Raw genomic sequence first — 115343 nt, 5'->3', positions numbered from 1 at the left:
TTATTTTTAGCTCTTCTTCATAGAAATTAGCTTCATTATCTTTCTCCCAAACTTTTACTTTATAATGATGCTCACTGGCAGACATATTTTGTTGAGTCTGGATATACATCGCAGGGCTTAACAATATAGATTTTTTAGTTTTTACAATACCATTTTTCTGAACAATCTGCATAGGCTCAGAACTTTTCGCCACTTCAACATCTCGCCCGTCTACAGTATCATAAATTTTAAACTCTACATATTTTCCCATCATATTCAAAGTGTAAATTTGTAGGTTTACACTATTTAAATATTTCAAATTGTCGGTATTCTGTATTTTATATTCTACATCGAGAAAAAATATATCAACTATCTTTACCTCTCCGTTAGCTTGTGGAGTAATGTGCAGTTCTGCTGTTTCGCCTTTATAGGTCGCCTTTAATTGCAGGTTTTTACCCTGTAGATTTTGTAGAAACTTATACGTCGTTACTCTTCCTTTTTTCTGTCCTGAGAATGGCACTTTTTCATACTCACTGTACTCATTAGACCAATATACCTGCCATAGAATTTGATCATCGTTTACCGAACTAATATCCGCCGTTTCTGTAAAAGTTACACTATACCTTGTAATTCCTCCAATTATTGGGAAACGCTCTCCGTCTATTCCTTTTAATATATTTCCCATAGTTTACAGATAGTATCGGTTTTCATCATATTCAGATTGAAATTCTTCAAAATCAAGACCAGGCAACACTTGGTTTAATAATTCCGCATCTGCTTTTTGTATATTATTACTTCCCATCTTTACGCTTTGCCCATGATGTTGTATTGTAATTTTTCCACCAACAGAACACATAAGATATGATATTTCGATAATGGCTTCCTTATCCATGATTTTTAGCTTTTCATACGGCTTCTTCCATTTTCCTACGGGAACAAAAGCACACGGATTATTATTCTTTACTTTACAGCTCCCAAAACAAGAATTTCCTTCTTTAAACTGAACATCTTCCAAAGTAGCAGTGTGTTTTTCATCATTATTACGACTGTTAAAAATAGTTTTCGAGTGGGAAGTTACTTTTAAAGTAGCAGGATTTAAGCCTTTGTCACATAAACATTTAGCCCCGTCTACAACAAAGAATTTATCTTCATGCTCAGTTTGCTTCGCTTCCTCTTCTTTTTGTTTTTGGGATTCTTTTTTTTCTTTTTCCTGCTGATATTCTTCTTCTTTTCGTTGTTCAATTACTTCCTTGGATGGCTTTTCTTTTTCTACGGTAAGTTTTTTACCTTCCCATATATTATAACCAATTCCGTCATTAATATCTTCGCACCAAAGATTGTGGAAGCTTCTAAGCTGATACACGGAAATTCCGTAATCGTCGGCAATACTTTCTAATGTTTCGCCTTTCTTTACAATGTAAATAATTCCTTTTTTCATCTTCTAATATTGTGTTTGGGTAAATTGTTATCTTCAATTTCTTCTACAAAAAAGCCTCTGGATTTTTGTAATTTTTCTCTTTCTTCTCTTTCATCAAATACAACATTTATATCTGTTTTTCTTTCAATAAGTTCTTTTGTTTCCTGAATGTGAATTTTTATTTCTTCCTGATAAGTTGATAAGTAAAAGTTTATTTTAACCTCATGAATGCTTCGGTCTTTATTAAGAAGAAAGTATCCTGAGATGGTATCGTTTTCTATTAATTCAGATTTTCCTTCCACAGAAATTCTTATTTTTCCATTTTCAGTATAATCCTTTTGAAGTTCTAAATCCAACGAATATTTTATTTTTTGTCCCGAAATAAAAGAAAATTCATAATTGTTAATTGTTGAAACCCTACCTATTTCATAATCACCATAAACAGGAAAAAAAAACCAAGAAAAAAAACAATCGTTTTGTAGGCTTTTAATTAATTTTTCAGAGCTTTTATAAAGTCTTCCTATTTCGTTCAGTAATTGTGTAGATTTTCCTTTTTCATAATACGTCTGAAATCTGGGTATAAAGCTTTTCCAGCGCTCCAAAATTTCTGAATGATTATAAATGCCTTTCGAATAACCATAAGAATTTATGACTAATTTTAAAGGAAAAAGTGCTTGCGAAGCGGAATAAACCAAGTCACCAACAAGTGTTTCGTCCGGCTTTTCATAATTAATAAGTAAATTATTCCGATTAATTTTTACAACAGGTCTTTTAGGTTCTTCAGAAGTTCGCCCATTATGGATAAAAGTAAAATCAAAAGACAAAGCTTTTTCAGCAATATTACTTTTTTTAAAGTAGTTATAGTTATATTCCCTTTCCTGTAATTGCATAGAAGGGAAGTATAGATGTGTAGGAACATTCATTTTCATCCAATAAGTGTGTTTTTGTGCTAATACAAATTTAAAATTATTTCCTGAAATTCTTCATCATAGAAAATATATTTTATTATGTTAAGCTATTTTTTTACTATCAGTTTAATTATGATAAATTCCAAAACCTGATGCAAATCATACAAATTTGTTTAATTATTTTGTTTAACAATTTTGTCAAAACGATTGATTGATTTATATTTGCACAAATTTGTTTAACAAAAATGTCAAATCAAGCAAAAAAAGACCAAACACAAGAATTAATCAAGGACACCGCGAAGAATTTATTCTTTGTGAAGGGAAAGTTTGACGCTACTACTCAGGAAATTGCTGATGCAGCGGGAGTCAACAGAACGCTTATTAATTATTATTTCCGTTCGAGAGATAATCTGATTCAGATCATTTTTGATGAAGCGCAAAAAGTAGAAAAGGAAAAATCAGAAATTATTATGAATTCCGATTTGCCTTTCAAAGAAAAAATCGGTCAGTTTATAGACGGAAGTTTATCGACAAGCTTACAATATCCGTATCTGGAAACTTATATTGTATCACAAATTAACAAAGGAACCTGCCATCATAAAGATATTGAAGAAGGAGAACTGAACAAATTATATGAAGATATAAGAAAAGAAATGGAACTCGGTAATATCGATAAAATGGAACCGATTCAGTTTGTCTTAAACATGATTTCCTTATTGGTTTTCCCAAGTGCGGTAAGACCCTTGTTGATGGAGAATCTGATGATTGGGGAGAAAGAATTTGATAAGATCATTTCTGAAAGAAAAGAGATCATTTTGAATATATTATTCAAAAATTAAAAAAATGTTAAAGTATTTTAAGAAATGATACGTCATTTAGAAATAATTACATCAAAGAGAGAAATTACATTAAAAAAATAAACGAAGTATAAAATTATGAAAAGAAAACGTATAACTGCAAACAAGCTAAAAATTGGGATAGCGGCTGCATTTATGATTTTCGGTTTTTCATCCGTGTCTGCGCAACAGCAGGTTTCTCTTCAGGAAGCCATCAAACAGGCACTTCAAAACAAAGCAGAGGCGAAAAAAGCTGCTTTACAGATCAAAAAAGCCGAATACAAAATTGATGAAGCCAGAGCCGGAGCTTTACCACAGATAAGTGCAACGGCGGGTTTAACCTACAATCCTGTTATTCAGGAGTCTTTGCTGGAATTCGGTGGAGAAAGAATCAGAGCTCAATTGGGGCAGCCGTGGAGTTCAACTGCCTCTGTACAGCTTCAGCAGGCTATTTTTGATCAGAGAGTGTTTACAGGCCTTAAAGCTGCAAAATCAACAAGAGAATTTTATGTTCTGAATGCTCAGTTGACAAATGAACAAATCATTGAAAACGTAGCAACAGCTTACTATCAGGTTTTTGTTCAGGAAGAAAATCTGAAAACAGTAGAAGCGAGCTATGCCAATACGGAAAAAGTAAGAAATGTTATTAAAAGCTTGGTTGACAACGGTTTGGCAAAATCAATAGATTTGGATCGTACCAATGTTCAGCTGACGAATATTGGTTCAAACAAGCAGACATTAATTAATTCTGTTGAGCTTTCAAAAAATGCTTTGAAATTTTATATGGGCGTACCGATCTCTACAGATATTGAGCTTGAAGAAAAAACAATCGAACCAAAACCTGAACTGATTGCAAGCACTGTTAATCTTGATGAACGTACAGAAGTGAAAGTTTTAAATAAAAACAGAGAACTTTTGGTATTCAATAAAAAAGCAACAGAAGCTTATCTATATCCGACAGTAAATTTAGTTGCCAACTACGGTTGGGGAGGGCAAGGTAGAAAATTTCCACTTACCAACGGGATCAACAACGGAGTTCTTTGGAGCGATTATTCAGCAATTGGTTTAAATGTCAATATCCCGATTTTCACGGGGGGTGCTACAAAAGCTAAGATCAATCAGGCGGAAATCGATATTCAGGATCTTGATCAGGATATCCAGAACACTCAATTGAGCTTAAGTTTAGATTATAGAAATGCCATTACCAATATGGAAAATGCATTAATTAATATCGAAAGTATGAAAGACAATGTAGGTTTGGCGGAAAGAGTTCAGAAAAATACTCAATCCAATTACCAGTACGGCTTGGCAACGCTTACAGAAGTGTTGGACGCTGAAAATGCTCTGACGCAGGCTAAACAGAACTATGCAAACGCATTATTGGATTACAAACAGGCTGAAATTAAGTTAATTAAAGCAAAAGGAGAATTAAACACACTACAAAACCCGTAATAAACTATGAAAAAGACTTTAATATATATCATCGTAGCAGCTGTCCTTATCGGTTTGGGAGCCTATAAGATTGCCGATAATAAGAAGAAACAGGAGACAGAAGTAAAAGAAGTTGCCAAGCAGGTTGATAAAATCAACGTAAATATTGTAACGGTAGCAAGAGAAAATATCGACACAGACTATTCAGCGAACGGAACTTTTCTTCCAAAACAGGAAATGAATCAGGCTTCTGAAATTGCAGGACGTATTGTAAACGTTTTGGTGAAAGAAGGTTCAAAAGTTGGTGCAGGCCAGGTTTTAGCAACAATTAAGAGAGATGCGATCGAAGTTGATATTTCTCAGGCTCAAAACAACTTGCAGAATGCTATTATTGATAACCAGCGTTATGAAAATGCCTACAAAACAGGAGGTGTTACAAAACAACAGCTGGATAATTCAAGATTACAATTGAAAAATGCACAGGTTGCTGTAAAAGCTCAGGGAGTAAGAGTAAATGATACAAGCATTCGTGCAGGAATCAGCGGAACGATCAACAAGAAAATGGTTGAGCCGGGAACTGTCGTTTCTATAGGAACTTCTATGTTCGAAATTGTAAATATTAACAGCTTAAAACTTTCAGTTTTAGTGGATGAAAGCCAGATCGGAAGAATCGCTTTAGGTCAGGAAGTTCCGATTAATGTTAATGTTTTGCCGGAAGATTCTTTCACGGGTAGAATTACGTTTATTGCTCCTAAAAGTGATGCTTCTTTGAATTTCCCTGTTGAAATTGAAGTTCAGAACAGAGGAAACTTAAAAGCGGGTATGTACGCAACAGCTTTATTTAAAACAAATCATGGGGCTGAAACTCAAAATATGTTGACAGTTCCTGCTGAAGCTTTCGTGAATGGAGTAAGTTCAGGGCAGCTATTCATCGTTCAGAACGGAGCTGCTAAACTGATCAAAGTTACCATTGGAAAAGTATATGGAGATAAAGTACAGATTTTAAGTGGTCTTAATGGCGGCGAACAGGTAATTACCAGCGGACAGATCAACCTTGAAAATGGGTCTAAAATCAATATCGTAAAATAAGAGATGAAGTTAGCAGAAATATCCATTAAAAGACCATCCTTAGTAATCGTATTATTTACGATACTTACGCTGGGTGGAATCTTGAGTTACACCTTGATGGGGTACGAATTGATTCCGAAATTTGAAACCAACATGGTTACTATTTCTACGGTTTATCCGGGAGCTTCGCCGAGTGAGGTGGAAACTTCGGTAACCCGAAAGATAGAAGATGCCGTTGGTGCTTTGGAAAACGTGAAAAAAGTAGAATCATCATCTTACGAAAGTCTTTCGGTGATCATGGTTCAGTTAAATACAGGAGCTGATGTTAACTATGCCCTGAATGATGCACAACGTAAAGTAAATGCCATCCTTTCGGAACTTCCGGACGACGCAGATGCTCCTTCACTGAACAAATTCTCATTAGACGATCTGCCGATCATGACGATGAGTGTTTCCAGTGATAAACTGAACAGCAAAGAGCTTTACGACTTATTAGATAAAAAAATAGAACCTATTTTCTCCCGTGTGAACGGTGTAGCTCAGGTTGACCTTGTAGGTGGACAGGAGAGAGAAATTCAGGTGAGTATTGATGAGAAAAAATTGCAGGGTTACGGTCTTTCAATCGGAGACGTACAACAGGCAATTCTTTCGTCCAACTTAGATTTCCCGACAGGAAGTTTAAAATCAAGAACGACTAAATCTACCATCAGATTATCAGGGAAATACAAGTCTATCGGAGAAATGAGCAATCTTGTTATTTCCAACAAAAACGGAGCTCAGGTAAGACTTTCTGATGTAGCAACAGTTTTTGATGCTCAGGAGGATGTAGAAAAAATTGCAAGATTTAATCAGAATCCGACTATTTTGATGCAGGTAAAGAAACAATCAGATGCGAATGCGGTGGCGGTTTCAGAAAGCATTCAGAAAACTGTGGATGAGGTGATGAAGAATTATGCAACTCAGGGGGTAAAAGTGAAAATTGTAGATAACAGTACAGATTTTACCTTGGAAGCTGCAGATCACGTTATTTTTGACTTGTTCTTAGCGGTAATTTTGGTAGCCGTTGTAATGTTATTATTCCTTCATAATATCCGTAACGCATTCATTGTAATGGTTTCTATTCCGGTTTCGTTGATTGCTACCGTAATTGGAATGTACTTAATGGGATACACGCTGAACTTGATGAGTTTACTGGGACTTTCATTGGTTGTAGGTATTCTTGTGGATGACGCAATCGTTGTATTGGAGAACGTTTACCGTCACATGGAGATGGGAAAAAGCAGGATTCGTGCAGCGTATGACGGTGCTTCGGAAATTGGATTTACCGTTTCGGCGATTACGTTGGTAATTGTAGTGGTATTCTTACCGATTGCAATGAGTTCAGGTTTGGTTTCTGATATCTTGGCGCAGTTCTGTGTGACCGTAGTTATTGCTACAATGTTATCATTGTTGGCATCATTTACAATCATTCCTTGGTTGTCTTCAAGATTCGGGAAGCTTGTACATTTAACAGGTAAAAATCCTTTCGAAAAATTCATTCTTTGGTTTGAAAGACAATTGGATAAATTCACACACTGGATCACAGGAATTCTTGAATGGTGTTTAAAATCAACTTTAAGAAGAGTAATGACTGTTATTGTAACATTCCTTATTTTGATTTCTTCATTCATGTTGGTGGCATTCGGATTTATCGGAGGTGAATTCTTCCCGAAAATGGACCGTGGACAGTTCTTGGTTCAGATCGAATTATCAAAAGATGCTACTGTTGAAAAAACCAATCAGGTAACTTTAGAAGTTGAAAAATATTTAAGAAACGATAAAGATGTAGTGGATTTGATCACAACAGTTGGTCAGCAGTCTTCAGGTTTTGGAGCTTCACAGGCAACGGTTTATCAGTCGGAAGTTCAGGTGAATCTTATCGATAAATCTGAAAGAGCAGAAAGTACAGATATCATCGCTGCAAAAATGAAGCGTGATTTAGAAGAAAAATTCACCGGAGTTGAGTTCAAAACAGCACCAATCGGATTGATGGGAGCAGATAATGCGCCAATCGAGATGGTGGTAACAGCACCTGATAATGCAACAGCTACCAAAGAAGCAACAAGAATTTTAGAATTACTGAAAAAAGTTCCGGGTTCTGTAGATGCTGAATTATCTACGGATACTGGAAGTCCGGAGGTAAGAGTAAATATCGACAGAGATAAAATGGCTTCTTTAGGTTTGAATCTTTCTAATGTAGGACAGGCGATGCAGACTGCATTCAACGGAAATACAGACGGAAAATACAGAGCCGGAGAATATGAATATGACATCAACATCCGTTTCGCAGACAACAACAGAAAATCTATTGATGATGTAAGAAACCTGATGTTTACGAATAATAACGGAGAACAGATCAGACTGAGCCAGTTTGCGAATGTAGATATGAGCTCAGGACCGAGTTTGCTGCAACGTAGAGATAAATCACCTTCTGTAAAAGTGCTTTCAAAAGTGGTGGGTCGTCCTGTAGGAGACGTTGCCAACGAATGGTCTGCACAATTTATGGATAACGAAAAAACAAAACCAGCCGGAGTTAATTATATCTGGAGCGGTGATATGGAAAACCAGACAGAAGGTTTCGGTACATTAGGAATTGCTTTGATGGCGGCTATTGTATTGGTTTACCTGGTAATGGTTTCGCTATATGACAGTTTTGTGTATCCGTTTGTGGTATTGTTCTCAATTCCTTTGGCATTGATCGGGGTAATGGTAATTCTTGCATTAACAGGAAATTCATTAAATATCTTTACGATGTTGGGTATGATTATGTTGATTGGTTTGGTAGCGAAGAACGCGATTATGATTGTCGACTTTGCGAACATGAGAAAAGCGGCAGGTGCAAATACACATGACGCTTTGGTTCAGGCAAACCACGCACGTCTTCGTCCGATCCTGATGACTACGATCGCGATGATCTTCGGTATGATCCCGATTGCCATTGCAAAAGGAGCAGGAGCGGAGATGAACAACGGATTGGCTTGGGTAGTTATTGGTGGTTTGACATCGTCATTATTCCTTACGTTGATCATTGTACCGGTAGTTTACTCTTTATTTGATTCAATTTTAAGAAGAATGGGTAAACATGAAAAAGTAGATTACGAAGCTGAAATGAAAGCTGATTATGTACATAAAGAACTAAGTGATGATGGTTTCACACCGAAACACGTAGATTAATATAAACCTTAATTGACCGAAAAAGCGTATCAGAAATGATGCGCTTTTTTAGTTTCTATATATAAATTTAAATTAAAAATAATGGTTTTATTTTTTGAAATACAAAGAATGTATTAAATAAGGTACTTTTGACGTCTTTGTAGCCAAAATATACGTTTAGTAACGCCAAAAATGGGGTTCTCAACGTCAAATTTGTGGTCTTTGACGCCAAAAATGAGGCTAGTGGACGTCATTTTTGACGAATTGAACCTCATCTTTCAGGCTGTAAATCCCATTTTTGACGTGAAGAACCACAAAAAAGGACTTCGGGACGTCAAAAAAAAGAATTTTTACCGGAAAACTTTAATCGATTTGAAAAATTAAATTTTGGATCAGATCATTAAATGTATTTTTTCTGATGAAAAGTTTGTCTTTATTTTTGAAGGTCATAAAAAAAGCTTCCAGATGATTCTGAAAGCTTTTTTTATTTTTTTGTAGAAATTAATCTGCCATTACCTCTCCGGACTTTCTGTAGATAAAATTTCCGTAGATGTGCCTTCTTGCAAAACGGCTTGGCGAATCAGCGTTCACCATTTTGATATAAATATTTCTTGGGACACCAATATATTCAAACATCTTTCCATTTAAATGCTGAACTTTTAAAATCTGTTTTTCAAGATAAAAGTCAGTAATGATCGATGTTGTAATCGTTTCCGTATATTCTTCTTTATATTTTTCCTGCGTTTCAGGATTAATGCTTACCAAAAAATGATAGGCTTCAATCACAGATTTGCTTTTTTCTTCCGCTTCCAGTTGTCCGGCTTCATCATTCACAAATTTATCAGGATGCGTATCTTTCATCGCATTTCTGTAAATTGTTTTTAATTCTTTTAATGTAGCGGTATTATCTACTCCAAGAAGTTTTCTGTGTTCACCTATTCTTTTCATAACGTATGATCCTTATTTCGCGGTGCAAAAGTAAGGTTTTTAATTGAGAAAATTGTAAGTTATTCAGTATTAATTTATTTGGTGCTAAAATTACGGTTGTTTTTTTGTTTCAAATAAAAAATAAATGATTGGTAATTAAAGGTAAACTATCGAGTATAATTAATATAGCGATCATTAATTATTTGAAAAGCTATATCAAAATGTTTTTTTAATTAAAAATCAGAAAATCTATAATTAAACATGTAGGTAAATTATCGTTTGCCAAACCCCAATAAGCAGGGTAAACCCCATCGCCATAACCTGACTGAAACATAATAACATTTAGATTTTCATTTGGTATTTTAAAGTTTACCCAATCACCAGTATCTTTTTGATCATTTGGATTTTTAGCATTTTTTTTGAATTCTTTGGCTAATAAATCATCGTAGATATTAAGGCTATCATTTTGCTTGTAAAAATTTTCTAAAAACTTATTATAAGCGATTCCTGATTGATAATCAAAAAAACTTCCTACTCCTGCATCTACACCAAAACCTAAATACTCATCTTTCTTTAACTTTGAAATATCATCTCCATCTATTGTTGCTAAAACCCATTTAATAGCTTTTTTATTATTAAATTCTAATTTTGCAAATGCAACTCTGTTGCCCGATTTTTCAGTTTTTGCGATATAAATTTTAACATTATATATTCCTGGAAATACTTTTCTACTGAAAGGCTTTGATTCTGGATTAGCAAGTGGATCACAAGCTACAATTTCACCGCTTGGAAGATATAATTTACCTAAATTTACAACTTCAATAGGAGTATTTTCAATTGTTTTTTTGTTTAAATATTTATTATAATCTACTTCCGACATTTTTTCTATGGCGGTGGTTTTATTATTTGTACATCCTGTGAAAAAAATAAGAATTATTATTGCAGATAATTTTTTCATTATTGTGTTATTAGAAATTTTATTAAATCTAATATAGGCAATATTTTATTGCGCAATAAAGTTTTGAAGCAAAATTCTTTTCAGATAAATATAAAAATTATCATTTATTACATTAAATTCATTTTTATTAAAAATATAAATTGTAAACAAAACAGGAGCCCTAAAGCTCCTGCAAAAATATCAACAAATTAAAATATCTCTAAAGCAAACTCCCTACTCGCTTCCTTCGATGCTTCCACCATAGCAATCAACGCCCTTTCCGTTTCATCCCAATGACGGGTTTTCAAGCCACAATCAGGATTTACCCAAAGTTGCTGTGCAGGAATGACGGCTTGAGCTTTTTTCAGCAATTCCACCATTTCCTCTTTGGACGGAACTCTCGGTGAGTGAATATCGTAAACTCCCGGACCGATCTCATTCGGATATTTGAAATTTGCAAAAGCATTTAACAATTCCATCTGGCTTCTGGAGCATTCTATCGTGATCACATCAGCATCCATATCGGCAATATTTTGGATGATATCATTAAATTCAGAATAACACATATGCGTATGAATCTGTGTCGCATCTTCCACACCGCTTGCCGAAATTCTGAAGGCTTCAACTGCCCATTTCAAATAATTCTGCCAGTCAGATTTTCTCAATGGAAGACCTTCACGAATCGCCGGTTCATCAATCTGGATGATTCTGATTCCCGCTTTTTCCAAATCATTCACCTCATCACGAATCGCCAACGCAATTTGTTTACAAGTCAATGAACGAGGCTGATCGTCACGCACAAAAGACCATTGAAGAATTGTCACAGGTCCAGTCAACATTCCTTTGACCCATTTTTGAGTTAAAGACTGAGCATATTCCGACCAATACACCGTCATTGGATTCGGTCTGTGAACATCACCAAAAATTACTGGCGGTTTCACGCAACGGCTTCCGTAACTTTGTACCCAACCGTTTTGAGTAAACGCAAATCCAGCCAATTGTTCCCCAAAATATTCCACCATATCGTTTCGCTCAAACTCCCCGTGAACCAATACATCTATCCCGATTTCTTCCTGCCAACGGATGGTTCTTTCTGTTTCCTGTTTTAATAAAATATCGTATTGTTCGGCATTCAATTCCCCTTTTTTGAATTTTGAACGCCAAGTTCTCACTTCTTTCGTCTGTGGAAACGAACCTATTGTCGTTGTCGGGAACAAAGGAAGATCCAAAACTTTTTGCTGTGTTTCTTTTCTGATATTGAAGGGCGAATTTCTCTGTGCATCCTCTTCAGTTGTCACATCAACACGGTTTTTCACGTCTTGATTGTGAATTAATGTAGAGATTTTACGGTTTTCAATCGCCTTTTTATTTTCAGCTAAAACTTGCAAAGCATTGTAATCCGGATTTCCTGAAGCTAATTTTTTTAAATTCACAATTTCATAGACTTTCTGTTTTGCAAAAGCCATCCATTGTTTGATTTCAGGAGATAAAATTTCTTCATTTTTTTCTGAATCAAGATCAAAAGGAGAGTGGAGCAGTGAACAGGAAGGTGCAATGAAAACTCTATCAGAACCAATTTTCTGAACTGCTTTTTCAATTAAATGTAAAGACTTTTCAAAATCATTTTTCCATATATTTCTTCCGTCGACGATTCCTAAAGAAAGGCTCAAGGTTTCAGGAATATTATTTAAAACTTCATCCAACTGTTCGGGGGAACGAACTAAATCAATATGTAAAACATCGATCGGAAGGGAAGTTGCCAATGAAAGATTGTCTTTTAATCCTTCAAAATAAGTTGTAATAATGAATTTTAAATTTGGAAACTGTTTCCTGATTTCAGCATAAATAAACTGATAGGTTTCTTTTGCTTTTACATTTAAATCCAATGCTAAAAATGGCTCATCAAACTGAATATATTCCGCACCATGATTTTCCAGTTCCTTTAAAATTTGAATATAAACAGGAAGTAAATTTTGCGCTAAATCCAATTTATCAAAACCTTCTTCTTTTTCTTTTCCCAACAACAAATACGTCAGCAAGCCAATAATCACAGGTTTTGCGTTGATTCCTGCCTGTTTTGCGCTGATAAATTCCTGGATGATTTTATTGGAAAATAATTTGAATTCCTGATTTTTCTGAAATTCAGGGACAATGTAATGATAATTGGTGTCAAACCATTTTGTCATTTCCATCGCGGTGATATCCAAATCGTCTTGTTGAAAACCTCTTGCCATTGCAAAGTAAAGATCAGTTTCAGATTTTTTGAAACCAATTTCCTGATAACGTTCCGGAATGGCTCCAACCGTCAATGTCATATCCAAAACCTGATCATAATACGAAAAATCGTTGCAGGGAATAAGATCAATTCCTGCTTCCTGCTGAAGTTTCCAGTTGTTTTGAGTGATGATTTTTCCGACTTCCAACAATTCGGCTAAAACAATCTTACCTGACCAATATTGCTCGCAGGCTTTTTTGAGTTCTCTGTTGCTACCAATTCGCGGATAGCCAAGAATGTGCGTTTGCATTTTCTTTTAAACTTTTAAATTAAACAATAATTTTAAAGCTCTTTTAGAATGCTTCGCAATGCTGTCTTGGAAAGAGATTTTGAGAAATATAGAGATACAATGAAGACGTATTTTTTCCTTTTAATAAAAGAAACTTATTTTTTTGACGCAAAGTTTTAATTAAAAAATCTTCAATATTCAAGAAGGCAAAGAAGAATCAATTTCATTGATTTTAAGAAGCGAACGCATAAAAAGCACTAGCTTCATTAGCGACAAAGTCGCAATTCTTTGCTCCCTAAAAATAAGAAGCTATAACTAAAAAATCTTTGCGTTTAAAAAATTAAGATTAAATTTTAAACCCAATACATTCAAAAAGTATCATCTGTATGACCAAAAAGCTTCAAACCGCGAAAGCATTGTCAATTCGGAACAGGCAGGTCTCCTGACTTGTAACAGCTTTTGTCATCCTTCCCGTTTGCACAGTGGATATACTCGGACAAAAACTTTTGGTGTGTTACTTACAGTTGCGCGACAGCTCGTGATTCTCACACGATTCCCTATTAATCTACGTTATGTAAAACCTTTTCCGTTTGATGAAGTATGTTAAAGAACTGTTTTCAGGGGCAAATGTAGGGAATATTTGTTTGAAAAAATATTAGTTAAAATAAAATCTTTGATTAAAATTTTATTCTTTTTCTATTTACGCTATAATTATCAAAATTTGGATGAAACCAGAATTCTTTTAATCCAATTTGATTATATACTTCAATTTCATCAGAATAAATTGGATAAAGTCCAGCAATATTGATTTTATAATCTGTTCCAACGTCGATATCTAAATAATCATCTTTATCCAAAATACTTGGAGCAAATATCAAAAAAGCATTCATTTCAGAATCTTCACTTATTTGTTCTCCGAAATTGATTGTTTCACCATAACAAAACGATGCTTTTCCTCTGAGTTGATTAGCAATAAACCCTGCAACAATACCCCAATCCAGATTTTCAGATTCAACAGAAATACACAATTCAGGTCTTCCAAGTTTCCATTCTGGATGCTCAATTAAAGACAAACCGTATGTAATCGCTGTTATAAAACCTTTTTCCGGAATATCTCTATAGACGATTGAAGTAACTCCTTTAACTCCATCAATTAGACTTTCGTTATTATAGAATAAAGGTTCTTGCTGAAAGATATTATCTAAATGTTCAATATATTTTTCAATTGGTGTCATATTTTTTCCAAATAAATTGATTTTCATGAAAATTCAAAATTCACTTCAAAAATAATTACTTACTTCAATCAAATTCAAATCCGGATCTCTGAAATACACAGATTTTATCTTCCCCAAAGCTCCGGTTCTTTCAACAATTCCTTCAATGATTTCAATATTTTTCAGTTTCAATTCTTCCAAAATGTCATGAATATCTGTCTCAGCAATAAAACATAAATCTGCAGAACCAGAAGTTGGATATTCTGCTTTTGGTTCAAATTCTCTTCCTTTTTGGTGAAGATTGATTTTCTGACCGCCAAAAGTCAATGCTTTTCTATCGTCTCCAAAAGCTACAACTTTAAAACCTAGAATATTGGTGTAAAAATCTATGGTTTTATCAATGTCTGCAACAGTTAAAACGATATGATCGATATTTTTGATTTCCATAACTTTCTTACTCTGTTCTCTGATAAATATATGTCAGCTTCGCATTTTTAATAAAATCCTGAACCGAAGTTCCTTTCGTTGCGTTTTTATCTGTAAGTTCAAAATAGTAAATCATCAGATTCGGAAATTTTGGATCTTTACAAACAATTTTGAACCTTTTTACTTTCTCATCAGAGCTTAAAAATGTTAACTCAGAAGCATTACTTAGCTTGATATTATTCACTTCGAAAGCATCTTTCCAGTTTTTCTGAAGTTTGGCAAACCTTTTCTGTGTTCTGTCACTGTCTTCGTTTTCGAATTTATCGATTTGATAATCAGTTAAAAGCTGAGGATAAATTAATCCTTCTTTTAGCATTAATTCTGTGATTTTATCGGCTTTGTCGTAAAAAATAATTTTATTGTCAAACAATATCTGATTATCATTGACAGTCATTTTTCCTGCAAATTTTTTATAATTTTTCTTTTTATAATCATTTTTAAAATGTTCAATGACCGCTTTATCCTTCGGACCCGCCTTTTCAGTTTTCTGCCCAAAAACAGAAGCGGATAGAAATAAAGAAAGGCTTATTGTATATAGTAGTTTCATAATGTTCAGGTTTAAATTTTATAGGATGTTTTTGATTTTTATATATTGCAACAGCATAATCGTTTTTGCATCTTTAATTTCTCCGGAATCGATCATTTTTAATGTTTCTTCAAAAGAAAGTTCTAAAACTTCAATGTTTTCACCTTCTTCATCCAGCCCGCCACCATCTGTAATTTTCATTTCTTTTGAATATTCTGCAATAAAAAAATGAAGAATTTCAGTTACAGAACCAGGTGACATATAAGCTTCAAAAATTTTTTCAACTTTCGAAATTTTATAGCCTGTTTCTTCCTCAGTTTCTCTTTTAATGCATTCTTCAGGATTATCGTTGTCAAGTAATCCTGCACAGGCTTCGATCAGCATTCCGCTCGGATTTCCATTAATGAAAGTAGGCAATCTGAATTGCCGGGTTAAAATTACCGTTTCAGAATTTTTATTATAAAGTAAAATTACAGCACCGTTTCCGCGGTCATAAGCTTCACGGCTTTGCTGTTCAACAGTTCCGTCATTTTTTTGAATATTGAAAGTTACTTTTTTCAAAGTATACCAGTTGTCGGATAATATTTCTGTTTTTTCAATATTTACGTTGATATCATTCATAGATCGTACAATCTTGATTAAATTTTCTTAACTAATTTTTTAATAAATCTTCCAAAGCTCCCTCTAAATCAGGGAATTCAAAAACAACTCCAGCTTTCTGAATTTTTTCTGAAGAAGCCCGTGAACCTTCCAGCAAAGCACTTGCCAATTCTCCAAATAATAATTTTAATACAAAACTGGGAACATTCGGCATGAATAAAGGTTTTTTCAAAACTTCTGCAATTTTTTTTGTTAAGTTTTCATTGGTTGTATGTTCTGGGGAAGTGGCATTAAAAGCCCCATCTAAATCTGAATTTTTTAAAGCAAATTTGTAAATCGAGCAAATATCTTTAATATGAATCCACGGCATGTATTGTTTTCCGGTTCCTAACGGTGAACCGATCCCCATTTTTATGGTCGGAATCATCTTTTTCAATGCTCCGTCTTTTTCAGAAAGGACAACTGCCGTTCGGATTTTTACAACTCTTTCAGCTACATTTTGTTCCTTGAAATCGTCTGCAGCTCTTTCCCACAACACGACAACTTCACTTAGAAAGTCATTTCCGGGATTGTCTTTTTCCGTGAAAATTTTCTCTGTTGTTTTTGTTCCGTAATAATTGATTCCTGATGCAGAAATGAAAGATTTCAACTTCATATTCTTTGCTCGCAGAGTTTTTAAAATTAAATTGGCAGAATCTACACGGCTTGAAATTAATTCTTTTTTCCGTTCATCTGTCCAGCGTTTTTCAGAAATATTTGCTCCGGCTAAGTGAATAATATGGGAAACATTTTCGAAAGCTTTTTCATCGATTGACTGGTTTTTGATATCCCATTCAAATTCATTAGCATTTTTCTTTTTTCGGGTTAAAAACCTTACAGAAAATTCTTTTTCAAGCTTTTTTGATAATTCTTTGGCGACTAAACCGTTGGCTCCGGTGATCAGGATAATTTCTTTCATGTAAATAATTTAAATTTTGATATTATGCCTGATTTTTTACAATCAAAACAAAATCTTCTTCTAAAAGTTTATAACCGTAATCGTAGACAAATCTATATTCCGAACCGTTTTTATAAACTTTAAGATTAGTAAAATATTCAAAATCAAAACCTAAGCCATCAAGCTTGGATTTTGCAATTTTTGTTTTGCCATCTGTATTTATTTCTACCAGAATTCTGTAATTTTTGCGAAGTTTATTATTAATATTTCGCATCAGATTGCTGGAATCCTTATTCTGCTTATTATTATAGGCGTTTCGGCAGGCATCGTTGCAGAATTTTTTGTCTGATCTCCCGATAATTTTTTCGCCACATTCAAGACAATTCATAATTTTTATTTTTTCATTTTGTGTGGATGTTCGTGTTTTTTCCTGAGTAAATATTTGAATCTGTTATGATTCGGATAACTTCTGTTTGTGGTAATATTGTTAAAAATCAAAGCAATAATCAATAAAATAATACATCCTGAAAGAACAGGAGAAAGAGCATACCAAAATCCTAATTCAGGAATTTTCCCTGTCGAACTGACTGCAATCAGTGCTGTTGCACCTCCGGGTGGATGTAAAGTCTTCGTATATTGCATTAAGACAATCGAAAAAGCTACGGCTAAAGGCGCAGAAAGCCAGATAATATCCGGAACAATTTTATAAACTGTAACCCCTACCAACGCAGAAAGAACATGACCTCCAATCAGATTTCTTGGTTGGGCGAGCGGACTTTGAATGGCTCCGTAAATTAAAACACTTGAAGCTCCGAAAGAACCGATCAGAAAGATATTTTCTGTAGCAGACAAAGCATGCGATTGTATGAAAGCGATAATTCCGATTCCGAAAAATGCTCCCAGAAAGGACCAGAAATGCTCTTTGTAATCAACCAGCGTTTCTTTATAGATTACATATTTTGAAACCCTGAATGTTCTTTTTATTGTCTTCTTCATATATGTTCAAATATACATAATTATCCGTTTGCAAACGACTGTTGATACATTCAATTTAATCCTTTATCAAAAAAGAATAGAAAATTTTTAAAATTATTTAAACAATCAATATTTTATAATTATTTGATTGTTAATGATTAAAACGTTTTCAAATGACTACAAACGAATTTAAATAGTTTGCAACCGACTCTGATTTTTCATTTCCGCAATCTTTGCAACAGAGATTTGAGAAAGACAGTGAGCGTCTCTTATCTGATTATTAATCCTAAAATTTAAAAGTTATGTCACTAAGAAATCAAGTAACACTTATCGGTCACACAGGTAAAGAAGTTGAAATGATAAGTTTTGAAAACGGAAATGTAAAAGCAAGTGTATCTCTGGCTACTTCTGATCACTACACGAATGCAAAAGGTGAGAAAGTAGAGGAAACGCAATGGCACAATTTAGTTGCATTCGGAAAGACTGCCGAAATTTTCCAGAAATATGTTCCGAAAGGAAAAGAGATTGCTGTGGAAGGAAAACTCACATACAGATCTTACGACGATAAAGATGGAGTAAAAAGGTATATCACGGAAATTCGGGTAGATGAAATTCTGCTTTTAGGAAGTAAATAAAACAAAAAACTGGAATCATGAAAGTAAAAGTTTTTAAAATAAGATTGCCGGAAGAATTTCTTCATGAAGATCAGAAAACATTAGATGCTTTTTTAGAATCTCATGAAATTATAAAGGTAGAAACAGCTTTTGTAAATGATGAAGATTATTGGTCTGTAGTTTTGTATTTTGATGAATTGAAAATTATTCGGCAAATCGTAAAAGAATCAAAACCAACAAAATATTCTGTAGAAAATGATGAGTTGAATTCTGACGAAGAAAAAATTCTTGAAGCCTTAAAATATTGGAGATCAGAGAAAGCTAGAGAACAGAATTTGCCCTCTTATTTTATTGCAACCAATAAAGAACTGATGTCTGTCGCCAAATACAAACCTGCCAAGAAAGAAGAATTGCTCGACATTAAAGGTTTTGGAAAACACAAAATAGAAAATTACGGTGAAGAAATTCTGGAAATTTTAGAAAGCATCTGATTTTTCAATAATAAGAAACACAAATGATGGAAATATTATGATTATAATGAAAGCCGGGGAATAATATCTTTTTCTCCTGCTTTTTTTGTTTAGCTTAAAAGTCCTTTCAATTCCTTATTTTTGCAATACTTATGAATATTAATCATTATTTATCTATTATAAAATGAAACCAGGTTTAGCAAAAGGGACGAGAGATTTTACGGCATTGGAAGTTGCAAGAAGAAGATTTATTATCAATATTTTACAAAAAAACTTCGAATTATTCGGATTCCAGCCATTGGAAACGCCGAGCTTTGAAAATCTTTCGACATTGACAGGGAAATACGGAGAAGAAGGGGATCGCTTGATTTTTAAGATTTTGAATTCAAGTATTAATGAAGCGAAAGAGGATAAAAAAAATACGATGCTTCTTGATTTTCAAAAAGCATTAGACAAACCTTTTAGCTCAGAAAATATAACTGATAAAGCCCTTCGTTACGACCTTACCGTGCCTTTTGCAAGATTTGTGGCGATGAATCATAATCAATTGACTTTCCCTTTTAAACGTTACCAAATTCAACCGGTTTGGAGAGCAGATCGTCCTCAAAAGGGAAGATTCAGAGAATTTTACCAATGTGATGCAGATGTTGTGGGAAGCGAAAGTCTTTTGCAGGAAGTAGATTTGGTTCAGTTATATTTAAAATCATTTGCAGAGCTTGGTGTTTCTGTGACAATTCATATTAATAACAGAAAAATTCTTTCCGGTTTAGCAGAATTTGCAGGAATTACAGATAAATTAATCGATTTTACAGTTGCTCTTGATAAATTAGACAAAATAGGGAAAGAAGGTGTTGTAAAAGAATTATTGGAAAGAGGTATTTCTCAGGAATCAATCGATAAACTTGATTTCTTATTCACACAATCCAATGATGCGTTGGAAAATCTTCTTCAGTTAAAAGAAAAATTTGCAGGAAATGAAATAGGCTTAAAAGGTGTTGAAGAATTGGAAACTGTGATTACGCAATCTCTAAGTCTTGGTGTTGATATTCAGAACCTTATTTTTGATATTACGTTGGCAAGAGGTTTGGATTATTATACCGGAGCGATTTTTGAGGTGAAAGCTGATGAAGTTCAGATGGGTTCTATCGGCGGCGGCGGAAGATATGATAATCTTACGGAAGTTTTCGGAGTGAAAAATATTCCGGGAATCGGGATCTCTTTCGGTCTCGACAGAATTTATCTGGTGATGGAAGAACTCGGGCTTTTCCCTGAAGAAGCAACAACAAAAATCGAATATTTATTCGCCAACTTTGGAGGAAACGAAACTTTGGAAGCTTTAAAATTAATCAGACAATTAAGAGGAAAAGGAATTTCTGCAGAGATATATCCTGAAGCTGCAAAAATCGGAAAACAATTCACTTACGCAGAAAAGAAAGGCATAAAAAATCTTGTTTTCTTAGGTGAAGAAGAGATTAAAAACGGAAACGTTACCTATAAAGATCTTGAAGCCGGAGAACAGAAAACGGTTTCTTTAGAGGAATTTTTAGGATAATCAACGTTGAAAAAAGAAATTTCCAAAGATATAATAGAAAAATGGTTAAAAGGCTGGTCTTTATCAAGAGATCTGCCTTTGCCTTTTCAATACAGATCAGGTTTTAAAGTAAAAGTTGGAGATGAAAAACAGAAAATCCGCTATGTTTTTTCTGAACTGAACGAAGACTTTCTACAATTGGCAGAATCAATTGATGAACCCTGGGTTTTTCTGAAAATTTGTGTGCCTTTCGACGATTTTAAAGATAAGATCCCTGAAAGATGGCAAATCCAGCCACAAGGCTATATGATGTCTTGTTTTCATCGGATGAAAATTCCCGATATTGAGCTTCATGACGATTATAAATTAGAATTTGAAAGTTATAACTCAACATTTGTCGTTAGAATTATGACTAAAAATAATGAACTTGCTTCAACAGGCAGGGTTGTCATTGTGGAAAAACTTGCCATTTATGACAGGATTTCGACCGAAAATAATCACAAAAGAAAAGGACTTGCCACTTTTTTAATGAAACAACTTGAACAGATTGCTTTATCAAAAGGAGTTTCCCAGAATTTTTTAGTTGCGACAGAAGAAGGTAAATCGTTGTACGAATCATTGGATTGGGAGCTTTACAGCCTTTATACTTCAATCGTAATTCCTTCTGAAACTTAAAATTTTTAGGTTGAATTAAATTATATTTGAAGAAAATAGTAATTTAGGTTCATAAATTATTTTAAAAACGATAAACTTAAAACCAGATGAATAACATTTGTGGGTTGTGCGGAACACCATTAACGGCTATGGATACTGTTTTGGGAGAAAATAAATTGGCAGACGGTCATATTTTGTGCAATAAATGCCTGAATCAGGCTACAAATATTAATAAAGATATTGTTAATAATCTTAATCAGTTTTTTCTTCCCGAAATCAGAGGAATTATTCTTCAGGGGAAAATCGGTGAATCAGAAAACCCTGTGACTTCGCAGGTTTCTGATGTTCAAAATAATGTAAATCAGAGTTTTGGATTCGGAGGTGCCGTGACAAGACTTGACGAAATCAAAGATCAGATCGTGGCTCTCAATGCGAGACTGAGTATTTTTGTGAATGATGAAGTGAAGGAATTAGCGAATGTTTTAGATAGGGATGAGAAATTGATTGCCGTTGCTGAAGGTTTAACAGTTCCCGGAAAAGTGGAAGGTCTTATTTTTTCGACACAGAAAAGAGTTGTTTTTATTGATAAAAAATTCTTTGGAAACGTACAAAAAGATGAATATTTTCATCAAAATATCAGATCAATAGATCATATTGAAAATCTTTTGTATTCATCACTTAAAATATTGACGAAAAATGGTGGGGCAGCAGAATTTAAGCTGCATACAAAAAGCGACGGCAGAACATTTTTGAATGCCGTAAATTCTTACCTCAACGGTTCTGTAAAACAATCTCCACAACAACAACAGCAACAACAAATTCAGGCTTCGTCTTTCAATCTTTATAATCTGCCGACTTCAGAATCGCCATTTCAGCAAAGTGCTCCAAAACCGGCTCCATCAAGTTCATCTCATGTAAATAAAGAGTCGACGGAAGTTATTTTCGAACAACTGGAAAAGCTTGGAAAGTTAAGAGAAATGGGAGTTTTAACCGAAGAAGAATTTGCAGAACAGAAGAAAAAATTATTGGAAAGACTTTAAATTTTCAATTAAAAACATAAAAAACATGAACGATCATTGCGGATTATGCGGAAATAAATTGACTTCGCTAGATACAATATTGGGCGAAAATAAGCTTTCAGACGACAATATTCTTTGTAATCAATGTCTGGAAAAAGCCAGTAATATCAATCAGGAATTGCTTTATGATCTGCATAATTTCAATATTAATGATATTAAAACCTTAATACAAGATGGTAAAATAGATAAGGAAGGAACAGAAGAAATTCCAAATGAAAATTTATCTGTAATCACAAACTCTGAGCAAGGTTTATTATCTAAAGATCTTTACAAAAAAAGGCTGAAAGAAATAAAACAACAGCTGGATCAGCTAAAAGCAAATCTTTCCATGTTTGCGAAAGGAGAGATCAAAGAACTGCCGCATATTCTTGCACCAGATGAAGTAATTTTAGCAATTACAGATGCTCAGTTTTCAAAAACCGTAGATGCGGGAATCTTACTGGTCACTCCAAAAAGGATCATTTCTGTTTCTAAAGCAATGTTTTCTCCGGCAAAAGTCAATGAATATCTTAATGAAAATATTCTTGAAGTAAGTTTTGTGAAAAGCTTTTTGTCGCCAATTATTAAAATCCATACAAACGATAAGATTGTTGAATTTGAATCTTTTCTGAATAAAGATTATGCTGAAGACTTCTATAATTTTATCAAAAAAATCTACAATAAGGAAAAGTATCAAAAACAATCGGATGAAGTGAAGGCCATTTCATCAGAAGCCGTTTTTAAACAACTGGAAAAATTGGCTCAGTTGAGAGAAGGCGGAATTTTAACCGAAGAAGAATTTGCAGTACAGAAGAAGAAGCTTTTAGAAAAATTATAAACCGGAACCAATGATATAAATATTAAGATTATAAAGCTAAAAACCAATGGAAAATTATTTAGAAATCAACAAAAACTCCTGGAATGCCAAAGTAGAACCGCATTTAAAGTCAGATTTTTATTTTGTGGATGAATTTTTGATGGGCAGAAATTCATTAAATTCAATTGAGCTCGAACTTTTAGGAGATATAAAAGACAAAAAGATTCTTCATTTGCAGTGTCATTTTGGTCAGGATTCAATCTCGTTATCGAGAATGGGAGCAAAAGTTACCGGAATTGATTTATCTGATAAAGCGATTGAAACAGCAAAAGATTTAGCTCAGAAAGTGGGTACAGACACAGAATTCATTTGCACGGATTTATATAATCTACCGAGTGTTTTGAATCAAAAATTTGATATTGTTTTTACAAGCTACGGAACAATTGGCTGGCTTCCGGATTTGAGTAAATGGGCAGAAATTATCAATCATTTTCTAAAACCGGACGGGAAATTTGTAATGGCAGAATTTCACCCTGTTGTATGGATGTTTGATGACGATTTTGAAGGGGTGAAATACAATTATTTCAATGAAAAACCAATTATCGAAACCTATGAAGGAACTTACGCCGATCAATCTGCAGACATTGTACAGGATTATGTAATGTGGAATCATTCTTTGGCTGAGGTACTTCAAAATTTAATTGAAAATGATCTTCAGATAGAAAATTTTAAAGAATTCGATTGGTCACCTTATCCATGTTTCAGGCATGTTGATGAATTTGAAAAAGGAAAATGGAGAATTTCTCAATTCGGAAACAAAATACCGTTGGTTTTTGCCATCGAAGCACAAAAAAAGTCATCGTAGTTCTGAATTACGATGACTTTCTGTATATATGAATGTTAAATAAACTAATTTTAGTTTACAGTTTCCTGTGCTTTATTCTTCACTTCATCTACTTTATCCTGAACCTGAGAAGCAACGTTATTAGCTTTATCCTTCAGATCATTTCCCCATTTGTTTAGGTTATCTTTTGCATTATTAATTTTATCTTTTACAGCCTGTTGTTCTTCAGCACTTGAATTTTTATATTTCCAATATGCCAATGCTCCTAAACCTACTAATGCTAAAAGGCCTTTTGTCTTATTTCCCATGATTTCTATTTTTTAATGTTAATATTAAAGTTTGATATTAGTAATCATGTAAAATGTGTGCCAAAAAATTAAATGGAATGATAAAATAATGTTAAAATTAATTGAAAACTTCAAAATTCTCACCATCAAAACTTGCATAAACCATCGTAGGATAAGAATCCTGATGATAAATATTTCCGTTTTTGTCAATGGCAATCGCACCTGCAAACCCGTCAATTGTTTTTAATTCTTCAAAAGTTTTTGTGAAAGCATTTTCCAACGACATTCCGTCGGTAACTCTTGTTACGATTTTTGTTGCAGTCGCATTGCTTACAATATCTTCACCAACTCCTGTACAGCTTACAGCGCAGAAAGAATTGGCATAATTTCCGGCAACAGTGGCAGAATCTGAAATCCTTCCCGGAATTTCAAAACCTTTTCCTCCTGTTGAAGTGGCAACGGCTAATCTTCCGTCTTTATCGATGGCAACACAACCAACAGTTCCTTTTCCGCCGTTTTGCAGTTTAGCTTCGTATTCTTTTCTTCTTTGAGGAATTTCAGTTGAAAAATTTTCGAAACCGTTTTCATTAGCATAGATTTTTGCACCATTTCCTCCTAAAACTCTGTCGTCCTCATTGATTAAATCTTTAGCAACAAAAATCGGGTTTTTTACATTCTGAATATTGATTACACCGCTTAGTTTCTGAGTTTCACCGTTCATAATGGCGGCACTCATCCGGATTACGCCATCACTTTGAATTTGTGAGCCGATTCCGGCATTGTACAATTCATCATCTTCCAGCAAAGAAACAGCATAAGCAACTGTATCAAACGCAGAATGTGATTGAAGATATTCAAAAGCCTTTTGAGCTATATTTTTTAAAGATTCCTGTTTGGCAACTTTTATTTCGTGGCTCTGATCGCTTTCCGAGAAAAATCCGCCGTGGATGATTAGTTTCATAATTTTGAAAGTTATAAAATTATAAGTGATTGATAATTATGAATTTTAGTAAAATGAAAATTTGAGTTGAAATCTACAATTCTACTTGTGTCTTACAACTCATCATTTATTATTCATAACTCATCTCGCTTGAATTATCTGTCTTGCGGAATCGGATTAAACTGAGAATTTTCGATCGTTAATGTTTTCGTCGTCAAATCATAATGATCATTCATCGACATTACGTGAACCGTTAAATTATCAATAGAAATAGGCTCTCCTAGATTAATGTTCGTAAGATTGGTGTCTTTAATAAATCTTCCGTCCACCAAAATTACAAGTCCGGAACCAACCGCGGTCATTACATCATTATGAATAAAAAGACCAGTATCTTCTCCCAAACCGATTCCCAAAGTTCTCGGATTGTTTACCACAGCCTGGAAAAGTCTTCCGATTCTTCCTCTTTGTACAAAATGGGTATCAATAATGACATTGTCAATAAGTCCTAAACCTTGCGTAGTTTTTATTTCACCTTTCAGCAAAGCTTCAGAACTGCTTCCCTGATAAATCATATTTTCAGAAGCAGCAGCAGCTCCGGCAGAAGTTCCGGAATAGATAAAATCCTGCTCCTGATATTTTAGTAAAATTGTGTCGTGAAATCTTGTTCCGCCAAGAATTGAAGTTAATCTTAACTGATCTCCTCCTGTGAACATGACAACATCTGCAGCGTTTGCTCTGGCTACAATAGCATCAGAATTAGCTTCCTCACGATTATGAACATCAAGTATATTTACATTTTTAGCACCTAAGAATTCAAATGCTTTTTTATATTCTGATCCTACAATTTGAGGTATTTGTGAAGCTGTCGTTACAATTTCAATAACGGAATCTTCTTTAAGTTTTGATTCATTGATGATCTTTCGAAGAATGCCTCTTTCAAAGAAATTAAGGTTTTTCTCTATGTTCTGATCAAAATCGGTTTCAGCAAAACTGCCCTTGTTTACAGCGCCTCCGATAACAATTAATTTTCCAACGGGTTTCATCATAGAGTGCAAATTTAAAAAATAATTAACATTTGACGAAATTCCTACCACATTTTAATTGATTGTGAGGATTTTAGAATTGTTAATAAATTTTCTCTATTTTTTAATAAATGTTTAACTGTGGTATAGTTTTTTTTAGGCTTTTACATTATCTTTGATTTTAAATGGAGTTATTGTTAACTATTAAAAATGCAAATAGATTATGAAAATTGAGAAGATACAGGCGCTGCGTGGTCCAAATATTTGGAGTATCAGAAGAAAGAAGCTGATACAGATGAGGTTGGATCTCGAAGAAATGGAAAATTTCCCTACCAACAAAATTGAAGGCTTCCGCGAAAGGATAGAAAAACTGATTCCATCTTTGTATACTCACAGATGTTCCGAAGGGGTTGAAGGCGGTTTTTTCCACCGCATAGAAACAGGAACGTGGATGGGGCACGTTATTGAACATATCGCTTTAGAAATCCAGACTTTGGCGGGAATGGATGTTGGTTTCGGAAGAACACGCGAAACAAAAACTCCGGGAATTTATAATGTAGTATTTAATTATATCGAAGAAAATGCGGGAATTTATGCAGCGGAAGAAGCGGTAAAAATTGCAGAAACTTTAATTAAAGGAGAAGAATATGACTTAAATGCCTGTATTCATAGATTAAAAGAAATCAGAGAAAGGGTTCGTCTTGGTCCTTCAACGGGAAGTATTGTTGAAGAAGCGGTTTCCAGAAGAATTCCTTGGATTCGTTTGGGTACAAACTCTTTGGTACAGCTTGGTTACGGTGTTAATCAACAAAGATTTCAGGCGACTATTACAGGGAAAACCAGCTCAATTGCCGTAGATATTGCATGTAATAAAGAGTTAACAAAAAGAATGCTTCATGATGCCGCGATTCCTGTTCCGATAGGAGATTTGATCGTAGATGAAGAAGGTTTAGGCAGTGTAATCAGAAAAATAAATTACCCTGTTGTAATTAAGCCCCTAGATGGAAATCACGGAAAAGGTTCTTCAATTAACGTTAATGATTGGGAAGCTGCAAAAATAGGATTAGAGCACGCACAGAAATACTCCAAAAAGGTAATTGTTGAAAAATATATTACGGGATATGATTTCCGTGTTTTGGTTATTAATAATAAAATGGTTGCAGCAGCAAGAAGAGTTCCTGCTCATGTTGTAGGTGACGGTGAACATAATCTTCAGCAATTAATTGAAAAAGAAAATAAAGATCCGAGAAGAGGATACGGTCACGAAAATGTCTTAACCGAGATTGAAGTAGATAAAGATACCACAGAACTTCTTGAGAAACTTCAATATACACTTGAAACTGTTCCGCACAAAGGAGAAGTTGTTTATTTGAAATCAACGGCAAATCTTTCAACAGGAGGAACTTCAATTGACGTAACAGACATGGTTCACCCGGAAAATATTACCATGGCGGAAAGGATTTCAAAAATCATTGGTCTTGATGTCTGCGGAATCGATATTATGGCAGAAAACCTTACCCAGCCTTTAAAAGAAAGTGGTGGTGCTATCATTGAAGTGAATGCTGCTCCGGGATTCAGAATGCACCTGGCTCCAAGTGAAGGATTACCAAGAAACGTTGCGGCTCCGGTGGTAGATATGTTGTATCCGCAGGGAAAACCTTTTACCATTCCGATCATTGCTGTAACAGGAACAAACGGAAAAACAACAACAACAAGATTAATTTCACATATCGTTAAAAGTAACGGTTATAGAGTAGGTTTCACTACTTCGGACGGAATCTATATTCAAAATACGATGCTGACGAAAGGAGATACAACGGGACCTCTTTCAGCTGAATTTATACTAAAAGATCCAACCGTAGAATTTGCCGTTCTGGAAACAGCAAGAGGAGGAATTCTACGTTCAGGATTAGGTTTTTCTCAATGTGATATTGGTGTTTTAACGAATATTAAAGAGGATCATTTAGGACTGAATGATATTCACAATCTGAAAGATCTTACCAAAGTAAAAAGAGTAGTTCTTGACAGTGTAAAAAAGAACGGATGGAGCGTAATGAATGCGGATGATGAATATTCTATGCGAATTGTTAATGATCTTCACTGCAATGTGGCGATTTTCAGTATGGATGAAAATAATAAGCACATTAAGAAATTTGCAAAAGAAGGAAAAATTACCTGCATTTATGAAGAAGGTTTTGTAACCATTAAAAAAGGGGACTGGAAGATAAGAATCGGTAAAGCTAAAGATTTCCCGATCACAATGGAAGGTAAAGCTAAATTCATGATTGAAAATGTTTTAGCGGCAAGTTTGGCAAGTTATCTGCAAGGTTTTGGAATTGAAGATATTTCAAATTCTTTAAGAACTTTTCTTCCGAGCGCACAGCTTACTCCAGGAAGACTGAATGTTTTTAAATTTAAAAATTTCAAAGTACTAATTGATTTCGCTCATAATCCTGCAGGGTACGAAGCGATTGAAGATTATCTTAAAAATGTAGAATCTACGAAGAAAATCGGAATCATTTCCGGGGTTGGAGACAGAAGAGATGAAGATATCAAATTATGCGGAAAAATCGCAGGCAGAATGTTTGATTATATCATCATTAGAAATGAAAAACATCTTCGTGGTAGAACTGAAGAAGAGATTAACGGATTAATTATAGACGGAATTAATGAAGCCGGAAAAGATGTAAGCTATGAAACTATTCCTAAAGAAATTGATGCTTTGAAACACGCAATGGGAATGGCAGAAGAAGGGACTTTTATCACGGCTCTAAGCGATGTTATTTCCAATGCTATTGATCTTGTACAGGAATATCAGGCAAGAGAATTGCTTGAGGATGACAAGATTTAAGCCTTAATATACATTTAAAAATAATAGAAATCCCTGAAACTAGGTGCTTTTTTAATCTAATTTCAGGGATTTTCTATTTATTGTTTTAGCCCTGACTGATATATTCACCATCTACATACCCGCCGTTGACGTAGCGAGTTGTGTCATTTGTGTGCCATGCATAAACTCCAGCTATCATGATACCTAGATCCTGCACATAATTATAGACCATATCCTGCCATTTATCAAATGGCGGCAAATGTTCCTGTAATACTAAAAATTCTTTTAAATAATCATCATGAAGCTCAAGTGCTTTCATATAGGCCTCTGTTGTGGATATTTTGTGCTCCTGTTGCAATACTTTTACAAGATTCATGGTATCCTCTTCCCTGTGAAGTTCTTTAGGTAAGGAAATAATATCATTGTGGATGCCTATCATCATGGCAGCGAGCGTATGGAAACGTTTAATATGTGGGTGTTCTAATATCTCATCGGGAAATTGGCGATATTCTTTCTGCATGGCTACATATTGACAAAAAGGATGTGCCCCGCTAGTGGCTTCCCGAATAAGAAGATAAACAGGTAGAGGCGGAATAGCATTCGCTCTGTAATAAACCCTTTCATACGAATATCCGATAAGAACATCATGTATTGTTTTTATGAATTTTTTATATAATCGCTCAGGCATTTCGCATTTTATACAATCCTGTCTTAATACCCAAAATTGATGAAATATACCATTATCGGTAGGCTCATTAGATTCGTCACCAGTAAGTAATGTCATAATACGATTGCATATTTCGTCCATTTCTTTATATGAACAACGATCCCAATAGTCATCCATCATAGCACCATTAGCGGCATAACTTGCTAGCGGACGCAATTCTGCAAGGGTTTTTAAAAAAGGACAGCCCCTCGATGCAATATCAACTAGATTATGCTTCTTGTGCTTTTCACGGGCTTCTTTGCTGTGAAAAACATATTCCCTGTCTATCCAGTCGTAATATTCTTGTCGCTGTTGTTGGAAATCGGAGTGAATAAAATCAGGAAAGGGATACTGGGGTTTTGGAAGTTGCTGCAAACCAGCATAAAATTCGTCATTTGAAATTGTTGTTTTCATAGTATTTGTTTTGTGATTAAAAGCTTATGTTAAAAATAAAAAAAAATACTGTAAATAAATCAAATTATTGTGAATTTTTAAAATATTGATAATCAAAATTTTATTTTGTGTATGTGGTATAAAAACAACAGGGAATAATTAGAAATTTAAAAATGAAAAACCCTCGATAATTTCGAAGGCGTTGTTTTATATTTTTAGATGCTTTGACAGGCTTGGCATGACATACCTAATACTAATGGGCTAATTATAAAAGTTTTTTTTGTAGCAATGTTATGCTGAGCCTGTCGAAGCATTAATATATTTTTTTAAATTATTCTTCTCCAAAAAACGCATTAGAACTCCCAATCCAAATTGCATCTTTTTTGTTGAAATCTACGTTTACCATTGCGGCTTTCGTCATTCTTCCAAGATTTTCCAATAGGATAGGCCGCTCGTCATTTTCTCTCCAAATATATAATAAACGAATTTCTGCTTTTGAAAATTCACCGTTGATATCTTCAAAAATCGGTTCGTAGGTTACTTTCCTTTGTAAAATATAATTTTCTTTATCATCAATAGCGTCGGTTATTTCTTTTGTTGGATTTAAATTAACTCCACTTCCTGCAAACGAAAATAAAGGTTTCAAAACAAAATTTTCAAGCTTCTCATTTTTCGGAAATTCATGTAAAAAATAACTTTTTGGGACAAACTGATGTTGTAAAAGTGGCAATAAAAATTTAGAAATTTTAAAGAACCAGTTTGGATGCGTAACCCAGGTTACATAAATATCTTCACGGAAATCAAATTCGGTTTTCAGGTCAGGAATTCTGTCTAATTCATCAAAAATTACTCTATTGTAAATCCTTTTGATTTCAACTAATTTATCATCGTTTTCGTAGAATAATTTTTTACCTTCTTTCTTTATTTTAGTTAAGCAAACGGTTTTTATCCCCAATAGTTTTTCAGTTAAAACAAAATCGATTGCGGTTTTTTGCTTTTCAGGATAAATTTCAAGAAGAATTACATTTTCAGGATTTTCATTGCCAAGAATTAAATCCTTCATATAATTTTTAAATTCTTCATAAGGCATTTTATTTCTAATCTCAGAAAGAAAAGGATAAACTTCGCAAAATGTATCTTCAAAAACTTTTTGAAAGGCATACAATGAAGGAAATGCCTGAAGTTCAATTAATTGAGGTTCAATTTCTCCATTCTCGCTTTTGCAGATTCCAAAATCTATGGTGAAAAAATGGGGTTGTTTGGTATCATTGGGAACTCTGCAATTATCAGGAATAGCTTTTTGTAATATTTCTTCGGGCAGAGCTTTGATCTGATCAATAATACTTTCACTGGCATCAATTAATTTAGATTCAAATTCTTTGGTCAGAAATAATGGACTTTCGGAAATTCTGAATGCAGGTTCTAAACCGCTTTTTTGTTTTAAAATTTCTTTAAACTGATTGTATTTTTCCTGTGAAAACTCCTGATTAAACTGCTTTCTATATTTTGGAATCATATTCTTATTCTTTTGTGATTTAAAAAATCGGACAATTTTTGCCCGATTTTCTTTATAAATAATTTTATATTTTAAGATGCTTCGACAGGGGCTCAGCATGACATCGCTACAAATTTAAGTCTAATAAAATAGTCAATATTAGAAATATCATCCTGAGCTTGTCGAAGCATCTGTATCAATCTAAGCTGTTACTTCAATCTGCTTCAAAACGTTTTTTTTTGCAAACTGTAAGAATCTTGGAAGAATCTGAGCCTGTGTCAGAATGATTTTGTCTTCATCATCCATTCTGTCAATTGTTTCAAGATATTTTTCCATTCCGAAATTCTCGATCATAGCTTCTTTATTTTTCTCGTCTTTCAGGTTTTCAATCATGCCTGCAGGATTAGCTTCAGGATGAAACTGAGTTCCAAAAATTTCTTCTGAAAAACGGATCGCCATTACCGCTCTTTCCAGATTGATATGAGGACGGAATTTTTCAATGGCAACGATTTTCATTCCTAATTCTTCAAAACGCTCATGATTAGGCTCAATAAATTGATAAGCTCTTGAATCTACGGCGTAAAAAGGATTCGAAAGGTTTTTTAATAAAAATTCCTGCTCGCCTTCTTCTGTTTTGTGAACCGGCATTACCCCAAAAGAATAGGATTTTCTTTTATTGATATTACCCAATTCCCAATGAATACTTGCCAATTGGAAAGAATGACAAATCAGGAATAGAAATTTTTTATCGTTACTAAATTTATTATGCTCAAAAATATCATCTAAAAACTTCGCAAATTTATCTTCCCATTCTAGTCCTTCTCTGTGAGGATCTCCGGGGCCGCCTGAAGAAATGAATATGTCAAAATCTTCAATATCCGGAATTTCATTTTTGAATCTTACATCAAAAGTTTTAATACTTACATTTTCCTCAGTGCTCTGCTGAAATGCTTCAGAAATTTCTTTTATATTTCTAAAACCTTGGTTTACATGGTTGTTATTCATATCCAGCAAAGCGATTCGAATATCTTTCATACTACATTATATTTCTTGCAAAGTTACCAAAAATATTATGAAGCATGTTCGCTATGTGTTATGCCATACTCTGTTTCTGAGATCATGTAATCTACTACTTTTGTTAAATCTCCTGTTTCTTTAAAGATCTGAAGCTGTCTGTCTGCTCCGGTTCCGTACTCCAAAATTTTCCATGCGTACTCGACTTCTTTTCTGCATCCTAATTCGTCTACAACATCATCGATAAACTCAAGAAGCTCTTTTAATAAATCAGGATAAGGAACAGACTCTTCTTTACCGAAATCAATCAAATGGGCTTCGATTCCACTTTTGGAAGCTCTCCATTTGTTTTCATTTAATAATAGTCTTCTGTAACTTCTGAAACTTAAATTCTGCTGGTGAAGCTTATAGATTTTAGCCACCAAAGCCTGCATAATTGCTGCCATACAAACAGTTTCGTCAATTCTTAAAGGCATATCGCAGATTCTGAATTCAATCGTAGGGTAGAATGGATGAACTCTTAGATCCCACCAGATTTTCTTGGCATTATCAATCGTTCCTGTTTTAACCAACAGTTCAACATAACTATCAAATTCCGCTAAAGAATTGAAATAACTTGGAATTCCGGTTCTTGGGAATTTTACAAAAATTTCCTGTCTGTAAGATTTAAACCCCGTATTTCTCCCGATCCAGAAGGGAGAGTTGGTAGACAAAGCATAAACGTGAGGAAGAAAATAACGCATGACATTCTGAATTCTCACTCCTTCTTCACGATTTGGGATTCCGATGTGAACGTGTAATCCGAAAATTAGGTTTCCACGCGCTACATCACCCATATCGTCTACGATTTTGTTGTAGCGCTCTCCGTCTGTAATCGTATTATGTTCCCAATTTGAAAACGGATGTGTTCCGCCTCCTGAAACGCGAAGACCTTGTTCATGAGCAGTATTGATAAGATGTCTTCTTAAATTCGTCAGTTCAGCTCTTGCTTCCTGAATGTTCTGGCAGATTCCTGTTTCCATTTCGATCATGGATTCGTGCATCTCGTGTTTTAAATTTTCACTTAAAACAGCTTTTCCGCCTTCAATAATTTTCGAAACATGAGAAATCAGATCTCTGCTTTCAACATCAATGATTTGATATTCTTCTTCGATTCCAATAGTAAATTGATGCATTTTTTTTCGTGTTTTTTATTTTTTATTTTACAGAGTCTTTCACGAAAGTTCCCCAAGAAATATTAGGTTTTCCCGGAACATATTCTTTAGCTTTTTCTATGGCTAATTTTGCAGAATGTTCTACAATCCATGCGAAATTTTCTTCACCTACAGAATTTCTGTCTGCATCTGGAGCAGGATTACAGAAATCAATTGCATAAGGAATTCCGTCTCTGATAGCAAATTCAACCGTGTTGAAATCATATCCAAGAGCTTCATTCATTTTAATGGTGTAATCGTGAATTGTTTTTAATAATTTTTCCAATTCTTCACCTTGAGTCTGGTGAGTTGTTGCGTATCTCAAATGATGTGCATTTCTAGGTTCATAAGGCATAATGTGGACATATTTTTGTCCAAGGCAATACACTCTGTAATAATCATCAAAAACAATTTCTTCCTGAACCATCATAACCAACTGTTCTGTTTCGCTCAGTTTATTCCAAAGATCCTCTGGATTTTCTACCCTGTAAACGCTTTTCCAGCCACCTCCGTCGTGGGGTTTCATGTAAGCAGGGAAGCCTACATACTCGAAAATATACTCCCAATCGTGAGGAAATTTTAAATTTCTGAATGATGTTTCTGTAGTATCTGTCGGTCTTTCATGAGAAGGTAACAACACTGTTTTCGGAAGTGGAATTCCCAGTTTTGACATTAATGCATTATTGAAAAACTTTTCGTCTGCACTCCACCAAAATGGGTTGTTGATTACGTAAGTTCCATTTAGAGCTGCATTTTTAAGATAAGCTCTGTAGAAAGGAACATCCTGTGAAATTCTGTCGATAATCACGGCATACCCGTAATCTGCGCCTTGTTCTAATTTGTCAATATTTACTGCTTCAGCGATGATTTCTCCACCTCCCAATTCATTTACTTTATCGATAAAAGCCCAAGGAAACGTATCTTCCATACCGAATAGAATTCCTACTTTTTTTGCCATAATTGTATGTTTTTGTTTTATTATTTGATTTTTTATTATAATTAAGTTGTTAGGAGAAAAATGCTCCGATAAATGTCGGGAAAACCATTCTCCAAAGTGGCCAGTCGTGATTGATCCATTTTCTTTCGTCATACCAGAAATCAATTCCTTTCGCTCTTAAAATATCTGCCATTTCAAGGTTTTTATCTTTACAGATGTCCTGATCTGATGTGCTTAAAACAATATGCATGTGCTTGTATTTCCATGCTTCATCGTTTTTTACAAATTCTCTCGGACAGTTAAAATAAACCAAATCATCAGAATATCCATCCATAAAATTTCTGATACTGAAAGCTCCCGAAAGACAGAAAAGATGCGAAACCACATCCGGGAATCTAAAGGCAAAATTCGCAGCATGATAACCTCCGAAGCTCGCTCCTGCAAAAGCCACACGATGTACTTTATGAATCTTTTGAATATAAGGTACAAACTCCTGAATCAAGAACTGAACATATCTTTCGTAATTTTTAATCCTTTGTTGCGGCGAAATATTATCATCATAAAAGCTCCATGCATCAATGGTCTGAATATTATAAAGTTTTACTTTTCCCTGTTCTATAAACCAATTGATGCTTCCATTCAAATGAAAATCATGGTTTTGGGTATATTGACCTTGTGAAGTCGGAAACATGATAATCGGATGACCATAATGTCCCGTAACTTCTACTTTAAGGCTCATTCCTAAAATATGTGAGTAAAAATCTGTATGCTCTATTTGCGGCATTTTTTTTCTTGTTTGGGTTTAAAATTATACTCTTGAGATTATATGAATTTAATAAATTCAATTCCTCCTAATTGATCGTTTTCAAAAATATCTAATACAATCGTTTTAAATTTTGGATGTTCCAAAACAATATTTTCTTTAAACTGCCATCTTGAACCAAGCTGATTTGCATTCGTAGAATCAACAAATTTATAATAAGCTTTGCTTTCCCACTTTCCGGGTTCAATTGGTTCTAAATTACTTATTAAATTAGATTCTTTAGTTAAATTAAATTTTATAAAATCAATAATTTCTTTAATATTAATGTCTCTGTTCATTGAAATTATGAAGTGGGTTTGCCTTTCGGGGGAAGAATATTCAGCATTTCTGCATGAATTTTTTCTGCCGCTCTGTCTAATCTTTCCTGAACAATGGTGGAATCATTTGATTTATAAACAATTCCGACATGATAATCAATCGGTAAAAATTTTACGGCTTCTTCACATTCAAATTCATTGTAATCAGGTTCTTTATCTTTAATTAAAGCTATAATTAAACCTGAATAATATCCTGTAGGTTTTGAAACTTCATAGTTTTTACCTCTCAGTAATGAATCTTCAATTTTTGCCCATTCTTTCCAGATGTTAATATTACTTGAAGCCTCAACCAAATCGGGAATATGTGCTCCTCCAACTCGTGAAGAAGTTTCCAGAAAATAATATTTTCCATTGTCTTTACTTCTGATAAATTCCGTATGAGTTGCACCGTTCATTAATCCGAAATTGGAAAGAACTTTTGAGTTAGCTTCATCAAGAGCCTTAAATTCATCCGAATATCTTCCCAATGTTTTTGTTCTGAAAACGCCACCTTCATGGGATACCTGCATTGGAGGGGCAAGATATTTTGATGCAGATGTGAAAACAATTTCTTTATTAAATGTCAAACTGTCAACATGATAAACATCACCAGGTTTAAAGCTTTCAAGAAGAAATAAATGACGTTCTTCTCCAAGGGCATTTAAAGCATCCCAAAGATCATCTTTGGAAGTAAGTTTTTTTATCCCGGAAGCCGAAGCCTCTGAACGGGGCTTTAAAACCCATGGAGCAGGAACTTTTTCAACGAAACGATTAACCTCGTCGTTATTAAAAACCGCAGTAAACTCGGGAACATTGATTCCTGAATCTTTTGCTTTTTGTCTCATAGCCAACTTATCTCTGAAGTAGCGATGTGTGGTTTGTCCCATTCCCGGAATTCGGAAAGTTTCTCTTATCAGGGCAGCTTTTTCCACGTCGTAGTCGTCTAAGGCAATTACAGCGTCTACTTTTTTGGTCTGCATCAGGTGTGAAAACCCCTGAATAAGATGATCAAGATTCCAGACAGATGGCTTTACTTCAGGCATATAGAATGTTTCATCTATTGCATGCCACGGCCAGTTTTTTTCTTTAAGATTTTCTGATGTTACTAAGATTATTTTATTACCGAGTCTTTTCATTTCATCCATGAAATCATAACCCTTGTAATAGCACGAAATACATACTATTGTTTTCTCCTCCATATAATGTTTTTTAGTTTTTGATGAACTTTCAAAAATAAAAGCTAATTTTTATTGATTATTTAATGTTAAAAATTAAAATATCATGCGCTTTTGAAAATCCTATTTCAATTATACAGAGAATTTTTGTAATAAACTAATTTTTAGTGATAATTTTCGATTAAATCTGCCAATAATTGTACTCCAAAACCGGTTGCTGCTTTTTCTTTTGCGTAGCCAACACTTCCGAAAGCAACACCTGCAATATCCAGATGTGCCCATTTTGGATGGTTTTCGATGAATTGCTCCAGGAATTTTGCTGCAACAATGCAGTCTCCGATCGGTTTCATTGAAATATTTTTCATATCTGCAACATCAGACTGGATATCGTCTTTCCAAACGTCCCAAAGTGGTAAATTCCATACTCTCTGATTGGTTTTGTCGCCGGTTTTTATTAATATATTTTTTAATTCCTCATTATTCGAAAACATAGCTCCGCAAGTATCGCCGAACATTCTCACCGAGCTTCCCGTTAAAGTAGCAAGGTCAATCAGGAAGTCTGTTTTGAAATTTTTTGCCATGTAGGAAAGTCCGTCTGCCAAAATCATCCTGCCTTCTGCATCGGTATTTAAAACTTCGATAGTTTTTCCGTTATAAGCCGTAATTACGTCACTTGGAAGGAAAGCGTTTTCAGAAATCGCATTATCGGTAATTGGTAAAATGGCAACAATATTTACAGGCAATTGCATTTCAGCAGCATAAATTAATGTTCCCAAAACAGCTGTTGCACCTCCCATATCGGATTTCATGTAGTGCATATTGTCCGGATTTTTTAATGAAATTCCACCCGTGTCAAACAAAACACATTTTCCGACCAATCCGAAAGTTTTGGCATTTTTAACGGTAGTTTTATACTCCAAAATAGTAAAAGCAGCATCATAAGCACTTCCTTGATTTACAGAAAGATAAGCACCCAAACCAAGTTCCTCACATTTTTTTCTGTTGAAAGACGTATATTTTATGTCGTATTTCTTTGCTAAATTTTTAAGATACAAACTGAAAATGTCAGGTTTTTTGAGGTTTGCAGGTTTATTAAGCCAGTCCTGACAGGCGATTTGGCCATTGCTTAAAGCCAAAGCTCTCTTACTGATATGATCTAATTTTTTCTGACTTGTATTTTCGAAATGCAGCTCAAATTTTGTATTCCAGAAAGCATGCGTTTTTTCGAAAGGGTAGTTGTAAGTTCCTATCAAAAGACCTTTTACAAATTCCTCGAATTGTTTTTCAGTCATAAAATCTGCTAAAATCAAAGTCGGGACTGCCTGTAAATTCTTCTTTTGACTTTGAGAAAATTTATTGGCAACCTGTTGGATTTCAAAATTTTGGAATGTAGACTTTCCTAAACCGATAAAGTAAGTAATCCCTTCTTCATGAGCATTTACAAAGATCTCATGTTTTTTTCCTGTGAAAAAAGTGGGAATATTTTTATTGAAATTTTTACCCGTTTTCGTCCATTCTTCTTCAGTAAATAGATGAAAGACCTGGGTGTAGTTTTTATTTTTTTTGTTGATTAATTTCATAATTTAATTTTTAATGCTTTTTTGCTGTGGTTTTACTTCCACCGGATTTTCTGTATTGTTATAGTAAAGCCATTCGATTGCTCTTGGAAACTCCTGCGACCAGTAAAATTCGCTATGGGTTCCTTCAGGATTGATGCTTGTTCTGAATTCAAAATCAAATAAATTTTTCTTTTCCCAACGTTTTAAATATTCTTCAAAAACATGAATTCTTTTTACCATTTTTGAACCTTCCTGACCGCCTCCGTACAAATAAATTTTAGTTTTAAAAGGAACCCGAAAACTCATCATCGGGAAATTATTATTGGGTTCAACCCAAAGTGAAGGAGAGAAAATCAATAATTTTGAATAGACTTCAGGATAAAGAAAGCCACTGTAAATGCTGATTAAAGCACCTAGAGAGCTTCCGCCGATTCCTGTATTGTCTCTGTCTCTTTTTGTGCGATAATGTTCGTCTACAAAAGGTTTTAGAGTGTCGGTGATGAAACGGATGTATTTTTTTCCTTCCGAACCGTTTGCAATGTTATCGTTATCAAAAATATATTCCTTAATTCTTTCTTCGCTTCCATGTTCTACGGCAATTACAATGACATCTCCACGTCCGTATTCTGCTAGAATTGAAAGTTTTTTGTCAATTTCCCAGTTTCCATATCCACTGCCTTCATTGAAAAGATTTTGAGCGTCCTGAAGATATAAAACAGGGTAGCTTTTATTGGAAACATAATAATCATACGGTAGAAGTGCCCAGACTTTTCGATAACGTTCAAGCTGAGGAATGTAAAATTCTTCTGAAATAATTTCTGCAATCGGGAAGTATTCGTCTTTGAAAGGTCCCCAATTCAGTCTCCACTTTTCAATGATATCAGAAACTTTTCCTATAGACTTGGGAACTTTTCTGTTTGGAGTGATATTTCCGTATTTGTCGAGTTCTACGTTTTCCCAGCCGCCTTTTGTGAATTTGTATTCAATAATATCTGGTAAAACCTGATCATTAATTTCAATGAAATAATTTTGAGCGTCTAATTTTGTAAGTTGATAGCCGGAATCTTTCGGATTCCAAATGTTGAAATTTCCGGTAATGTATATTGCTCTATCATCACTTTCTTCAGTATAAAGTTCAAATCTCATCAGAGGTGTTTAATAAATTCTAAACGCTAAATTTATAAAAAATCTTTTTATTTCAAATTATTTTTAAAATCATGAAAGAGTGATTAAAAAGCTCTATATTTGATAGAACCATCTTATAGAAATGGTTTAACATAATAATTATTTCAATAATATTTAACAGCTCTTGTTAATATTTTTAGTAGTTTCAAACAAAATAAAAAATTAAATTAAAACCGTGATGAATTCGGTTAAAACATATACCCTTTTTACAGATCAGGATATTTACCTTTTTAAGGAAGGTAAACATTATAAGCTGTATGATAAATTTGGCGCACATTCTACTGAAAAAGACGGTATAAAAGGTGTTTATTTCTCTGTTTGGGCTCCGAATGCAAAAAAGGTTTCGGTTATCGGAAACTTTAATAACTGGAATGATAAAGACCATATTTTATTTCCGCGATGGGATGAATCAGGTATCTGGGAAGGTTTTATTGCAGGTTTAACATGGGGAACTTTGTACAAGTACGCGATAGAAACTCCCCGGGGAGAAATTTTAGAAAAAAGTGATCCTTATGCTTTGAGTTGGGAACAAAATCTTCAGGCAGCATCAATGGTTTCAACAACCTGGTACGAGTGGAGAGATAAAAAATGGCTCGAAAACCGCTGGAAAAAAAATAGTCTTAATGCTCCGATTTCGGTGTATGAGATTCATTTGGCTTCCTGGATGAAGGAAGGAGATGACCCGAAAAAGTTTTTGAACTATCGGGATATAGCTGAAAAATTAGTTCCTTATGTGAAAGAAATGGGATTTACCCACGTAGAATTCATGCCTGTGATGGAATATCCTTATGATCCGAGTTGGGGATACCAGATTACGGGATTTTATGCGGCGACTTCACGATTTGGTTCGCCACAGGATCTAATGTTTTTGATTGATGAACTTCACAATAATGATATTGGCGTAATTTTAGATTGGGTTCCTTCACATTTTCCGGGTGATGCAAATGGTTTGCACAGATTTGACGGTTCTTATCTATATGAACATGAAGATCCGCGAAAAGGTTTTCATCCTGATTGGAAGTCCTATATTTTCAATTATGGTAGAAATGAGGTGAAGTCTTTCTTGGTTTCAAATGCCATGTTTTGGCTGGAAAGATATCATGCGGATGGATTGCGTGTAGATGCGGTAACATCCATGCTTCATCTTGATTATTCAAGGAATGAAGGCGAATGGGAACCCAATATTCATGGGGGAAATGTAAATCTTGAAGCAGAAGCGTTTTTACAGGATTTTAATACGGCTGTTTATAAAGAGTTTGGAGATAATATCATGACGATTGCAGAAGAAAGTTCGGATTTCCCGATGTTGACGAAGCCTGTTCATGATGGTGGTGTCGGTTTTGGAATGAAATGGATGATGGGCTGGATGCATGATACACTAAATTATTTTAAAGAAGAACCTCATAACAGAAAATTTCATCATCATAAACTGACTTTTGCCTCCATGTATATGTATAATGAAAATTATATGATGCCTTTGTCACACGATGAAGTAGTACACGGAAAAGCAAGTCTGATCTATAAAATGCCGGGAGATGAATGGCAGAAATTTGCCAATCTTCGTACGCTGTATGTGTATATGTTTACGCATCCGGGAGCAAAATTGCTTTTCATGGGTGATGAATTCGGACAGACCAATGAATGGAATTTTAAACAGAGTTTAGATTGGCATTTGCTGAAATATCCTGTTCATAAAGGGTTGCAGACTTTAGTTAAAGATTTAAATCATATTTACAGATACGAATCTGCTTTTTACGAAAATCAGTTTAATCCAAATGGTTTTGAATGGATTCAGGCAGATGATGCAGATAATTCCGTTTTTGTATATTTAAGGAAAGGGAAAAAGCGTGATGATGTTTTTATGGTAATTTTAAATTTAACACCACAAGCTTTAGACTATAAAATTGGTGTGAACGCAGGAACGAATTGGGAAGTGATTTTTAATTCTGATGACGAAAGATATGCAGGAAGTGGAGTGAAACCTAATGTTTTCAAAGAGCAGTATGAGGATTATATGCATCATCCGAAATCTATCAGTTTAAATTTACCTCCTCTTGCAGGAATTATTTTGAAACAGAAAAGAGATAAAAAATATAAATCACAGAGAATTAAGCAACACAAAAGATAAAAAGGAATCATGGTAGTTTATCATCTAAGTACGGAGTGTTATCCGATAGCAAAAGTGGGCGGTTTGGCAGATGTAGTCGGAGCTTTACCAAAATATCAGAACAAAATAAAAGATGTTGACGCTAAAGTCGTTATGCCTTGGTATAACAAGCCTTTCGTTTATGATCATGAGTTTGACATAGTTTTTGATGGCTTCATTCATCAGGGATTAAACATGCTTCAGGTACAGGTTTTAAAAGAGAAAACCGATGTTTTGGGATTTGAATTGTATATGGTGAAAATTCCAGGGCTTTTAGACCGTGAAAATCCTTATGGGTATCAGGATGAAAGTTTTCAGTTTTTGGCTTTTCAGCACGGTGTTTTGCATTGGCTGAGTGCAATGAAAATCCGTCCGGATGTTTTGCATTGTCATGATTATCATACAGGTTTGGTTCCTTTTATGATTGAACATTGTGGTGAATTTGAGTTTTTAAAAGGGGTAAAAACAATAGGAACCATTCATAACGGTGAATATCAGGGAATGATGAGCTGGGAAATGGCAAACTATTTGCCTTCTTTCGATCAGTACAAATGGGGTTTGATGGATTGGAACGGATTTATAAATCCTCTGGCAAGTATGATTAAATGTTCAACTGCGTTTACAACGGTTTCTCAGGGCTATCTTGAAGAGCTTTTCGTAAGTTTCAGAGGATTGGAAAGTCTGGTTCGAGATGAGTTCGGAAAAGCTTACGGAATCATTAACGGAATTGATACGGAAGTCTGGAATCCCAAAACCGATCCAATGCTTGATTTTAATTATAATATTAAAAATGCGATTGCCCAAAAGAAAAAAAATAAAGAAAAACTCTGTAAAGAATATGGTCTAAAACCTGAGCTCCCACTGTTTGCTTTTATCGGGAGATTTGCAACGGAAAAAGGAGCAGATTTTCTTCCTGATGTAGTTTGGAAAAGCATTAAACAAAGTTACGGGGCTTTAAATATCATGATTTTGGGTTCAGGAAATTCTTATATTGAAAATAAACTGAAAGAATACGATTATACTTACACCAATTTCGCATTGGATTTAGGGTATAAAGAACATCTTTCACATAAAATATATGCTTCGGCAGATTTTTTACTGATGCCTTCCAGGGTTGAACCTTGCGGATTGAATCAGATGTACTCTATGAGATACGGAACCGTTCCGATTGTAAGATATACGGGAGGTTTGAGAGATACAGTAGAGGATATTTCGACAGGTGGAGCGGGAATTAATTTTACCTATCCCGGAGTTGATGATATTATTCACGCAATGAACAGAGCATTATTAGTGTATAATCAAAAAGATGAAATGAAAAATCTCATTAATGCAAATATGAATTTTGATTTTGCATGGGAGAAATCAGCAGAAAAATATATAGCTTTATATAAGAATTAAAATGTTGAAAATACTGTCTTTCCTATTGGCATTAATGTTAACTTTTTCGTGTGAAAAGAAAGAGGGTACAATGATTCATGAAGATGGATATTATTGGTTTTTATCATACGGTTATCCTAATTTTCAAAGAATTAAATTGGAAGATGGAATTAGCGAAAAATGGAAAATAAAAACCATAAGAGTTGCAGGTTGTGTCATCACAGAAGAATTAATGGACAGTGTAAGAATTGAAAACAAAAAAACAAATGTTGCACTTCAGAAAAAATATGGTAAAAACTGGGAAAAAGATTATGAGAAAGACATCGAAGATTTTACAATGAAACAAGTGGATATTATGGATATTTTAATCACTAATAAAATGTTCAGAAAAAAACTTGCCAGTTATAATATAGAAATTGATGATGTGGAAAAGGATGCCAAAGAACTGGATAGACATGATTTTTATAAAGTAAATATTTACAAAGATTATTCTACAATTGCATTTACTGTAAATGTGGACATTAAAAACAGAACAGTAAACCTAATAAAATAAAACGCAACATAAACTTATGAATCGCAACGTTATTTCCATTGTTTTGGGAGGAGGTAGAGGAACGAGACTTTTCCCTCTTACATATTCAAGATCGAAACCGGCTGTGCCTATTGCAGGAAAATACAGATTGGTAGATATTCCTATTTCAAATTGTTTAAACTCAGGATTGAATAAAATTCTTGTTTTAACACAGTTTAATTCAGCTTCTTTAAATTCGCATATTAAGAACTCGTATCATTTTGATATTTTCAGCAAAGGTTTCGTGGATATTTTGGCTGCGGAGCAGAATGTTGAAAATGAAAGCTGGTATCAGGGAACGGCAGATGCGGTTCGTCAGTCGATGAAGCATTTGGAAAAGTATGATTATGATTATATTTTGATTCTTTCGGGAGACCAGTTGTATCAGATGGATTTCAGGGAAATGCTGGATTTTCATATTAAAAAAGGGGGCGACGTCACCATTGCAACTATTCCTGTAAATGCTAAAGATGCGACAGGTTTCGGAATTTTAAGCTCTGATGATGAAGGAAATATTACTTCATTTGTTGAAAAACCGGGTTACGATTTATTAGATGGCTTAAAATCTGAAGTTTCCGAAGAAAATAAACATGCAGGAAAAGAATATCTGGCTTCAATGGGAATTTATATTTTCACGAAAAGCATTCTTAAAAAAATGTTTGAAGAGGGAGCCGGAGATGATTTCGGAAAAGATATCATTCCAAATTCTATCGGAAAATATACAACATTAAGCTATCAGTATGAAGGATATTGGACGGATATCGGGACAATTGAATCTTTCTACGAAGCCAACTTAGATCTTTGTCAGGATTTTCCTCAGTTTAATCTTTTCTCATCGTCACCGATTTACACAAGAGCGAGAATGCTTCCGCCGTCGAAAATTAACGGTTCATATGTAAGCAAAGCTGTTTTTGGAGATGGCTGTATCATTATGGCTGATAAAATTGAAAATTCAGTCATTGGAAACAGAACCAGAATTGATAAAGGTAGTACAATCGTGAATTCTTATGTAATGGGTGCGGATTTCTATCAGGATACTACGGAAATTGTAGTTAACGACAGGAAAGGTCTGCCCAATATGGGAATCGGGAAGTATTGTTATATAGAAAAAGCAATTTTAGATAAAAACTGTTACATCGGAGATAACGTAAGAATTATCGGTGGAAAACATCTTAAAGACGGAGATTATGGAACACATTCAGTTCAGGACGGAATCATTGTTGTGAAGAAAGGTGCTATTTTGAAACCGGGAACTCATATTGGGTAATTTTAATTAAAACATAAAACAAGAGTGATCAACATATTGGTCACTCTTGTTATTTTCTATACATTTGTGCGATGCGTTTTTTTAAGATCATAGCGATATTTATTGTTTTGTTGGTTGGAGCTTATGCGGCTTCCATGTATTATTTTGTGGATGAAAGCAAAGACTTTAAGATTGAAAAGGAAGTGGATTATCCTTTGGAGAAAGTCTTTTCACAGTTCAATAATTTACAGAATTTTACCCGTTGGAATAATTTCTTTACGAGCTCTCAATCCATTGATATCGATTATTATACACCTTACGAAGGACAGGGTAGCTCCATCAGTTATGTAGATCCGAAAAACGATACAGATGGAGAAATGTTTATCCGTTACGAAAAAGTCAACAAAGGATTAAGATATCAGCTTTTTGAGGACAAAAATGAAAATCCGACTGTGGTCGAGGTCAAATTTAAAGCCATTTCAGCAGAAAAAACAAATATAACATGGGTTGTTCATACTCCGAAGTTATCGGTATTGAGAAGGGTTGAAAACTTCTGGACAGAAGACAGATTTGCAGAAAACATTGATAAAAGTATGGCCAATCTTAAAAATGTTTTAGGAAATAAAGTCGAAAAAGATAACCAGATGGCTGCAATAAAATACGACAGCCTGATGGTGGAAAAAGAAGAGGAAAAGCTGTTATTGGGAATCAACGTGAGTACTTCCAATAAAAAAGATGCACTTTACAAAAACATCGTGATGAATTATAATAAAATCTATAATTACACGACGATGGATTTAGGTAAAAAAGATGACGAATTCGGGTTTCCGATTTTGGTCACGGATGCAGATAATTATAAAGACAAAGAAGTGTCTTATTTCCTTGGAATTCCTTTATCTAAAAAGTTCGGTGTTACGGATAATAACTTTAGTTTCAGAACACAAAATCCTACACAGAATTATGTGATGTATTACAAAGGAAGTTACGAAGGAAGGGTAAAAGCAATCCAACAGCTTATCCAGAAGGCAAAAAATGATGAAATGCGTTTTGGTGATATCCGTCAGACTTTTATAGAACGCCCGATGGATGATCAGGATGTCAATATGAAGCTCTCATTATCAGTATTTAAGTAAATTGACTGAATTTATTTATTTTATAGTTTTTTTAATAGTTTAAAGGCTGTTCCAAGTCGGTTTTTTTTATTAAATTTGAGGATTAATTCTACAAACAAATTTTAATAACAGATAAACTGTAATAATGGACAGATTTTCATTCCTAAACGCAGCTCATTCTCAGTTAATTGAGGATTTATACCAACAGTACTTAAAATTCCCGGACTCTTTAGAACCATCATGGAAAGCCTTTTTTCAAGGTTTCGATTTTGCCTTGGAAAACTATGGTGATGATGATAACATCCAATATATTCAGGTTCCGGCAGCTTCTGCTCCGGTAGTGCAGCAAGCAAATCAGGCAGCTTCAAATGGTGAGGTTCCCGAGCATATCAAAAAAGAATTCAAAGTTGTAAACCTTATTGAGGCTTACAGAATGAGAGGGCATTTGTTTACAAAAACAAACCCTGTAAGAGAAAGAAGACATTATACTCCGACTTTGGACATCGAAAATTTCGGTCTTGATAAGTCAGATTTAAATACAAAATTCAATTGTGCAGTTGAAACAGGGATGAAAGGTCCTGCAACTTTACAGGAGTTAATCACGCATTTAGAAAACATTTATTGTGATTCTATTGGTGTTGAGTATATGCATATCAACAATGTAGAAGAAAAAGATTTCATCAAGCAATGGCTTCAGGTTAACGAAAACCATCCAAACCTTTCTGCAAATGAAAAAACTGAAATTTTATTAAAATTAAATCAGGCGGTAGCGTTTGAAAATTATCTTCACACAAAATTTGTTGGTCAGAAAAGATTCTCATTAGAAGGTGGTGAAACTTTGATTCCTGCATTGGATCAGTTGATCTCAAGATCTTCTCAGCTGGGCGTTGATGAGGTTGTATTAGGAATGGCTCACAGAGGTAGACTGAATGTATTGACAAATATTTTCGGTAAATCTTACAAACAGATTTTCTCGGAATTTGAAGGTAAAGAATTTGAAGAAGATGTATTCTCGGGTGACGTAAAATATCACTTAGGTTCTTCAAGAAAAATAAAAACAGCTTCTGGAGAAGAAGTTGCTATCAATTTGACTCCGAACCCTTCTCACCTTGAAACGGTTGCAGCCCTTGTAGAAGGGATCTGCCGTGCGAAAGTTGATGATAAGTATAAAGACTATTCTAAGGTTTTACCAATCATTATTCACGGTGACGGTGCATTAGCTGGTCAGGGTATCGCTTATGAAGTTGCTCAGATGATGACTTTGGAAGGATATAAAACTGGCGGTACGGTTCATATTGTTGTAAATAACCAGGTTTCATTTACAACGAACTATATGGATGCAAGATCTTCTACTTATTGTACAGATGTTGCGAAAGTTACAGAATCTCCTGTAATGCACGTAAATGCGGATGATGCAGAAGCGGTAGTTCATGCAATTCATTTTGCTGCGGATTTCAGAGCTAAATTCGGTAAAGATGTTTATATCGATTTATTAGGATACAGAAAATATGGTCACAACGAAGGTGATGAACCAAGATTTACTCAGCCTAATTTATATAAAACAATTTCTAAGCACCCGAATCCAAGAGAGATTTATAAAGATAAATTATTAAAAGACAACGTTACATCAAACGATGTGATCGCTAAAATGGAAGCCGATTTCAAAGGTCTTTTAGATAAAGATTTTGATGCTTCTAAAGAGATCGAGAAAAATGTAATGGATTTGTTCATGGCAGAAGATTGGACAAACTATCCGATCGGAAAGAGAGGAGCGGTTCAGTTGCCTGTTGATACGAAATATGACTTAGAAAAGCTTAAAGAATTGGCAATTAAAATGTCAACGCTTCCGGCTGATAAAAAGTTCCTTAATAAAATTACAAGACTTTTCGAAAACAGAATTAAAGCTATTGAAGGAAACTCTTTAGATTGGGCTCTAGGAGAATGGTTAGCTTATGCTACACTTCTTGTAGAAGGTCACAATGTGAGAATTTCAGGTGAAGATGTTGAAAGAGGTACTTTCTCTCACAGACACGCAGTTGTAAAAACTGAGGATACTGAAGAAGAATATGTGCCTTTAAAAGAGGTTTCAGAAAGCAGATTCGATGTATTCAACTCTCACCTTTCCGAATATGGTGTTCTAGGTTTCGATTATGGTTATGCGATGGCTTCTCCTAATACATTAACGATTTGGGAAGCTCAGTTCGGAGATTTCGTGAATGGTGCTCAGATTATTGTTGACCAGTATTTGGCTGCTGCAGAAGAAAAATGGAAAATTCAGGATGGTTTGGTAATGTTGTTGCCTCACGGTTCTGAAGGACAAGGAGCAGAACACTCTTCAGCCAGATTGGAAAGATTCTTAACGCTTTGTGCAAATGAAAATATGGTTGTAGCGAATATTACTTCTCCTGCAAACTATTTCCACTTGTTGAGAAGACAATTGAAATGGGCATTCAGAAAACCATTAATTGTAATGAGTCCGAAATCTTTATTAAGACATCCGAAAGTAGTTTCTCCGCTTGAAGACTTCTCAAACAAAGGATTCCAGCCAATTTTAGATGATCCTACTGCAGATCCTAAAAAAGTAGAAAAATTAGTTCTTTGTTCAGGTAAATTATACTTCGAATTATTAGCTAAAAAAGAAGAATTAAATGCTGAAAATATCGCATTGGTAAGATTCGAACAGTTGTATCCTCTTCAGACAGATGCAATCGAAGCGATCTTCGAAAAATATTCAAACAGAAAAGAAATTGTCTGGGCTCAGGAAGAACCGGAAAATATGGGAGCTTGGTCTTATATCTTAAGAAACTTCAGAGATACAGGAATTCAGGTGATTTCTCCGGTACCAAGTGGTGCTCCGGCTCCTGGAAGTCATAAAATGTTTGAGAAAAACCAAAATGCAGTGATCAACAGAGTATTCGACAGAAACGATGCGCCTGTAAAAAGACCTGTAACAGCTTAATTTAAAATAATAATCATTTAAAAAATAAAAAATACGATATGTCAGTTTTAGAAATGAAAGTTCCTTCACCGGGCGAATCAATAACAGAAGTTGAAATTGCAACTTGGCTTGTGAAAGATGGTGATTACGTAGAAAAAGATCAACCAATCGCTGAAGTAGATTCAGACAAAGCAACTCTTGAATTGCCAGCTGAAGAAAGTGGAATTATTACGTTGAAAGCAGAAGAAGGTGACGTGGTACAGGTAGGACAGGTTGTTTGTTTAATTGATATGGATGCTGCAAAACCTGCGGGTAGTGCTGCTCCTGCTGCTGAAGCTCCAAAACAAGAGGAGGCTCCGAAAGCGGCTGAACCAGCTAAACAGGAAGCTCCAAAACCTGCTGCTCAACCAGTTGCAGCTGCTGCAACTCAGACTTATGCAACAGGTGCTCCATCTCCTGCAGCTAAGAAAATTCTAGACGAAAAAGGTATCGATGCTTCTCAGGTTTCAGGATCTGGAAGAGATGGAAGAATCTCTAAATCTGACGCTGAATTAGCTGCTGTTCCTGCATTGGGAGGAAATCCTATTTCTGCTACAGGTTCTAGATCTACTACTACAACTAAACTTTCAGTTCTTAGAAGAAAAATTGCTCAGAGATTAGTTTCTGTAAAGAATGAAACGGCAATGTTAACGACTTTCAATGAAGTTGACATGTCTGAAATCTTTAGACTGAGAAAACAATATAAAGAAGAATTTGCTCAAAAGCATGGAGTAGGACTTGGTTTCATGTCTTTCTTCACAAAAGCGGTTACAAGAGCATTACAGCTGTATCCTGATGTAAATGCATCTATCGACGGAGATTTCAAAATAAACTATGATTTCTGCGATATTTCAATTGCGGTTTCAGGTCCTAAAGGATTAATGGTTCCTGTATTGAGAAATGCTGAAAATATGTCTTTCCAGAGCGTTGAAGCAAACATCAAAGATTTGGCTATCAAAGTAAGAGACGGAAAAATCACTGTTGACGAAATGACAGGGGGTACTTTCACTATTACAAACGGTGGTACTTTCGGATCTATGATGTCTACACCGATTATCAACCCTCCTCAATCTGCAATCTTGGGAATGCACAACATTATTCAAAGACCGGTTGCTGTTGACGGGCAAGTTGTAATTCGTCCAATGATGTATGTTGCAATGTCTTATGACCACAGAATTATCGACGGTAAAGAGTCTGTAGGATTCCTTGTTGCGGTAAAAGAAGCTATCGACAATCCTGTTGCTATTTTAATGGGAGGAGACGAAAGAAAAGGTCTTGGATTATAAGTTCTTAAGAAAATTATAATATAAATTTCAAATCTCGCCCCAAAAAGGCGAGATTTTTGTATTTATTTAAGAAATACTAAGATGATGTTCTCTAAAACGACCTCAAATATCAAAGTTTCAGTAATACCTGAATATGATAGTAAAAACAGTTTTCCGTCCGAAAACAGATACGTTTTTAAATATAGCATAACGATTGAAAATGTTGGAAATTTTCCTATAAAAATTCTTAAAAGAAAATGGCTGATCTTCGATGTTGGTTTTGGATATACGGAAATTATCGGTGATGGAGTGATTGGTTTAACACCTGAGATCCCTTCAAATGAAAATTTTGCTTATTTCTCGAATGTAATGCTTCGTTCCGGAGTGGGAAATATGAGCGGAAAATACTTGGTTAAAAACATGGAAACTCAGGAAAATTTTGAAATAGATATTCCTAAGTTTAATTTGTTGTCCGAAGTCTTAAGTAATTAAGGCAAAAAAGGTGGGTAGTGAGAAGGAGATTTAAAGTTTTTTAATCTTCAGCTTCATATATTCTGAAACTTCTTCATTGCTGGTGAGAAATAGTTTTTCAAAAGCAAGTAAAGAAATTTTTGCACAGACTTCCGCATCATCACCTGCTCTGTGATGGTTAAATTTAATTTGATGGTGCTCTGCTAAATGTTTTAAACCATATTTGGGTAAATAATTCCATGATTTTTTGGCTAACTGAATACTGCATAAATAGTCCAGTTTCGGAGTAAACATTCCATAATAATCCAGACATCCACGCAAAACTCCTGCATCAAAACTTGCATTGTGAGCAATCATTAAAGTTCCGTACATCATTTCTTCAACTTCGTACCAGATTTCGTCAAAAGTAGGAGAGTTTTTCACATCATCAGGAACAATTCCGTGGACATCAACATTAAATCTGCTAAAATATGGGTAACTGGGAGGTTTTATCAGCCAGGTTTTGGTTTCTACAATTTTAGAATCCTGTACAATACAAATTCCCAGCTCACAAGCAGAGTTTTTCTCATGAGTGGCGGTTTCGAAATCTAATGCACAAAAATCCATTTTAAATTAATTATGAGTTGTAATAATCTTTAAAGTAAAATTTGAATATAATTTAAGAATTATTTTCCACCTAGAAAATGTTTAAAAATCAACCATTTTGATTGGTAAAATTTATCCTTCTGATGTTTTTGTCTTAATCTCCAAGTTCCCGGAGCTTGTCCGTAAAATGCAAAATGAGCTCTTACAACTGCCCAAAGATGTGGAAAACCTTGTTTTAAACCAAAATAAATTCCTGCAATTCCATCTAAACATAATCGGAAAAAAATCAATCCAATTAGTTTAGGAAAAGATAGATTTTTCAACATCATAGAAAGATTATTTCTGATATTTAAATATGTTTTTTGAGCGTTTTGCTTATTTAAAGTTCCACCTCCGACGTGATAGACTTTAGATTTTCCAGTATAAAAAACCTTCTTTCCGGAATTGATTAACCTCCAGCAAAGATCAATTTCCTCCTGATGTGCAAAAAATCTTTCATCAAAACCTTTCTGCTCCCAAAAATCTTTTGAACGGATAAATAAACAACATCCTGAAGCCCAGAAAATCTCTGTTTCATCATCATACTGTCCTTTATCTTCTTCCAAATCGTCGAAAATTCTTCCTCTGCAATAGGGATAACCGAGATTATCGATCAAACCACCTGCAGCCCCGGCAAATTCAAAATAATTTTTATTGTTGAAGGATAAAATTTTAGGCTGAATAGCGGAAATTGCTAAATCTTTTTCAAATAAATTCAAAACAGGTTCGATCCAGTTTTCTGTAACTTCTACATCAGAGTTGAGAAGGCAGTAATATTCACTTTTAATTTCCTTTAAACCTTCATTATAACCTCCTGCAAAGCCGTAATTTTTATCATTAACGACAATTTTTACACTAGGAAATTCATTTTTCAAAAATTCAACCGAATTATCTGTTGATTGATTATCAATTACATATATTTCAGCTAATCCGGAATGTTTGATTACACTGGGAAGGAATTTTTGAAGCCAGTTTGTACCATTCCAGTTTAAAATTACAACTGCAATATTTTTAGTTTCTTCTGTCATTTATTCGCCATCATAAGTTTTAATAGCATCCTGATATTTCCATTTTCTGTGTGACCAAAGATAATTGTCAGGGTTTTTACGAATCGTATTTTCAAGTAAATGATGAAATTTTCTTACCACTTCATTTTTCACAAACTTTTCACCATCGGGATAAATTCTATGGTAATTTACCTGATAAAAACCTCTTTTTACCTTCTTCATTTCACAGTAAATGAAAATAAGATCCATTCTTGTTGCCAGTTTATCATAACCGATAAAAGCGGGTGTTTTCTGATTTAGAAATTGTAGCCCATAGTTGACATGAGAAACGTGGGGAGTCTGGTCTGCTACAAACATATAGATCGATTCACCGTCATTCTGTTTTCTGAAAATATTTAAAATAACTTCATTTGCTTCCAGTGCTTCATTTCCGAATTTATTGCGGACTTTCTTCATCTGATCTTCCCAAAAACTGCTGTTTACCCTTCTGTAAACAGGATGAGAGTTTTTTTGCGGTGTGATGGTAGCTAAAGCATTCATCCATTCCCAGTTAAAAACATGCCCAGCCATTAGAATAATATTCTTGCCTTCAGCTTTAGCTTCGTGGAATAAGTGCTGATTGATATGCTGCATTCTGACACGGGATTCCAGCTCAGAAATACTAAATGATTTTACAGTCTCAGCCAAATAATCTGAGAAATTAAGATAGAACTTTTTTCTAATTTCTTTGATTTCGTCTTCAGATTTTTCAGGAAATGAATTCTTTAAATTATTCGTGATTACATTTTTTCTATAACCCACGAGATAATAATTCAAAAAGAATATAATGTCCGAAAAAATGTATAATATTTTCAGCGGAAGCTTAGAAATCAGGTATAATATTTTGATCAGGAAATTCATAAAACAGGCAAATTTACGGATAATAAAATTATGGTTCTATTTTTGCTGATAATAACTATTATTTTTTTATTTTTATGTTATGAAAAAATTATCGTTAATAGCATTTTTGGGATTAAGTTTTTTTGCTTTTTCTCAGGAATTAAAGGATAAACCTGAAGATAGGGACAAGGATAAAACATTATTGGTAAAAGCCGATCATGCGGAACTGGATGCAAAGAAAAAAGCTGCAGAAGAAAAAGCAAAACTGCCAAAACCTTATGATGCGAAGGCTGATCCAGAAAAAGATATTCAAAATCTAATTGCAAAAGCCAAAAAGGAAAAGAAAAACATCATGATTCAGGCGGGTGGAAACTGGTGTATCTGGTGTTTAAGATTTAATCAGTATGTGCAGACAACACCGGAATTGAAGAATATTGTTGATAAAAATTACATTTATTATCATTTAAATTATTCTCCGGAAAATAAAAATGAAAAAACATTTGCAAAATATGGTAATCCGGGGGAGAAATTCGGCTATCCGGTTTTCATTGTTTTGGATAAAAACGGAAAAATGATCCATGTTCAGCAAAGTGATGTTTTGGAGGAAGGAAAAGGATACAGCCTTGAAAAAGTGAAAGAGTTCTTTAATCAATGGGCTCCTAAGAAATCATAATAGAAAAACCGGGAAATTTTCCCGGTTTTTGTTTTTAAAGGAATCTTTTGATCCAATTTAGGTTTTTCTCAAGATATGGAGGATATTTAATGTTGGGTTCTCCCCAAGTTACTTTTTCTAAAATAGCTTTTTGATGAGAAAAAGTTTCAAAACCGAATTTCCCATGATAATTTCCAATTCCGGAATTGCCAACACCGCCGAATGGAAGATTTTCATTTCCCAAATGCATCATGACATCATTGATACAGCCACCTCCAAAGGAAAGCTTCTTTGTGAAATTTTCTTTTTCTTCAGAATTATTGGTGAATAAATAAGCGGCAAGAGGTTTTTCCAGTTCTAAAATTTCATTTAAAATAAGATTAAGATTATTAAAAGAAAGCACAGGTAAAATCGGTCCGAAAATTTCTTCCTGCATCACGTCATCTTTCCAATTGATGTCCATTAAAATCGTAGGTTCGATATATAATTTTTCTTTGTTGAAATTTCCGCCAAAGTAAATTTTATTTTTATCAATTAATTTGATTAATCTTTCAAAATTCTTTTGATTAATAATTCTGGTGTAATGTTCAGAATCAGGTTGATAATTGAATTTTTTAATATAATTTCTAAGCGTTTCCAAAAATTGTTCCTGCACAGATTCTTCGACCAATAAATAATCCGGAGCGACGCAGGTCTGACCTGCATTTACAAATTTCCCCCAGACAATTCTTTTAGCAGCCACTTCAAGATTGGCATCTTTTGTAATGATCGCAGGAGATTTTCCACCTAATTCTAAAGTAACGGGAGTTAAGTTTTCTGCAGCCGCTTTGTAGACAATTTTCCCAACTTTTGAGCTTCCTGTAAAAAATATTTTGTCGAATTTTAGTTTTAAAAGTTCTGTTGTTTCATCAATTCCGCCTTCGTAAACGTATAAATATTCCGGTGGAAAATTTTCATTGATAATTTTTGCCATTGCTTTCATCGTATTTTCTGCAATTTCACTTGGTTTTAAAATACAGCAATTTCCGGCTACCAAAGCTGCAATAATAGGAGAAATCGACAATTGATAAGGATAATTCCAGGCTCCAATTACCAAAATATTTCCTAGAGGTTCAGAATGAATCCTGCTTTTTCCGATTTGATTGACAAGATTAGTTCTTACTTTTTTAGGTTTTGAAAGTGATTTTAAATTCTTTAAATAATAATTAATATCATTTAAAATAAAGGAAATCTCCGTAGTAAAAGTATCAAACTTTGATTTGCCGAAATCTTTGTAAATCGCTTCGTACAAAAGGTTTTCATTTTTAATAATTAAATCTTTGAGTTTTTCAAGGTACATTTTCCGAAATTTTATATTTTTCGTTTGCTGTGTCTTGAAAAAATCTTTTTGTTTTGTTACGATTTCCTTAATTTCCATACGATGAATTTCAGAAATTAATGCAAATTTTCTGCCTAAACTTTACATAATATTTCTGATCGCGATTTTTACAGGATGATATAATAATAAAAGCAATGCTGTAATTAATGCTAACCAAAATAATCCTGTGAAAATTTCCATATTGGAAAGCAAGATTGCCTGTGCATTAATTTTTGCTTTAAAAACCCCTATAGTCATTGATAAAGACTCATTAACCGGCATTTTTGAAATATTAGCTCCGAAAATCTGATTCCATTGTGAGTAGAAGACAGGATTGGTATCTGTTAAATTATAACTCAAAGCATCCGAATGTTTTAATGTTAAAAATAACATCAGATTTTGCATTAAGGCGTATCCGATTGCGGTTGTCCAGAAACGGGTGGTTGTTCCTAAAGCTGTTGCATTGGCAACATATTCTTCAGGCATTCCGGAAATCAAAAAGAAAACTAAAGGTGTAAATAATAAACCCTGCGCAATTCCCTGCAAAAATAAAGGCGGACAAATCGTTGAAAGGGTAGTGTCGGGATAAAAAGTGTAAGTAAACCAGGCACAATCAACTGCTAATAATAAAAATCCTGTGAAGAAAACGATTCTTGAGGAAACGCCTTTCGTTAAACAAATTCCTGATATAAAAACACCTAAAAGTGTTCCGAAAACATTCCAGTACTGAATGTCAACGATGTAATCCCACGGCCATTTCCAGACTGTTGCCATAATAATATACACATTATTTAAGCCTGAACGGATTAAGTAAAATATGAAGAATAATAACATTCCTACAATCACATTTTTGGAACTGAAAACTTCAAAATGAAAAAGTGGTCGTTTGGAATTCCTTTGTTTTAACATGAATAATCCTCCTGAAATCAAGAAAATGAAAAGACATATGATAATCGTATCCGATTCAAACCACATCAGCCTTTTTCCATAAATAATAGCATAACCTCCCGATTGCAGACAAGTCCAAAGTAAGAACCAGCTTGTGGTATCTAATTGATACAGAGGTTTTTTCGGGAAAAATCTATTTCTGTTGAAAATCGCAATTCCGATAATCAAAATAAAAATATGAAAATAAACCATCATTAAGATCATATGCTGAAAATCGTAATCCTGAATGCTTGATTTTAATAAAGAAGTTGTGATCGTTCCACCCGTTAACATGATCGTGTACATGAAAAGATAGGCGATGATTTTGGCGTGTCTGGTTTTTAATTCAGCAATAATTAACGGTAAAAAAATAGCTCCTTCCAATACCCCGAAAATTCCTTCTAAAAATCTGATCACTAAAATGATATGATAATTACTTGTGACGGACAAAAGGTAGAGAATAATAACGGAAATGGAAGACATCAGCAAAACATAATATTTTACGCTGAAATAGGCCATAAACCGCTGTATCACTAAAAGGGTAACCACAAATGTCCCATACATCAAAATCATTAAGTATTGGATGTCGTCTGAATCTACATCCATAAAAGAAGATGTGAAGGCGCTATTAGAATGTAATATCGACAACAACATCAGGTGGGGGAAAAGCGCCAGAACCAAAAGAGGCAGTTTCAGCCATTGTGGTACCCATTGATGATAAATTGTATTGTGCTGCATGATTTTTTTAAACAAAATGCGAAAAGACAAAAGGGCAAAAGATATAAAGGTAAAATGATAAACTTGCGATTCTGCCTTTTCGCTGAAAATAATTTAATTGGTTGTTTTAAATTTGGAAAAAAAGGATTTGAGAAATTTTAAATGTTTTACATAAAATCGGACGAGCGCATAAAACTCTCAAACCCTTCTACACTCAAACTCTATATTTTTTTCGCACTCACCAGAACATTCATTCCGGAAAGTAATTTTTCATTATTTTGGTTATTATCCAGAATAATTTTCACGGGAAATCTTTGTTCGATTTTTACAAAATTTCCTGTCGCATTATCCGGTTTTACTAAGGAAAACTGCGAACCGGAAGCTGGAGAAACAGAAACTATTTTTCCTTTGAATTCTACGTCAGGATAGGCATCAGCTGTGATGATGACTTCCTGTTTTTGATCGATTTGACCCAGTTGAGTTTCTTTATAATTGGCGATAATCCATCTTTCTTTGCTCACGATCTGTACCAAAGCCTGACCTTCTTTGATCAACTGACCTTCCTGAATGGTTTTCTTTCCCACCCAGCCGTCATAAGGAGCTGTAACAACTGTGTAAGAAAGAAAAAGCTTAGCATTATTCAAGCTGGCAGAACTTTGTTGGATCTGGCTTTTTACCGGAGCAACTTTTGTTTCCTGTTCATTTACACTTGCTCTTACTGCATTTTTTTGTTGTTCTAAAGCTAGAAGGTTGGCTTTTGCCTGTTCGTATGATGCTTTTACGTTTTCAAACTGCTGTTCGGTTGCAGCGTCTTCTGAAACTAAATTTTTATATCTTTTAAAATCCTGTTCAGTTCTCCAGATGTCTATTTTTGCGGAAGCAATTTTGGCATCAATGATTTTTGTATCACTAGCTTTTGTGCTTACGCCACTTTCGATAGTGTGAATATTTTCAGAATTGGCATTAAGATTAGCTTCAGCCATTTTCACCTGATTCACGAATTCACGATTATCAATGACAATCAAAGTATCGCCTTTGTGGACAAATTGATTTTCGTTAAACTTAATGGTTTTAATGAAACCTGAAACTTTGCTTGAAACAGGGGTAATATATTGTTCGATTTGCGCATCGTTTGTCGTAACATTTTTTCTGGAGAAAAGATAAAAGCTTACCATTCCGGTTATTCCGCTGATAATGAGAATCCAGGCTAATAAAGTGATTGTTTTGTTGATTCTTTTCTCCTTTCGTGTTAATTGCTTCTGTGCCATAGTTTTTACAGGTTTCCAATCGTATATTGGAGTTGATAATATTTAAGTTGTCTGTTAATTTTTACGGAAATAAGATTGGATTGAGCTTCCAGATAAGAATTATCGGCATCGATTAATTCTGTGATTAAGCTTAGCTTATTGGAATATTTTGTTTTTACAATACGGTAGTTCTCTTTCGCCTGATTAATTGCTTCTTCTGCAATTTTTACCTTTTGGTTGGTTTCTTCAAACTTCTTGTAAGCCTCATAAACATTATGTCTTATATTTTCTTCGTTTTCCTCAATCTGCAATTTTGCGAGGCTAATATTTTCCTTTGCTTCCTGCATTTTGTACTTATTTTTATAAAGACTTTCGATAGGATAGGTAAGGTTTACCCCAATCATTCCCAGTCGATACGCATAAGGTTCGGGCGGGAAAAACATCATGTTCGGATATTTTAAAAAATATTCTCCGCCTGCTGTAATTTTTGGTAAATAATTCGATTTTATAATTTTTTGGTCTAATTCTTTCAACGAAAGATTTTTGGTTGTCATTTCAACGGATTCATTTTTGTGCAAAGCGATTTCCGTTAACTCATTTACATAAGGAATTTCTGCATTTTCTGAAATCAAATCTTCTGTATCTACATGTATTTCCTGATTTTCGGGAAGTGAAAGAATAGTTTTCAGTTTATGTTCAGCAATCTGAATATCGTTATCCAGTTCTGTCCAGCTCATTTTGTGATTGGAAAGCTGTAAAGAAGTTCTTAAGACTTCATTTACGGTTACAACTCCGTTTGCTTTCAAAGCTTTTACCTGTTTGATATTTACGGAATCTTCCTTCATTTTATCATTAATTAAGCTTTGCTGTTCTTTTAAGTGATGGATTTGAAGGAAAGCGGTGATGATTTCCATGGTTAATTGTCTTTCATCCAAATGCGTTTTCAATGAAGAAATTTCGGTATTGATGGCTGCTTTTTTCTCTGTGTTTTTGATCTTTCCACCCATATAAACAGGGATCGAAGCTGAAAGCGTGAAATCATACATGCCGTTAATGATATTGTATTTTGTGGCTTTTCCGAATACGCCATTTTCCTGCTGAAAAAGATTCGTAACCTGATTGTAGCTTGTATGAAATTCAATATCCGGAAGCTTTTCCATTTTAAGATCTTTTTCTTTTGTCTCCGACATTTCATTTTTTAGATGACTGATCTGAATATTTTTGTTATTCTTAAGACCTATTTCCAAAGCCTGCTGTAAACTTAAGTGTTGATAATCGATCACTTGTGAGTGTAGCAAACCGCTTATTAAAAATAAGCACAAAATAATACATTGATATTTTTTTGCGTTAAATATCATTTTCATAATTTAATTAAAGGTTTTTTGCTGAATTGATTTTGATAGTGCAAAGTTACGAGGCGAAATATAGGACACGATTTGTGAAAACAGAAAAATATTTGCTCATTTACGCCAAAGTGAAATTTTCTTCTTACTTTTATTTCATGAATAACAGTCATTTTGGAGCAGTTGAAGAAAAAGATGCTGAATTTTATATTTATCATGTCCTGAAAGGAGATGTGAAAACTGAAAAGCATCATCACAGCTCTGCACAATTAGTTTATGCAGAGGGCGGTATTGTGCATGTTTTTACAGATCTGAAGCACTGGTATTTACCGGCAAGATGTTTTATGTGGATTCCCGCAGGAATACCACATTATATTTTTTCGACCAGCCCGAAAGTAGATTTGTACAATTTTTATTTTAAAAAAGAGGAAAATGAAAATGGCTTTTTTGATGAAATTGATATCTATTCTGTCAGTCATTTACTCAGAGAAATGATTTTATATACAAAAGACTGGGATGGAAAAATCACAAAAAATGATGATTCTAAATATTATTTTCTTAAAGCGTTAAAAGGAATTCTGCCTGAAAAAAGAGATAAGAATTTGGCATTTCCTGTTCAGCATCCTTTTCCTAATGATGAAACTTTATTAAAGGTTGCTCAGTACATTCACGCTAATCTGGAAAAACCTTTAAGCATCGAATCTACGGCGAAAGAATTCGGAATGAGTACAAGAACTTTGTCAAGGAAATTTAAAGAGATTTTAGGCATGAATTACGTTCGTTTCCTGCGGGCTTTGCGAATTACCCGTTCTTTAGAATTAATGATTGAAGGAAAGTATAATATGTATGAAATTGCAATGATGGTGGGATATAACAGTCTTTCATCATTCAGTAATATATTCAAAAAGGTGATTGGTATACCGCCGACTGAATATCAGCAGAAGTTAAAAGGAAGTGTTTAAGTAGGAGAGTTGGAGTGTTTAAGAGTTTTAAACTAAATCTTTTATAATTTCATTCACTTTGTAAAATATGCTTTAATTTAAAAAGATTGCTTCGTCGCTTCGCTCTGCGCAATGACATAAAAAAACCACTTCAAACGAAGTGGTTTTTTTATATTTTGAGAAAAATCTCTTCAATATTAAGCTTCTTCAGAAGGAGTTTCTTCTACTACTTTTGCTTTAGGAGCAGCTGGTTTAGGAGCTTCTACCGGTGCGTCAGATACGATGTCGAATTCGAAGTTGTACTCAACATTTCTGTGTAATCTGATGTTTGCAGTTACTTTACCTGTTCTCTTAATAGTGTTCCCAGGAATTTTGATATATTTCTTGTCAACAGAAACTCCAGCTTTAGCAAGAGCAGCAGAAAGATCTGCATTGTTGATAGATCCGAATAATTTGTCACCAGAACCTACTTTTGCAGGAATAGTGATAGAAGTTTTCTTCAATTGATCTACTACACCGTTTGCTGTAGCGATTAATTTAGCTTCTTCTTCTTTTCTAGCTTCCAAAGTAGCTTCAAGAGCTGCTTTATTTTTAGGTGTAGCTAAAAGAGCGATACCTTGAGGAAGTAAAAAGTTTCTAGCATAACCAGGCTTTACACTTACAGTGTCAAATTCAAGACCTAAGTTTTCTACGTCTTTTTTTAGGATAATGTCCATTGTTGTTGTCCTTTTTTAGGATTTAGATGTAGATATTAGACATTAGATATTAGACATTAAGTCTGAAATCTTTAATCTGAGATCTATGAATCTAAATTAAGTTAGAATTAAAATTATTTATTCAGCAACAAAAGAAGAGATTGCTCTCTTCTTTTATTTATTTTGTCTTATTTCAATAAGTCAGCTACGTAAGGTAGTAAAGAAAGGTGTCTTGCTCTTTTGATAGCAGCAGAAACTTTTCTTTGGTATTTTAAAGAAGTTCCAGTATATCTTCTTGGTAAGATTTTACCTTGCTCGTTTACGAACTGTAATAAGAAATCAGCATCTTTGTAATCAACGTGCTTGATTCCGAATTTTTTAAATCTACAATATTTCTTTTCAGATTTTGTATTGATATCAAGTGGAGTAAGGAATTTTACTTCAGATTCTCCTCCAGCTGAGGCTTGTTTAGCCATATCATCTATTGCCATGTCTTTGTCTTTTTTAAAATTGGGTTAATATTAAGCCTTAGCTGTTTTTACTTTAGTTCTTCTAGTGATAGCGTACTCAATAGCGTGCTTGTCTAGTTTTGTAGTCAGGTAACGGATTACTCTCTCGTCACGTTTGAATGCTAATTCTAGATCAGCAACTACACTTCCTTCACCTTTAAACTCGATTAAAGTATAGAATCCATTCTTTTTCAATTGAATTGGATAAGCTAATTTTTTCAATCCCCAGTTTTCTTTAGCAACGATTTCGCAGTTCTTTTCTTTGATAAGATCTTCAAATTTTTTCACTGCTTCCTCCACCTGTGCGTCAGATAGAACGGGAGTTAAAATGAAAACAGTTTCGTAATTGTTCATAATGTTAAATGAATTTGTTAATTATTTCGAGGTGCAAAAGTACAGTAATTTTATAAAATATACAACTTTTCATTTGAATAATTGTGGATTTTTGTATTTTCGTTTTTTCAATTTCAAAACTAAAAACTTAATTTAATACCATGAACAACAAAAGTTATATTCTACCATTATTATTTATTGGCACTTTTTGCTTTTGTCAGGACAAGATTTCCAAGAAAAACGGAGAACAGTTTGATGCAAAAATCATTGAAATCGGATCTTCAAATATTATTTATAAAGAAATGGATAATCCTGATGGTCCTACACATTCTTTAAATAAATCTGAGATTTTTCAGATAACATATAACAATGGTAAAGCTGAAGTTTTTGGAAAGTACTCTAATGTTGATGATGCTAAAAGTTTCATTATCAATAAAATAAATGAGTTTGGAATCGACAGGGAGAATGATAATCAAAGGCTTCAAGCTGAATTTGAAGGTGACAAGATTAAAATAAATTCCATCAACAAAAAAGGTCGTGTTGTAGATGAGGGCGGGATATGGGATTTAAGCAAAGTTGTGAAATTTCATAATATTTCAGCACGAAAAAATAATGTTTTTTATCTGAATATTGTGACGTATAAAATCAAAAAATCTAACTCTGAGCTTGATAAACTTGTAATTAAATTTACTGATTATGAAGCTGCCGTAGAATTATTGGAAGCAATGAAAGATTTACAAATCATGCTTAAAAAAGATTGATTTATTAAAAATTATTCCTTTTTCTCTGATCGAATTTCATTCAGAAAATTTACTTTGATCAAATCATATAAAGAATGCCTGCTTACTAAAATCGAAGCAATAGAAGAAACCATTCCCGCTAACATTAGATGAAAAATTAACGAATGTCTGTCTGTCATCTCCAAGACAATAATGGCAGATGTAAAGGGAGCTCTTGTAATTCCCGTTAAAAAAGCTACCATTCCGGCAAGAATTACAACGTTAGTTTCATTCGGGGTTAAATGAATAAATCCCGAAATCACAGAGCCTATACTTGCTCCAGCTGTCAACGCAGGTGCAAAGATTCCTCCTGCGCCACCGGAAGTGAAAGATAGGGCAGGACCCAGCATTCTTAAAATCGGGACATACCATTCTTCATGTTTTTCGGAGGTGAAAAGTACCCGTTCCATGATTTCTTTTCCGGAACCGAGAATTTCTCTGTTAATAAAGAAGGCAATAGAAGCGATGATTAAAGCACAGATTATCAGGAAAGCTACATTAGCTCTGTCGGTTTTTAATTTTCTCTTTTTCCAGTCGTTCATTTTCAACATGGTTACGGAAAGCTGGCTTGCCAAAATTCCGGAAACTCCTGCAACAAGAATTATCGGAAACATTACCATTAAAGAAACGTCATTCGTTTTCGGATAACCTAGATATAAATATGATCCAGCCAAAGTCTGAGCCGTTAAACCAGCAATAATAACCGCCGTAAATAAAGCAGTTTTAAAATAATTGATATGCGTTTTTGAAAGTTCTTCAACAGCAAATACAATTCCACCGAGAGGAGTGTTGAAAGCTGCTGCAAGTCCTGCTGCGGCGCCCGTCATAATCATGTTTTTCTTTGAAATTTTTGGCCACCAGTGAGGAAGATATTCATTCACTTTTCTGAAAACCGAACCTGCAATCTGAATCGTAGGACCTTCTCTACCTACTGCACCACCTCCAATCACTAAAATTACAGATGAAATAATTTTAAAGACGATAATTTTTAAACTTAATAAACTTCTTATTTTTGTATGCTCTTTCGGATTGGCAAGTTCTACAGCGGCCATTACTTGTGGAATTCCGCTTCCTTTTGCATTGGGAGCAAATTCTTTTACCAGCCACCAAGACAAAACAAAACCGATTGGGGCAATAATGAAAATCGTCCATAAATGCCAATCAAGAATGATATGTAACAAATTTTCACCCCACGCGAATATTTTTGCATACATCACCGCCACAAAGCCTGTAATCACCGATCCAATCCAAAAAGGAATTGCCTGAAGAAGGTTGTTCTTCAGTTGTTCGTTTCGGATATTGTCGAAAGATTTTTTGAGACTTCTTCGAAGAAGGGTGAAAATTTTCAGCATACTCAAATTTAATCTGATTTTTATTAAAATGAAAAATTAAGCATTAAATATCTTTTAAAAATTTAGAAATCTCTAGTACGCGAGGTATTGATAGTTTTTTAGGTAAACCAAAACTTAAAATATTATTTTTGACTTCAAGCTGAAAATCTTTATCAGGAAATGATTTTAGAAGTCGTCTTCTTGATTGGCTTAAAAATATTCTGGCCTGTGCTTCATTTTCCCCTAAAACATAGAAAGTTTTGCTAAATTGTGGGTCATCATTAAAATCAATGTCGAAAGTTTTAAAAAGCTCAGTGATTTTATTGGAAAAATTTTCTTTTCTAATTAAAATATCCCCAAAATCTTCATCCAATTTTTTTATTCCCCAAACTTCTAAAAATTCTTCTGTTTTATCACTATATTTTCCTTTGTAATGTACGATTCTGATGATAATGTAAAGATAAAATGAATTATTTTCACTTTTAATTAAATAGCAAATTTGAGGAACGAAATTCTGATTTTCTACAAGTGGTTTGAATAGAAACAAGGGAGAATCTTTAATGTCAATAACTGAAACATTATATATTTTGCAAAGTCTGTCATAAACTTTGAAAACTTGTTTTTTCTGTTCTTCTGAAAAAGTAAACAGCTTAACGTAGTTTATTTCTTTTGAATTAAAATTCATCTGTGTTATATAAGTTTTTAAAAATAAAGGAAATTAACTTAAACCTAAACAAAAACCTCCGAAAAAATTCGAAGGTTTATATTTTAAAGATGTTTCGACAAGCTCAACAAGACATTTGAAATCACTTATAACTTATCTTCCATCATTTATAATTATATTTCTGTGTTCAGATCCCAGTTTTGAAGGTAATCATGAACATGTTTCAGCATCATTCCACCTAAAGAACCATCTACAACTCTGTGATCGTAAGAGTGAGACATAAACATCAACTGACGGATTGCAATTACGTCACCATCTTTAGTTTCAAGAACTGCAGGCTTTTTAACAATAGCTCCGATTGCCATGATTGCAACCTGAGGTTGAGGGATAATCGGTGTTCCCATAAGATTCCCGAAGCTTCCTACGTTAGAAATTGTGTATGTTGCGCCTTGAGTATCTTCAGGTCTTAATTTTTTGTTTCTTGCTCTGTAAGCTAAATCATTGATCGCTTTTGCCAATCCTGAAAGTGATAACTGATCCGCATTTTTAATAACCGGAACAATAAGGTTTCCGTCTGGTAAAGCAGTTGCCATACCGATGTTGATATTTTTCTTTTTGATAATGTTATCCCCATTTAAAGAAACATTAATCATTGGGAAATCCTGAATCGCTTTCACAATCGCTTTTACGAAAATCGGCATGAAAGTCAATTTCTCACCTTCACGTTTTTCGAACATATCTTTGTTCTTATTTCTCCATTTTACAACGTTGGTAACGTCTGTTTCGATGAAAGAAGTCACGTGTGGAGCAATTTGTTTTGCTTTTACCATGTTTTCAGCAATGATCTTTCTCATTCTGTCCATAGGAATGATCTCGTCACCTGCTGCCACAGTAATTGTAGAAGCCGGAGCTGAAGTTGCAACCGGTTGTGGAGCAGAAGCTACTTGTTGTACAGGTGCAGCTTGCTGAACTGGCTGACTTCCTCTGTTTTTAACGTAAGCTAAAATATCTTCTTTAGTAATTCTTCCTTCTAAACCGCTTCCCTGGATAGATTTAAGTTCAGTTTCAGAAATATTTTCTTGTTGTGCAATTGATTTTACAAGTGGAGATAAGTAAAGATCTCCCGAAAATTCTGTTGAAGCAGCTACTTGCAGAGGCTGTTCAATCGTTTTTAAAGTGTCGGGATCAGGAGTTGCAGCCGAAGTTTCAGCTTTTACTTCTTCTGAAGCGGTATTTTCTCCTTCTCCTTCAATTTCTAAAATAGCAATAGCTTCACCCACTTTTGCAACTTCGTCTTTTTGTTTCAGAATCTTTACGATTTTCCCCGAAACTGGTGTCGGAACGTCTGAATCTACCTTGTCTGTTGCAATTTCTACTACGGAATCATCTTCTTTCACACTATCACCTTCGTTGAACAACCAAGTGATAATTGTCGCTTCCATAACACCTTCTCCCATGGAAGGAAGCAATAATTTGTACTCTGCCATTTTTATTTTTTAGATTTTGACAAATATATAAAAAAAAACGATTTTTTTATGAAATATTAAATTTTAGAAAAATTCGATGTAAATATTTTCTCCAACATTCAGTCCGAACAAAGATTTTGCACCGTTTTTTTTGCTCCCTTTGTAGATGGTTAACTCCAAAAGCTGACTGTCATTGAAAATTGCTGCAGACTGCCCATGGTATTCTGTCTCTCTTTCCCAATCCGATACCACTTCTGTATGGCTTGAAAAGACTCTTGAAAGACTTAAATTTCTGAATTTTATAGTAAAATTTTCGTATCCGTTGCCTGTACTTTCAAAAAAGTCTTTACTGATATTTGATATTATATTTCCGAAATTATCAATGTAATTTACCTCACCGATAATCATCTTTTCAGACTCATTATAAACCGGTTTTGGGAATAAAAGCTGTTTGGCGGTATCAATTTTTCGTCCGATGACTTCCGGAAGCCCGCCATTTGCCAAATGTACGGCTGCAGGAACAAAAACATCAGTAGAAGTAAAATTTACAATATCATCAAATCGGTTGTTTAACGTGATTTCATAAATGGCTTCAGGCTTAATATCAAAAAAAATTAAACTTAAAAGTCCGTTATCGGCCGCCAAAAAGTAATGTCCGTTTGCTTTATACAAAATATTTTTCCTGGATCTGTTATGAAAACTGTCTACAGAAATAATATGGATTGTGCCTTTGGGAAAGTATTTATATGCATTTCTTACGATATAAGACGTCTGTACAAGGTTGAAAGCCTGAATATCGTGGGTAATATCAATAATGTTAACTTTCTGATTCAGAGAAAGAATGCTCCCTTTCACAGCGGCGACTCTGTAATCCAAATTTCCGAAATCTGAAGTAAGGGTAATGATTGACATTGGTTGTTTATAGGATAATAGAATTGCAAATTTATTTAAAATAAAAAGAAAGCCCGAAATATTATGGAAAAGAATTTGATATAAATTTCAAAAAAAGCTTTAAATTTAAAATCTAAAATTAATAATAATACTGCATGTTTGAATTAACATATGATTTGGAGGATATCGATGCGAAAATCTTCTATGGAGTTAATAACCAATATTTCAATCTGATAAAATCTACTTTTCCGACCCTAAAAATTACAGGAAGAGATCACTATATTTTTGCGATGGGTAACCAGGAAGCTCTGGATATTTTTAAGCAGAAGCTTGATGATATTGTAAAATTTATTACCAAAAACAATTCTATCAACCTGAAAGACGTTGAAAATATTCTGAATATTAAAGACGAAAACGAAAAACAACTGGTTTTTGATCAGGATATTATTGTAAAAGGAGTAAACGGTAAAATAATTAAAGCCAAAACTACTAATCTTAAAAAATTAGTAAAAGAAAGCGAGAAGAAAGATATGGTTTTTGCGATCGGACCTGCGGGAACGGGGAAAACTTATACGAGTGTTGCTTTGGCAGCCAGAGCTTTAAAAGATAAACAGGTTAAAAGAATTGTTTTGACAAGACCTGCTGTGGAAGCAGGGGAGAGTCTGGGCTTTTTGCCGGGAGATCTTAAAGAAAAGCTGGATCCGTATTTACAGCCTTTGTATGATGCTCTTCGAGATATGATTCCGCATGAAAAACTGGAAGGTTTTATGGAAAAAAAGATAATCGAGGTTGCACCTTTGGCTTTTATGAGAGGTAGAACTTTGGATGATGCTTTTGTAATTTTGGATGAAGCACAAAATACAACCCATTCTCAGATGAAAATGTTTTTAACCAGAATGGGGATGAATGCAAAATTCATCATTACAGGAGATCCGACTCAGGTAGATTTGCCGCCAAAACAGCAATCGGGATTGAAGGAGGCAATGAGGATTTTAAGTGATGTGAAGGAAATCGGGTTTGTGCACCTTACGGAAGAAGATGTTGTAAGACACCCTGTTGTAAGAAAAATTATCATTGCTTATAATGATGAAGATAAAAGACAGAGAAACGATTAATTTAACCAAAAGGACTAATCATAAAAGCAGAATAATGAAAATTATTCTGCTTTTATGAATACAAAAATCTAAAATTTTGATATTTGAAAAAAAAGACTATTTTTGCGACCTAAATTTAATTAAAAAAAACTAATTTAAACATGAAAAAAATTGTACTTCTTGCAGCGGTCGCTGTAATGGGAATGAGTGTAAAGGCTCAGGAATTTCGATTTGGACCTAAAGTAGGTTTCGCAATGTCAACACTTAAAATTGATGAAAAGCAGGATAATCTTGGTAAAAGAAATATGGATCCTAAATATACTTTCTATGTAGGAGGTATGGCAGAATACAAGATCAATGATAATTTTGGTTTTCAGGCGGAAGTTTTATACTCTCCACTTGGTGCAAAAGAAAAAATTGATGGAGTAAATGCAGGAGTTGTTTTTGTGGGTGAGCAAACTAAGGTTAATTTGGGAACTCTTTTGGTGCCGATTTCAGCAAAATATTTCATCACAGAAGGTTTTTCGGTTGCTGCAGGTGCTAACTTTGGAGTTATCTTAACAGCTAAGCAAAAAACTGTAATTGGTTCTGATTTTATTAGCATGGATGTGGAAGGAGAAGATGGCTCAGGTGAAATAGATATTAAAGATGATATCAAGAAATTAAACATTGCTCCATTTGTAGGTGTAGAATATATGTTGGAAAACGGACTTTTCTTTGATGCAAGATACAGTTTAGGTGTATCTAATCTTTCTAATGACGGAAGTGGAGGAAAAGTAACAAACAGCTTCGCACAAATCGGGGTAGGGTTCAAATTCGGCGGTAACTAAAATTATTTTTACTATAAAAGGTAAAGCGGCACAAAATTTGTGTCGCTTTTTTGTATTGAATAATACCACATTTTTATTCGTATACAAAATTTTTAATTTCAATATTTAAACTTATTAAAATGAAAAAACTATTATTAGCGGGTGCTTTTGCGCTTTTAGGTATTGGTGTGCAGGCTCAGGAGGGTTTTAGATTAGGAGCTCATGTTGGTGCTCCACTAGGTGATGCTTCTGATGCTGCAAGTGTTACATTAGGTGTAGATGCTGCTTATATGTGGAATATTACTAAGGGATTAGATATCGGTGTTACGACAGGATATTCTCATTTTTTTGGAAAAGATCATGTAGATGATTTTGGTTTTGTGCCTATTGCAGCTTCCGGAAAATATAAATTCGCTAAAATTCCTCTTTTTGTAGGATTGGATTTAGGAGCGGCTATTTCAACCAGAGATTATATCAATAGTGGTTTATATGTTGCGCCAAGAGTAGGTTATCAAATGAAAAAGGCAGAATTGTATTTAGGATTCCAAAGCATCAGCAGCAAGTACAAGGATTATGGTCCTTACTGGCATGATGACAGCAGACATAATTTTGGTGCTGTTAATTTTGGTGTCAATTTTTTCCTGAACTAGAATTTTTATAAATCAAATAATCTTAACTCCGATTGCAGAATTGGAGTTTTTTTATTCAAAAATTTGTGAATAAGTCAAAAACTCTTATTTAATACGTTTTATTGTTGGAAATTGCTAATAATCATCAATGATATTAATCAGGTTAACAAATTTTAATATTAGAAGGCACCACTGTAAATTTGCAGTCAGAAAGTATTAAAATTTTTAAAAAATGAAAAAAGTATTATTAGCAGGTGCTATTGCACTTTTCGGTTTATCGAATGCTCAAATTGCTAAAGGAACTGCATATTTATCAGGATCTGTTGGGTATTCTCAAGTAGAAACTAACAACGGTAACAATAAAACAGAAAACTTCAACGTATTACCTACAGTTGGATATTTCGTAGCTCCAAACTTAGCAGTAGGTTTAGGAATCGGATACCAAACTCAGAAAGATACAAACATTGCTACAACGCAAATAGGAGGTACTACAATCGTATCTACTAACGAGGTTAAGGAACCAGCTTTCGTTGTTGCTCCTTTCGTGAGAAAATATTGGACTTTATCTGATAAATTGTTTATCTTCGGACAATTGGCAGTGCCAATGCAGTTTGGAAAAACTGAAATTGAAAACAGTACTGTAGCTACTTCAGGTTCTACAACTACTACATCTTCAACTTCTTCTGAAGCTAAATACACTCAAGTTGGTGTTACTGTAAAACCAGGTTTAGATTATTTCTTAAACAAAAACTGGTCTATCGAAGCTACAATAGGGGAGTTTGGTTATAACAACTACAAACCAAAAGATGGTGATGCTACAAACAACTACAACTTTGGTTTAAACTTATCTTCTGTAACTTTCGGAGTTAAGTATGTATTCGCAAAATAATAAACATACAATATAATGTTTATAAAAGTCCTAAGTTCACTTAGGGCTTTTTCTACTTATAAAACAATTTAAATAAATAACTATGAAAAAATTATTATTAGCAGGTGCAATCGCACTTTTTGGATTATCTAATGCTCAAATGACTAAAGGTGACTGGGTAATCAGTGGAAATACAGGTCTTGGTTTCAACGCGACAAGTTCTAAAATTAAAGCTAACGGGCAGTCTGAAGACGGACCTAAAATCAGCAGTTTTTCCGTGACTCCTTCTGTAGGTTATTTCGTAATTGATGGATTGGCTGTAGGAATTGATTTAGGATTTGATAGCAGAACAACTAAGCAGGACGGAGATAAGGTAACTGTTTCTACATTCTCTGTAATGCCAACTGCAACATATTATTTCCAGACAGGAAGCAAATTTTTTCCTTTCGTAGGTGCAGGTGTTGGCTATGCATCAAGCAAAACAAAGTATAGTCTTTCAAATTCAATTATGGATCCAATTCTTTTTGAAGGAGATAGTACAACAGACGGTTTAGCTTGGAAAGCAAAAGCGGGAGTTACTTATATGGCAACTCAGTCTTTAGGGATCAACTTAGGGGTTGGTTTTGATCAGTTTTATAACAAGGACACTTATTTTGGAACAGAAGTTAAAACAACAACAAGTAATTTCGGTGTAAATGTAGGTTTCTCTTATTTCATCAAGGCTAAAGCTCAAAAAGGAGATAAATAATTAATTTTATTTAGGCATAAAAAACAAAAATCCGACTCAATTTTGAGTCGGATTTTATATTTTAATTTAACAAAAACTTTTTGTTAGAACCATTCTTTTTGGTTTTGAACATACGTTCTGTCAAATTCTTCATCTGATTTTGTAAGATAGATAATACCTTCAATGAAGCCTACAATTCCAACAATCCCACATGTTACAATACTAAGAACCAATTGGATGATTCCGGTTTTTGTATAACCTAAGTAAAATTTGTGGATAGCAAATGTACCCAATAAGATACCTAAAAGACCTGCAACAAGCTTTTTCTCTGATTTGTAAGGTTGTTGGTTGTTGTAATTTTCTTGTTTTCCTTGAATTTCCATAATAATATTTTTTTAATCGTTTTTTTTGGTGTGTATTATTTTCCGAACATTCCGCCCATTCCAGGCATGTTTGGCATTTTGCTCATCATCTGCATCATTTGTTTTCCTTGTGGGCCTTGCATCATCTTCATCATCTTACCCATTTGGTCGAATTGCTTCATCAGTTGGTTTACATCTTCAACTTTTCTGCCTGCACCTTTCGCAATTCTGCTTTTTCTTTGAGTATTGATAATAGAAGGTCTTCTTCTTTCATCCGGAGTCATAGAATAAATAATCGCTTCAATATGTTTAAAGGCATCATCGCTTATTTCAACATCTTTGATCGCTTTTCCAACTCCCGGAATCATCCCCATCAAATCCTTCATGTTACCCATTTTCTTGATTTGGTTGATCTGTTTTAAGAAATCATCAAAACCAAACTCGTTTTTAGCGATTTTCTTGTGAAGTTTTTTTGCTTCTTCTTCGTCAAACTGCTCCTGAGCTCTTTCTACTAGGGAAACAACGTCTCCCATTCCCAAGATTCTGTCTGCCATCCTTTCAGGGTAGAAAAGATCCAAAGCTTCCATTTTCTCACCTGTAGAAATGAATTTGATTGGTTTTTCAACTACGGAACGAATCGTTAAGGCAGCTCCACCTCGTGTGTCACCGTCTAATTTTGTTAAAACAACTCCGTCAAAATTTAAAGCTTCATTGAACGCTTTTGCTGTGTTTACAGCATCCTGACCTGTCATTGAGTCAACAACGAATAGTGTTTCATCCGGTTTAATGAAATAATGAACCGATTTAATCTCATTCATCATCTGCTCATCAATCGCCAAACGACCTGCTGTATCCACGATCACGACATCATGACCGTTTGATTTTGCAAAAGCAATCGCATTTTCAGCAATCGTAGAAGGATTTGTAGAACCTTCTTCCGTGAAAACAGGAACCCCGATTTGCCCGCCTAAAACTTTAAGCTGATCAATCGCAGCAGGACGATAAACGTCGCAAGCTACCAAAAGAGGTTTTTTATTTCTTTTTGTTTTTAAATAATTAGCCAGTTTTCCGGAGAAAGTAGTCTTACCAGAACCTTGAAGACCTGCAATAAGAATTACAGATGGTTTTCCTGAAAGGTTAATTCCTTCCTGAGAACCTCCCATTAGATCTACTAATTCATCATGAACAATTTTCGTCATCAACTGTCCCGGAGTAAGCGAAGTAAGAACGTTTTTTCCCAATGCCTTATCCTGAACTCTTTTCGTAAGATCTTTTGCAACTTTATAATTAACATCGGCATCTACCAATGCTCTACGAATCTCTTTTACGGTTTCCGCAACATTGATTTCCGTGATTTTTCCTCTTCCGGAAATATTATGAAGCGCTTTGTCTAATTTATCCTGTAAACTATTAAACATATGTATTGTAAATTATAGGTCTGCAAAAATAGTGATTTTTTGGTATAATTAAAGACTTCAACACGTAATATTATATATAAGGTATAAATTCTTTGAGATGATAAAAATCAAATCATATAAAAATACGATAGAAAAAGTCTATTTTTGCGATAAATTAAAATAAGCCTAATAGATGTTAGGTAAAAATAAATTTAGTAATGAAGGTTAATCCAAATATTCTGGTTACAATAGTATTCTTTTTAACATTTCTGATTCATTTTTCTTTGTGGAAATTTGTTTTTCATTTGGATGAAATTGTAATCGTGAAATTTTATTTATTCTTAAGCGTCATGTTTATGATGATGATCACTCTTATTATATTAATTAATAAAGTAGTGCCGGAATTTTTAGGTCTGTCTGTAATTGGCTTGATCCTTTTAAAATTCGGTTTGATGTATTTAATTAGAAAGAAATTAAACTTTGAAGCGATTCCTAACTATAAGTTTCACTTTATAATACCATATTTTGTCCTGACAACACTGCTTACATACTATGCAATTAAGCTGATTAATCATGACAAAAAACAGGAAAATTAATTATTGAAACTAGAAAAAAAATTATATTTTTGCACAACGAAAAAAACCTATCAATGTTTAAGAAATTCGCAGTTTTATTCTACAGTATTTTTGTATTAAACTTAGTGTCTGCACAGCACGGTGAGGCTACTGCTGAGGCGGTTCCAGCTACAGAGCTTTCAGAGAAAGACAAAGTAAGTAAAGAAAACAAAGAGTTCATAGATCATCACTTGTTGGATGCTCACGATTTTACATTAATGGTTGACAAAGAAGGTCACCACATCGGTTTCCCTCTTCCGGTTATTTTTTATGATAACGGTTTTCGCTCTTTCATGAGTAACAAAGAAGGGTTCATGCATGGTGAAACAACTGAAGTTGACGGATCTTTCTATAAATTACACCACGAGAAAATCTATAAGACTGACGCTGCTGGAACTTTAGCATTTGATAAAGAAGGTCACGTAACTTCAGAAAAAGTGTTAGACTTATCAATTACGAAGAGTGTACTTATTCTTATCTTAGTTTCGATCTTCATGTTGATATTGTTTACGGGAATGGCTAAATCTTACAAAAAATCTCAGGTTCCTACAGGTGCTACTAAATTTTTAGAGCCTCTTGTAATTTTCGTAAGAGATGAGATCGCTATCCCGAATATCGGACATAAATATAAAAGATTTATCGGTTATTTATTAACAGTATTTTTCTTCATCTTATTTTTAAACGTATTAGGATTAATGCCTTTCGGAATTAATGTTACAGGTAATATTACAATGACATTCTTCTTGGCTATCCTTACTTATCTAATTACTACATTTTCTGCAAATAAAGATTATTGGAAACACATCTTCTGGATGCCGGGAGTACCTGTGCCAATGAAATTGATCATGTTGCCAATCGAATTATTAGGAACTATTACCAAGCCTTTCGCATTGATGATCCGTCTTTTTGCAAACATGACTGCAGGACATATCGTAGTAATGAGTTTGATCGGATTAATTTATGTATTTAAGAATTTTGCAGCAGGAGTTGCATTCCCATTCTTAACATTGGTAATCTATTTATTGGAAGTATTGGTAGCATTCTTACAGGCTTATATCTTTACAATGTTATCAGCATTGTTCATCGGAATGGCTGTACAGGAGCATGAGCACGAACACCATGCTGCTCACTAATCATTAGATTTAAAATATTAAAAAGAAACAAATTTTTAAAATTATATATTATGGAAATCCCTAAAATTGTAGGTGCTGGTATCGTAGTACTAGGTGTAGGTATCGGTCTTGGTAAAATCGGAGCTGCTGCTCTTGAAGCTATCGCTAGACAACCTGAACAATCTGGAAAAATCCAAACAGCTATGCTTATCGCTGCTGCCCTTGTAGAAGGTGTTGCGTTTGCTGCTTTATTCGCAGTAAACTAATTAAAACTAAAACCACTATCCGTAACGGTTGGTTACAGATAGTGGTTATTTAAGAAAAAAAGTAATAATTATTTATACATTAATATAATGGAATTAATTCATCAGTTTTCATCAGGATTATTTATTATTCAGTCTGTTATTTTTCTAGCTCTGTTATTTTTGCTAGGTAAATTTGCTTGGAAACCTATTTTAAAATCTATTAATGATAGAGAAACTTCTATTGTTGACGCTCTTAATCAGGCTACATTGGCTAGAAAAGAGATGGAAACTTTAAAAGAGGATAACGAAAGAATCATTCGTGAAGCAAAAATTGAAAGAGATGCTATCCTTAAAGAAGCTAGAGAAATTAAAGATAGAATCGTAGGTGAAGCTAAAGATGCTGCTAAATCTGAAGGAGATAAATTGATCGAAGCTGCTAAACAAACTATCAATGCTGAGAAAAATGCTGCAATGGCAGATATTAAAACTCAAATTGGTGCTTTGTCTGTAAATATTGCAGAATCTATCTTGCAGCAAAAGCTTGATAATAGCGAAGCTCAAAACGAATTAGTTCAAAATTATTTAAATAAATCAAACCTTAACTAATAATGCTTACATCTAAAGTAGCTAAAAGATACGCACAAGGTTTACTTGATTTTACTAATGAATCAGGGCAAACGGCTACTGTATTTTCTGAAATGAAAGATGTAGTAAAGATTATGGGAGAATCTCAGGATTTAAACAAATTTTTCCTTACACCGTACATCGATTCTAAAAAGAAGGTAGAAGTAGCAAGCCAGATTTTTAAAGGTTTATCACAGTCGTCTCAAAATTTGATTACTTTGGTTATCAAACACGGTCGTGAAAATCAGTTAAAAAATATCGCTCAGGAATTTATCAACAAAGTTGAAGATATCAATGGAGTACAGAGGATTACTCTTACGACAGCGACTCAGCTTTCAAAGGAAAATCTTGATCAGATTTTAAGATCTACCAACTTGGTTAATGCAAACTCAAACTTTGATCTAAAAGTGAATGTAAAACCTGAAATTTTAGGTGGATACATTCTAAGAGTTGGAGACCAACAGATAGACGCTTCTGTAAAATCTAAACTTAACAGTATTAAAAAAGATTTTCAATTAAACTAATAACACACAAGGATGAAAAAAGTTTTATTTGGTTTTTTACTGATAGCTTCTTGTTTTACTTTTGGACAAAAGGTGAAATATAAAAAAGATTTAGCTATCGTAGATGGAAAAGATTTTGTAATTGTAAAGAAAGATGCAACTTCAGATGATAATTATGTAATTTCTTCTCTTAAAGGTGATGATCTATTTTATCTTAAACTAAATCATTATTTAGATTCAAAATTTATTGATAGAGATAATCCGCAAGGTAAAGTTCACTATTTTGAAGTATATTCACCAGATCTTAATACTACTTATTTCGAGTATGCTTTTAATTTCTGTTTCATGTGCAGATATACTGAAGGTTTTGTAAAAACTATTTATAATGCTAAAGTAATAAATGAAGACGGAAGTGTAAATATGGATAAACTACAATTACTTTCAAAAAAGATGGGATTTGAATTCTCAAAAAAGAGAGACGAATTACAAAACTCCAATGGAACAAATACAGTTATCATCCAAGATTCGAGACCAAGAAACGGTGTAAATATTAGTATTGGAAGATAAAAATTATTTTAAAAAAGAAAAAACAACCATACAATGGCAGAAATAAATCCGGCAGAAGTATCTGCGATCTTAAAACAGCAATTGGCCAACTTCGATACTCAATCAAACGTTGAGGAAGTAGGTACAGTTTTAACCATCGGTGATGGTATTGCTCGTGTATACGGGTTAGAAAACGTACAATACGGAGAGTTGGTGAAATTTTCTAGTGATGTAGAAGGTATTGTACTAAACCTTGAAGAAGACAACGTAGGTGTTGCTCTACTTGGTGAAAGTAAATTAGTAAAAGAAGGAGACACAGTAAGAAGAACAAACAGAATTTCTTCTATCAAAGTAGGAGAAGGAATGTTAGGCAGAGTAGTTGATACTCTTGGTAACCCTATCGATGGTAAAGGTCCTATTACTGGGGATTTATACGAAATGCCATTGGAAAGAAAAGCTCCTGGGGTTATCTACAGACAGCCTGTAACTGAACCTTTACAAACAGGTATCGTTGCAATCGACTCTATGATCCCTGTAGGAAGAGGACAAAGAGAGCTTATCATTGGTGACAGACAAACAGGTAAAACTACTGTTGCGATTGATACCATTATCAACCAAAGAGAATTTTTTGATGCAGGAAACCCTGTATATTGTATATATGTTGCTATCGGTCAGAAAGCTTCTACTGTAGCACAAATTGTTAAAACTCTTTCTGATAAAGGAGCTTTAGCATATACTGTAATCGTTGCTGCTAACGCATCAGATCCAGTTCCAATGCAGGTTTATTCTGCAATGGCAGGTGCATCTATCGGTGAGTTCTTCAGAGACTCTGGTAGACCGGCATTGATCGTTTATGATGATTTATCTAAACAAGCGGTTGCTTACCGTGAGCTTTCTCTACTATTGAGAAGACCACCGGGACGTGAGGCTTATCCTGGAGACGTTTTCTATCTTCACTCAAGATTATTGGAAAGAGCTGCGAAAGTTATCGCTGATGACAATATCGCAAGCCAAATGAACGATTTACCTGAGTCTTTAAGACCAATCGTGAAAGGTGGTGGTTCATTAACTGCACTTCCTATTATTGAAACTCAGGCGGGTGACGTTTCTGCGTATATTCCGACTAACGTAATCTCTATTACTGACGGACAGATCTTCTTGGAGTCTGATCTATTCAACTCAGGGGTTCGTCCGGCGATCAACGTGGGTATCTCTGTATCGAGAGTAGGAGGTAACGCTCAGATCAAATCAATGAAAAAGGTTTCTGGTACTCTTAAATTAGACCAGGCTCAATATAAAGAATTAGAAGCGTTTGCTAAATTCGGTTCAGACCTTGATGCTTCAACTTTAGCGGTTATCTCTAAAGGTGAAAGAAACGTTGAGATTCTTAAGCAGCCGGTAAACTCTCCACTTCCTGTAGACAGCCAAGTGGCAATGATCTACGCTGGAACCGAGAACTTACTAAGAAACGTTCCTATCAGAAAAGTAAAAGAATTCCAAATCGAGTATATCGAGTTCTTAAGATCTAAGCACCCTGAAACTATGGCTGCAATTAAGGCTGGGAAAATCGATGATTCTATCACTGGTGTTCTTAAGCAGGCTGCTAACGATTTAGCTGCAAAATATAACTAAAAATTAGTTGATGGTTTTTGGTTGATAGTTGACAGAATTTTCTAAAACTAGCAACCAACAACCGACAACCAACAACTAACCAAATATGGCAAACTTAAAAGAAATACGAGGAAGAATCAGTTCAATTTCATCTACGATGCAAATTACACGTGCTATGAAAATGGTTTCCGCTGCGAAACTTAAAAAAGCACAGGATGCAATCGTAATGTTAAGACCTTATTCTGAAAAACTACAGGAGATCATCCAGAATGTAAATTCTAGTTCAGATCCTGATCAGGTTTCTATTTATGCTCAGAAAAGAGAAGTTAAAAGAGTGCTTTTCATTGCTGTAACTTCAAACAGAGGTTTGGCAGGTGCTTTCAACTCATCTATTGTAAAAGAGCTTAATATTCAGTTTCAGAACAATGCTCAATACGAGGTTGAAGTTCTTTCAATAGGTAAAAAAGCTTACGATGCTGTAAGAAAAACTCGTACAGTTTATTCAAATGAAAGCGCCGTTTTTGATAATCTGAATTTTGATACAGTTGCTAATGTTACTGAAGCAGTAATGACTAGCTTCAAAGAGGGAAAATTTGACGAAGTTTATGTGATTTACAATAAATTTGTTAATGCTGCTACTCAGGAAGTTACTACAGAACAACTTCTTCCTATCACTATGGCTGAAGTTGATGCTACACAGCCTCAGGTAGAAACAGATTATATTTTTGAGCCAAACAGAGCAGAAATCTTAGATAATTTGATTCCTAAATCTATTAAAACTCAGGTTTTTAAAGCTGTTTTAGACTCTGTAGCGTCTGAGCACGGTGCGAGAATGACAGCAATGCATAAAGCAACTGATAACGCACAGGAGCTGAAGAATGACTTGGTTATCTTCTACAACAAAGCAAGACAGGCTGCCATTACAAACGAAATCTTGGAGATCGTTTCCGGAGCAGAAGCTTTGAAAAATTCATAAAGAATTATTTTTAACATAATATTAAAGCATCGATATACTCGATGCTTTTTTTGTTATTTTTATTTTATATATCTTTGTAGCAATAAATTTATAATTTCTAAATGGACTCGGACATAGTCAGGCTTTTGCTAGCCTTATTTCTTGTATTATTAAATGGCTTTTTCGTAGCCGCAGAATTTTCAATTGTTAAAGTTCGTTATTCACAAATCCAGTTAAAAGCAGCCGAAGGTAACTCTATGGCAAAGCAGGCAGAACACATCATCAAGCATCTTGATGAATATCTTTCTGCAACACAACTTGGGATTACTTTGGCATCTCTTGCCCTTGGTTGGGTGGGAGAAAGTGCTCTTCATCACGTAGTTGAAAGTATTTTCAGCTCTTTGAGTATTGATTTGACTCAAGCAACGATTACCACAATTTCGGTGGTGACAAGCTTTGTATTAATTACTGTTATGCATATTGTATTTGGTGAACTTATTCCTAAATCGATAGCGATCAGAAAATCAGAAGCAACTACAATGGCAACGGCAGTTCCATTGAGAGTTTTTTATACGGTCTTCAAACCGTTTATATGGTTGATGAATCTAATGTCGAATACATTTTTAAGATTAATAAAAATACATCCGGCTTCCGAACAGGAAATTCATTCGACAGAAGAACTTCAGCTATTGGTAAAACAAAGTGCTGACAGTGGAGAAATTGAGGAAGAAAACTATGAGATCATTAAAAATGCGTTTGATTTTACAGATCACTCGGCAAAACAGATCATGGTTCCCCGTCAGAACATCACATCGATTGATTTCGAAGAAGATATTAACGAAATCATCAATAAAATAATGGATAGCGGTTATTCCCGTATTCCGGTTTATGTTGATTCTATTGATAATGTGATTGGTATTTTATATACAAAAGAAATTATCCGGGAATTCGTCAGAAGAAAAGGAGAGATAAATCATGAGGATTTAAAAGAGTTAATGCGTGATGCCTTTTTTGTGGTTGGAAGCAAGAAAATTTCAGATCTATTAAAAATTTTCCAACAAAAGAAACAGCATTTGGCAATTGTAATTGATGAGTTTGGTGGTACGGAAGGTATTATCACTCTTGAAGATATTTTGGAAGAATTGGTAGGAGAAATTCAGGATGAAGAGGATGATGAAGAAAAAATTGTTGATAAAATAGGGCACAATACCTATTGGGTTCAGGCAACGCAGCCGCTGGATGAGATCAATGAGTTTTTACCTAAAAAATTAACTGTCTCAGAAGAAAGCGAGTACAATTCATTAGCAGGTTTCATTCTTCATGCTTTAGAAGATATTCCCGAAGAAAACCAGGAATTTGACCTTGAAAATTATCATTTTAAGATTTTAAAAATGAATAATAAAAGCGTAGAACTTGTAGAATTGGTTTACGACGAACCAAATATGATCAATGATCTTGCAGACAAAATAGGAGAAGTTTAATAAGTCTTAAACAATATTACAATGATTTTTTATAACAGTATAAAAGATTACGAAGATCCGAAGCGTCAGTATGAAGAAGAAGTTCTTGTTTTAGACGATACGGATGAAATTTACAAATTGGTATTACATAACGATGATATACATACCTTTGATTATGTGATTGATTCTTTAATAGAGATTTGTAAGCATACCTTAGAACAGGCCGAACAATGTACGATGTTGGTACACTACAAAGGCAAATGCACGGTAAAAACAGGCTCGATTGATATTCTGAAACCAATGCATGAAAAATTAATTTCAAGGCAATTAACAAGCGAAATAGTATAATTCAAAGCTCCGACAATAGTTGGAGCTTTTTATTTTTTAAACAGTTTTAGTTTTAATGTTTTTTTAATTTATGTTAATATTCCACTAATGTTTATTATATTAGCATCATTAACATCAAAAAAACAATAATCATGAAATTGAAAATTAATTCTTTGCTTCTTGGATGTGTATTGTCATGTTCTGCACTGATGGGGCAGGAATCATCTTTTGAAACACCCGCCAGAAGATGGATTACAGAAAATTCGAGAAATCTGGGTGTTCAGAATTTTAGCCGGTTTAAATTAAATTTTGTAAGAAAAGGAAGCTCAGGAGAAACATTACGTTTTCAGCAGATGATGAAAGATGTTCCTGTTTTCCAGTCTGAGCTTGTTGTTCATTTTAATAAAAATGGAGGGATATCTTATACTTCTACCGAAAGTTTTAAAAAAGATATAAAAGAGATTAGTGTAATTCCTTCGTTTGCCGCGTCTGATGCCCTTACAAAAGCTCACCAAGCTTCCCATACGAAAGGGAGAATTACCCGTGAAGATAATAAACTGTATGTATACCTTACAGATTCGGGAGACACAAAATTGGTTTATCGTGTTTTAACGAGTTCTTTCAAAAATCCCGGAAGTTGGGAGACAATCATAGATGCACAAACTGGTGAGGTAATAAGCGTTAAAGATGTGGCTTATTACTATAAAGAAAAAGAAAGAAACCCTGTTAATCAGGAAAAGAAATCAAATAAAAAGAATACTAAAGCTAAAAAGGTTTTAGTTTCAGGAAGTGGATATATTTTCAATCCGGATCCGCTTTCTAAAATGCAGGTTGCTTATGCAGGACAATATGTGGATAATAATGACGCCACGAATGCAAGTTTAGACGCTGCCAGAACGCTGGTTACAATTCCTGAGTTGGATTTAATAGCCGGGGTTTATAAGTTAAAAGGTTCCTATGCGGAGATCAAAGATCTTGAAACACCGTCAACTGGTCTTTTTACACAAGCAACCAATCAGTTTTTATTTAATAGAAACGATCAGGGATTTGAAGCTGTAAACGCTTACTGGCATATTGATAACAGCTTACGTTATATTAATGAAACATTGAGCATTGATTGCAAACCATTAACCAATGCAGGAATTTTATGGTTTGACCCTCACGGTTTGGATGGTGATGATAACTCTTATTATACCAACGGACAGCTTGTTTTTGGAGAAGGTGGAGTAGATGATGCTGAAGATGCCGATGTTGTTTTGCATGAATTGGGACACGGAATCCACGATTGGCTTACCAACGGAAGTTTATCCCAAGTTCAGGGATTAAGCGAAGGCTGTGGAGATTATTGGGCACAATCATATAGCAGAAGCCTTAATCAGTGGGTTACATCTGCGCCGGCTTACAACTGGATGTTCAGTTGGGACGGGCACAATGAATATTGGGCAGGGAGAATTACCAATTATACGGTTTTATATCCTGGTTCCGGAGCAATCCATACAAGAGGGCAGATTTGGGCATCCGCTCTTATGAGAATTTATGATAAAATAGGGAGAGCAAAGACTGATAGAGCATTTTTAGAAGGATTGAGCATGACTGATTCAGCTACAAACCAACAAAGCGCAGCTATCGCCGTAAGACAGGCTGCAATTGATATGTTGGGAACATTTGGATTTAATTGTTCAGATATTACCCAGATGACACAGGAATTTACAGCAGCAGGTTACGTTTTGCCAGCTTATACCTGTATTTTAGCTGTTGAGGAAACATCTAAAAAAGATATCGTCGCTGTTTATCCCAATCCTGTTTCTGATATTTTAAATATTTCCATGAAAATAAATAAAGAAGAAAAAGCAGAAATCTACAACATGGAAGGAAGAAAAGTGATGGAAACAACAATTGGAAACGGAAGAAATACAGTTAATGTCTCACATCTACAGCTTGGAGATTATATTTTAAGAATAAAAGGCTTGGAAATCTCTACAAAATTTATTAAAAAATAAAATTCAATTGAAATATTAAATCCGGTGTTTATGCATCGGATTTTTTCTTGAGAAATTCAGCTTTCATTATTTTATTTGCATTCAACTAAAATAGTATATTTGTAAAAACTATAAAGAAACAAAAAAGAATGCTTGTAATAGGAATTGCAGGAGGTACAGGATCCGGCAAAACTACGGTTGTTGATAAAATACTTCAACAGCTTGATATCGAAGGAATGAATATCCTTTCTCAGGATAATTATTATCATGATAATCATAATCTTACGCTTACAGAAAGAGAAGCTTTAAATTATGATCATCCAAAATCCATCGATTTTGATTTGCTGATACAGCATGTAAAAGCTTTAAAAAATAATGAGCCGATTGAACAGCCGATTTACAGCTTTGTAACACATGGACGAACCGGAGATCATGTAACTGTAGAACCTAGAAATGTATTGGTGGTAGAAGGAATTTTAGTTCTTACCAACAAAGAATTATTAAAAGAGTTTGACTTAAAAGTGTTTGTACATGCAGATTCCGATGAAAGATTGATCCGAAGAATCAGAAGAGATACTCAGGACAGAGGAAGGGATTTGGGAGAAGTTTTACACCGTTATCAGACGACTTTGAAACCGATGCATCAGGAATTTATCGAGCCTTCCAAAAATGAAGCGGATCTTATTATTCCCAACATGAGGCAGAATTCCGTAGCGATTGATTTTTTAACTACTGTTATTAAAAATTCGTTGAGAAAACATTAAAAATGAAAGAAAACAAACTTATTAAAGACATCCAGCCAAAGTCTGAAACTTTTAAAGTTATTCAAAAATATGTTTTGAATAAATACACCATTACGATCTGTATGTTTCTGGTCTGGATGATTTTCTTTGATAAAACTTCGTTTTTGGTAATTAATGAACTGAATGGTGAGATTAACAAATACGAAGAACAGCTTCAATATTATAAAACGGAATACGAAAAGAACGATACGTTTTATAAAAAATTGATGAATAATAAATCTGAAAAAGAAAAATACGCAAGAGAAAATTATTTTATGAAAAAACCGGATGAAGAGATTTTCATTCTGGTAGTTGACAGCACAAATGTTGATAAGAAATAACGTTCATAATTAATAACTCTAAAACTTCATAATTCTACACTGAATGTCAAATAATACATTTCCAAACTGGGAAAATTTAGTAAAAAAACAACTTAAAACCGAGGATATTTATTCCATTCTGAAAAAAGAAAATTTGGAAGGAATTGATGTAAAGCCTTTTTATAACTCGGTTCAGAAACCCTTGGTAAACCTGCCGAAAATTGAAGAAAGTACTCATTTGGTAGCAAGATATCATGAAAGTTTGGAAGAAGATGTTTTTGCATTTATTTTGGATCATAATGTAGAAAATCTGGAACAGAAGACAATTTTCGTTAATAATGTAGATTTAGCAGGACATATCAGTCCGAAAGAAGAAGATCAATATTTTTCGTTAATTGATGTTTTTGATGAAAAAGAAGCTCTAATTAATGATCAATTGGTGAAAGAGTTATTAGCAAAAGAATTTAAAAGAAATATTTGCGTAGATATTTCTCTTCATCAGAATGCCGGAGCTGCAATTTACCAGCAATTAGGAATTGCTTTGGCAAAAACTAAAGAACTGGTTGAACTTTATGGTTCTGAAATTTTAAATAAACTGATTTTCAAAATTGCTGTCGGAGGAAATTATTTCTTTGAAATGGCAAAATTAAGAGCTTTTAAAATAGTTTTCAATCAACTTTCAAAAGAATATAATTTAGACGAAATTCCATATATTTTTGCAGAAACTTCGTTAAGAAATAAAGCCATTTCTGATAGTGAAAATAACCTGATCCGTTCAACCTTAGAGCTTGCTTCTGCAATGATTGGAGGTGCTGATGCCGTTTTCAGTAATAATTACCTGGTTGACAGAAGTACGGAAAATTCAGAAGAAATTTCCTTCAAACAGCAGATCGTTTTGGCTTATGAAAGTATCATCAATGTCTTTGAAGATGCTTCAAACGGAAGCTATTATGTTGAAGATGTAACACAACAGATTGCAGAAAAATCCTGGGCCTTATTTGTAGAAATCGAAGAAAATGGCGGATATTTAGAGCTTTTAAAACAGGGAATTATTCAGAAAAAAATATACGACCATGCTGTTGAAGAACAAACATGGGTTGAGGAAGGAAAGATAAAGCTGATTGGGGTGAACTTATATCCAAAATTAGACGTTAAAAAGTCCGTTGAAGACCTTTATAACGAAAAAAAAATTAAACCCGTTCGTTGGGCAGAAATGTTTGAATAATGAAAGAAAAACTGGTTGATTTATTTGAATATACCTATCATTTCAACAAAGAAATGATTACAGTTATTTCCGAAAATTTTGAAAAAGTCGATGAAAAAACGATCAGTTTAATGAATCATACTTTAAATGCCCAACAGATTTGGAATTCTCGAATTTTAGGTGAAAAATCTTTTGAAGTTTGGCAAATCAATCCTTTTGAAAATTTGAATGAAATCAATCATCAAAACTTTCAGAAAAGTATTCAGATTATAGAAAATTTTGATTTAGATCAAAGAATTGAATATCAAAATTCAAGAGGAACAAAGTTTGAAAACAGTATTTTTGAAATGCTTTTTCAGGCAATGAATCATTCAACTTATCATAGAGGACAAATCAATTCTTTGTTGAAACAAAATGGTATTGATCCCCTATTGACGGATTATATTTTTTATAAAAGATAGTTTCAAATAAATTTGTAAAGATGCTTCGAGAGCCTCAGCATGACATTTCTAATACTAACTGATTTTATTTGCGGTTAATTTGTAGCGTTGTCGTGTTGAAACATGCTTCTAGAGTCATTGCAGTATGTCTAATATAACTGATTTTATTTGTAATAAATTTGTAGCGTTGTCGTGTTGAAACATGCTTGAGAGTCAGCGCAGCATTTCTAATACTAGCTGGTTTATTTGCGGTTAATTTGTAGCGTTGTCGTGTTGAAACATACTTCGAGAGTCATTGTAGCATGTCTAATATAACTGGTTTTATTTGTAGTAAATTTGTAGCGTTGTCATGCTGAGGCTCTCGAAGCATTTCGATAAGCGAACATTATGAGTAATTCAGGAAAATCTGTGGGAAATAAAATACTAAATAACGAAGTTCAACAATACATCAATGCAAATCTAAACACAGATCTGCACTCATTACTCTTAAAAAAATCCCCATTTCCAGAAGTTTCAATACAGGAAATCGTTCAGCAGATCAAAGGAAAGCAGGTGGCGCAGAAAAAGTTTCCGTTTTTGTTGAAAGAAGGAATCATTTTTCCACCACAATTAAATTTAGAACAATCTTCATCCGAAAAAACGGCACGTTATAAATCAGAAATTTTAAAAGGTAAAAAGTTTATTGATTTAACGAGCGGTTTCGGAATCGATGCCTATTATTTATCTAAAAATTTTAAAGAGATAACGCTTGTAGAACAAAATTCTGAGCTTTTAGAAATTGTTGAGCATAATTGGAATATTTTAGGAAAAAAAGCAACCTTCATCAATCAGAAACTGGAAGATTTTCTTAATGAAAATAAAAAAACTTTTGATGTAATTTACCTTGATCCGGCTCGAAGAGACAATAATAAAAATAAAGTCTTTTTGCTGGAAGACCTGTCGCCGAATATTATTGAAATTCAGGAAAAACTGCTTTCGATTTCTAATGAAGTTGCTATAAAACTATCGCCTTTAATCGATTTAAAATATTTGATTTCAGTGTTGCCGAGTATTGTCAGAATTGAAATTATTGCTGTTAAAAATGATGTAAAAGAAGTTGTTGCCTTCCTGCCAAATAAAAATTCGGACGGGATAATTTGCAATTGTGTCAATCTTGAAAGTGGGGAATCAGCATTCACATTCAATTTTGGAGAAGAAGAAAATGCTCATGCAGAATATTCTGAACCTGAAAAATTTATTTATATTCCAAATAATTCGATTTTAAAAGCCGGAATTTTTAATTTAATTTCAGAAAAATTTCAGTTAAAAAAGCTTCATCCGAATTCTCATTTTTATACTTCAGATGAAAAACTCAATGATTTCCCGGGAAGGATTTTTGAAATGGAAATTGTTGATGCTAAACATATTAAAAAGAAAAGTCAGTTTAATATTATTTCAAAAAATTATCCTTTAAAACCTGAAGAAATCAAGAAAAAATATGATTTAAAAGATGGTGGAGAAAACTATCTTATTTTTACACAATCCAAAAAAGGTAAAATAATATTAAAATCAGTATAAAAATGTTGCTGAAAAAAATAGGAATCCTTAATTTTGGGCAATCAAAAATTGAAACATGAAATCGCTTGCTGATAAAATAATCATAAAGGCTAAGATAATGCGATTCCATATGACCTTTAAAAAATAAATTTTGCATATGAAAAAATTAGTTATATGTTTAGCCCTTGCGACTGTTGCTGTAAGCTGTAAAAAAATTCAGGCTGGAGGAAATAAGAATACTTTGAAACTTGAAGAAGGGATCGAAAGATATTCTGATGATCCACAAGGCGGAGCAGAAGCTCATGGTCACGAAGCTGCGGCAGAACATAAAGAGGAAGCAACTGCCGAAAAGCATGGGGAAGAAGCTCCAAAAGCAGATAGCGCAAAAGCTGCTGTAAAACCGGCGGAAGAGCATACTCCAAAAGCTGAACACTAATTAATTAGTACAATATAAAGAATGTCTCACAGGAATGTGGGACATTTTTTGTTTTCTGTACGTTAGATTTAATCTTTAAAAAATTATAAATTGTTGTGAATTAAAATTGATAAATGTTTAATTATCAGTTAATAATAAACCTGAGGAAAATTATATGATTTTGTTTGTTCCTGCGGGGCAATTTTTTTACTTTTAACAAAATAAAATTTTACAATGCAAGAGACATTAAATTACATCAACGAAAACAAACAGCGTTTTGTGGATGAATTATTTGAATTATTGAGAATTCCTTCTATTTCTGCAGATCCTGCCTATAAAAACGACGTACTGAAATGTGCGGATGTTGTAGCAGAATACCTTAAAAATGCAGGTGCTGACAATGTAGAAATTTGCGAAACAAAGGGATATCCTATCGTTTATGGGGATAAAATTTTAGATAAAAACCTGCCGACGGTTTTGGTTTACGGGCATTATGATGTTCAGCCTGCAGATCCGTTAGAATTATGGACAAAACCACCTTTTGAACCATATATCGAGAAAACTGAACTTCATCCGGACGGAGCGATCTTTGCAAGAGGTTCTGCAGATGATAAAGGGCAATTCTTCATGCATTTAAAGGCTTTTGAAGCAATGATGAAGACCAATGCTCTTCCTTGTAATGTTAAATTTATTTTGGAAGGAGAAGAGGAAGTTGGTTCTGTAAGCTTAGGCGATTTTGTTAATGAAAATAAAGAGAAATTATCTTGCGACTGTATTTTAATTTCCGATACACATATTTATAGCAACGAACAACCGACTGTTACAACAGGTTTAAGAGGTTTGAGTTATGTAGAAGTTGAAATTGAAGGTCCAAACAGAGATTTACACTCCGGACTTTATGGTGGGGCAGTTCCGAACCCGATTCATGTGCTTTCAAGAATGATTGCTAAGTTAATCGATGAAAATGGTCATATCACAATCGACGGATTCTATGATAATGTAGAAGCTGTTTCTGATGCCGACAGAGCAGATATGAATAAATTGAAAGACAATCCTGAAGAGTTCAAAAAATCCATCGGATTAAGTGGAGTCGAAGGTGAAAAAGGCTACACAACACTGGAAAGAACATCTATTCGTCCTACTTTAGACTGCAACGGAATTTGGGGTGGTTACACAGGTGAAGGTGCAAAAACAGTGATTCCTTCTAAGGCTTCTGCTAAAATTTCAATGCGTTTAGTTCCTTATCAGACTCCACAAGAAATTACTGAGAAATTTACAAAATATTTTGAGAAAATTGCTCCGGATAACGTAAAAGTGAAAGTTACGCCACATCATGGAGGAATGCCTTATGTTTTACCAACCGATACAAAAGAATTCTTAGCTGCGAAACAGGCGATGGAAACGGCTTTCGGAAAAGAGGTTCTTCCTTACAGAGGAGGCGGAAGTATTCCGATTACGGCGATGTTTGAGCAGGTTTTAGGTGCTAAATCTGTCTTGATGGGCTTCGGATTAGATTCTGACGCGATCCACTCTCCTAATGAGCATTACGGATTGTTTAATTTCTATAAAGGAATTGAAAGTATTCCTTTGTTTTTTGAGAATTATTCGAAATAAATTTCTTCAGATAAAAATATTCAATATTTATTGATTTAATAATAAAATAGCACTTCAATTGAAGTGCTATTTGTTTTAACAAATATTTTTTTTATAATTGATAGATATTTTTTATATTTACATAGAATAAAAAAAATATTTATGAAGAAACTTTTATTTCCTTTAATCTTAGGATTTAGTTTGGCAAACGCTCAAACATTATTGACGGATAATTTGAATTCCTATACTGTTGGAAATGTTGGAACATCTACAACTGGTGCATCAGCAGGACAGGGAGGATGGTATACGACTGCAACATCGACTGATACTGGAGTTACCAATGCTTCATTTCAAATCGTAACAAATGATGCAACTCATGATAAAGTTGCAAAAATTATAGGTTCTGCAAGTACTTTAGGATCTCGGTATATTTCAAAATCTATTGCTTCCTTGTGGGCAACAAGAACTTCAGGAAATAATATTGTTCAGGTGGAGTTTGATATTTATACAGGTCCTGCAACAACTTCTAAAAATGCAACTAGATTTTACATCTATGATTCTACTTTAGCTAAAATCTTATCAGGTGTCTCACTAACTCAAGATACTAAAGTTATACAAGGTGTTGGCTACTATGATGCAACTTTATCAGGAGGTTCACTTGCTAATTATGGATTTTATTTAGGAGGAACAAGTACTGTACCTGCAGATCTTGTACTTACTGCAAGTACTTGGATTAGAGTTGGATTAGCATTTGACAAAACTACCGGAAATGTTTATTGGAAAGGTCCAGGGTTCAATGGCTATGTTACCGGAGCAGCGACAGGGACTGATCCTGCAGGTATTTATTTAATGGCATTTTCAGGAGGAACTGCAAATGCAGCATCATCGGATCATTTATTTGATAATATAACAGTAACTGCCGTAAGTGCTGTTAATCTGTTAGGCGTTAATGAAAGTGACAAAAAGTTGGAAAATGAATTTAAAATTTATCCCAATCCTGCAAAAGACGTTGTAACTATTGAAGGTAAAAATAAAATCATTTCAGTATATGCTTATGATCTTTCCGGAAAAAGAATAGATCTTTCTTTAAGTGGAAATAAAGTGAATGTTTCAACTTTACAAACAGGAAGTTATTTATTGGGCATTAAAACTGATGAAGGTTTTGTAACGAAAAAATTAATAAAAGAATAATAAAAATAATTTTGTTATTGAAGCTACTTCATTTAGGAAGTAGCTTTTTTTTGATAACTATTTGATTATATTTATTATGTAAACAATAAAATGTTAAAAATCTCAATGCAGATTATTACATTATCAATATAGAATCTAAAGGAAATAAAACTCCCCAAAATTCATCAAGAAATAATTTATCCTAAATAAATTTTAAAACGCTTTAGCCAAAAGTGTTTTATTACTCGTAAAAATTTAAACTGACAAATGTTGGTTAATAAAAACGTTCCAATTGGAGCGTTTTTATTATTTTTAAGACTTAATCATAGAAATATTATGTTAGAAAATAAAGTGGCTTATATAACAGGCGGAACGAAAGGTATCGGTTTCGGAATTGCAAAGATTCTGCTTGAAAACGGAGTTTCGGTAGCGTTTTCGGGGAGAAAAAGAGATGATGTGGAAAAGGCAGAGCAACAATTAAGACAAATTTCTGAAAATGTTTTAGGAATTGTTTCTGACGTAAGAAATCTTGAAAGTGAAGAAGAAGCTGTAAAATACACTGTAGAAAAATTCGGAAGACTGGATTTTGCAATTGCTAATGCAGGTTTAGGGATTTTTAAACCCGTAGACGAATTATCTGCAGCAGAATGGAATGATATGATTGAAACCAATTTAACGGGAGTTTTCTTTACATTAAAAGCTTCTGTAGAAGAATTAAAAAAGACAGAAGGTTATTATATCACGGTTTCAAGTCTTGCAGGTGCTAATTTCTTCGAAAACGGAACGGGTTACAATGCTTCAAAATTCGGTGTTGTTGGCTTTACACAGGCAGCAATGATTGATTTAAGGAAATATAATATCAAGACAACTGTAATTATGCCCGGTTCTGTTGCGACAAACTTCAACGGAAATACTCCGTCGGAAAAAGATGACTGGAAGATTCAGCCGGAAGATATGGGAAATCTGGTTTTGGATATTTTAAAAATGAATCCGAGAGTTTTACCGAGTAAGATTGAATTTAGGGCAACAAAACCAGCACGTTAAATACATCTAATGCGTTGAATAGTAAATTAATAAGTATTATGCATGCATAATATATTTTTTATTTATATTAGCGAAAATTAATTAAAACTAAATCTCTGTATAAATCCCCTAATTTTTATACGAATAGAGAAACAATAAATATAGTACACATGAAAATATTAGTTTGTATAAGTAGTGTTCCGGATACTACTTCCAAAATTAACTTTACAGCAGACAAATCTGCTTTCGACAAAAACGGAATTCAGTGGGTTATCAACCCGTTAGATGAATTCGCGTTGACAAAAGCGATTAAACTTCAGGAGTCTCAAGGTGCTACTGTAACGGTAATCAACGTTGGTGATGCTGCTACCGAGCCTGTTGTAAGAAAAGCATTGGCAATCGGTGCAAATGATGCAGTCAGAGTAAATTTGGATCCTAAAGACAGTTATTCTACAGCAAAAGAAATCGCTGCTGTTGCTCAAAACGGCGGTTACGACTTAATTCTTTGTGGTAAAGAATCTATCGATTACAACGGTGGTTCTGTTCCGGGAATGGTTGCTCAGTTATTGAATCAGCCTTTCGTAAATGCATCTGTAGGTTTAGATATAAATGGAAGCGAAGCAACTGCTGTAAGAGAAATTGAAGGAGGTAAAGAAACTATTTCTGTAAAATTACCGGCTGTAATTGCTGGTCAGAAAGGATTAGTGGATGAAAAAGATTTGATTATTCCAAACATGAGAGGAATTATGTCTGCAAGAACAAAACCTTTGCAGGTGGTAGAGCCAACTTCTTCTGAAGTGAAAGTTCAGGGAGTTTCTTACGACAGCGTGCCGCCAAGAGCTGCTGTGAAATTGGTTTCTCCTGATAATTTGGATGAATTGGTAAGATTACTTCACGAAGAAGCTAAAGTTATCTAAAAAGTGAATAGGTCTTAGGTAAAAGGTAATAGCTTAATGCTTCCTTCTTGAACCTAATTCCTCAAACCTAAACCCTACAACCTAAAAAATCAAAAAAATGGCAGTATTCGTATACGCAGAAAATATAAACGGAGTTTACAAAAAAGCGGCTTTCGAGGCAGTTGCTTATGCTAAAGCTATTGCAGATCAAGCTGGTGAAACAGTTACGGCAATCTCTGTAAACCCAACAGATTCTTCAGATTTATTATATAAATATGGAGCATCAAACGTTATCAATATCAAAGACGAAGGTCTTAAAAGTTTCTCGGCTAAAGCTTATGCTCAGGCTGTAAGTGAAGTAGCAAACGGAAATCTTATTGTTTTCCCTCACACTACCGATGCTTCTTCTATTGCTCCGATGTTGTCTATTATGAACGGACATTCTTTAATCACCAATGCTATTGCTGTACCGGAAAGCCTTTCTCCATTTCAGGTGAAAAGAAGATCTTTCTCAGGAAAAGGTTTTATGCATGCAAAAGCTGAAGGAGCGGGAGTAATCGTTACAGTTTCTCAGAATGCTTTCGGTGTTAAAGAAAATGCTGTATCTGGTTCAGAAGAAATAAAAAACTTATCTGTTGCCAATGAAGATACTAAAGTAATTTCTCACGAACAGAGTTCAGGGAAATTAGATCTTAAAGAAGCTGAGATTGTAGTTTCTGCAGGTAGAGGATTGAAAGGTCCTGAAAACTGGGGAATGGTAGAAGAATTGGCAAATGTTTTAGGTGCTGCTACAGCTTGTTCTAAACCGGTTTCAGACATCGGTTGGAGACCTCACACAGAACACGTAGGACAGACTGGTAAAGCAATTTCCCCAAATCTTTATATTGCGATCGGTATTTCAGGTGCAATTCAGCATTTGGCAGGAGTAAACTCTTCTAAAACTATCGTTGTAATCAATAGTGATGTTGAAGCGCCGTTCTTCAAATCGGCTGATTATGGTGTAGTAGGAGATGCTTTCCAAATTATCCCTGCATTAACGGAGAAAATTAAAGCTATCAAAGGATAAGAAAAGGTAACAGTGAATTTTAAAAATCTGACAAAGAAAGTTAATTCACGATTTACAAATTCTCATAATATAATAAAAGCTCGGCTTTCCGGGCTTTTATTTTTGTCTAAAATTAAATCCTACAATAAAAAATTAATTTATATTTGTAGTTATGGATTATAAACAGTTAATTATTCGCGGAATATCGTACAGCCAGACACAATCCGGGGCGTACGCGTTGTTATTGGAACATGAAGAAACACATATAAAATTACCTGTTGTTATAGGAAATTTCGAGGCACAATCCATTTCTCTTGGTCTGGAGAAAGACATTCATCCGCCTCGTCCTCTTACACACGATTTATTCACAAAATTTATAGTTTCTGCTAATTATGAATTAATCTCTGTAATCATTTATCAGATTGTAGACGGAGTTTTCTTCTCAAACATCAACTTTAAAAATAAAGCAAATGATGAAGAACTAATCCTCGATGCAAGAACTTCTGATGCAGTGGCAATGGCAGTAAGATTTGATGCTCCTATTTTTACGACTCAGCAAGTGTTGAACGAAGCAGGAATTCTTCTGGAACTGGAAGATGTTGCTAAAGAAGATGAATCGTTTTCTGAAACTATTCAGACAGAAGACAGTCTGAAATCTGTTTCTATGGAAGAACTTCAAAAATTATTGGAAGAAGCCGTAAAAGAAGAAGACTATGACACTGCCTTGGAGATTCAGGAAGAAATCAAGAGGAGAAAAAAGAAAATTGATTAAAAGAGATATTTTACACTAATTATGAATTTAAAATTACGACTTACCATCTTAAGTTTTCTGCAGTTCTTCGTTTGGGGAGCATGGCTGATTACGATGGCTAATTTTTGGTTCGGTACAAAACATTGGGATGGAGCGCAGTTTGGAGCTGTTTTCGGAACAATGGGGATTGCATCCATTTTTATGCCGACCATCACAGGAATTATTGCCGACCGTTGGGTAAATGCTGAACGAATTTTTTCGGTTTTACAAATCCTCTATGGTTTAGTTCTTTTCTTTTTACCACATACTGAAAATCCTAATTCTTTTTATTATGTAATGTTGGCTGCGATGTGCTTTTATATGCCGACAATCGCATTGGCAAACTCTATTTCTTACACTGTTTTAAAGAACAGTAATTTGGATGTTGTTAAAGATTTTCCACCGATTCGTGTTTGGGGAACCATTGGCTTTATTGTGGCAATGTGGGTTACTAATCTTACAGGAAATAAAGCTACAGAAGGGCAGTTTTATATTGGAGGAGTAGCCGCTATTATATTGGGAATCTATGCATTGACTTTACCTAAATGTCCGCCACAGAAATTAATAGATAAAAATGCTCCTTTATTTGAACAATTAGGTCTGAATGCATTTAAATTGTTCGGAAATTATAAAATGGCTTTGTTCTTTGGGTTTTCTATGCTTTTAGGAGCTGCATTGCAGTTAACAAACGCTTATGGAGATGTTTTTCTAAGTGAGTTTTCTCATTTTCCAAAATATGCAGATTCTTTTGTAGTTCAGAGATCAACGATTGTGATGTCAATTTCTCAGGTTTCTGAAACATTATTTATTTTGGCGATTCCTTTCTTTTTAAAGCGATACGGAATTAAAAAAGTAATGTTGATTTCAATGTTTGCATGGGTATTAAGATTCGGATTCTTTGCCTACGGAACTCCGGAAGGATATGGTGTATCACTAATCATTTTATCCTGTATTGTTTACGGGATGGCTTTCGATTTTTTCAATATTTCGGGGTCACTTTTCGTAGAAACTACCACAGACAAAAAGATCCGTTCTTCTGCCCAAGGATTATTTATGATGATGACGAATGGTTTCGGAGCTTATTTCGGGAGTAATATTGCAGGTTGGGCAATTGATAAATTTTTCACACACAAGTTTACAAATGCGACGGAGTTATCAGCTTACCTGGATACAACACCAAATAACCCCAGTTTTATTGAGATTCTGAAAAATACATTTAATTCAGCAATAAATACAGATGGTACTTTATCATCCGCAGTAATGCTGAGAGACTGGCAAAATATCTGGCTTGCTTTTGCAGCTTATGCTTTGATTTTGGCTGTTTTGTTTGCTGTTTTATTCAGACATAAGCACAATCCTGCAGAAATCTCAGAGATAAAACATTAATTTTATATCATTGATTTTTAATATATTAAATTGCATTTTCAAAAAAAGTGCAATTTTTTTTGTTTTTAAGGCAACCTTTTAAACAATCTTTCGTCTTATAAATAGAAACTGATAAATGAAGAACTTAGAAGAGAATTTTAAACTGGCAAAAAAGCAGGATCGGAGAGGGCAGAAAGCTCTTTACGAGATGTTTTCGGCGAAAATGCTTGCCATTGCAAATTCTTATGTCAATAATCTCCATGATGCGGAAGATATTTTAATGAATTCTTTTTTTACCTGTTTTTCAAAAATTGATGAATGCAGAGAATGGAAAAGTTTTCAGTTTTGGCTGAGGAAAATTGTGGTTAATAATTCGATTAATTTCATCAGGAAAAATAAAAATATTCTTTATACAGATGTTGAGGTAAATGAAATTGGAAATATAGAAGACGATTGGGAGGATGAAACAGAAGAGCTCAACATGGAGGAAATTTTTTCTAAAATGCCGGACGGATACAGACTGATCTTTAATCTTTATGTTTTTGAAGATAAAAAGCATTACGAAATTGCGGAAATTCTCAATATTTCTGAAGGCACAAGCAAAAGCCAGCTGAGCAAATCTAAGAAATGGATCGCAGATTTTTTAAAACAAAAGAAAGATGAAAAACAATATGTTAAATAAATTAAAGTCTGACTATGAAGAGCTTGAAATAAAGCCTTCATCGGAACTTTGGGACAAACTGGATCAAAAGTTGGACGAAACATCTGAAATTGTTTCGAAAACATCTTTTTTTTGGTGGAAATATGCAGCGGTTGTTTTATTGTTGATCTCGGTGGGAGGTTTTATTTATTTTAATTATAAAAACAGCTTTAACTATAAAACAACAGATTTTATTGTTAAAAAAGGCTTAGAAAATACAGTCAATCCAATAAATCCGGAATTTGAGAATCGAGCAGTTATTCCAAATATTGAAAAAATAGAAAGCAATGATGTAAAAGTTATTGTTGAAAATCAAAAAAATAGTTCTGAAAAAAGGTTAGTTCCAGAAATAGAACAGGAAATCATTCAACCTCAAATTTCAAAATTTAAAACATCTCAAATTGCAATCAAACAATCTGAAAATATTGAGATTAAGCCGATAAAAATTGAAAATAATACGCCACTTCCGATAATTGCAGAAGCCAAAAAAGTTAAATCAAGCTACATTAATTCCAATGAACTTCTTTTAGGGCGAGAATTTGATAAAACGCGCGAGAATCCGTATAAAAATGATGTGAAATTCGGAGTTTTTAATTTTGATAAGCCTAAAATAGATAATGTTACGGTTTTGGGAGTATCCGTATACGTTGATTCTAAATAAACCTTAAAATTTTTTAATCTTAAAATACTGTTCATAAAATGAACAGAGGTGAAATATTGTCTAATAATAATCTAAAATATATGAAAACAAAAATTGCTTTAATGACCGCCTTAATGGCTTTTTCTTACACCTTTGCACAGGAAAATCCACATGCAAATCCTTTAATGAAAAGCTATTCGAGAAAAATTGACAGCATTGTGATTTCAGAGAAAATAAAAATGAATAAGGAACTTGATGATATTGATAAAAATTTCAATAATAACAAGATTAATATTGATGAAAAACAAAAGCAAAGAGCCGAAATCGCTTCAAAATACGAACAGAGCATCAATGAAAAAGTTGATGCCCAAAAATCTGAACTGGAAGAGGCTACCAGAGAAATAGTAAAAGATGCCGTTTTGAAACCGAATGATTCTTCAAGAGGTGGTAAAAATCAAATAATGTTTGGATTGGGAGGAATCAAAGCACGTATGGATACGGAAAAGAAAACACCAAAAGATTTTCTTAATTCCTGGGAATACTCTCTTGCGCTTGTGGGGACGAGTTATGCTTCAAAAGATAATCCTTTCAAATTCTATGATAAAAGTTCTGATATAAAAAATGTAGTTTTCAACTCTTCCAGTTTTGTGATACGATATGAAAATCAGCTGGGCGGGTTCACAAGCCCTGTATTTTATCGTTTGGGAGTTGCTTACAGATGGGATCAGGTAAAACCGAAATACGGACAGGTTTTTACTCAGGATAATAATACATTGGCAATCAAAGATTTTACGAAAGGAAATCTGAAAGAAACTCATCTGGATAATCATTATATTTTTGTTCCGGTGGACTTCAGATTTGTTTTAAATCCTAAATATATTGAGTATGACGGAGTAAAATATCTGGATAATAGGAAAAGCCAGTTTAATATTATTGCAGGAGTTTATGGAGGTGCAAGAATCACAAGTAATATTTATAACAAATATTCTAATGAATTCAGCAACAGGATTGTAGAGAGAGAAAGACTGACGCATGGTGTAAATGATTTTGTGGTTGGTGGAAAGCTGGGAATAGGTTACGCAGGATTCAATATTTACATTCAGAAAGATTTTACACCAACATTTAATAATAATGCTAATCTGACTCACAAATATGGACTACAGATTGGTATAGAAATAATGAATGTTAATTTTTAAATCATCAATAATGTTTATTCTTTTTTGTAGATTATTAAATATTGTTTTGAAATTTTTATTATTAATAATTAGTTAATTGTAAATTACTATATTTAAAATACACTTATTCTAAGTGTATTTTTTTTTGTATTTTGGCACTTTAAGAATTATGAAAAATATTCAGTTATTAGGATTGTTATTAGTTGTAATAGGAAGCTTTCTGCCATTAGTTCACGTTCCCATTATAGGAAACTGGAATTACTGGAAGTTGGATTACTATTTAGCTGTTACATGTTGGGTTTTTTCTGCAGGAGCTCTTTTTGGGATTGTGAACAATAGTGTGAAAATGGTAAGAATTTTTGCGATTCTTCTAATCCTTTTATTTGGCTTCACTTTATTTGCTGTAAAAATGCAGTCTTTAGAATACTTTAGCTTTATGCCTTTTAAATCCTGGCAGGAAAAATTGGCGGGTATTGTAAAATTAAGATGGGGCTGGATCGTAGAATTTTTAGGAGCTTTTATCATCCTTTTAGCAAAAAATAAGAATAAATAAACACATATATGAACTTTTTAAAAGTATTTTCAGCAGCGGCATTATTTTTATGCATTTCCCAAATCGATGCACAGAAAAAAGAAATTACTAAGCCTAAAACAGAAACGGTAAAACAAAAACCATTAGATAATCCTGTAAAATGCAGCAATATCAAAGAAGGAACTTTTTTACGCATTAATTATCCCAAAAACCTTTGGTATATGACAGTGAAAGATAATGTTCAGACAGAATATTATAATGACGGAAAAGATTTCATAAAATCCAGCATGGTTTTTCTTGACGACTGTAATTATAAGGTTATTGTGCTGGAAAAATCAGAGAAAGACAATCCTGTAAAAGTAGGAGATGTTTATTCAAATAAAATATTTGCAAGTCAGGATAATTTTTTAAGAATTGAAAGTGTAATGAATGGTGAGAAATATGACCTGCCATTGCAAAAAATAATAGAAAACAAAAAATAGAAATAAAGTATATACACATGAAAGAAGTATTCATCGTTTCCGCAGTGAGAACTCCGATGGGAAGTTTTTTGGGAAGTTTATCAACGGTTCCTGCTACTAAGTTAGGATCTGTTGCTGTAAAAGGAGCATTAGACAAAATCGGTCTTGATCCGAAATCGGTTCAGGAAATTTACATGGGGAACGTTTTACAGGCTGGAGAAGGGCAGGCTCCGGCTCGTCAGGTTGCTTTAGGGGCGGGGCTTTCGAATGAAACGATTGCTACAACAATCAATAAAGTTTGTGCTTCAGGGATGAAGGCTGTAACGATGGCTGCACAGGCAATCAAAGCTGGTGATGCAGAGGTAATTGTTGCAGGAGGTATGGAAAACATGTCTTCAGTTCCTCATTATTATAATGCAAGAAATGCCACGAAATTAGGTGATGTTAAAATGCAGGACGGAATGCTTTTAGATGGTCTTACGGACGTTTACAACAAAGTTCATATGGGAGTTTGCGCAGAAAAATGTGCTGCAGATTATAGTATTTCAAGAGAAGAGCAGGATAATTTTGCCATCGGATCTTACAAAAAAGCTGCAAAAGCTTGGAGCGAAGGGAAATTCGCTGAAGAAATTGTTCCTGTATCAATTCCTCAGAGAAAAGGAGATCCTATCGTTTTTGCTGAAGATGAAGAATATAAAGCAGTAAATTTCGACAGAATTCCTACACTTCCTACAGTTTTCAAAAAAGAAGAAGGAACGGTAACAGCTGCAAATGCTTCCACTCTTAATGACGGAGCTTCTGCATTAATTCTTGTTTCAAAAGAAAAAATGGAAGAATTGGGTCTTAAGCCATTAGCAAGAATCGTTTCTTATGCTGATGCTGCTCAGGCACCGGAAGATTTTACAACTTCTCCTTCAAAAGCTTTACCAATTGCTCTTAAAAAAGCCGGTTTAGAGCTTACAGATATCGATTTCTTCGAATTCAACGAAGCTTTTTCTGTTGTAGGTTTAGCAAATAACAAAATCTTAGGATTAGATGCTTCTAAAGTAAACGTAAATGGTGGAGCAGTGGCTATAGGTCATCCACTTGGAAGTTCAGGCTCTAGAATTATCGTTACTTTGATCAATGTTTTAAAACAAAACAATGCAAAATACGGTGCTGCAGCTATCTGTAACGGTGGTGGTGGGGCTTCGGCGATTGTTATTGAGAATATATAATTAAATTTTAAGATTTAATATAAAATTGGGGTCATTCGGCTCCAATTTTTGTTTTTATAGAGTTTAATTTGAGATTAAAATATTTATCTTTAATTTAAAATTCACAACTATTCAATGTTTGATAATTTTAAAGATTATTTAGAAAATAAAATTACCCTTTCGGAGTATGAGCTTGACCTGATTAAGAGTTTCTTAATACTTAAAAAGCTTCGTAAACATCAGTATTTATTACAGGAAGGAGATGTTTGGAAATATAATGCTTTTATTTCTAGTGGTCTGTTGAAAACATTTTCGGTTGATCATAAAGGGCAGGAGCATATCATGAATTTCTCTCCCGAAAATCATTGGGCAGGTGACAGAGAAAGCCTTACAACAGGAACTCCTTCAGAATTTAATATCGTTGCATTAGAAAATTCGGAAATTGTTTTAATTGAAAAAGAAGATTTTGATATTATCTGTAAGCAGATTCCGCAATTTTATAGAATGGCAAATGAAATTCTTCACAGAAGTTTCCTTGCTTCCCAAAAAAGGATACACGCGAATATAAGTTTGTCGATCGAAGAAAAGTATCAGGATTTTATTCATAAATATCCATCAGTAATCAATCGTATTCCCCAACATATGATCGCTTCCTACCTCGGAATATCTGCAGAAACACTTAGCAGAATTAGGTCACAGTCTGCAAAAAAGTGAAAACCATTGACAATTATCAATAGTTTTTTCCGCTAAATATCAACGAATCTTAGTCGCTTATGTCAGTAATTTTGTCTCATTAATTAAACAAAAAATTTAAAAGAAATGAACAAAATAGTTTTCATTACAGGAACAAGTACAGGGTTTGGAAAATTAATGACAATTACACTTTCTAAAGCAGGTCACACAGTAATTGCAGGAATGCGCGGAACTTTAGGAAAAAATGTAGAGGTTGCCAAAGAACTTTCAGCACTCAAAAATGTTGAAGTTGTAGATATTGATATTACAGATGACGCTTCTGTTACCAATGCATTTGATAATGTTTTAGCTAAGCACGGTCGCGTTGATGTTTTGGTTAACAATGCAGGTTTGGCAGGATTTGGTTTAGTAGAAGCTTATTCTATAGATCAGATTAAAAAGTTTTTTGAAGTCAATTTTTATGGCGTAATTCGTACTTATCAGGCTGTTTTGCCAAGCATGAGAAAAGCAAAATCAGGATTAATCATTAATTTAACTTCTGGAGCAAGTGGACATTCAATGCCTTTTATGGGACCATATTTGGCCTCTAAATTTGGGGTTGAGGCAATTACGGAAGCTATTCAGGATGAATTGTCACAATTCAATATAGAAAATGTAACAATCCAGCCCGGAGTTTATCCTACAGAAATGAATTCGGGAAGTAAAGTAGGTATACAAGCTGATAAACCGGAAATCACAGAAGAATATAATCCTGTAGCTGCAGAGATGTTTAATGTAATCGGAGCAGGGCTATTTGGAAAGATGCAGGAGTTTGATATGAATCCTCAGGTAATTGCAGACGGTGTATTGAAACTTGTGAATATGGAGCAGGGAACACGACCTTTGCGTTATCCGCTTGATGCAATAGCGCAGGGTACAGATATTGAATTTATTAACGCCAGAGCAGAATTAAAGCAAAAATGGATGGAAAAATATACAGGATAATTGACTAAATTAAATCTTTTAAAAAAATAAGAAGTGATGCAGAAATGTGTCACTTTTTTGTTGATAAAAATATTTAGTTTTTCATAAAAAAGGATTTATATTTTCTCTTAAATTCTAATTAATAAAAAAAAGCACCGAATGTTCAATGGTTTTTATATTTTTGTGCTACTAATATTTATTTGAAATGTCTGAAATTGAGAATCAACAACCTCAAAACATAAAGAATAATCCAAAGATCATGAAAGCTTGGGCAGTGTATGACTGGGCAAACTCCGTTTATTCTTTGGTAATTACTTCTACTATTTTCCCGATTTATTATTCTATTCTTACCACGGCGTACGAAAAGAAAGAATATGTGGCGGCAACAAAATCCTGGATTGACGTTCCTGTGCGGCACATGATTAAGATCTTTGGTAAAGAATATCAGCCGGATGCGGTTTACGGATATTCATTAACGATCTCTTTCTTTATTGTCGTTTTATTATCACCTTTCCTGTCTTCTTTGGCAGATACAATTGGGAATAAAAAATCTTTCTTACAGTTTTTCTGTTATCTGGGAGCAACTTCTTGTATGGGATTGGCGATGTTTACAGGAATGCATAATGTCTTTTTAGGATTATTATTCAGTATTACCGCGAGTGTCGGTTTCTGGGGAAGTTTAGTATTTTACAATTCATTTTTACCGGATATTGCAACCAGGGATAAACAGGATGCACTTTCGGCGAAAGGATATGTTTACGGATATATCGGTTCTGTGGTTTTGGTGGTGATCTGTTTGATATTAATTCAGGTTGTAGGTAAAGGAAATCCTGAAAAACAGTTATTATTTACCAGAATTAGTTTCCTTTTGACAGGAGCTTGGTGGTTCGGATTTTCACAATATACTTTCAAACATCTTCCTCAGTTTGGTGATGTTAAGGAAAAACTTCCGAAAGATTTAGTATTATTAAACTATAAAAATATCTTCAAAAAACACGAAGAACAAGGTGGATTTTTTGAAGTTCTAAAAGATAATTTAAGCTTCTATAAAGATATTGCTAAAGAAAGTTTCCATGAATTATTTAAAGTAGGAAATGAATTATTTAAAGATCATAACCTGAAATTTTTCCTTTCAAGTTTCTTCTTTTACAGTGTCGGAATGCAGACTATTTTCCTGATGGCAACATTATTTGGGAAAAGCGAAATCAATCTGGCTCAGGATAAACTGATCGGAACGCTTTTGGTTATTCAGATCGAGGCAATTATCGGAGCGATTATTTTCTCAAAATTATCAAAAAGAATAGGGAACAAAAATGTAATTTCTATTGCCATTGTTCTTTGGATCGTAGCTTGTCTTTGGGCATATTTCTTAAACAAAGAAAATCCTACGGTTGAATATCAATTTTATGGAGTTGCAGCAGTTGTCGGACTTGTAATGGGAGGTCTTCAGGCGATGTCGAGATCTACTTACTCAAAGCTTTTACCGGAAAATTCTATGGAAAATACAACATTCTTTAGTTTTTATGATGTTTTGGAAAAGATTGCTATTATTATCGGAACATTCATTTTTGCAACATTGATTGAGCATTTCAATAATATGCGAATCGCGGCACTTTCGATGACTTTGTTCTTCGGGGTCGGGTTAATCTTAATTCGATTTGTGAAACTCGGAATACAGAAAGGTAAGAATTCTTAATAAAAACTCAAGGCGCTAAATTTTTTTAGCGCCTTTTTTTATTTTTTAATTAAATTGATATTATAAATTTTATAAGCTATAATTCTTTTTCATGTAATATTAATTTTTAAAATATGTGAAAAACCTGGCAATTTTTCATTCTTTTTATATTTTTTTTGTTTATTTGCAAATTGTAAATAAATAGTAATAATGATAAAAAAACTCTTAACCCTCTGCATTTTACAATGTGCAGTCTTTGGTTTTTCTCAAAACATGAAACCCGTTGCCCAAAAAGTTTCGGAATATCATGCTCAAAAGAAAAACTTTGAAAAGTATGATTTATTCACAGTTAACAAAACTTCAGAAAAATTAGCCGAATACAAAAGAGCGGCGACAGACATTTCGGTTATCAATGTTGATGCAAAACAGTTAAAAAAACTCGTTTACGAAAAACCGGAATACCTTGAGATTTCTTTTCCGTTCGACGGAAAACAGATTACTTTAGAATTGTATAAAAATCAGATTTTTACTAACGATTTTAAAGTTACTACCAACAAAGGGGAAATCGTAAATTACACTCCCGGAGCTTATTATCAGGGAATTGTAAAAGGTGATAATGAGTCTGTTGTAGCATTCAGTTTCTTTGATAATGATATTGTAGGAGTTGCTTCTACAATGGAATTAGGAAATGTTATTCTAGGAAAAGTTAAAAATTCTACAGATTTTGTAAGTTATTCAGACTCAAAATTAACAGGTTTAAATCCTTTCATTTGCGGTGTTGATGAATTAGCGGAAAATCAGAAACAGAAAGTTTCTTTCGACCCTAATACTCAAAAAAACACTGGAAAAGTATTAACGCAAAACTGTGTTAGGATTTATTATGAAGTTTGCTACACACCCTATGTAAATAACGGTTCCGATACAACGACAACATCAAATTGGTTGACCGCAATTCATAATAATATCTCTACTCTTTATAATAATGATGATATCAGAATTGCTCTGAATGAGATTTATATCTGGACAACAGCAGATCCTTATACAGGAACTCCAAACGCAAATCTGGCAAGTTTCAGAACCAACAGACAGACTTTTAACGGAGATTTGGCGCATTTGGTAAACCAACCTTCTACAACGAGTGTAGCGTATGTAAATTCTCTTTGTACTACAAGCAGACATGCTTATTCGGGAGCTTCTCAGACGTATAACAACGTTCCTGTTTATTCTTGGACGATCGAAGCGATGACGCATGAAATGGGGCACAGCTTGGGCTCTCCTCACACTCATGCTTGTGCATGGAACGGAAATTCTACGGCAATCGACGGTTGTGGTACTGTAGCAGGTTATCCGGAAGGATCATGCCCGACGGGACCGATTCCTTCATCCACTGTAAAAGGAACAATCATGAGCTACTGTCACTTGGTTTCAGGGGTAGGAATTAATTTTGCAAACGGTTTTGGTCTTCAACCCGGTGCTTTGATCAGAAGTACAGTAGATTCTAAAGCTTGTCTGGGAACAAATTGTACAACAGCTTGTACAACAACAGTTACAGGAATGTCTGTCTCAAATATTACACAAACTTCTGCAAGCGCAGCATTTACAGATGCGACTTCAACTTCATGGAAATATAAGCTGACAAAATTTGACGGAACTCCGGTTACAAACGGGACGACAGCAACTCAGTCATTCAGTTTCTCAAATCTTCAGCCGGCAACGTATTATCTTTTATCTGTAGGAACGGAATGTTCTGCGGCTTACCAGAGAACACAGTTATTCTTGACAGATGCAGATTGGTGCAACGGATTTCAGTTCACGGATACTGGAGGAACTACAGGAAATTATGGTGATAATCAAACGATCGTAAAAACATTCTATCCAAGTTCAGGAGCTTTAACAATGTCATTCACAGAATTTGGCCTGGAGCAGGATTATGATTTTATGTATATTTATAATGGTCCGTCTACAAGCTCACCTTTGTTTGCAGCAGGAAATGCTTTAACGGGAACTACAGTACCGGGATCATTTACATCTACACACCCTTCAGGAGCGATTACCGTAAGATTTGTTTCCGATCCTGCCGAAACTGGTATCGGTTGGAAAGCTAATTTCTCTTGTGCAGTCTTAGCAGTAGAAGATGTAAATATAAAAGATAATTCGGTAAATATTTATCCGAATCCGGCGAAAAACCTGATTACAATTTTTTCTAAAGATGCTTTAAAATCATTTAAAATATACGATGAGGCAGGAAGATTAATTAAATCGGAATCATCTTTAAAGGGAACTAAATTTGAGGTTAATATTTCTTCAATGCAGACCGGAAATTATGTCGTAACGGTGGAAACGGAAAAACAAAAAGTTACCAAGAAACTGATTAAACAATAATTTGACGAATATTTAACATTAAATAGAAAATAATGACAAAAAATTTAAAATTAGCAATTGTATTGATGTTAACAATTGTAGGGATGAGTGTAAATGCTCAAAAAAAAGCAACTGTAAAAACTACAAAATCAACTACTGAAAGCAAAACCGTAAAACCGACCAAGCAAGAAACAATAGATTGGATTGGAGGAAAAATGAAAGAAAAATTAGCTGGAAACAGAGAATTCATTTCTTTTTCAAACGGAGAATTTGTTTACAGAAAACAGGTTGGTGTTTATAGTTGCGATACTACAATATATTTAAATAAAATTACAGGTTCATCTTCAGAATATTCTGCCGATTTTTATGTAAAAGGTACAGGCATAGTGCGTACTGCATGTGAAAAAGGATACGAAGCCAGAGGTGGCAATTATAATGAATTGTCTATTGGCGGGCCGAATTATAATGATTATTCGGATCCTTTTGAATTCAAAAATGACAATAGTTTGGTTGAAAGATTAAAAAAAGCTTTTGCTACTTTAATTGAATACAACTCAGAACAAAAAGGAGCTGACGAAAAGTTTTAATTTTGAATATAAAGTCACCAAATTACCACGTTGTGAAATGTTTTTGAATATTTAATAAAAAAAGCCTGATTATTTCAGGCTTTTTTGCTATCTTTAAGATAAGAAACACAGATTTTAAGAGATAAGTTAAAGTCTGAATTCATTTTGCTGTTAAAATATGTTAGAATTCGGCGCGAATTTTGCTTATATTCAGCGGAATAATTTTAAATTTGCAAAAAATTTATTGTCAAAATGACGAACCCTCTATTTTATGCTAAAATAATTCTTTTCGGAGAATATGGAATGATCGAAGACTCGCAAGGTCTTGTTGTTCCATATAGCTTTTACAAAGGAACTTTAAAGTTCTCTGAGTCGGAGTCCGAATTCGAAAAAAAATCAAACGGGCATCTGCAGAAATATTCTGATTATCTTGCAGATTTAAACCTTTCTGATGATTTTAAGCTAGACGTTATAAAATTCAAACAAGATATTGCAAACGGACTTTTCTTTGATTCTAATATTCCGCAAGGATATGGAGTGGGAAGTTCAGGAGCTTTGGTGGCTGCTATTTTCGAAAAGTATTCTTTAAAAAAACATGATCCTGAAAATATTTCTAAAGATATTTTAAAAAATCTGAAGACTGTTTTTGGAGAAATGGAAAGCTATTTTCACGGAAAAAGCTCAGGAATGGATCCGTTGATCTGCTATATGAATCTTCCTATTTTGATCGAAAACAAAGAAAATTTAGACAAGGTTTCTATTCCGGATGGAGAAGAGGGAAAAGGTGCTATTTTCTTGATCGATTCAGGAATTACAGGCGAAACAGGACCAATGATCCAGATTTTCTTTGAAAAAATGAAGACTGAAGGTTTCAGAAAAACCATGAAAGAAGAATTTATCCGTTACAATAACGCCTGTATTGATTCTTTCCTTAAAAAAGATATGAATCCTTTCTTCAGAAACCTTAAAAAACTTTCGCACTGGGCGTATGAACATTTCCGTCCGATGATTCCTGAAAGTATTTTTAATATCTGGAAAAAAGGTCTGGATTCTAACGCTTATTACTTAAAACTCTGCGGAAGCGGTGGTGGCGGTTATATTTTAGGTTTCACCAAAGACTACGAAAAAGCTGAAAAAATGCTTGATGGCTTCCATAAAGAAGTGATTTACAGATTTTAATAAGTTAGGGAATGAATTCTGAAAAAGAAAATTTCCAACAGAAAAATTATATTCAAAAATCTTTTTTTTACAGATTTTCACAATTTGTGGGCTTTCTTTTGGGAGCTCGCTTTTTTGTTGCTGTTCTGCTTACTTTTGCGTTATACGTTTCAACATTTTTCCTTTTTAATCAGGATGAAACTTTCAGAAAATTTGTCTTTGATTTTAAAGTTCACGGAATTATTTTCTGTACCGTTTTAACGATTTTAGCGGGAGGAATTATCAATCAGTTCTATGATTTTGAAAAAGATCATGTCGTAAAACCTTTCAGAACAAGACTTCAAAGCTTCATTAAGCAAAAATATTTTTTATATGTTTATTTGATTCTAAGTGTAATTTCTTTGGGAGTTGCATGGATGATTTCACATAATGTTTTTGCTTTCTTTGTTGTTTATCAATTCTTTATGTGGTTTTACAGTCACAAATTAAGCCGGATTTTAATTCTAAATAATCTCACCTTTGTAAGCCTTACTTTATACCCGTTTTTCGGAATGATGGTGTATTATGAAACTTTTTCCAAGAAAGTTTTATTAATGGCAATTTTTCTTTTTTTGATTCTTTTATGTATTGATATTGTGAAAGATACATTAACGAAAAGTGTTGACAAAGCTTTTGGTTACATTACAATTCCAAATTATTTTAAAAGTAAAACAACAAAAGGAATTATCATTTCTTTATTGATGATCACGATGGCTGTTTCTATGAAGCTGATTCTTAAAACAGGTATTTCCGGATTCATGGCTTATTACTTTGCAGGTGGATTATTTGTTTTTATTTTATGTATTTATCTTCTTTTAAATCATTCGAGAAGAAGTAAGTTTATGACTCTTAATATTTTAAGATTTTGGGTTTTCGTAGGAATTATTGCAATGCTTTTAAACGGTTTGGAAGGTAAATTATAGAAAATTTTCTCAAAAAAACCTTACATTTTCTTACCTTTGCAAAACCTTAAATTTATATAAAAGTAATGCCCATTTTTAACGATACTAAAGTCGCATTTGCAGATAAATCTGATGCACAGTTAAGAAAAGCGTATTGGATGTTCAAAATGATCGAGCAGCCTTCACTTACAAAAATCGGAACTTCTGTTCTTAATTTTTCCATTCATAATAATTTTCCATTCGTTACCGGAATTGTAAAAAACACTTTGTTTGAGCAGTTTTGCGGTGGTGAAACACGTGAAGAAAGTATGAAAGTGGTGAAGCAGCTCTTCAAAAGAGGAGTTGGAAGTATTTTCGACTATTCTATTGAAGGGAAAGAAGATGAAACAACTTTTGACGCTGTTTGCAAAGAGATCAAAGATATTGTGAGATTTTCTGTAGGAAATCCTGCTATTCCTTTTATCGTTTTTAAACCTACGGCTTTTGGTAGAATTGATTTATATGAAGCAGTTGGAAAGAATGCAGAGCTTACTTCAAGTCAAAAAGAAGAATGGGAGAGAGTGGTAAAAAGGTTTGATGAAGTTTGTAAACTATGCCATGAAAACGACAAAAAAGTAATGGTAGATGCGGAAGAAACCTGGATGCAGGATGCAGCAGATCACCTTTGCGAAGAGATGATGGAGAAATACAATCAGGAAAAACCCATCGTTTGGAATACGATCCAAATGTACAGAACCGGAAGATTGGAATATATGGAAGGGCATCTTCAAAGAGCTAGAGAAAAAGGCTATTTTATTGGTTATAAGATTGTTCGTGGTGCTTACATGGAAAAGGAAAGAGCAAGAGCAGCAGAAAAAGGGTATGCAGATCCGATTCAGCCCAATAAAGAATCTTCAGATAAAAACTACAATGCAGGAATTGATTTTGTAATGAACCATCTGGATAAAGTTTCAGCATTTTTTGGGACTCACAACGAGATTTCTTCGGAATTGGTGATGGATAAAATGAAGTCTGCAGGTCTTGAAAACGGTAATCCTCATGTGTATTTTGGACAGCTATATGGAATGAGTGACAACATTACATTCTATTTATCTGATAAAGGCTATAACGTGGCAAAATATCTTCCATACGGACCTGTAAAAGACGTGGTTCCGTATCTTACAAGAAGAGCTCAGGAAAATACTTCTGTTGCAGGACAAACCGGAAGAGAGCTTGGTCTTATTGGTAAAGAACTGGAAAGAAGAAAAATAAATAAATAATTTTCTTTATTTAAATAGAACAGCCTTACAAATTTTTGTGAGGCTTTTTTTTATAGTTGATAATTTCACTGAAATTAACGATAATTGTGCTAAAATTAAATTGTTTTAAATTTAAATCAAAATATTTAAATTTTTATTGTTGATTTAATTAACAATTCTTATATTTGATTAACAAAATAAAAATTAAGCCCATAAAACTAAACTTGCTCTTCTGATTTAATTCTAATTAAGGATTTTTACAAATCAGGTTTTTATCATTAAACATAATAAGAGTAAATAAAGTTGATCACAATAGAACTATAAAAGCAATATGCTGTAGTTTTCTTCTTCAAATATTTTTTAGCCTGATCATTTTTCTTCTGATCAGGTTTTTTATGGCTCAAAACTTTCGAATTTCCCGTTTTCGTAGAAAATAACGATACGTTTTATTTTACTTGTTTGATTTCCAATAGCTTGACTTACTATTTGTTCATTAGAATTTTCTAATCGCTGAGAATCGGATATTTTTTCCTGAGTCGTAGATTGATTCGATATAATTGATTCTCGTGGAATCGTTTTTGGTTGCTCAATTTCCGTTTCTTCAGTTCCGAAATCTTCATCGTTATTCATCATCGTAAAAAGGTCGGGTAGAGAAGTTGTCTTAGATTTTTCCTCTTCATGAACTTCTTCAGTTTTCTTCTCTTGTATTTCCATTTCCGGAAGTTCAGACTTTAGCATTTCTCCTTCACCGGTTACCAACCAGTCCCAAAGAATCTCCGGGAAACGTGATTTTATCTTTATGATAAATTCGAGAGACGGTTTATTCCTTCCCGAAGTGATGTGGGAAATAGAAGACCTTTGAACATCTATCTCATCTGCAAATTCGGAAGAGGTAAGATTGGAATACTCTATAACTTTGGAAATTCTCTCGTTTAAACTCATAAAAATAGGTTTTTAATGATGTTACAAATGTAAATAAATTAATTTACAAATGCAAATCATTCAAATAAACAAATGTAAACGGTAATTAAATACAAATGTAAACTGAATAAACGCATGAAATACAGCCGATTATGTATTAAACTAAATTATTGACTAGTATTTTATAAAAGTTTATCAACAATCAGACATTAAAATTCTGTGTTGATAGATCATAACGTAGATAACTTATGGATAAGTTATTCTGAATAAATATCCAGGTTTATCTAATAAAGTTATTTTTGCACAGGTTTATCTTACTGATAGTAGTAGATCACTTAAATGTCTGATAAACCTCCTATTTATGCATACCTAGGAGGTTTAGGATTGTAAAAAACAATAATAAACAGACTTTTAAGTACTACTTTATATGCAAAAGGTGTTTTAAATAAAGTGCTAATTATAGCAGTTTACATTATTAAATTCAGCTTGGAAATGTAAATAATTTTGAAAATAGAATTAAAATTTACATTTGTATATTTCAATTATTTACAGAGTTTTCCACATTTGTAATGTTTAATAAAATTACTCCTAAATACCAATAAACATATAGTTATACACTTAAAGTAATGTTACAATACTTATTTATATGAATCTCATAAATTATTGAATTGTAACTAATTAAATGAATTCAATTAAATTATTATCAATCCACAATTTTATCCACAGACATTATGGCAGTCAACAATGTTTAATTTAATTACAAATGTAAATTTTATTTTTCTCTCAAAATTCGTTAAATTTGACTCTTGTAAACTATCATCTAATGAACTTTGAACAGATCTATCAGCAGAATCCTGATTTCCCAAATCGCTATATTTCCCCTGAAAAATTATTTTATTATCTACAGACAAATCTCAGCGATCATATTCAGGAGATTGGAAAATCGTATTTAGAAAAACCTATTTATAAACTGACAGTCGGAACCGGAGCCATTAATCTTCTTGCCTGGTCACAAATGCATGGAAACGAATCGAACGCTACTCATGCAATGCTCGACTTGTTAATGACTTTAGATAAAGCTCCGGAACTAAAGGAAGAATTATTCAGTAAGATCAAATTGGATTTTATTTTTATGTTAAATCCCGATGGTTCGGAAAAATGGACAAGGTTGAATGCAGTCGATATTGATTTGAACAGAGACTTCCATAACGAATCAAGCAAAGAGATAAAATTTCTGAAAGCTGAAGCAGCTTCCAAAAAATATGATTACGCTCTGAATCTTCATGAGCAGAGAACAATTTTTACAACAGACGGAATCCATCCGGCGACTCTTTCTTTTTTGGCACCGTCAGAAGATTACGAAAGGACAGTCACGGATAACAGGAAAAAATGTATGGCAGTAATTGCGGAAGTGTATAATCATTTGAAAGAATTAATCCCAAACCAGATCGGAAGATATTCCGACGAATTTTATCCGACTTCTACAGGTGATAATTTTATTAAAGCAGGAATGCCTACGATTCTTTTTGAAGGCGGACATTTTATCGACGACTATACTAGAAAAGGAACGAGGAAATATTATACGATTGCATTGTATTATGCTTTGAAAGCAATCAGTGAATTAAATTCTGATATTGAAGGTTGGGAAAAGTATCTCGATATTCATGAAAACAGGGAAACGCATTACGACATCGTTTACAGAAATGTAAAATTAAATACCGACCACGAATGTATTTTAGACGTTGCCGTTCAGTACAGAGAAATTATGGAAGAAGGAAAAGACGAAATATCTTTTGTCCCTTTTGTAATGGAAGTAGGAGATGTAAAAGAGAAAAAAGGCTGGCTGGAAATCGACTGTACCGGGAAGAAATTTGTTTCGGCCAATAAATATCCGAAATTAGACGCAGAAGTAAACTTTAAAATAGAAGACTAAAAACAAAAAGCGGAACATTTCAATTTGTTCCGCTTTTTGTTTTTATACTGACTGTCATCCAAATGACAGGAGAAATCAATAAAAGCTTAGAGATTCTTAACTTCGTTCAGAATGACAGGGGTGAATTAATTCACAACTTTGATTCCGTTGGCTACAAATCTGATTTCTTCTTTCGGAGTTGTAATGGCATCGATTTCAGATTGAGGCTTCTTAGCATCTTCTGCGTAATGTTTTTGCTCATCAACAGAAGTTATTTTTCTTTCAGCGGTTCCGTCTAAAACAACAGTTTTACCCTTCAAAGCAGTCGGAACGAAGAAAGCATAATCTTTCATTTTTACAAAAAACTGAGAATTATCTTCAGTCTGAATCGTTAACCAACATCCTTTTTTATCGCAAACATCTGTAACCTTTCCTTTTACAGCTACATTTTCTACTTTTTTATTCTCTTTTTTAAGCTTTTTGCTTAATTTATCTACTGAGATTGCTTTAGATTCTGTTCCCGAAGTTACAGCGCTTCCGTATGTATCACCTACCAATGCATTTCCTGCAGGAGGTCCGAATTTTTTAGTCTCCTGTGCAAAAGCTAAAGTAGATGCACTTACCGCTACCGCAAATAATATCGCTTTGAATTTCATTTTTAATATTTTTTTCAAAAGTACTAATAAAAATTGAATCATAAATTGAGAAAAACTTGATAAAAGACAGGTCAGGTTTTTATCGTGTTTAAATTCATATTTAAATAAATATTTAACTTGAATTTTTTATTGTATGGAAATCGCAAAGGCGCAAATTAAAAAAGACTGCTTTAAGGTGCAAAGATTTTATCTGTGATAAAATTTGTAAAGTTTTTTATAGTAAGCATTTGCTGAAAATATTGATTTTCTTGCGCCTTACAATATAAAGATTAAAAACCTTTGCGTCTTTGCGATTGGCAACAAAGAATTCTCTTCCATAATTTCAAATAAAATCACAAAACAACCGCATATTTATTTATATTTGACGCCTATACTCGACTATGCAAAAAAAACTAAAACTTTGGGACGCCATTATGCTCGTAATGGGGTCAATGATCGGTAGTGGAATCTTCATTGTAAGTGCTGATATGATGCGAAATCTCGGTTCAGGATACTGGCTGATCGTCGTTTGGGTGATCACAGGAATTATGACGGTTGCAGCGGCAATCAGTTATGGGGAACTTTCAGCATTGTTTCCAAAAGCGGGAGGACAATATACTTATCTTAAAGAAATCTTTGGTAAAAAGATGGGTTTCCTTTACGGATGGGGATTGTTTACAGTGATTCAGACAGGGACAATTGCGGCTGTAGCAATGGCTTTCGGGAAATTTACAGCCTATCTGGTTCCTGCTTTAAATGATGCAGCTCCGATTTTCCAGAGTGGAGAGTTTAAAATTACATGGATTCAGATTTTAGCAATCGGTACGATAATTTTATTGACACAACTGAACACAAGAGGGGTAGAAAGCGGTAAAATATTGCAAAATATTTTCACGGGTTCTAAAATCATTGCAATAGTAGGCTTAATTGCTGCCGGATTTATTTTGGTTGATTTTTCTCATTTAGCTGAAAATTTCAGTTTAGGATATGATTCTTTTAATAATCTTAAAAAAGATGCTCTTGGGAATTTCCTTAAAGAAGGTTGGGAACCCATCGGTGGAATGACTTTACTGGGTGGAATTGCAGCAGCAATGGTAGGCTCGGTTTTCAGTTCCGTAGCTTGGGAAAGTGTAACTTTCGTTTCGGGTGAAATTGAAAATCCAAAGAAAAATGTTGTAAAATCAATGATCTACGGAACCACTGCCGTGATGATTCTATATATTGCTGTAAATTATGTCTACTTAAATGCTTTAGACAGAAATGCGATTGCCTTTGCTGAAAATGATAGAGTAGCGGTTGCTGCTTCACATTTTATCTTTGGAAGCGCAGGAACCGTAATTATTGCTATTCTGGTAATGGTTTCGACTTTTGGCTGTAACAACGGATTAATTTTGGCTGGAGCCAGAGTTTTCCAGACCATGGCAAAAGACGGAATGTTCTTCAAACAAGCCGAAAAAAACAACAAAAATGAAGTTCCCGCCAATGCATTATGGATGCAGGGAGTTTGGGCTTCTATCTTATGTTTAAGTGGTCAATACGGCAATCTTTTGGATATGATCTCTTTCGTGATCGTTTTATTTTATATGATTACCGTTTTCGGAGTTATTTATTTAAGAATTAAACAACCGAATTTAGAAAGACCTTACAAAACTTGGTTATATCCAGTTACACCAATCATTTATTTATTGATAGGAACAGGCTTCTGTATTTTATTATTAATTTACAAACAACAATACACTTGGCCTGGATTCGTAATGGTTCTGCTCGGACTTCCGGTATATTATTTTATTAATCGAAATAAGAAAATTGAAGAATAAATTTAAAAGCT

The 115343-nt window shown here is 33.9% G+C and carries 111 protein-coding genes, 1 pseudogene and 1 riboswitch (1 of these 113 only partly in view); of the genes and pseudogenes, 68 read left to right on the top strand and 44 right to left on the bottom strand.

Translation table 11 applies throughout. The features are described 5' to 3' along the window. The 3 genes in view from ABD745_RS20885 to ABD745_RS20875 are tightly spaced (at most 3 nt apart) and all read right to left on the bottom strand, a layout consistent with a single transcriptional unit that may run on beyond the window. A protein-coding gene (locus ABD745_RS20885; protein ID WP_344834785.1) for a hypothetical protein crosses the window boundary here: on the bottom strand, positions 1-664 show its start. Its footprint begins 998 nt before the window's first position; only the first 664 of its 1662 coding nucleotides appear in the window; it begins with the start codon at positions 662-664; its stop codon lies beyond the left edge, outside the window. 3 nt (positions 665-667) lie between these two features. Beyond that, positions 668-1417 (bottom strand): PAAR-like protein, encoded by a 750-nt coding sequence (locus ABD745_RS20880; RefSeq protein WP_344834782.1) that lies wholly within the window; start codon positions 1415-1417, stop codon positions 668-670. Then, the gene (locus ABD745_RS20875) at positions 1414-2325 is read right to left on the bottom strand and encodes a hypothetical protein (RefSeq protein WP_344834779.1); all 912 of its coding nucleotides are present in this window, start codon (positions 2323-2325) and stop codon (positions 1414-1416) included. The genes ABD745_RS20880 and ABD745_RS20875 overlap by 4 nt, the downstream gene beginning before the upstream one ends. Positions 2326-2549: 224 nt before the next feature. On the opposite strand from ABD745_RS20875, the gene ABD745_RS20870 reads away from it, so the two are divergent. From ABD745_RS20870 to ABD745_RS20855, 4 genes are all read left to right on the top strand, one after another. Continuing rightward, positions 2550-3143: a TetR family transcriptional regulator gene (locus tag ABD745_RS20870; RefSeq protein ID WP_047401798.1), complete on the top strand. Its 594-nt coding sequence runs from the start codon at positions 2550-2552 to the stop codon at positions 3141-3143. A 96-nt stretch (positions 3144-3239) separates the two neighbouring features. Continuing rightward, the gene (locus ABD745_RS20865; RefSeq protein WP_344834776.1) at positions 3240-4592 is read left to right on the top strand and encodes a TolC family protein; all 1353 of its coding nucleotides are present in this window, start codon (positions 3240-3242) and stop codon (positions 4590-4592) included. A 6-nt stretch (positions 4593-4598) separates the two neighbouring features. Further along, positions 4599-5660 (top strand): efflux RND transporter periplasmic adaptor subunit, encoded by a 1062-nt coding sequence (locus ABD745_RS20860; RefSeq protein WP_344834773.1) that lies wholly within the window; start codon positions 4599-4601, stop codon positions 5658-5660. A gap of 3 nt (positions 5661-5663) precedes the next feature. Further along, the gene (locus tag ABD745_RS20855; protein ID WP_344834770.1) at positions 5664-8852 is read left to right on the top strand and encodes an efflux RND transporter permease subunit; all 3189 of its coding nucleotides are present in this window, start codon (positions 5664-5666) and stop codon (positions 8850-8852) included. A gap of 480 nt (positions 8853-9332) precedes the next feature. Here the strand turns inward: ABD745_RS20855 and ABD745_RS20850 are convergent, their stop codons facing one another. From ABD745_RS20850 to ABD745_RS20805, 10 genes are all read right to left on the bottom strand, one after another. Continuing rightward, positions 9333-9779 (bottom strand): KTSC domain-containing protein, encoded by a 447-nt coding sequence (locus ABD745_RS20850; protein ID WP_047401801.1) that lies wholly within the window; start codon positions 9777-9779, stop codon positions 9333-9335. Positions 9780-9987: 208 nt separating this feature from the next. Continuing rightward, entirely contained in the window at positions 9988-10716 is a 729-nt protein-coding gene (locus tag ABD745_RS20845; protein ID WP_344834766.1) for a DUF4241 domain-containing protein, read from the bottom strand. A gap of 188 nt (positions 10717-10904) precedes the next feature. After that, the gene (gene metE / locus ABD745_RS20840) at positions 10905-13220 is read right to left on the bottom strand and encodes a 5-methyltetrahydropteroyltriglutamate--homocysteine S-methyltransferase (RefSeq protein ID WP_344834764.1); all 2316 of its coding nucleotides are present in this window, start codon (positions 13218-13220) and stop codon (positions 10905-10907) included. Positions 13221-13614: 394 nt separating this feature from the next. Further along, a riboswitch (cobalamin riboswitch) is annotated at positions 13615-13799 on the bottom strand. Between the two features lie 77 nt (positions 13800-13876). Continuing rightward, complete coding sequence (locus ABD745_RS20835; protein WP_344834761.1) at positions 13877-14461, bottom strand: suppressor of fused domain protein; 585 nt, start codon at positions 14459-14461, stop codon at positions 13877-13879. 18 nt (positions 14462-14479) lie between these two features. Then, positions 14480-14860: a VOC family protein gene (locus tag ABD745_RS20830; protein WP_344834758.1), complete on the bottom strand. Its 381-nt coding sequence runs from the start codon at positions 14858-14860 to the stop codon at positions 14480-14482. A 7-nt stretch (positions 14861-14867) separates the two neighbouring features. Beyond that, the gene (locus ABD745_RS20825) at positions 14868-15446 is read right to left on the bottom strand and encodes a hypothetical protein (protein WP_344834755.1); all 579 of its coding nucleotides are present in this window, start codon (positions 15444-15446) and stop codon (positions 14868-14870) included. An 18-nt stretch (positions 15447-15464) separates the two neighbouring features. Further along, positions 15465-16046, bottom strand: a complete 582-nt coding sequence (gene nudK / locus ABD745_RS20820; protein ID WP_344834752.1) for a GDP-mannose pyrophosphatase NudK — start codon at positions 16044-16046, stop codon at positions 15465-15467. A gap of 31 nt (positions 16047-16077) precedes the next feature. Continuing rightward, positions 16078-16983 (bottom strand): TIGR01777 family oxidoreductase, encoded by a 906-nt coding sequence (locus ABD745_RS20815; RefSeq protein WP_344834749.1) that lies wholly within the window; start codon positions 16981-16983, stop codon positions 16078-16080. 22 nt (positions 16984-17005) lie between these two features. Beyond that, entirely contained in the window at positions 17006-17350 is a 345-nt protein-coding gene (locus ABD745_RS20810; protein ID WP_344834747.1) for a hypothetical protein, read from the bottom strand. A gap of 5 nt (positions 17351-17355) precedes the next feature. Beyond that, a complete protein-coding gene (locus tag ABD745_RS20805) occupies positions 17356-17958 on the bottom strand; it encodes an HPP family protein (RefSeq protein ID WP_344834744.1) in 603 nt (200 codons plus the stop codon). Positions 17959-18239: 281 nt separating this feature from the next. Here ABD745_RS20805 and ABD745_RS20800 point away from each other — a divergent pair, with 281 nt between their 5' ends. The 7 genes from ABD745_RS20800 (at position 18240) to ABD745_RS20770 (ending at position 23946) form a co-directional block, all read left to right on the top strand. After that, positions 18240-18572, top strand: a complete 333-nt coding sequence (locus ABD745_RS20800) for a single-stranded DNA-binding protein (protein ID WP_047402266.1) — start codon at positions 18240-18242, stop codon at positions 18570-18572. A gap of 17 nt (positions 18573-18589) precedes the next feature. Beyond that, on the top strand, positions 18590-19042 hold the full coding sequence (locus ABD745_RS20795) for an HRDC domain-containing protein (protein ID WP_344834740.1): 453 nt from the start codon (positions 18590-18592) through the stop codon (positions 19040-19042). 163 nt (positions 19043-19205) lie between these two features. Further along, complete coding sequence (hisS, locus tag ABD745_RS20790) at positions 19206-20573, top strand: histidine--tRNA ligase (RefSeq protein WP_344834737.1); 1368 nt, start codon at positions 19206-19208, stop codon at positions 20571-20573. Between the two features lie 6 nt (positions 20574-20579). Beyond that, positions 20580-21227 carry a GNAT family N-acetyltransferase gene (locus ABD745_RS20785; protein ID WP_344834734.1) on the top strand — a complete coding sequence of 216 codons (648 nt, stop codon included), beginning with the start codon at positions 20580-20582 and terminating at the stop codon, positions 21225-21227. A gap of 86 nt (positions 21228-21313) precedes the next feature. After that, positions 21314-22246, top strand: a complete 933-nt coding sequence (locus tag ABD745_RS20780; protein ID WP_344834731.1) for an SHOCT domain-containing protein — start codon at positions 21314-21316, stop codon at positions 22244-22246. Positions 22247-22271: 25 nt separating this feature from the next. Continuing rightward, on the top strand, positions 22272-23102 hold the full coding sequence (locus tag ABD745_RS20775; protein ID WP_344834728.1) for a PH domain-containing protein: 831 nt from the start codon (positions 22272-22274) through the stop codon (positions 23100-23102). A 46-nt stretch (positions 23103-23148) separates the two neighbouring features. Further along, a complete protein-coding gene (locus tag ABD745_RS20770) occupies positions 23149-23946 on the top strand; it encodes a class I SAM-dependent methyltransferase (protein ID WP_344834725.1) in 798 nt (265 codons plus the stop codon). Between the two features lie 50 nt (positions 23947-23996). Here ABD745_RS20770 and ABD745_RS20765 read toward each other — a convergent pair whose 3' ends face one another. The 3 genes from ABD745_RS20765 to ABD745_RS20755 all read right to left on the bottom strand — a co-directional run bounded on the left by ABD745_RS20765 (position 23997) and on the right by ABD745_RS20755 (position 26195). Next, positions 23997-24233 carry a YtxH domain-containing protein gene (locus ABD745_RS20765; protein WP_344834723.1) on the bottom strand — a complete coding sequence of 79 codons (237 nt, stop codon included), beginning with the start codon at positions 24231-24233 and terminating at the stop codon, positions 23997-23999. 97 nt (positions 24234-24330) lie between these two features. Next, the gene (locus ABD745_RS20760) at positions 24331-25173 is read right to left on the bottom strand and encodes an isoaspartyl peptidase/L-asparaginase (protein WP_344834720.1); all 843 of its coding nucleotides are present in this window, start codon (positions 25171-25173) and stop codon (positions 24331-24333) included. Positions 25174-25307: 134 nt separating this feature from the next. After that, positions 25308-26195: a cyanophycinase gene (locus tag ABD745_RS20755; protein ID WP_047402267.1), complete on the bottom strand. Its 888-nt coding sequence runs from the start codon at positions 26193-26195 to the stop codon at positions 25308-25310. Between the two features lie 202 nt (positions 26196-26397). Here ABD745_RS20755 and cphA point away from each other — a divergent pair, with 202 nt between their 5' ends. Beyond that, positions 26398-29025 (top strand): cyanophycin synthetase, encoded by a 2628-nt coding sequence (gene cphA / locus ABD745_RS20750; RefSeq protein WP_344834717.1) that lies wholly within the window; start codon positions 26398-26400, stop codon positions 29023-29025. 85 nt (positions 29026-29110) lie between these two features. Here the strand turns inward: cphA and ABD745_RS20745 are convergent, their stop codons facing one another. The 10 genes from ABD745_RS20745 to ABD745_RS20700 form a co-directional block, all read right to left on the bottom strand. Continuing rightward, positions 29111-30124 (bottom strand): terpene synthase family protein, encoded by a 1014-nt coding sequence (locus ABD745_RS20745; protein ID WP_344834715.1) that lies wholly within the window; start codon positions 30122-30124, stop codon positions 29111-29113. A gap of 310 nt (positions 30125-30434) precedes the next feature. Beyond that, on the bottom strand, positions 30435-31619 hold the full coding sequence (locus ABD745_RS20740; protein WP_344834713.1) for a hypothetical protein: 1185 nt from the start codon (positions 31617-31619) through the stop codon (positions 30435-30437). 180 nt (positions 31620-31799) lie between these two features. Next, positions 31800-32633 (bottom strand): type 1 glutamine amidotransferase, encoded by an 834-nt coding sequence (locus ABD745_RS20735; protein WP_344834711.1) that lies wholly within the window; start codon positions 32631-32633, stop codon positions 31800-31802. A 35-nt stretch (positions 32634-32668) separates the two neighbouring features. Then, complete coding sequence (locus tag ABD745_RS20730; protein WP_344834709.1) at positions 32669-33787, bottom strand: carboxylate-amine ligase; 1119 nt, start codon at positions 33785-33787, stop codon at positions 32669-32671. Between the two features lie 22 nt (positions 33788-33809). Then, complete coding sequence (locus ABD745_RS20725) at positions 33810-34763, bottom strand: ATP-grasp domain-containing protein (RefSeq protein WP_344834707.1); 954 nt, start codon at positions 34761-34763, stop codon at positions 33810-33812. A gap of 49 nt (positions 34764-34812) precedes the next feature. Then, complete coding sequence (locus ABD745_RS20720; protein WP_344834704.1) at positions 34813-35526, bottom strand: alpha/beta hydrolase-fold protein; 714 nt, start codon at positions 35524-35526, stop codon at positions 34813-34815. A gap of 38 nt (positions 35527-35564) precedes the next feature. Next, positions 35565-35843, bottom strand: coding sequence for a hypothetical protein (locus ABD745_RS20715; protein WP_344834701.1), 279 nt, complete (start codon positions 35841-35843; stop codon positions 35565-35567). 5 nt (positions 35844-35848) lie between these two features. Beyond that, positions 35849-37060, bottom strand: a complete 1212-nt coding sequence (locus ABD745_RS20710) for an ATP-grasp domain-containing protein (protein ID WP_344834698.1) — start codon at positions 37058-37060, stop codon at positions 35849-35851. 140 nt (positions 37061-37200) lie between these two features. Further along, a complete protein-coding gene (locus ABD745_RS20705; RefSeq protein ID WP_344834696.1) occupies positions 37201-38616 on the bottom strand; it encodes a M17 family metallopeptidase in 1416 nt (471 codons plus the stop codon). A gap of 3 nt (positions 38617-38619) precedes the next feature. Next, a complete protein-coding gene (locus ABD745_RS20700) occupies positions 38620-39741 on the bottom strand; it encodes an alpha/beta hydrolase (RefSeq protein WP_344834694.1) in 1122 nt (373 codons plus the stop codon). A gap of 217 nt (positions 39742-39958) precedes the next feature. Here ABD745_RS20700 and glgB point away from each other — a divergent pair, with 217 nt between their 5' ends. From glgB to apaG, 8 genes are all read left to right on the top strand, one after another. After that, positions 39959-41908 (top strand): 1,4-alpha-glucan branching protein GlgB, encoded by a 1950-nt coding sequence (glgB, locus tag ABD745_RS20695; protein WP_344834692.1) that lies wholly within the window; start codon positions 39959-39961, stop codon positions 41906-41908. Positions 41909-41917: 9 nt separating this feature from the next. Next, positions 41918-43324 (top strand): glycogen synthase, encoded by a 1407-nt coding sequence (locus ABD745_RS20690; RefSeq protein ID WP_344834689.1) that lies wholly within the window; start codon positions 41918-41920, stop codon positions 43322-43324. Between the two features lies 1 nt (position 43325). Continuing rightward, the gene (locus ABD745_RS20685) at positions 43326-43856 is read left to right on the top strand and encodes an FEKKY domain-containing protein (protein WP_344834687.1); all 531 of its coding nucleotides are present in this window, start codon (positions 43326-43328) and stop codon (positions 43854-43856) included. 16 nt (positions 43857-43872) lie between these two features. Next, entirely contained in the window at positions 43873-45141 is a 1269-nt protein-coding gene (locus tag ABD745_RS20680) for a glucose-1-phosphate adenylyltransferase (RefSeq protein ID WP_344834686.1), read from the top strand. Between the two features lie 71 nt (positions 45142-45212). After that, entirely contained in the window at positions 45213-46253 is a 1041-nt protein-coding gene (locus tag ABD745_RS20675) for an SRPBCC domain-containing protein (RefSeq protein ID WP_344834685.1), read from the top strand. A 124-nt stretch (positions 46254-46377) separates the two neighbouring features. Next, a complete protein-coding gene (locus ABD745_RS20670; protein ID WP_344834682.1) occupies positions 46378-49191 on the top strand; it encodes a 2-oxoglutarate dehydrogenase E1 component in 2814 nt (937 codons plus the stop codon). A 38-nt stretch (positions 49192-49229) separates the two neighbouring features. Next, complete coding sequence (gene odhB / locus ABD745_RS20665) at positions 49230-50495, top strand: 2-oxoglutarate dehydrogenase complex dihydrolipoyllysine-residue succinyltransferase (protein WP_047401839.1); 1266 nt, start codon at positions 49230-49232, stop codon at positions 50493-50495. 81 nt (positions 50496-50576) lie between these two features. Continuing rightward, on the top strand, positions 50577-50966 hold the full coding sequence (apaG, locus tag ABD745_RS20660; RefSeq protein ID WP_344834679.1) for a Co2+/Mg2+ efflux protein ApaG: 390 nt from the start codon (positions 50577-50579) through the stop codon (positions 50964-50966). A gap of 30 nt (positions 50967-50996) precedes the next feature. Here apaG and ABD745_RS20655 read toward each other — a convergent pair whose 3' ends face one another. From ABD745_RS20655 to ABD745_RS20645, 3 genes are read right to left on the bottom strand one after another with little or no spacing between them, the layout of a single operon-like run. Then, on the bottom strand, positions 50997-51551 hold the full coding sequence (locus ABD745_RS20655) for an exonuclease domain-containing protein (protein WP_047401841.1): 555 nt from the start codon (positions 51549-51551) through the stop codon (positions 50997-50999). A gap of 59 nt (positions 51552-51610) precedes the next feature. Beyond that, the gene (locus tag ABD745_RS20650) at positions 51611-52597 is read right to left on the bottom strand and encodes a glycosyltransferase family 2 protein (RefSeq protein WP_344834675.1); all 987 of its coding nucleotides are present in this window, start codon (positions 52595-52597) and stop codon (positions 51611-51613) included. Then, a complete protein-coding gene (locus tag ABD745_RS20645; protein ID WP_047401843.1) occupies positions 52598-53476 on the bottom strand; it encodes an LpxL/LpxP family acyltransferase in 879 nt (292 codons plus the stop codon). 79 nt (positions 53477-53555) lie between these two features. On the opposite strand from ABD745_RS20645, the gene ABD745_RS20640 reads away from it, so the two are divergent. Further along, positions 53556-54128, top strand: a complete 573-nt coding sequence (locus ABD745_RS20640) for a thioredoxin family protein (protein ID WP_344834672.1) — start codon at positions 53556-53558, stop codon at positions 54126-54128. A gap of 34 nt (positions 54129-54162) precedes the next feature. On the opposite strand, the pseudogene ABD745_RS20635 reads toward ABD745_RS20640, so the two are convergent. The 4 genes and pseudogenes from ABD745_RS20635 to ABD745_RS20620 all read right to left on the bottom strand — a co-directional run. Further along, positions 54163-55545: pseudogene (locus ABD745_RS20635) on the bottom strand (aldehyde dehydrogenase); the annotation flags it as partial. A 21-nt stretch (positions 55546-55566) separates the two neighbouring features. Beyond that, on the bottom strand, positions 55567-57129 hold the full coding sequence (locus ABD745_RS20630) for an MFS transporter (RefSeq protein ID WP_344834670.1): 1563 nt from the start codon (positions 57127-57129) through the stop codon (positions 55567-55569). 200 nt (positions 57130-57329) lie between these two features. After that, positions 57330-58376, bottom strand: a complete 1047-nt coding sequence (locus tag ABD745_RS20625) for an HlyD family secretion protein (protein ID WP_344834668.1) — start codon at positions 58374-58376, stop codon at positions 57330-57332. A 5-nt stretch (positions 58377-58381) separates the two neighbouring features. After that, positions 58382-59719, bottom strand: coding sequence for a TolC family protein (locus ABD745_RS20620; protein ID WP_344834666.1), 1338 nt, complete (start codon positions 59717-59719; stop codon positions 58382-58384). A 137-nt stretch (positions 59720-59856) separates the two neighbouring features. On the opposite strand from ABD745_RS20620, the gene ABD745_RS20615 reads away from it, so the two are divergent. Continuing rightward, complete coding sequence (locus ABD745_RS20615; RefSeq protein WP_344834664.1) at positions 59857-60660, top strand: helix-turn-helix domain-containing protein; 804 nt, start codon at positions 59857-59859, stop codon at positions 60658-60660. Positions 60661-60836: 176 nt separating this feature from the next. On the opposite strand, the gene rplI is transcribed toward ABD745_RS20615, so the two are convergent. The 3 genes from rplI to rpsF form a co-directional block, all read right to left on the bottom strand. Then, positions 60837-61355, bottom strand: coding sequence for a 50S ribosomal protein L9 (rplI, locus tag ABD745_RS20610; RefSeq protein ID WP_344834662.1), 519 nt, complete (start codon positions 61353-61355; stop codon positions 60837-60839). A 167-nt stretch (positions 61356-61522) separates the two neighbouring features. Next, the gene (rpsR, locus tag ABD745_RS20605) at positions 61523-61825 is read right to left on the bottom strand and encodes a 30S ribosomal protein S18 (RefSeq protein WP_027385529.1); all 303 of its coding nucleotides are present in this window, start codon (positions 61823-61825) and stop codon (positions 61523-61525) included. Positions 61826-61855: 30 nt separating this feature from the next. Continuing rightward, the gene (gene rpsF / locus ABD745_RS20600) at positions 61856-62197 is read right to left on the bottom strand and encodes a 30S ribosomal protein S6 (RefSeq protein ID WP_047401851.1); all 342 of its coding nucleotides are present in this window, start codon (positions 62195-62197) and stop codon (positions 61856-61858) included. Between the two features lie 140 nt (positions 62198-62337). Between rpsF and ABD745_RS20595 the strand changes: the two genes are divergently transcribed. Continuing rightward, the gene (locus ABD745_RS20595) at positions 62338-62937 is read left to right on the top strand and encodes a hypothetical protein (protein ID WP_344834656.1); all 600 of its coding nucleotides are present in this window, start codon (positions 62338-62340) and stop codon (positions 62935-62937) included. An 11-nt stretch (positions 62938-62948) separates the two neighbouring features. Here the strand turns inward: ABD745_RS20595 and ABD745_RS20590 are convergent, their stop codons facing one another. The 4 genes from ABD745_RS20590 to ABD745_RS20575 form a co-directional block, all read right to left on the bottom strand. Beyond that, positions 62949-64307 (bottom strand): chloride channel protein, encoded by a 1359-nt coding sequence (locus ABD745_RS20590; protein WP_344834653.1) that lies wholly within the window; start codon positions 64305-64307, stop codon positions 62949-62951. Positions 64308-64350: 43 nt separating this feature from the next. Continuing rightward, positions 64351-64971, bottom strand: coding sequence for a hypothetical protein (locus ABD745_RS20585; protein WP_344834650.1), 621 nt, complete (start codon positions 64969-64971; stop codon positions 64351-64353). A gap of 152 nt (positions 64972-65123) precedes the next feature. After that, on the bottom strand, positions 65124-66437 hold the full coding sequence (locus tag ABD745_RS20580; RefSeq protein ID WP_344834647.1) for a dihydrolipoamide acetyltransferase family protein: 1314 nt from the start codon (positions 66435-66437) through the stop codon (positions 65124-65126). Positions 66438-66500: 63 nt separating this feature from the next. Beyond that, positions 66501-67328 (bottom strand): SAM hydrolase/SAM-dependent halogenase family protein, encoded by an 828-nt coding sequence (locus ABD745_RS20575; RefSeq protein ID WP_344834644.1) that lies wholly within the window; start codon positions 67326-67328, stop codon positions 66501-66503. Positions 67329-67462: 134 nt separating this feature from the next. Here ABD745_RS20575 and ABD745_RS20570 point away from each other — a divergent pair, with 134 nt between their 5' ends. The 5 genes from ABD745_RS20570 (at position 67463) to ABD745_RS20550 (ending at position 71455) form a co-directional block, all read left to right on the top strand. Further along, on the top strand, positions 67463-68422 hold the full coding sequence (locus ABD745_RS20570) for a PhoH family protein (protein ID WP_047401856.1): 960 nt from the start codon (positions 67463-67465) through the stop codon (positions 68420-68422). A 140-nt stretch (positions 68423-68562) separates the two neighbouring features. Next, the gene (locus tag ABD745_RS20565; protein ID WP_344834638.1) at positions 68563-69231 is read left to right on the top strand and encodes a porin family protein; all 669 of its coding nucleotides are present in this window, start codon (positions 68563-68565) and stop codon (positions 69229-69231) included. Between the two features lie 119 nt (positions 69232-69350). Then, positions 69351-69860 (top strand): hypothetical protein, encoded by a 510-nt coding sequence (locus ABD745_RS20560; RefSeq protein ID WP_344834635.1) that lies wholly within the window; start codon positions 69351-69353, stop codon positions 69858-69860. Between the two features lie 211 nt (positions 69861-70071). Then, entirely contained in the window at positions 70072-70728 is a 657-nt protein-coding gene (locus ABD745_RS20555) for an outer membrane protein (RefSeq protein WP_344834633.1), read from the top strand. Positions 70729-70810: 82 nt separating this feature from the next. Continuing rightward, positions 70811-71455, top strand: a complete 645-nt coding sequence (locus ABD745_RS20550; RefSeq protein WP_344834631.1) for an OmpW family outer membrane protein — start codon at positions 70811-70813, stop codon at positions 71453-71455. An 83-nt stretch (positions 71456-71538) separates the two neighbouring features. Here the strand turns inward: ABD745_RS20550 and ABD745_RS20545 are convergent, their stop codons facing one another. Both ABD745_RS20545 and ffh read right to left on the bottom strand, forming a co-directional pair. Further along, positions 71539-71817, bottom strand: a complete 279-nt coding sequence (locus tag ABD745_RS20545) for a TM2 domain-containing protein (protein ID WP_344834628.1) — start codon at positions 71815-71817, stop codon at positions 71539-71541. A 35-nt stretch (positions 71818-71852) separates the two neighbouring features. Then, entirely contained in the window at positions 71853-73214 is a 1362-nt protein-coding gene (gene ffh, locus ABD745_RS20540) for a signal recognition particle protein (RefSeq protein WP_344834625.1), read from the bottom strand. A gap of 197 nt (positions 73215-73411) precedes the next feature. On the opposite strand from ffh, the gene ABD745_RS20535 reads away from it, so the two are divergent. From ABD745_RS20535 to ABD745_RS20350, 38 genes are all read left to right on the top strand, one after another. Next, complete coding sequence (locus ABD745_RS20535; protein WP_344834622.1) at positions 73412-73789, top strand: hypothetical protein; 378 nt, start codon at positions 73412-73414, stop codon at positions 73787-73789. Positions 73790-73842: 53 nt separating this feature from the next. Further along, positions 73843-74940 (top strand): F0F1 ATP synthase subunit A, encoded by a 1098-nt coding sequence (gene atpB, locus ABD745_RS20530; RefSeq protein ID WP_344834620.1) that lies wholly within the window; start codon positions 73843-73845, stop codon positions 74938-74940. A 50-nt stretch (positions 74941-74990) separates the two neighbouring features. Next, entirely contained in the window at positions 74991-75185 is a 195-nt protein-coding gene (gene atpE / locus ABD745_RS20525) for an ATP synthase F0 subunit C (RefSeq protein WP_002979108.1), read from the top strand. A gap of 87 nt (positions 75186-75272) precedes the next feature. Continuing rightward, complete coding sequence (locus ABD745_RS20520; RefSeq protein ID WP_344834616.1) at positions 75273-75770, top strand: F0F1 ATP synthase subunit B; 498 nt, start codon at positions 75273-75275, stop codon at positions 75768-75770. 2 nt (positions 75771-75772) lie between these two features. Then, the gene (atpH, locus tag ABD745_RS20515; RefSeq protein WP_344834613.1) at positions 75773-76312 is read left to right on the top strand and encodes an ATP synthase F1 subunit delta; all 540 of its coding nucleotides are present in this window, start codon (positions 75773-75775) and stop codon (positions 76310-76312) included. 12 nt (positions 76313-76324) lie between these two features. Beyond that, positions 76325-76858, top strand: a complete 534-nt coding sequence (locus ABD745_RS20510) for a hypothetical protein (protein ID WP_344834609.1) — start codon at positions 76325-76327, stop codon at positions 76856-76858. A gap of 33 nt (positions 76859-76891) precedes the next feature. Beyond that, on the top strand, positions 76892-78469 hold the full coding sequence (gene atpA, locus ABD745_RS20505) for a F0F1 ATP synthase subunit alpha (RefSeq protein WP_344834607.1): 1578 nt from the start codon (positions 76892-76894) through the stop codon (positions 78467-78469). An 85-nt stretch (positions 78470-78554) separates the two neighbouring features. After that, a complete protein-coding gene (gene atpG, locus ABD745_RS20500; RefSeq protein ID WP_344834605.1) occupies positions 78555-79424 on the top strand; it encodes an ATP synthase F1 subunit gamma in 870 nt (289 codons plus the stop codon). A gap of 101 nt (positions 79425-79525) precedes the next feature. Then, positions 79526-80884: a CNNM domain-containing protein gene (locus ABD745_RS20495; protein WP_047401870.1), complete on the top strand. Its 1359-nt coding sequence runs from the start codon at positions 79526-79528 to the stop codon at positions 80882-80884. A gap of 21 nt (positions 80885-80905) precedes the next feature. Beyond that, a complete protein-coding gene (locus ABD745_RS20490; RefSeq protein ID WP_344834602.1) occupies positions 80906-81211 on the top strand; it encodes an ATP-dependent Clp protease adaptor ClpS in 306 nt (101 codons plus the stop codon). Positions 81212-81342: 131 nt separating this feature from the next. Beyond that, positions 81343-83190, top strand: coding sequence for a T9SS type A sorting domain-containing protein (locus ABD745_RS20485; RefSeq protein WP_344834599.1), 1848 nt, complete (start codon positions 81343-81345; stop codon positions 83188-83190). A gap of 128 nt (positions 83191-83318) precedes the next feature. Further along, positions 83319-83933: a uridine kinase gene (udk, locus tag ABD745_RS20480; protein ID WP_267402912.1), complete on the top strand. Its 615-nt coding sequence runs from the start codon at positions 83319-83321 to the stop codon at positions 83931-83933. Between the two features lie 2 nt (positions 83934-83935). Continuing rightward, positions 83936-84292 carry an FtsB family cell division protein gene (locus tag ABD745_RS20475; protein WP_344834594.1) on the top strand — a complete coding sequence of 119 codons (357 nt, stop codon included), beginning with the start codon at positions 83936-83938 and terminating at the stop codon, positions 84290-84292. A gap of 43 nt (positions 84293-84335) precedes the next feature. Further along, positions 84336-85496 carry a methylmalonyl-CoA mutase family protein gene (locus ABD745_RS20470; protein ID WP_344834592.1) on the top strand — a complete coding sequence of 387 codons (1161 nt, stop codon included), beginning with the start codon at positions 84336-84338 and terminating at the stop codon, positions 85494-85496. Further along, entirely contained in the window at positions 85496-85936 is a 441-nt protein-coding gene (locus ABD745_RS20465) for a DinB family protein (protein ID WP_344834590.1), read from the top strand. Before ABD745_RS20470 ends, ABD745_RS20465 begins: the two co-directional genes overlap by 1 nt. 366 nt (positions 85937-86302) lie before the next feature. Continuing rightward, positions 86303-87472, top strand: coding sequence for a class I SAM-dependent methyltransferase (locus tag ABD745_RS20460; protein ID WP_344834587.1), 1170 nt, complete (start codon positions 86303-86305; stop codon positions 87470-87472). A gap of 136 nt (positions 87473-87608) precedes the next feature. Beyond that, positions 87609-87887: a hypothetical protein gene (locus ABD745_RS20455; RefSeq protein ID WP_047401876.1), complete on the top strand. Its 279-nt coding sequence runs from the start codon at positions 87609-87611 to the stop codon at positions 87885-87887. 213 nt (positions 87888-88100) lie between these two features. Beyond that, entirely contained in the window at positions 88101-89480 is a 1380-nt protein-coding gene (locus tag ABD745_RS20450) for a dipeptidase (protein WP_344834585.1), read from the top strand. 141 nt (positions 89481-89621) lie between these two features. Continuing rightward, a complete protein-coding gene (locus ABD745_RS20445) occupies positions 89622-90650 on the top strand; it encodes a T9SS type A sorting domain-containing protein (RefSeq protein WP_344834584.1) in 1029 nt (342 codons plus the stop codon). Positions 90651-90965: 315 nt separating this feature from the next. Continuing rightward, a complete protein-coding gene (locus tag ABD745_RS20440; RefSeq protein WP_344834582.1) occupies positions 90966-91673 on the top strand; it encodes an SDR family oxidoreductase in 708 nt (235 codons plus the stop codon). Positions 91674-91822: 149 nt separating this feature from the next. Next, a complete protein-coding gene (locus ABD745_RS20435; protein ID WP_344834580.1) occupies positions 91823-92569 on the top strand; it encodes an electron transfer flavoprotein subunit beta/FixA family protein in 747 nt (248 codons plus the stop codon). 97 nt (positions 92570-92666) lie between these two features. Next, positions 92667-93614, top strand: coding sequence for an electron transfer flavoprotein subunit alpha/FixB family protein (locus ABD745_RS20430; protein ID WP_344834578.1), 948 nt, complete (start codon positions 92667-92669; stop codon positions 93612-93614). 151 nt (positions 93615-93765) lie between these two features. Next, on the top strand, positions 93766-94365 hold the full coding sequence (locus ABD745_RS20425) for a bifunctional nuclease family protein (RefSeq protein ID WP_344834576.1): 600 nt from the start codon (positions 93766-93768) through the stop codon (positions 94363-94365). 21 nt (positions 94366-94386) lie between these two features. Then, positions 94387-95769, top strand: a complete 1383-nt coding sequence (locus ABD745_RS20420) for a nucleoside permease (RefSeq protein WP_344834573.1) — start codon at positions 94387-94389, stop codon at positions 95767-95769. A gap of 115 nt (positions 95770-95884) precedes the next feature. After that, a complete protein-coding gene (locus tag ABD745_RS20415; RefSeq protein WP_344834570.1) occupies positions 95885-96430 on the top strand; it encodes an RNA polymerase sigma factor in 546 nt (181 codons plus the stop codon). Next, positions 96408-97109: a hypothetical protein gene (locus tag ABD745_RS20410; RefSeq protein WP_344834567.1), complete on the top strand. Its 702-nt coding sequence runs from the start codon at positions 96408-96410 to the stop codon at positions 97107-97109. The genes ABD745_RS20415 and ABD745_RS20410 overlap by 23 nt, the downstream gene beginning before the upstream one ends. A gap of 80 nt (positions 97110-97189) precedes the next feature. After that, positions 97190-98284, top strand: a complete 1095-nt coding sequence (locus ABD745_RS20405; protein ID WP_344834565.1) for a hypothetical protein — start codon at positions 97190-97192, stop codon at positions 98282-98284. Positions 98285-98432: 148 nt separating this feature from the next. Next, positions 98433-98816 (top strand): hypothetical protein, encoded by a 384-nt coding sequence (locus ABD745_RS20400; RefSeq protein ID WP_344834563.1) that lies wholly within the window; start codon positions 98433-98435, stop codon positions 98814-98816. An 8-nt stretch (positions 98817-98824) separates the two neighbouring features. Continuing rightward, on the top strand, positions 98825-99277 hold the full coding sequence (locus tag ABD745_RS20395; RefSeq protein ID WP_344834560.1) for a hypothetical protein: 453 nt from the start codon (positions 98825-98827) through the stop codon (positions 99275-99277). A gap of 17 nt (positions 99278-99294) precedes the next feature. After that, entirely contained in the window at positions 99295-100473 is a 1179-nt protein-coding gene (locus ABD745_RS20390) for an acetyl-CoA C-acyltransferase (RefSeq protein WP_344834557.1), read from the top strand. 114 nt (positions 100474-100587) lie between these two features. Then, positions 100588-101166: a Crp/Fnr family transcriptional regulator gene (locus tag ABD745_RS20385; protein WP_344834554.1), complete on the top strand. Its 579-nt coding sequence runs from the start codon at positions 100588-100590 to the stop codon at positions 101164-101166. Positions 101167-101271: 105 nt separating this feature from the next. Further along, positions 101272-102129: an SDR family oxidoreductase gene (locus ABD745_RS20380; RefSeq protein ID WP_344834551.1), complete on the top strand. Its 858-nt coding sequence runs from the start codon at positions 101272-101274 to the stop codon at positions 102127-102129. 184 nt (positions 102130-102313) lie between these two features. Continuing rightward, positions 102314-103804 (top strand): MFS transporter, encoded by a 1491-nt coding sequence (locus ABD745_RS20375; protein WP_344834549.1) that lies wholly within the window; start codon positions 102314-102316, stop codon positions 103802-103804. A gap of 189 nt (positions 103805-103993) precedes the next feature. Beyond that, positions 103994-106165 carry a T9SS type A sorting domain-containing protein gene (locus ABD745_RS20370; RefSeq protein ID WP_344834547.1) on the top strand — a complete coding sequence of 724 codons (2172 nt, stop codon included), beginning with the start codon at positions 103994-103996 and terminating at the stop codon, positions 106163-106165. Between the two features lie 32 nt (positions 106166-106197). Next, on the top strand, positions 106198-106731 hold the full coding sequence (locus ABD745_RS20365; RefSeq protein ID WP_344834546.1) for a hypothetical protein: 534 nt from the start codon (positions 106198-106200) through the stop codon (positions 106729-106731). 231 nt (positions 106732-106962) lie between these two features. Next, positions 106963-107889, top strand: a complete 927-nt coding sequence (locus ABD745_RS20360) for a mevalonate kinase family protein (protein WP_344834543.1) — start codon at positions 106963-106965, stop codon at positions 107887-107889. Positions 107890-107900: 11 nt separating this feature from the next. Beyond that, positions 107901-108830 (top strand): UbiA family prenyltransferase, encoded by a 930-nt coding sequence (locus ABD745_RS20355; protein ID WP_344834541.1) that lies wholly within the window; start codon positions 107901-107903, stop codon positions 108828-108830. A 65-nt stretch (positions 108831-108895) separates the two neighbouring features. Further along, positions 108896-110068, top strand: coding sequence for a proline dehydrogenase family protein (locus tag ABD745_RS20350; protein ID WP_344834539.1), 1173 nt, complete (start codon positions 108896-108898; stop codon positions 110066-110068). Between the two features lie 372 nt (positions 110069-110440). On the opposite strand, the gene ABD745_RS20345 is transcribed toward ABD745_RS20350, so the two are convergent. After that, positions 110441-110989 (bottom strand): helix-turn-helix domain-containing protein, encoded by a 549-nt coding sequence (locus tag ABD745_RS20345; protein WP_344834535.1) that lies wholly within the window; start codon positions 110987-110989, stop codon positions 110441-110443. A gap of 802 nt (positions 110990-111791) precedes the next feature. Between ABD745_RS20345 and ABD745_RS20340 the strand changes: the two genes are divergently transcribed. After that, positions 111792-112901: a M14 family zinc carboxypeptidase gene (locus tag ABD745_RS20340; RefSeq protein ID WP_344834532.1), complete on the top strand. Its 1110-nt coding sequence runs from the start codon at positions 111792-111794 to the stop codon at positions 112899-112901. Between the two features lie 125 nt (positions 112902-113026). Here the strand turns inward: ABD745_RS20340 and ABD745_RS20335 are convergent, their stop codons facing one another. Then, positions 113027-113536 (bottom strand): DUF4920 domain-containing protein, encoded by a 510-nt coding sequence (locus ABD745_RS20335; RefSeq protein ID WP_344834529.1) that lies wholly within the window; start codon positions 113534-113536, stop codon positions 113027-113029. 380 nt (positions 113537-113916) lie between these two features. Here ABD745_RS20335 and ABD745_RS20330 point away from each other — a divergent pair, with 380 nt between their 5' ends. Beyond that, a complete protein-coding gene (locus tag ABD745_RS20330; RefSeq protein ID WP_344834526.1) occupies positions 113917-115332 on the top strand; it encodes an APC family permease in 1416 nt (471 codons plus the stop codon). The last annotated feature ends 11 nt before the right edge of the window (positions 115333-115343 follow it).

The sequence above is a fragment of the Chryseobacterium ginsenosidimutans genome (assembly GCF_039536845.1).
Classification (GTDB): Bacteria; Bacteroidota; Bacteroidia; order Flavobacteriales; family Weeksellaceae; genus Chryseobacterium; species Chryseobacterium ginsenosidimutans_B.
This window is presented reverse-complemented; position numbering and strand designations above follow the sequence as displayed.

Excerpts from the sequence above, each read along its gene's own strand:
- ABD745_RS20880 (WP_344834782.1), bottom strand. The coding sequence starts at position 1,417 with ATGAAAAAAGGAATTATTTACATTGTAAAGAAAGGCGAAACATTAGAA.
- ABD745_RS20875 (WP_344834779.1), bottom strand. The coding sequence starts at position 2,325 with ATGAAAATGAATGTTCCTACACATCTATACTTCCCTTCTATGCAATTA.
- ABD745_RS20870 (WP_047401798.1), top strand. The coding sequence starts at position 2,550 with ATGTCAAATCAAGCAAAAAAAGACCAAACACAAGAATTAATCAAGGAC.
- ABD745_RS20865 (WP_344834776.1), top strand. The coding sequence starts at position 3,240 with ATGAAAAGAAAACGTATAACTGCAAACAAGCTAAAAATTGGGATAGCG.
- ABD745_RS20860 (WP_344834773.1), top strand. The coding sequence starts at position 4,599 with ATGAAAAAGACTTTAATATATATCATCGTAGCAGCTGTCCTTATCGGT.
- ABD745_RS20855 (WP_344834770.1), top strand. The coding sequence starts at position 5,664 with ATGAAGTTAGCAGAAATATCCATTAAAAGACCATCCTTAGTAATCGTA.
- ABD745_RS20850 (WP_047401801.1), bottom strand. The coding sequence starts at position 9,779 with ATGAAAAGAATAGGTGAACACAGAAAACTTCTTGGAGTAGATAATACC.
- ABD745_RS20845 (WP_344834766.1), bottom strand. The coding sequence starts at position 10,716 with ATGAAAAAATTATCTGCAATAATAATTCTTATTTTTTTCACAGGATGT.
- metE (WP_344834764.1), bottom strand. The coding sequence starts at position 13,220 with ATGCAAACGCACATTCTTGGCTATCCGCGAATTGGTAGCAACAGAGAA.
- ABD745_RS20835 (WP_344834761.1), bottom strand. The coding sequence starts at position 14,461 with ATGAAAATCAATTTATTTGGAAAAAATATGACACCAATTGAAAAATAT.
- ABD745_RS20830 (WP_344834758.1), bottom strand. The coding sequence starts at position 14,860 with ATGGAAATCAAAAATATCGATCATATCGTTTTAACTGTTGCAGACATT.
- ABD745_RS20825 (WP_344834755.1), bottom strand. The coding sequence starts at position 15,446 with ATGAAACTACTATATACAATAAGCCTTTCTTTATTTCTATCCGCTTCT.
- nudK (WP_344834752.1), bottom strand. The coding sequence starts at position 16,046 with ATGAATGATATCAACGTAAATATTGAAAAAACAGAAATATTATCCGAC.
- ABD745_RS20815 (WP_344834749.1), bottom strand. The coding sequence starts at position 16,983 with ATGAAAGAAATTATCCTGATCACCGGAGCCAACGGTTTAGTCGCCAAA.
- ABD745_RS20810 (WP_344834747.1), bottom strand. The coding sequence starts at position 17,350 with ATGAATTGTCTTGAATGTGGCGAAAAAATTATCGGGAGATCAGACAAA.
- ABD745_RS20805 (WP_344834744.1), bottom strand. The coding sequence starts at position 17,958 with ATGAAGAAGACAATAAAAAGAACATTCAGGGTTTCAAAATATGTAATC.
- ABD745_RS20800 (WP_047402266.1), top strand. The coding sequence starts at position 18,240 with ATGTCACTAAGAAATCAAGTAACACTTATCGGTCACACAGGTAAAGAA.
- ABD745_RS20795 (WP_344834740.1), top strand. The coding sequence starts at position 18,590 with ATGAAAGTAAAAGTTTTTAAAATAAGATTGCCGGAAGAATTTCTTCAT.
- hisS (WP_344834737.1), top strand. The coding sequence starts at position 19,206 with ATGAAACCAGGTTTAGCAAAAGGGACGAGAGATTTTACGGCATTGGAA.
- ABD745_RS20780 (WP_344834731.1), top strand. The coding sequence starts at position 21,314 with ATGAATAACATTTGTGGGTTGTGCGGAACACCATTAACGGCTATGGAT.
- ABD745_RS20775 (WP_344834728.1), top strand. The coding sequence starts at position 22,272 with ATGAACGATCATTGCGGATTATGCGGAAATAAATTGACTTCGCTAGAT.
- ABD745_RS20770 (WP_344834725.1), top strand. The coding sequence starts at position 23,149 with ATGGAAAATTATTTAGAAATCAACAAAAACTCCTGGAATGCCAAAGTA.
- ABD745_RS20765 (WP_344834723.1), bottom strand. The coding sequence starts at position 24,233 with ATGGGAAATAAGACAAAAGGCCTTTTAGCATTAGTAGGTTTAGGAGCA.
- ABD745_RS20760 (WP_344834720.1), bottom strand. The coding sequence starts at position 25,173 with ATGAAACTAATCATCCACGGCGGATTTTTCTCGGAAAGCGATCAGAGC.
- ABD745_RS20755 (WP_047402267.1), bottom strand. The coding sequence starts at position 26,195 with ATGAAACCCGTTGGAAAATTAATTGTTATCGGAGGCGCTGTAAACAAG.
- cphA (WP_344834717.1), top strand. The coding sequence starts at position 26,398 with ATGAAAATTGAGAAGATACAGGCGCTGCGTGGTCCAAATATTTGGAGT.
- ABD745_RS20745 (WP_344834715.1), bottom strand. The coding sequence starts at position 30,124 with ATGAAAACAACAATTTCAAATGACGAATTTTATGCTGGTTTGCAGCAA.
- ABD745_RS20740 (WP_344834713.1), bottom strand. The coding sequence starts at position 31,619 with ATGATTCCAAAATATAGAAAGCAGTTTAATCAGGAGTTTTCACAGGAA.
- ABD745_RS20735 (WP_344834711.1), bottom strand. The coding sequence starts at position 32,633 with ATGAAAGATATTCGAATCGCTTTGCTGGATATGAATAACAACCATGTA.
- ABD745_RS20730 (WP_344834709.1), bottom strand. The coding sequence starts at position 33,787 with ATGCATCAATTTACTATTGGAATCGAAGAAGAATATCAAATCATTGAT.
- ABD745_RS20725 (WP_344834707.1), bottom strand. The coding sequence starts at position 34,763 with ATGGCAAAAAAAGTAGGAATTCTATTCGGTATGGAAGATACGTTTCCT.
- ABD745_RS20720 (WP_344834704.1), bottom strand. The coding sequence starts at position 35,526 with ATGCCGCAAATAGAGCATACAGATTTTTACTCACATATTTTAGGAATG.
- ABD745_RS20715 (WP_344834701.1), bottom strand. The coding sequence starts at position 35,843 with ATGAACAGAGACATTAATATTAAAGAAATTATTGATTTTATAAAATTT.
- ABD745_RS20710 (WP_344834698.1), bottom strand. The coding sequence starts at position 37,060 with ATGGAGGAGAAAACAATAGTATGTATTTCGTGCTATTACAAGGGTTAT.
- ABD745_RS20705 (WP_344834696.1), bottom strand. The coding sequence starts at position 38,616 with ATGAAATTAATCAACAAAAAAAATAAAAACTACACCCAGGTCTTTCAT.
- ABD745_RS20700 (WP_344834694.1), bottom strand. The coding sequence starts at position 39,741 with ATGAGATTTGAACTTTATACTGAAGAAAGTGATGATAGAGCAATATAC.
- glgB (WP_344834692.1), top strand. The coding sequence starts at position 39,959 with ATGAATTCGGTTAAAACATATACCCTTTTTACAGATCAGGATATTTAC.
- ABD745_RS20690 (WP_344834689.1), top strand. The coding sequence starts at position 41,918 with ATGGTAGTTTATCATCTAAGTACGGAGTGTTATCCGATAGCAAAAGTG.
- ABD745_RS20685 (WP_344834687.1), top strand. The coding sequence starts at position 43,326 with ATGTTGAAAATACTGTCTTTCCTATTGGCATTAATGTTAACTTTTTCG.
- ABD745_RS20680 (WP_344834686.1), top strand. The coding sequence starts at position 43,873 with ATGAATCGCAACGTTATTTCCATTGTTTTGGGAGGAGGTAGAGGAACG.
- ABD745_RS20675 (WP_344834685.1), top strand. The coding sequence starts at position 45,213 with ATGCGTTTTTTTAAGATCATAGCGATATTTATTGTTTTGTTGGTTGGA.
- ABD745_RS20670 (WP_344834682.1), top strand. The coding sequence starts at position 46,378 with ATGGACAGATTTTCATTCCTAAACGCAGCTCATTCTCAGTTAATTGAG.
- odhB (WP_047401839.1), top strand. The coding sequence starts at position 49,230 with ATGTCAGTTTTAGAAATGAAAGTTCCTTCACCGGGCGAATCAATAACA.
- apaG (WP_344834679.1), top strand. The coding sequence starts at position 50,577 with ATGATGTTCTCTAAAACGACCTCAAATATCAAAGTTTCAGTAATACCT.
- ABD745_RS20655 (WP_047401841.1), bottom strand. The coding sequence starts at position 51,551 with ATGGATTTTTGTGCATTAGATTTCGAAACCGCCACTCATGAGAAAAAC.
- ABD745_RS20650 (WP_344834675.1), bottom strand. The coding sequence starts at position 52,597 with ATGACAGAAGAAACTAAAAATATTGCAGTTGTAATTTTAAACTGGAAT.
- ABD745_RS20645 (WP_047401843.1), bottom strand. The coding sequence starts at position 53,476 with ATGAATTTCCTGATCAAAATATTATACCTGATTTCTAAGCTTCCGCTG.
- ABD745_RS20640 (WP_344834672.1), top strand. The coding sequence starts at position 53,556 with ATGAAAAAATTATCGTTAATAGCATTTTTGGGATTAAGTTTTTTTGCT.
- ABD745_RS20630 (WP_344834670.1), bottom strand. The coding sequence starts at position 57,129 with ATGCAGCACAATACAATTTATCATCAATGGGTACCACAATGGCTGAAA.
- ABD745_RS20625 (WP_344834668.1), bottom strand. The coding sequence starts at position 58,376 with ATGGCACAGAAGCAATTAACACGAAAGGAGAAAAGAATCAACAAAACA.
- ABD745_RS20620 (WP_344834666.1), bottom strand. The coding sequence starts at position 59,719 with ATGAAAATGATATTTAACGCAAAAAAATATCAATGTATTATTTTGTGC.
- ABD745_RS20615 (WP_344834664.1), top strand. The coding sequence starts at position 59,857 with ATGAATAACAGTCATTTTGGAGCAGTTGAAGAAAAAGATGCTGAATTT.
- rplI (WP_344834662.1), bottom strand. The coding sequence starts at position 61,355 with ATGGACATTATCCTAAAAAAAGACGTAGAAAACTTAGGTCTTGAATTT.
- rpsR (WP_027385529.1), bottom strand. The coding sequence starts at position 61,825 with ATGGCAATAGATGATATGGCTAAACAAGCCTCAGCTGGAGGAGAATCT.
- rpsF (WP_047401851.1), bottom strand. The coding sequence starts at position 62,197 with ATGAACAATTACGAAACTGTTTTCATTTTAACTCCCGTTCTATCTGAC.
- ABD745_RS20595 (WP_344834656.1), top strand. The coding sequence starts at position 62,338 with ATGAACAACAAAAGTTATATTCTACCATTATTATTTATTGGCACTTTT.
- ABD745_RS20590 (WP_344834653.1), bottom strand. The coding sequence starts at position 64,307 with ATGCTGAAAATTTTCACCCTTCTTCGAAGAAGTCTCAAAAAATCTTTC.
- ABD745_RS20585 (WP_344834650.1), bottom strand. The coding sequence starts at position 64,971 with ATGAATTTTAATTCAAAAGAAATAAACTACGTTAAGCTGTTTACTTTT.
- ABD745_RS20580 (WP_344834647.1), bottom strand. The coding sequence starts at position 66,437 with ATGGCAGAGTACAAATTATTGCTTCCTTCCATGGGAGAAGGTGTTATG.
- ABD745_RS20575 (WP_344834644.1), bottom strand. The coding sequence starts at position 67,328 with ATGTCAATCATTACCCTTACTTCAGATTTCGGAAATTTGGATTACAGA.
- ABD745_RS20570 (WP_047401856.1), top strand. The coding sequence starts at position 67,463 with ATGTTTGAATTAACATATGATTTGGAGGATATCGATGCGAAAATCTTC.
- ABD745_RS20565 (WP_344834638.1), top strand. The coding sequence starts at position 68,563 with ATGAAAAAAATTGTACTTCTTGCAGCGGTCGCTGTAATGGGAATGAGT.
- ABD745_RS20560 (WP_344834635.1), top strand. The coding sequence starts at position 69,351 with ATGAAAAAACTATTATTAGCGGGTGCTTTTGCGCTTTTAGGTATTGGT.
- ABD745_RS20555 (WP_344834633.1), top strand. The coding sequence starts at position 70,072 with ATGAAAAAAGTATTATTAGCAGGTGCTATTGCACTTTTCGGTTTATCG.
- ABD745_RS20550 (WP_344834631.1), top strand. The coding sequence starts at position 70,811 with ATGAAAAAATTATTATTAGCAGGTGCAATCGCACTTTTTGGATTATCT.
- ABD745_RS20545 (WP_344834628.1), bottom strand. The coding sequence starts at position 71,817 with ATGGAAATTCAAGGAAAACAAGAAAATTACAACAACCAACAACCTTAC.
- ffh (WP_344834625.1), bottom strand. The coding sequence starts at position 73,214 with ATGTTTAATAGTTTACAGGATAAATTAGACAAAGCGCTTCATAATATT.
- ABD745_RS20535 (WP_344834622.1), top strand. The coding sequence starts at position 73,412 with ATGAAGGTTAATCCAAATATTCTGGTTACAATAGTATTCTTTTTAACA.
- atpB (WP_344834620.1), top strand. The coding sequence starts at position 73,843 with ATGTTTAAGAAATTCGCAGTTTTATTCTACAGTATTTTTGTATTAAAC.
- atpE (WP_002979108.1), top strand. The coding sequence starts at position 74,991 with ATGGAAATCCCTAAAATTGTAGGTGCTGGTATCGTAGTACTAGGTGTA.
- ABD745_RS20520 (WP_344834616.1), top strand. The coding sequence starts at position 75,273 with ATGGAATTAATTCATCAGTTTTCATCAGGATTATTTATTATTCAGTCT.
- atpH (WP_344834613.1), top strand. The coding sequence starts at position 75,773 with ATGCTTACATCTAAAGTAGCTAAAAGATACGCACAAGGTTTACTTGAT.
- ABD745_RS20510 (WP_344834609.1), top strand. The coding sequence starts at position 76,325 with ATGAAAAAAGTTTTATTTGGTTTTTTACTGATAGCTTCTTGTTTTACT.
- atpA (WP_344834607.1), top strand. The coding sequence starts at position 76,892 with ATGGCAGAAATAAATCCGGCAGAAGTATCTGCGATCTTAAAACAGCAA.
- atpG (WP_344834605.1), top strand. The coding sequence starts at position 78,555 with ATGGCAAACTTAAAAGAAATACGAGGAAGAATCAGTTCAATTTCATCT.
- ABD745_RS20495 (WP_047401870.1), top strand. The coding sequence starts at position 79,526 with ATGGACTCGGACATAGTCAGGCTTTTGCTAGCCTTATTTCTTGTATTA.
- ABD745_RS20490 (WP_344834602.1), top strand. The coding sequence starts at position 80,906 with ATGATTTTTTATAACAGTATAAAAGATTACGAAGATCCGAAGCGTCAG.
- ABD745_RS20485 (WP_344834599.1), top strand. The coding sequence starts at position 81,343 with ATGAAATTGAAAATTAATTCTTTGCTTCTTGGATGTGTATTGTCATGT.
- udk (WP_267402912.1), top strand. The coding sequence starts at position 83,319 with ATGCTTGTAATAGGAATTGCAGGAGGTACAGGATCCGGCAAAACTACG.
- ABD745_RS20475 (WP_344834594.1), top strand. The coding sequence starts at position 83,936 with ATGAAAGAAAACAAACTTATTAAAGACATCCAGCCAAAGTCTGAAACT.
- ABD745_RS20470 (WP_344834592.1), top strand. The coding sequence starts at position 84,336 with ATGTCAAATAATACATTTCCAAACTGGGAAAATTTAGTAAAAAAACAA.
- ABD745_RS20465 (WP_344834590.1), top strand. The coding sequence starts at position 85,496 with ATGAAAGAAAAACTGGTTGATTTATTTGAATATACCTATCATTTCAAC.
- ABD745_RS20460 (WP_344834587.1), top strand. The coding sequence starts at position 86,303 with ATGAGTAATTCAGGAAAATCTGTGGGAAATAAAATACTAAATAACGAA.
- ABD745_RS20455 (WP_047401876.1), top strand. The coding sequence starts at position 87,609 with ATGAAAAAATTAGTTATATGTTTAGCCCTTGCGACTGTTGCTGTAAGC.
- ABD745_RS20450 (WP_344834585.1), top strand. The coding sequence starts at position 88,101 with ATGCAAGAGACATTAAATTACATCAACGAAAACAAACAGCGTTTTGTG.
- ABD745_RS20445 (WP_344834584.1), top strand. The coding sequence starts at position 89,622 with ATGAAGAAACTTTTATTTCCTTTAATCTTAGGATTTAGTTTGGCAAAC.
- ABD745_RS20440 (WP_344834582.1), top strand. The coding sequence starts at position 90,966 with ATGTTAGAAAATAAAGTGGCTTATATAACAGGCGGAACGAAAGGTATC.
- ABD745_RS20435 (WP_344834580.1), top strand. The coding sequence starts at position 91,823 with ATGAAAATATTAGTTTGTATAAGTAGTGTTCCGGATACTACTTCCAAA.
- ABD745_RS20430 (WP_344834578.1), top strand. The coding sequence starts at position 92,667 with ATGGCAGTATTCGTATACGCAGAAAATATAAACGGAGTTTACAAAAAA.
- ABD745_RS20425 (WP_344834576.1), top strand. The coding sequence starts at position 93,766 with ATGGATTATAAACAGTTAATTATTCGCGGAATATCGTACAGCCAGACA.
- ABD745_RS20420 (WP_344834573.1), top strand. The coding sequence starts at position 94,387 with ATGAATTTAAAATTACGACTTACCATCTTAAGTTTTCTGCAGTTCTTC.
- ABD745_RS20415 (WP_344834570.1), top strand. The coding sequence starts at position 95,885 with ATGAAGAACTTAGAAGAGAATTTTAAACTGGCAAAAAAGCAGGATCGG.
- ABD745_RS20410 (WP_344834567.1), top strand. The coding sequence starts at position 96,408 with ATGAAAAACAATATGTTAAATAAATTAAAGTCTGACTATGAAGAGCTT.
- ABD745_RS20405 (WP_344834565.1), top strand. The coding sequence starts at position 97,190 with ATGAAAACAAAAATTGCTTTAATGACCGCCTTAATGGCTTTTTCTTAC.
- ABD745_RS20400 (WP_344834563.1), top strand. The coding sequence starts at position 98,433 with ATGAAAAATATTCAGTTATTAGGATTGTTATTAGTTGTAATAGGAAGC.
- ABD745_RS20395 (WP_344834560.1), top strand. The coding sequence starts at position 98,825 with ATGAACTTTTTAAAAGTATTTTCAGCAGCGGCATTATTTTTATGCATT.
- ABD745_RS20390 (WP_344834557.1), top strand. The coding sequence starts at position 99,295 with ATGAAAGAAGTATTCATCGTTTCCGCAGTGAGAACTCCGATGGGAAGT.
- ABD745_RS20385 (WP_344834554.1), top strand. The coding sequence starts at position 100,588 with ATGTTTGATAATTTTAAAGATTATTTAGAAAATAAAATTACCCTTTCG.
- ABD745_RS20380 (WP_344834551.1), top strand. The coding sequence starts at position 101,272 with ATGAACAAAATAGTTTTCATTACAGGAACAAGTACAGGGTTTGGAAAA.
- ABD745_RS20375 (WP_344834549.1), top strand. The coding sequence starts at position 102,314 with ATGTCTGAAATTGAGAATCAACAACCTCAAAACATAAAGAATAATCCA.
- ABD745_RS20370 (WP_344834547.1), top strand. The coding sequence starts at position 103,994 with ATGATAAAAAAACTCTTAACCCTCTGCATTTTACAATGTGCAGTCTTT.
- ABD745_RS20365 (WP_344834546.1), top strand. The coding sequence starts at position 106,198 with ATGACAAAAAATTTAAAATTAGCAATTGTATTGATGTTAACAATTGTA.
- ABD745_RS20360 (WP_344834543.1), top strand. The coding sequence starts at position 106,963 with ATGACGAACCCTCTATTTTATGCTAAAATAATTCTTTTCGGAGAATAT.
- ABD745_RS20355 (WP_344834541.1), top strand. The coding sequence starts at position 107,901 with ATGAATTCTGAAAAAGAAAATTTCCAACAGAAAAATTATATTCAAAAA.
- ABD745_RS20350 (WP_344834539.1), top strand. The coding sequence starts at position 108,896 with ATGCCCATTTTTAACGATACTAAAGTCGCATTTGCAGATAAATCTGAT.
- ABD745_RS20345 (WP_344834535.1), bottom strand. The coding sequence starts at position 110,989 with ATGAGTTTAAACGAGAGAATTTCCAAAGTTATAGAGTATTCCAATCTT.
- ABD745_RS20340 (WP_344834532.1), top strand. The coding sequence starts at position 111,792 with ATGAACTTTGAACAGATCTATCAGCAGAATCCTGATTTCCCAAATCGC.
- ABD745_RS20335 (WP_344834529.1), bottom strand. The coding sequence starts at position 113,536 with ATGAAATTCAAAGCGATATTATTTGCGGTAGCGGTAAGTGCATCTACT.
- ABD745_RS20330 (WP_344834526.1), top strand. The coding sequence starts at position 113,917 with ATGCAAAAAAAACTAAAACTTTGGGACGCCATTATGCTCGTAATGGGG.